Consider the following 113,597-nt stretch of genomic DNA (forward strand, 5'->3'; position numbering starts at 1 on the left):
GCGGCCAGGAAGAGGACGTCGTCCACGATCGCCGCGGCGACGAGCGCCCAGAACGACCAGAGCCCGTAGCGCCGCCAGGCCGCGTACGTCAGAGGCACGAGGAGCACGACCATGATGTAGACGGCGAGGAACCAGGTGGGGATCAGCGCCATTTGCGACAGGCCGCCCACGAGCCCGGCGTCGACGCCCCCCAGTCCCATGCCGGCGCCGAGCAGCACCCACACGGCGAGCAGCGCCAGGACCGGACCCAGGAGGCGGCGGAGCCGAGCCTCCAGCCATTCCGCGTAACTCTTCCCCTTGTCGCTGGCCGACCGCCACGACACGCCGTTCGAGTAGCCGCCGACGAGGAAGAAGATCGGCATCACCTGGAAGACCCACGTGAGCCACCGCGTCCACGGCTGGTACTCGAGCGCGTTCGAGAGCGTGATTTCCCCGCCGCCCGTGTACGGCGCCGCCTGTATCCAGTGCCCGAGCACCACCGCGCCGATCGAGAGGGCACGGAGGAAGTCCACGTACCGGTTGCGAGACTCCGGCGTCTGCGCGGCCACCCCCGCCGCCCGAGACCAGAGGCCGTTCACCCGTCAGCCTCCGCGGCGCGGCCGCCGCGAGGGCTCACGGCAGGCCCAGCGCGACGTATTCGGCCGGATGGTCGCTGCCCCCGACCGCGACGACGATGTACTGCTTCCCCTCGTGCAGGTACGTCATCGGTCCGCCCGTCGTCCCCGACGGGAGTTCCGTCTCCCACACCACGTCGCCCGTCGCCTTGTCGTAGGCCCGGAACGTCGTCCCCCAGTGCGTGTTCGGTGTCCCGATCACGGCATCGCTCCCCTCGCCGATGAAGAGCAGCGACCCCGTCACGAGCGGCGCCGGCCGGTTCGCGTTCCCGAGCGGGGGAAGGTCCAGGTCCTCGAGGAGCGGATGGTCGTTGGGACCGTCGCCGTTCGCCGCCATCCAAAGGTGTTCGCCCCGGTTCATGTCGATCGCCGTGATCCGCCCCCACGGCGGTTTCACGATCGGGAGGCCCTCGATCTCGGCCCGCGGCCACCCTCCCTGCGTGCCGTACTCCATCTCGTCCGGTTCGGAGATCTCCGACAGGCTCCACACATTCGGGAGCGTGTGCGACACCGCGTAGTAGACACCCGTTTCCGGGTCGAAGGCGCCGGTGTTCCAGTTACCCGCCCCCCACGCGCCGGGGATGACATAGGTCCCGATCTTCCCTTCCACCGTCCCGTCCTGGTTCGGCGGCGTGAACAGCGGACCCATAATGAGCGAGTCGGCAAGCGCCAGCACCCGCTCGCGGATCTCCGGCGTGAAGTCGATCAGGTCTTCGGGCGTCACCCCCTGGCGGTCGAAGGCGGGCGGCCGGCTCGGAATCGGCTGCGTCGGCGAGGTCGCCTCGCCCGGCACCGTCGACTGCGGCACCTCCACCTCCTCGATCGGCCACACCGGCTCCCCGGTCCGGCGGTCGAAGGCGTACAGGAACGCCGTCTTGCTCGCCTGCATCACCGCGTCGATCGGGCGTCCGTCGACGTGGATCCGGCCCAGCACGGGCGGACCCACGGTGTCGTACTCCCAGATGTCGTGGTGCACCATCTGGAAGTGCCACACCCGCTCGCCCGTCGCCGCGTCGAGCGCCACGAGGCTGTTCGAGAACAGGTTGTCGCCGGGCCGGTGCCCCCCGTAGTAGGCGGAGGTCGGCGCCGAGAGCGGCACGTAGACGTAGCCGAGTTCGTCGTCCGCGCTCAGGCAGCACCACGAGCCCAGGTCGCCGGATTCCGCGAGCGACCCGTCGCCCCAGGTATCCGCCCCGAACTCCCCTTCCTCCGGAATCACGTGGAACGTCCACCGGAGACGGCCCGTGCGGGCGTCGAAGCCGCGTATGTCCTCCCGGACGCTCCCCCGCCACTCCGTCCCCCCATCTCCCGCCCCGTCCACCGTCCCCGCCAGGACGATGACGTCGCCGACCACGATGGGCCCCGAACTCCAGCCGTACCGTCCGCCGGCGGGAAGCTGCAGATCCACCCGTCCCCCGTCTCCGAAGGACGTGATGGGCTCTCCGGTTTGAGCATCGAGCGCGTACATGGAGGGGCCCCGCACCGAGATGATCCGTCCGGTGGATTCACTGTTTCCGCCATCGCCACCGGTGTCACCGCTCCCGCCGGCCGCGCCGGAGCCCCGCCAGTAGGCCACGCCGCGGAAGCTCCGCCCCGTCGCGTCTTCCGACTCCGGCCGCTGGATCCAGCGCGTCTCCCCCGTCCCGGGATCGAAGGCTTCCACGAGGCCGACGCCATTGGGCGCGTAGAGCGTCCCCTCGATGAGGACGGGCGTCCCACGCAGGTAGCTGTTGACGTTCAGGTCCGGGAACTCGTCTGTCAGCGCCGCATCGACGGCCGGCCGCCGCCACAGGACCTGCACCGCCGCCACATGCTCGCGATCGATCTGCGTGAGGGGGGAATACCGGTTGAAGGAGTTCTGTCCCCCGTAGTACGTCCACTCATCGCTAGGGGGCGGCAGCCGGTCGGCTCCACCGTCCGCGCACGCCGTGCTCACGAGCGCCGTGGCCAACCCCACGAACGCCAACGACCGGAAGGCGACGTTCCTCACATGAAGCGCGCTTGCCGGGTCGTCTGGCCATCGCCGTGCGTTCATGGACTCCTCCGTATTCCGCGCGCCCCGATCCCCGGCCCTCACTCGCTCCTGTGCGTACGTGTCCCTTCAAGATTGTTCTGGAACTCGCCCAGCGGGAGGGGTCGCGTGAGCAGATGAGGTCGGACCGGATGAGGGAGATCAGCTATTCCAGGGCACGCCGTAACCTCGCGGCGCTGATGGATGAGGTCGTCGACGATTGTGAGCCGATTCTGATACGTCGGCGCGGCAAGGAACCGGTCGCCCTGGTCGCGGCCGACGAACTCACGTCGTGGATGGAGACCGCCTACGTGCTCCGCTCACCCGCCAACGCGCGGCACCTCCACGAGTCCATCGCCTCCGTTGAACGTGGTGAGGGTGAACTCATCGACGTCGATGAACTCGCCAAGCGGCTCGGCCTGGAGTGATGGCCGGCTGAACGACGTTCCCGCGGCAACGCTCACACTCGTGAAAAAAGGAGAGTTTGCGACCGGTCAGGGCTTACCGTCGCGAGATGCGGTATCGGTAGAGGTCGGGTGTCCCGAACTCGCCTTCGCGAACACCCCACACGTATTTCCTGCCGACGTAGCGTAAGCTCAAGTCTTCCGGCGCACCCACGTGGGCCAGTTCCTGCGTCATTGGATCAAAGACGCGCCATCTCATTCCATCAGCGTCCTGCTGCGCGACCCACGTCGTTCCGTCGGCAGCCATCAGCACCCCTCCGCCCAACCAGTTGCGGGCGTCGGATCTGACGCCTGGAAGGTACTCGGGCGTATACAAGGCGTCCGCAATCGTTCTTCTCACGGACTCAATCTCCCCTGGCCCTGGCGGCGAATCCTTCGCTCACTCCATCAAGAAACGACTTGATTTCGCTCTTCTGCAGGTCGGCCGCGACGAACTCAACCGATCTGGCACCCCTTGTCCTGCCATCCGTATCGAGCCACTGGAGCACGTAGCGCCCTGCCCTACGCTCCGTCCCACGACCCCTGACGACGACGAACCCATCCCCGTTCGGTGAGAACGCCAACAGGTCAATCGTTGACCACGGTTGCGGGGTCGCGGCGACGATCCCGCCGGGTAGCTCGAATTGGAGCCACAGGGTTGAGGCATCCAGTGCGACAACGTCGACGACCCCGCCGGTCTCCGCCAAGAGCAGCGCGAGCTCTCGCTCGAACCGCCCCTCGGGTTCCGCTTCGGCCACTTGGGTGCTCCCCGCGGATTCCAGCAACAGGAACCGTCCACCAACCAGGAGCGCGATCGGCATCATCCCCAGACCCCGCGCCGATGAGGCGTCGGGGACGCGCCTTGCACCGACGATACGCCCTGCCAGGTCGAAGTAGTGTGCGAGCCGCTGTGCGCCGTCTATCGCCCAGAGGGTGTCGTTCTGGATGCCGATCGATGGTGTTATCCGGAATTCGCCGGGCCCGTCACCCTCCCGGCCGACTGTTCCTCTGTAGTCTCCATCTGGTCCCAAGAGGTGGACTGCCACGTCGCCTGTCCCCGTAACGAACGCGGATCGGTCCGGTCCGATGGCCACCGAGAGGATCCTGCCGAACGGCAACGAGTCCGATCCCGACAATCGCATCTCATCGACCAGACTCCAGGACTCAACCTGCCCGTTCAGTGCCTTGGCTGACACGCCCCACATCAGACTCAGGAAGCTGCCCAGGACCCCAAGGCGAGTCCATCGTCCCCTCCGAAACGTCGACCGAGTCACGGCCTCACCCTCCTGCGCATCGGGTATCATGCCATCGGATGTCCGTGGCGTTCCGCTGCCGTCTCGGGTTGCCTACGGCTCGTGCGGGCATCGTGGCGACAAGCGCTACGATGCAACGGCTACCGCTATCAACTAAGTATATAGTAGGGCACCCGACCGCGCGAACCCTGAGCAGAATCGACCATGAAGACGAGTCCCGCCCCCCCCGCGAAGAAGTCATCCCCGGGAAGGATCTTGTGTCTGAGTGGAAGCTGTTCCCCGCAGGGAAGCGGCCAGCAGGAGGGCCAACGTGGCAGCGACTCTCAATGTCGGCGTCGGCCGCTCCCTTTCACGCACCCGGGGGCCTGCGGTTCAGAGCTTCCCGCATTGGTCCAGCAAGCGCTCGGCGTCGGAGATCGCTTCACGGGCTGGCGCTATATCTTCATGCTCCCCAACCCTCGCGGCCTTCACCTGGATCACGTCGTCCACGCCGTCGTCCACCGTACCTGCGCTGATGTAGTTCACGACGAGCACATCTGTGAACAGACGACCCGTCGGGAAGGCTTCGCGCGTACGCATGCGCTCCGCTCTCACAAAGCCGAGTGAACGATCGCCGGCGGTGATCATGTATCCGAGACGCTGCACCGTCGTGCGCACGCAGTCGAGCCCACCGGCTTGCACACTTGCCGGACGTGTCATGATCAATGGTTGTGCCGCACAGGCCAACGTTGCCGTCACGGCCATTAACAGCGCTGCAAGGCGTCTCATCCATGCCCTCCCGAAGTCACGAGCCCGGTTTTCTCCGGAGCCGGAGGCCTTCCCGTCATCCCGATGACGTGAGAGCGTCCGGCTAGGTCACATCCCTGGGAGATACCCGAGAGCGGCCGCCGGACCTGAGACGGTCGGTCGGCGTTACGGGACCAGCGGCTGGAGACGCCCGAATTCGTACTCTGCGGGCGGCTCGGCGCCGAGGAGGTGGCGGACGAAGTAGTCCCAGCGGCGGCGCATCATGTAGGGCTCGTTGCCGAAGCCGTGGCCGCGGTTCGGGAAGAGCAGCAGGTCGAAGTCCTTGTTCGCGGCGATGAGGGCGTCCACGACGAGCATCGTGTTCGAGTGCGGGACGTTCGTGTCCATCGTACCGTGCGCAATGAGGAGCTTGCCCTTGAGGTTCTCGGCCACGAGCTGGTTCGCCTGGTTGTCGTAGTTCGTGGCGCCGTCGGCGTACGTCTCGAGCAGCCCCTGGTACTTCTCTCCCCAGTCGTCCTCGTAGTTGCGGTTGTCGTGGTTCCCCGCCTGGGAGACGGCGACCTTGTAGAAGTCGGGGTAGCGCAGGATCCCGGAGGTGGAGGCGAAGCCGCCGCCGGAATGGCCGTAGATCCCGACCCGGCCGATGTCGATCCAGGGGTGGCGCTCGGCGAGTTGACGGATGCCGGCGATCTGATCCGGGAGCCCGTTGTCGCCCATGTTCCCGTAGTAGGCGTCCTGGAACGTCTTCGAGCGCCTCGGTGTGCCCATCGCGTCGAGTTCGATGACCACGAACCCGAGTTCGGCCAGCGACTGCAGATCTCGGTGCGCGGCGCGGAAGCTCCGGCTTCCCACGCTCCCGCTCTGCGGCCCCGGATACAGGTAGTTGATCACGGGATACTGCGCGGCCTGGTCGAAGTTCGAGGGACGGAACATCAATCCGTACAGATCGGTTTCGCCGTCGCGGGCCTTCACCGTGAAGGGGGTGGGCGGCCGCCAGCCGGTCCGCTCGAGGCGTGAGATGTCTGCCCGTTGGACGGTCTGGAGAAGCTCGCCGTCCATGTCCCGGACGACCGTCACGGGCGGGCTCGTGGGCGTCGAGTACTGGTCGACGAACGTCTCCCCGTCGGGCGCCAGCCACGCCACGTGGTTCGCGCTGTCCGGCGTGAGCAGCGCGGCGTCGCCTCCCTCCAGCCGGGCGCGGTAGACATACGCGAAGTACGGATCGCCCGGCTCACGCCCGTTCCCGATGAAGAGGATGTCCCCCGCATCCTCGTCGACGCGGAGGACGCGTTCCACATTCCAGGCGCCCGACGTCACCTGCCGCTTCAGTTCCCCGGTGTTCGCGTCGTAGAGATAGAGGTGCCCCCAGTCGTCGCGCTGCGAGTACCAGAGGATCTCGTCGGAAGCGGAGAGGTAGCGCCAGTTTGCGTGCGACTCGAAGAACGTCTCCACGACCTCCTCGAACAGGTCGCGCACCTCGCCCGTGGCCGCGTCGGCGATGCGAACCAGGGCCCGCTTGTGGTCGCGTGAACTCGAGACGAAGACGAGACGCGAACCGTCGGCGCTCCACTCCACGTCGGAGAAGCTCCCGCGGCACGCCACGTGGTCGCACACCGTGGAGCGGTGCTGGTCGGGGGGCATGTCGAGGCGGACGAGGCGACTCCCCTCCGGGGCCTCCGTGTCGATCACCACGCGGTGGATCCGGAAGATGACCGAGTCCTCCGGGAGCGGGTAGCGCCATGCCTCGAGTTCGGGGTGCCCGACCTCCGTCGTGACCATGTACATCATCCCCACCCCGCGCCCGTCGTGCTGGAAGGTGGCGATGCGGCGCGAGTCCGGAGACCACTTGAGCACGGGACGGTCGCTCTTCACCCACCCCGCGTTGTTCGTCGCGTAGCCGAAGTCCTCGACCCCGTCCTCGGTGAGCTGCGTCGTCTCCCCGGTCGTCAGGTCGCGGAGCCACAGGTTGTGGTCGCGGATGAAGGCCGCCTTCGTCCCATCGGGCGACACGATGTCGAAGCGGCCGGCCGGCCTGGCCTCGGGCGACGGGACCGCCTCGCAGCGGTCGGGGTCGAGCCCACAGGCGTAGGTCTCTCCTTCGACCTCGACCTCGAAGCGGACCGACCCGGCCTCCAGGGCGAGATCTCCGAACGGGAGCGCGAAGGCGGTGTACTCCGCGCCGCTCGCCGCGGTGAGAACGGCGGCCATGCGCGCGTGGTCGAAGGCGCGCTCCCGCGTCCCCGCGGCCGGATCGACAATGACGTACTCGTTGCCACCCTCGAACCGGTTCCGATACCAGAACCGTCCGTTGTCCAGCCACACGGGGAGGACGGAAGCCCCGAGCACGAGCGGGTTCGTGTGGTTCCCGAGCCGCCCTTCCGCCCGCTCGTAGTCCGCCTCCGTCAGCGCGGCGGGCGCGTCCTGACCAGCCGCTGGCGATCCGCGAACAGAGAGCGCCGCCCCCAAGCCGCATACCACCACGGCGAGGCGATGGAACGCGAGACGTGTGGCTGCGGACGCGCAACGTGCATTCGGGACGAGAGCCATGGCGATCGACCTTCTTCCGATTGATACCTGGATGAACCGGACCGCCAAGATGCTTGTTGTCGCAGGGCCCGGCCACGGTCGTTCGCGGGCGGTGGCAACCGCCTGCTTGTGGACACCACAGGATGAGGATTATGGTATGTATGACACTAGATACCACATACGACAGAATCACCATTTCAGGAATCGTGCCATGGCCATACCGGATCACGCAGCGGGCAACATGGTCGAATGCGAGCGGGTGGCGATCGACGCCGCGGGGCGGCTGGTCGTGCCCGGTAGATTCCGGAAGGCTCTGGGAATCCAGGGGCCACAGCACCTGGTCATTGGACTTGAGGGCGATACGCTTCGGCTGAGCACGACGGACGGTGTGATTCGCCGCTACCAGGAGCTGGCCCGACGGCGGAAGCGGACCCCCGGCAGTGTCGTGGATGCGTTTATTGCGGAGCGGCGTCGAGAGGCTGCCGAGGAGTGATGCCGGCATCGGTGTTGCTGGATGCGTCGGCGCTCCTGGCCCTCGTTTTCGAGGAGGACGGGGCTCCGCAGGTTCGGGAAAACGTGCGTCGGGGCGCGGCGATCTCGGCCGTGAACGCCGCCGAGGTGGCTGCGCGTCTCGGCGGTGAAGGTTGGACGCCCGATGAAGTTGAGGGGTTCTTCGCTGAATCGAACATCGATGTGTTACCCTTCGATTCCTCGGCCGCACTTCTGAGCGGATCATATCGCCGGTTGACCCGGCACATCGGCCTGAGCCTGGGCGACAGAGCGTGCCTGGCCACCGCCCGGCAACTCGGCCTCACAACGCTCACCGCCGACAGGGTGTGGACCGAGTTGGAGCTGGACGGCGTCGACATCGTCTGCATCCGCTGACCGCCGAAGTCTCCTGCCGCAGTCCCGTTCAACCGCGATCCGAGGCAGGCTTATCCGGGGATTTCCTACCTGTCGGTTTCGACGAGTTCGTAGAGGGCCACGGCGGGGACGCCGAACGCGTCGCGTTGCCGGACGAGCACCCAGTCCCGGCCGGCGTCGAGCAGGACAAAGCCGCCGGGCATCGTGAGGCGCCGCAGCCACACGCCGTCCCGGTCCAGGAGGTGCAGTTTCTCGCCGGGCGCCCGCCAGCGGTACGTCCTGATCCATATGCCCCCGTCCGGCAGGGCGAGGAGGGATTCGTAGGCGGGGAAGCGCTCGGGTAGGTACGCCCGCCTCTCCGGCCAGACCTCGCGCTCGAAGCGGCGGCGGCCCTCCCTGTCGGAATACCGGTCCAGACCCGAGAGGTAGTCCCGGTACCTGTCGACCTGCTGGTCGGTGACGGCGAGGTCCGGGCCGAGCCAGCGAGCGGTGCGGGTGACCCGGCCTGTCCAGTCCAGATGCTGCAGTTCGTAGTCGTCGGATGTACCGAACCATACGCCCGTGTCCACGGCTGCCAAGACCATGCTTCGTCCCCAGTAGCTCGGCATGACGCTGCCGCGGGAAATGCGGGTCCGCTCTGCGCCCGGAATCCCGGACTGCAGGACGGTCACGCTGTCGGTCACGGCAACCCTCAGAGACACGCGCCAGCGCCACTGCTCGCCCACGGTCCGCTCCAAGACGCTTCGCCGATCCTCCGGCCACGGCGTGAAGACGAGGCGACCATCGGTTGAGCAGGCGGGTTCCCCGTACGGATTCACGCCGATGGAGTTGAGCGTGCGCGTGTCGACGACGTTGCCGTCGAGATCCAGTTGGGTGATGCGGTCCTGGACCCAGTCGAAGACGGTGACCGCCGCACCGGGGCAATTCCGCAGGAGGCGCAGGCCCCGGTATTCTCCGGGCCCGTCCCCTTCCCTCCCGTTCGTCCACAGGTGTCGTCCGTTCGCGTCGTATCGGCGCACGTTGTCGCTCTGCTCGTCCACGACGACGAAGCTGCCGTCGTCCAGACGAATGGCGCCCGTCACGTCGCCGAAGATGTACTCGAGCGGACCATCGAGCGCGCCGATGCGGACCAGCGGCTTCTCGGCCAGCGTCAGATCGGGGTCGCGCGCTTCGGCGCTCTCTACGACATCCTGCGCCCCAATGGACGCGGCCGCGAAAGCTGCGAGAGTGAGCGTCGAGATCATCGGCCGTGGATCACCGCAGTCGCCGCAGTCAAGACGAAGCCGGCGCGTCGGCCGTAGTGCGCAGGGCGTCGACGCGGCGGGCGACGCCTTCTTCGTAGCCGGATTCCTCGAAGCCTTCGCGCTTGAACTGGATGAACCCCGCTTGATCCAGGTAGAACGTCGTCGGATAGCCGAGGATCTCGTAGTCGAGGGCGAGCCCCTGCTCGTCGAACAGGACGGGGAACGTGAAGCCGCCCTCCTCGATCTGCCGCGCGACCTCTTCGCGGGGAGATCCGGCCGTGGCGACGGTGAGGAACACGACATCCTCGTCGTCTTCATACGTTTTCAGGAGTTCGACGAAATGTGGGAACTCCAGGAGGCACGGACCGCACCAGGTCGCCCAGAACTTGAGCACGACGATCTTCCCCTCGAGGTCGCTCAGCCGCCACTCGATTCCGGTCTGGTCCGTGAGCACGAACGCCGGGGCCTCGCGCTCGAGTCGATCGCCCAGTTCGCGCCGCTCCATCTCCTCCTCGACGACGGGGCGCCGTACGGCGAGCCGCTCCTCGACGGTTTCGGGAGACAGATCAGCGGCTGCGGCGGCTTCTTCCGCGAGGGGCTCAAACCGGGAACCGCCGAAGGCGATCGCCTCCACGAAGGCGTCGAGCGCTTCCACCGGCCGGTCCGTGCGGAGGAGATGACGCCCGTACTCCCCAAGCGTGGTCTCACGTCTGGACTCGGTCGCCACCTGCTCGAACAGTTCGCCCGCCGCTTCGATCTCGCCGAGTTGCGTGAGGGCGCGGGCCTGGAGGATGCGGGCCCTGTCGATCAGGATCTGCCGCGACCGCTCGCGCTCGTCGCCGCGGACGCCGGGGTACAGGTATCCCGGGCTGTGTGCGCGCAAGTCTCCCTCGATCGCGGTCGCCGCATCGAGCACGGCCCGCGGCTCGATCCCGAAGTAGAGCAGGCCGCGGAGTGCGGAAAACACACCCTCACGCCAGCGGACCACGGCCATCGAGGCATCGAGCAGCTGCTCGGCCGCCTCCGGGTCGAGCGGCGCATGCGGTGGTTCTGCCGCGACGGTCGCCGCCCCCCACACCGTCCTGCTGCTCGGCGCATCACCGGCGATTGAAGCGAGCACACGCTGCGTCACAACCGTGTGGTGCCGGTCTACCCACGCGCCGCGGCGCCCGAGATCCCGTGACTTCAACCCCTCGGCGGCGAGGCGCCCCATGTCGACCGTACTGTCCGCATGGCCGAGCCGGGCCATATTGAAGTCCACGGTCAGATCCCAGTACCGCAGGTCATCCGCCAACACACCCCGGTCGGGCGCCGCCTCGAGTCGTTCCAGCCAGCGGTCCGCGTCGCCTTCCCGCCGGAGGATCCCGAAGTCGTCGTATCCCGCCGCGAGCCGGTACAGGACCGGGGCCGCAACGTCCGCATCGTCTTCGGCCCGGGCCGCGATCGCGTCGAGCGCCCCCGCGATGGAATCCCTCACGACCTGTGCCCGTTCGCCCTCCTCCCTATCGGCGAGCGCGGCACGGAGCGCATCGGCGGCGTGGAGCAGGATCTGGTCATCCGGCCGCAGCGCCCGTACCTTGGCGAGGATCGCGCCGTACGCGTCGAGCTGTCCGAGGTCCTCCGCCGCGTCCTGTGCTTCGCTGTAGATGACGGGCCGGGCCGGCGCGTGGCGGAGTGCCTCCGGGAGGACCTGGAGGATTCTTTCTCCGTACCTCCGGTCGGTCTCGAAGATGCCGGCCCAGCGAAGATCGTGGATGTAGCCTTCCCAGGCAGCGGAATCGCCGGGTTCCAGTTCGAGCACGCGCCGCCAGGCCCGCACGGCGGCCGCATGCAGGCTGAAATAGCTGGCGAGCGTGGCGTACTGCCGGTGCGCCTCGGCGTCGTCGGGCGATGCGGCGCGCGCCGAGTCGTAGCGGGCCATGGCGCGCTCGAACTCGACGGCTTCCGCATCGGCGGCCGCGTCGGCCATCAGTTCGGCGTGCGAGCGGGCGTCGCCACAACCCGCGAGGACCGATAGACACACCCCCGTGAGGATCAGATGCCGCCTCATGGAATTCGCGCCTGTGGACGTCGAGTTGCCAGACGCGAGCGATGCCGGGATGAATCGCACGAACCGGTGATCACGTCTGGTCAATTCTAGGTGTCACGATCAGGATGAGCACGGGTTCCCCCGCGGAGCGGCGAGCCGATCCCAACACCACTCTCTGACCATCGCGGATCGTGACCGATGCTTCGAGCAGGGGCCCCGACAGATCCATCAGGACGCCCCCCCACTCACGCCCCTCATACCTCCGGGAGCCGGAGGTCCCCTCGGTGAGGGTCACCTTGGCACGTACGTGCCTCTCGTACCGGCGTGTGGTAACCTCGGCGTGGATCGTCAGGGGTGTCTCCGAATCATCAGCGAAGACTCTCTGGGACCCGGTGCCGCCAAAGGCGACGTTCGAGGTCCGGGCCAGGCCGACATTCAGCATCGAGGTCGACAGGAGCCGGTATCCCTCGAAGTTGAACAGCTTCCTGAGTTCGCTCACGACGTCGCTGATCTCGGGGTCGTCATCGGTGAAGCCGTCCGCCTCGACCAGGTGAAAGAAGAGCTGCACGTTCCGGACGGGCTCCACGGGCTCCTCCGACTCCTGCGCGCTTACGACGCCCGGAAGCGTGCCGAGGGCCAGCGCCAGGATCAAAGCGCATCGGATACTCCTTCTCGCATTCTCGATCATCAGTCACTCTCCTCCGGGCTGAGCAGCCATACGACGGCGATGTCGGGATCATTCGTGGGGAAGACCACGAACGGCCTGTCGGCCTCCACATCCATTTCGCTCACCATGCTGCGTGGAGGGGACGCAGGGGGGGGGCCGACTTCTTCGATAGCTCCGTTGGGCAACAGGATCAGGGCCGCCATGACGGCGGCCGCCGCGAGCGGGCCCACGGTCCACCGGCGCCACACGAGTCGCCGCTGCACGGGCGTGGCATGCTCGGGGGCTATGGCAGGCAGGCCTTCGCTGAGCTGGTTTGCCAGCGCCGACAGGACGGCGTGCATGTTCCGTGCGTCCCGTGCGATGCGCTCGGCGTCTCGTTCAGCCATCGGTCCCCCTGGTGTCCGTCTCCGTGGGTCGCGCCAACATCTTTTTCCGCATCCTGCGCCGCGCGCGAAGCAGGTGTACGCGCAGCGTGTTCGGGTTCATCCCCAGCAGCCTCGCCGCTTCCGCGGGTCTCAGTCCCTGCAGATCCACCAGATCGAAGACCTCCCGCTGCCTCATGGACAGTCCGCCCAGCAGCGACCGAATCAATCGCATGGTTCTCTTCATCTCGATGTCATCGAGCGGATCCTCCAGTAGCGGCGCCTGGACCTCCGCCATCCACTCCGCCCTCTCGGCCAACCGCCGGTCCCGCCGCTTGCTTCGCCGGAGGTCCAGGCTGGCGTTCCGAGTAATCCGGTAGACCCAGCTCGTCACCCTGGCGCGACCATCGAAGCTCCCGATCGATCTCAGCGTCTTCATCAGGACGAGCTGCGCGATGTCCTCCGCATCATCCGGATCGCCGGTCATGACCAGGGCCCACCGGCACACGAGGGGACGGAGAGCACCCACCAGCCTATCGAGCGCCCCTCGCTCTCCCTTCCCGGCCTTTTCGGCCAACTCCAGGATCTCTCGGTCGGAGAGCATGGGGCGCTCGGTCCCTTTTCTTCTCGTGTGGTTTCGAGAGGTGAAACGCCGGCAGAGGGAGGAGCGTTTACCCGGCGTGCCGTCGCAAGAGCTGTTCCTCGCCCGCCGAGGGGTGGCGTGGCGCGCTGAGCCCGTCTAACGCCGTTCGGGCGGCGGCTCGGGGAGACCGCGGCTGAAGAGGACCTCGAGGTTCGGCGGCAGAGGCAGTGCGCCGGGTTCGCCCGCGGCGGCGGCCAGCGCGGAGGCCCGGTCCAGCAGGATGGCCCGCACGCGGCCGCTGGCGGGATCGCGCAGGATCGCGGAGGGGCGATCCGTCGTTCGGTCGAGGGCCGCCGATCCCGTCGGACCCGTGAGTTCGATTGCGTCGAGGAGGCCGGCCCATTCGGGACGATAGGGGACGCCGAACACGAAGCCCGCCCGGCCTTCCCGATCCGCCACGGGCGTCATCGCGAAGCTGATCGAGAACAGGATCTCGCCGTTGCCCGTCCGCCCGACGAGCCGACTTGGACCCGCAGAGTCCGGGAGCGCCGGGGGCGCTTCGATGGCGAAGGCGGGGCGCAGATAGGGCGTGCCGTCCACCTCCGTGCCGCCCCACAGGAGGAGCGTGGGCTCCGGCGACGCCGCGCGATCCGCCGCCGCTTCGCTGGCCAGGCGGTAGCGGAGCGCACCCGAAAAATGGTACTCGCTGATCCAGTTCGGATCACAGTAGGACATCAGATCCGACACCGTCGGCGGTATCAGGACCTCCTGGCCGGAACGGGAGTCGAGGCCCCACGCACCGATGGCTCCGCCACGGTGGGGGTAAGCGGGATCCACCGCGGCTCGGACACCGCAGGGGGCATGCCAAAGCCGCATGTTGTGGCCGAGTTCGTGCGCCACCGTTCTCACCACATCCGGTCCGCCTCCGGCGAGTCGGACATAGCTCGTCCGGCCGGGGATCCAGGCCACGCCCCAGGCGCCCGTGGCTTCCCCGGAGAGCACTGCCATCCAATAGCCGGTCCCACCCTCCATGTAACGGACGACACCCACCTCATCGAGGAGACTGTCCGAATCGTTGCTGGTGGTCCACACGGGCCCATGAGCCTGTACGGACAGGTCACCGACCGGCATGAGGTTGTGAAGCTCCCCGAGCAGCTCGTGGCCCTCGGGATCCGCCGCCATCTCCGCGGCGGTCCTCACTGCCGCGGAATCCGGACCGCTCCGCCAGAGGAATGGCACCACGGTCAGATTGAAGGGCGGCATCGCCCGAACCGGCACGGCCCTCCGGCCCGACTCGGGAATCCGAGTCGACACACCAAGACCGGGATCCAGCGTCCCGGCCGGATCGATTTCGACCACCATCTCGAGGCCGGGCCGGATCACCTCGCCCGGAATCCACACGTTGGCGGAACGGTCCAGCGCACGCTCCGCATCGGCGATTCGGGTCGGCATGGGTGTCGACTGTCCCGGGACGTCGACCGTGTAGATCTCACCGCCACCGACGAAGAAGGTCGCCCGGGCCGGAGGGATCGGCTCGCCGGTGCTCTCCTCTGTTGTGACGAAGATGCGCAGGAGCGCCGTCTCGCCGGCAATGAGCGACACAGGGAAGTCCCGCGACTGCACCGCCTGAGTCAGGTACGCCCCGGAACCGGCGTCCGCTACCGACTCGCATGGGGGCAGGCGCACGAGGCCCGACCACTCCGGGTCGACGGCTCCGCCTGCCACGCACAAGCCGGTCCCCCTCCCTTCGAACCGCGACAGCGCCGGGAGTTCCCTGAGACTCGGCGGCAATGGGCCGGTCAGTCCTGCATTGCCCGCCAGATCCAGCCAATCGAGGCGTGTCATCGCGCCGAGTTCGGGAGGCACCGGCCCCTGGAGATGGTTGTGACCAAGCAGCAGTGTCTCCAGACTCCGGAGGTTCCCCAACTCGGCCGGAATCGGACCCGAGAGACTGTTGAGCCTCAGGTTGAGTTCACCATCCATGGGGTAGGCTCCACGCGCGCCGAGCGCGCCAAGTTCGGGGGGGATCGGCCCGGCCAGTTCGTTGCCGTCAAGGGCCAAACCCCGAATGCTCCTGAGGGAGCCAAGCTCGGGGGGGATCTCTCCGGACAGATGGTTGAATCCCAGGTACAGGGTCTCGACGGAGGGCAGGTCCGCGAGCTCCGGCGGTATCTGACCTTCCAGCTCGTTGTTGTCCAGCCATATGACGATCACTTCCGACAGGTTCGCCAACTCCGGCGGGATCGGTCCAGTCAGCCGGTTATTGCTGAGCAGCAGTTCCTCGAGTGTCGACAGGTTCCCCAGTTCGGGGGGGATCGGGCCACTCAGCCGGTTTGAGTCAAGATGCAGGTTCGTCAACGCCGGAAAGGCGCCCAACTCGGGCGGTATCGGACCGGAAAGCTGGTTGTCCCTGAAGTTGAACCACTCGAGCCCCTCAAGCTCGATCAGCGCGGGAGGGATCCCGCCTGTCAGCCAGTTGTGGGGCAGTTCCAGGCTCCGGAGCGCGGCGAACTGACTAAGCTCCGCTGGTATGGGGCCGCGCAGGTTGTTCGACGGGAGACTCAGCCACGCCACATTCCCATCAGCGTCCGTCTCAACGCCGTACCAGTCCCCCAGCGGCGCGTCGCTCAGCCAGTTGTCGCGCCTCTCCCAGCGCTCTCCTTCCGTCGCCTCGTACAACAGGCCGAGAATCTCGCGATCCGTGAGACGCGGACATTGCTCATCCGTTCCCGACCTGACGGGTATCGCCTCCAGCCAGGCTCGGAAGTGTGGTGACGGCGGCACGCAGAGTTCCGTACCCCCGTAGCGAAACTCCTCCAGCGCGAGCGAGGACAGAGCCTGAGGGATCGAGCCCTCCAGGGCATTCCCTCCGAGTCGAAGCACGGTCATTTGCTGCAGCAGTGTGATCACGAGCGGAATGCGTCCCGTCAGCCCATTACGCGACAGATCGAGGCTGCTGACGCGTCCGAGCGAGTCGGCGCCGATGCCGTGCCATTCTTCCAGTGCTTCGTCGCTCTGCCAGCCGGTGGACCGGACCCAGATCGCTCCGTCCATGGCTTCGAACAGGCCCGCGAGGGTGGATCGATCCGCTTCGTTACAGCGGGGCCCCACCGCATCTCTCTGGCGCAGCCACCGCTCGAAGCTCGTCGTCCCCGGAGCACAGAGACCGCCGGCTCCCGCCCATCTGAAGCTGTCAAGGTTCGTGAGATCGACGAATGAGGACGGGATCGCTCCAGTCAACGCGTTCTCGTCCAAGAACAGCCGTTCAAGCATGCGGAGGCCGGAAAGGTCGGCCGGAACCGGGCCACTCAGTTTGTTGCGGAACAGGTTGAGGAAACTCAACTCGGACAGGGCCCCCAACTCCGGCGGGATCGGACCGCTGAGTTGGTTCGACTCGAAGCTTATTCTGCGCAGATTGACGAGCCTGCCCAGCGTCGGCGGGATCGGACCGGTAAGCTCGTTCCATCCGAGATCGAGGTTGCCGAGACGGGCCGCATTCCCGATTTCGGGCGGGAGCGGTCCCGAGATGCCGTTCCGGTAGAGGTTCAACTCTTCCAGGTGTGACAGGTCTCCGACTTCCGTGGGGAGAGTACCGATCAGGTTGTTCTCGGGCAGGTGCAGGCTCGTCACCCTTCCGCCCGCGTCCGTCTTCACGCCATGCCATTGCCCCAGCGGCTCGTCGCTCAGCCAGCCGTCGCGATTCCTCCAGCCGGGACCGCCGGCTGATCGATACAGCGCGTTGAGGGCGGCCCGCTCCGGGTCCGGGTCCGGGACGTTGATCGCAGAGGTCCCGGTGATCGGACCGGACTGGGCGGTGATGGTCGCCATGCCCTCGGCGAGCCCCCGCACCAGCCCACCGTCGTCGACGGTCGCGACTGTGGGGTCGCTCGAACTCCACGCGAAGACCGTGCCCGACACCGGATGGCCGTTTGCGTCCCGCGCCTCCGCCGACAGCCGCGCCGTGTCGCCAATGGCGAGTGTGGCTGCCGATGGCGTGATCCCCACCCAAGCCACGGACGGCCGCACCGACACGCGGGCCGTCCCCGTCACGGATCGGGCCTGCGCCGTGACCTCCGCAGTACCCGCGCCGGTCGCCGTCACGAGGCCAGCCGGGTCCACCGCCACCACCGACGTGTCACCGCTCGACCAGGACACCGCGGCGCCCGTTATCACCTGGCCCGTCTGGTCGCGCACCTCCGCCCCCAATCGCAGGGTGCCTCCCAAGGCGCTCATTTCGGCCGGGGCCGGGGTCACGGTCACCGAGGTCGGTTGCGGCGAGGGGGTCGGCGGCGGCGGAGGAGGGGTCGGCGCCGTCGAAGCGTCTCCGCAGGAGAGGCCGGCAACGAGCCCGAACAACAGGATGGTCCGGTCTCGCCGCCGGATCAGGGCACCGCCACCCTGCGATGTGTCGCCCAATAGTTGTGTCGCCATATATATATGTAAGATATATAAGCAGCTATGGAATCGGGGCAAGCGACGGAGCAGGTGGCAACAGTGGGTGGCGCGCCGTCGGATGGATCGGTGGAGTCGCCGGAGGAGCGAACCAGAGACGTGGAGCTACGGCAGCACTACGTCACCGTCAGTTCGCGACCAGTCCGTAGAGGGCGACGGTCGGAACGCCCAGTTCGTCGCGCTGGCGCAGGAGGACCCAGTCCCGCCCCGCGTCGAGGACGACGCCGCTCGGCAGCGTGAGGCGGCGAAGCCATACGCCGTTCGCGTCCAGAAGATGCAGCTCCTCGCCCGCAGCCAGCCAGGCGTGGGTCTTGACCCAGAAGGCGCCGTCCGGCAGTGGGATAAGAGCCTCGTACGCCGGGAAGCGCTCCGGAAGCTGATCCCGGATGTCGGGCCAGACGTCCCGCTCGAAGTTCCGCCGGGCTTCGTCCTCGTCGTACCGCGCCAGCCACCCTTCCCGATAGCTGTCGACGCGGTCGCCCGTCACCGTGAGGTCGGGACCGCCCCAGCGGGCCACCCGCGTCACCCGACCCGTCCAGTCCAGGTGCTCGAGTTCGTAGTCATCGGCCGTCCCGTACCACACGCCGGTGCCGGCAGGCGCGAACTCCATGTCACGCCCCCACCAGCGCGGACCGCTGGCCCCGGCCTGGATGAAGAACCGTTCGGCGCCCGGGATCCCCGAGCGGAGGGTGACGACGCTATCCCTCTCGAAGGATTCGAGGACCGTTTGCCACCGGTAGAGGTCCCCCTCGGCCAGGTCTTCCTCGTAGCTCGCACCCATGTCGTCGGGCCACGGCGTGTAGACCAGGCGGCCGTCAGGCGCACAGAAGGGGTCGTTGTAAGGGCGGACGCCGGCTGCAAGGAGCGAGCGCGTCGCGAGTACGTTGCCATCGAGATCCAGCTCGGTGATGCGGTCGAGACTCCAGTCGAAGACGGTGAGCGGTGCCCCGGGGCAGTTCCTGAGCAGCCGCAGCCCCTTGTACTCCCCCGGCCCCTCGCCCGATCGCCCGCTGGTCCACAGGTGACGACCGTTCGCGTCGTAACGGCGGAGGTTGCCGCTCTGCTCGTCCGCGACGACGACGCTTCCGTCCTCGAGACGAACCCCACCCGTCACGTTGCCGAAGATGTATTCGAGCGGACCGTCGACGATCCCGATCCGCACCAGCGGCTCGTCGGCCAGCGTCAGGTCGGCGTCACGCGGGGCTGCGCTCTCAACGACCTCCTGGCCGGCGAGCGCCTGCGGCGCCATGAGAATCGAAACGGTGAGCAGTAGTACGGCGCCGCCTGGCAGGCCGAACCTGGGTCGGTGCATTTGCGCCCCGCGGGGGAGGTGTGGACAGGGAACATCGATCTCGGACTGGGGACACAGGTTCGACGCGAGAGAGTTGCGTCGCGTTTACGTCATCTGCCACGAGGCTCGATCCATCGTTCACGCAATACGAAAGTCGTATGATTGGGACAGACTACACGTTACCCATGGTACCGAGGTTCAGATGCGTTCCCTTTCCGTCGCCCTCGTTCTTCCCGCCGCAGTGCTCGCGCTGCCCCCGCAGATGCCGCTCGCCGCGCAGGAGCGGCCATTCACGTTCATGGATGTGCAGGAGATGAAACGCGCCGGCTCATGGACGCCGAGTCCGGACGGCGCGTGGATGCTCTACACCGTGACGACCCCCGACTGGGAGGCGGCCGAGTCCCAGACGGACATCCACCTCGTGTCGCTGAGCGAGGGCGTCCCGTCGGATCGCCGGCTCACCTACACCGAGGACAAGGACGAACGCAGCCCGACCTGGGGTCCGGACGGGTCGTTTTTCCTCTTCGCCTCCAACCGGGATGGGGACGACACCCAGCTCTACATGATGCGCCACGACGGGGGCGAGGCCCGGAAGATCACCGACGCGGAGGAAGGCGTGTCCGGCTTCGCGTTCAGCCCCGACGGGCGCTGGCTCGTGTATCGCTCCGGGGAATCCAACCGGGAGCAACTCTACCGGCTGCCGGCCGACGACCTCGCGGACGCCGAGCCCGAACAGATCACCGACGGCGAGGCGGGCGTGGACCAGTGGGACTTCTCCCCTGACGGAAGCCGCGTCTACTTCGCGCGCCCCGATTCGTTCGACGAGGACGAGGTGAAGCGGCGCGAGGAGGGCTTCACGGTCGACGTCCGGAACGCGGTCACCCCGCTCTCGAGCCTGTGGAGCGTCGAGGTCGAGTCGGCCGCCGAGGAGCGCGAGACCGACGACCCCTCCTACAGCGTGAACAGCTTCACGATCTCCGACGACGGACGCTGGATCGGGATCACGGGCGGCTCGACGAAGCGCTACGAGCGCAACATCACTGCGCAGCGGCTCTATGCGGACCTCCACCTCATGGAAGTGGCGACGGGCGAGATCGAGCGCTTGACCGACAACTACGAGGTCGGCGAGGGCGGACTCAGCTTCTCCCCGGATGGCCGCTGGATCGCTTTCTCCGCGCCGGACGAGATGGAGCGCTACTCGATGACGGAGAACCGCATCTACATCCGCGAGCTCGGGGACCGCGGGGGGGCGTTCCGGAAGCTGGGCGCGGAGTTCGACCAGAGTTCGAGCGTCGGGTTCTGGTCGGAGGATGCGAACACGATCTACTTCAACGCCGGCGTGAAGGTAACGACGCAGTTGCACGCCCTCGACGTGGAGACCGGCGCGGTGCGGCAGCTCACCGACGAGCTCGCGGCGCTCTCGGTGTCCCGGAATGACGACACGGGCACGCTTCTCATCAACTACAGCGACCCGAAGACGCCGCCCACCGTATTCGCCGTCGCGAGCGTGGACGATGTCCCGGACCGCTCGAAGTGGACACAACTCGTCGACGTGAACCCCCAACTGCGCGAGGTGGCGTTCGGCGAGGAGGCGGAGGTCAACTGGCGTTCGTCCGATGGGAAGATGGTCGGAGGCGTTCTCGTCTATCCCGTGGACTACGAGGAGGGGACGCGCTATCCGCTCATCGTCGCGATCCACGGGGGGCCGGCGTCGGCCGACATCCTGCGCTTCAACGGCGGGTACAGCGCGCAGGTGTACGCGGGGGCGGGCTACGCCGTGCTCAAGCCCAACTACCGCGGCTCGCGGAACTACGGGAACGCGCACCGCACGGACATCGTCGGCGACTACTTCACGATGGGCTACGAGGACATCATCACGGGCGTGGACCACCTGATCGCCGAGGGCATCGTGGACGGCGACCGCATGGGCGCGCTCGGCTGGAGTGCGGGCGGCCACTGGTCCAACTGGATCCTCACGCAGACGGACCGCTTCAAGGCGATCAGTTCGGGCGCCGGGACGATGAACTGGATCAGCATGTACGCGCAGAGTGATGTGCAGCGTAACCGGCAGTTCTACGTGGGCGACGGCTTCCTGTACGAGGACTTCGACACGTACTTCGACCAGTCCCCGCTCAAGTACATCGCGAACGCGAAGACGCCGACGATGATCCACGTGGTGGAGGGCGACCCGCGCGTGCCGAGCCCGCAGTCGGTTGAACTCCACATGGCGCTCAAGAAGCTGGGCGTCCCGACGGAACTGTTCATGTATCCCGGCCGGAGCCACGGCATCCCCGACCCGCGCAACCGGCTTGTGAAGGCGGTGAGCGAGATGGCCTGGATGGATTACTACGTGCGCGGCATGGGAGAGAAGTTCCAGTGGCGACAGGTGCTCGAAACGCTTGAGGCCGAGGAGGCCCCGACGGTCGTCTCGGAGCGTTAGCCGGAGCTCCAATGAAGGGGAAACCGCGCCGTTTGGTCTGGCGGGCGGCCCGGACTGCGGCCGCGGTCGCGCTCGTCGTGGTGCCCTTCGGTTACGCGATCACCGAGGTCCACCGCGATGTCTGGATGGGAGCGGGCTGCGGGCTCGCCATCGGCGTGGGCATCGGCCTCCGGGGAGGCCCGCAAGCCGGTTCGTGGATGGGTATCCTCATTGGTTCGATGGTCGGGATCTCCACCGCCTTGATTGCCGGCGCCACGCCCTGGAACAGCGTTAGCCTTCTCGTCGCACCGAACCTGGCACTGGCGGTCGGCATGCATGACGGGCTCCGCGAGACCTCCTTCTCCCGGTATCGGGGCATGAGCCGGGAGACAGTCATCCTGTCTGTCCTCATCGGCTTGGGGCTTTCCCCCGCCTGGGTCGCGTCGGACAGCCTGCGCTTCGTTCTGGTTCCACTCCTCTGCACGCCCTGGATCGCGCTGATGGCGGGGCTCCTCAGCCACCGCCGGGAGGGCTGGCAGGACACCCGTCCTCCCTGGCTCCTCGTCGTGAGTGCGGCACTGTCGTTTGCGCTCTTGCTCTTTCTGATTGTGCAAGGGCAGGCGGTATGGCTCTCGACCCCATGGACGGTTCCGGCTCTGCAATACGCCGGCCTCAGGGCGCTCGTGCTGGTTACGGCTCCCGCCGCCGCGTTCCTGCTGGGGCGCGTCGCCATCACGTGGCTGCAGCCGCGCCTTGGCGTGTACGGCCGGCTTGCCGACTACCTGCGCATCATGTGGGTGCCCATCGGAGGGTTCGCCGTCGGCTACCTGATGATCATCGTGCTGTTCGCGGGGTTCTACGGAATGCTCGAGCGTTTCAGCCCCGGCGCCTTCGCCGACGCCGCCGTCGGCATCAAGGAGTGGCTCTTCTTCGCGTTCTTCACCGGCCTCGCCCAGGATTACGCGACGACGGCCCCGGTCTCTGACGGCGCGCGCTTGCTGGTCGGTACCCACCTGATCCTCTCGGCGGGGTGGGTCGTGGTACTGTTTGCGGCGGTGATGTCATTCGTGGGCCCGAAGCTCAATCGGATCGCCAGACGCCACGCGGAGGAGGAACCATGAGTCGTTTGATCTGGCTGGGGATCCGGATTGCGGCCGCGGTCGCGCTCGTCGTCGCAACCTGTGGGTACGCGATCACCCGGGAACCACACCGACGTTCTGCTGGGGGCGGGGTTTGCGGTTGCCGTCGGTGTCGGCGTCGGCCTCCGGGGGGGATCGGGGCGTCACCCGTGGACCGGCATCCTGATCGGCTCCACGCTCGGCGTCTTCACGACGTTCCTGAGCGCGGCGTGGACCGGCTGGGGCGTCATCCTGGCGCCCCAGCTCGCCCTGGCGGTCGGCTTGATCGATGGGCTCGGCCGGTCGTCGTTCCACAGGTACCGGGATGTGATCCGGGAGACGTTCATCATCGCCGTCCTGCTGAGCCTGGGGCTCATCCCCGCAATGGCAGCGGGGGTAGTGAACGATCTCCTTCTGGGACTATTGCTGGTGCTCATGCCTCTGCTGCTCATGCCTTGGACCGCGCTGCTGCTCGGCCTCCTCAGCCGGCGCCGCGAGAGATGGGACCGACGCCCGCCCCCCCCTGCTGCTGGTCCTCGGTGCGGTTGCGCTGCCCGTCGGCTTCGGCCTCCTGTTCGGGTTCGGGGTGATTAGGGATTTCGAAGCCTTGTCGGGCATCCAGCAGGTTGCGGCAATCGTGATATCCATGACCTCCATTTTGGTGCTGATTCCGGCGGCCGGGTTTCTTCTGGGGCGCGCCGCCGCCGCCTGGCTCCGTCCGCGGCTGGAGGTGTACGGCCAGCTCGCCGCCTACCTGCGGGTCATGTGGGTCCCGATCGGCGGGTTCGCGGCCGGCTATCTGACGATCATCTTTCTCTTCGCGGGATTCTACGGAACGCTGGAGCGTTTCAGCCCGGGCGCGTTCGCCGACCCGGGCACAGGGATTGCGGACTGGGTGTCCTTCTCTTTCTTCACCGCGGTGGCCCAGGACTACGCGGCCATCGTCCCGGTCTCGTCCGGTGCCAGAATGCTGGTCGGCGTGCACCTGATCCTCGCGGTAGGCTGGGCACTGGTGTTGTTCGCGGCGGTGATGACCTCCATCGAGCCGAAGCTCGCCCGGATCGCGCGGCAGCAGGAGGACGAAGACGGCGAATGACCACCGTGAGGCGGAACCCGTGCACCGCTTGATCTGGCTGGCAGTCCGGATTGCGGCCGCGGTCGCCGTCATCGTCGTGCCCTTCGGCTACGCCACGGCGGGGAGCAACGCCGGCGTCGCGGTGGGCGCCGGGTGCGGTCTCGCCATCGGTGCGGCGGTCGGCCTCAGCGGGAACCGGGGGCCGAGGCCGTGGACCGGCATCCTCGTCGGCTCGCTGGTCGGCATCGGCGCCGTGCTTGCCTCCAGGGTGGCCGTCACAAGCGGAGCCATTGCCATGTCGCCGGTGCTCGCCTTCGGCGTCGGCCTGATCCACGGCGAAGACCTGCTGGACGGGGTCGGGGGGACCTCCTTCGCGGGCTATCGGGACGCGTTCAAGGAGACGTTGTTCGTATCCGTCCTCCTCGCGCTTGGGCTCCTGCCCGCCATCTATGCGCTGGCGACACCGTCGCTCTTCGTGGACATCTTTCTGTTCGTGCCTTTCGTGGCGCTTTCGGCCGGCCTGCTCAGCCGCCGCGCCGCCGGATGGCGCGACACCCGCCCTCCCGCGCTGCTGGTGCTCGCCACGGTTCCCACCGTCGGGTATGCGGGTGGCGCGATTGTCCTGGGTTTGATGGAGGACGACCCCCGGTTGGGCATCGGCACCGGCCTGGGGACCGCAGCGGGCTTGCTGCTCCTTGAACTGGCCGTCACGGCGGCTTTCTTCGTATTCGGGCGCGCAGCGATCATCTGGTTCCGCCCGCGGTTTCGAGTGTACAGCGGCCTCTCCGACTACCTGCGCGTCATGTGGATCCCGATCGGCGGGTTCGCCATCGGCTACGTGACGATCATCGTCCTGTTCGCCGGTTTCTACGGCATGTTGGAACACTTCAGCCCGGGGGCGTTCTCCGCCGCCGGCACCGGGATCGTCGACTGGCTGTTCTTTTCGTTCTTCGCTGCCCTCGGCCAGGACTTCGCGACCGTTGCCCCGGTTTCGGTCGGCGCCCGCGCGCTCGTCGGCATCCACCTGATCCTCTCGGCGGGTTGGGTCGTGGTGCTGTTCGCGGCGGTGATGACCTCCATCGGCCCCAAGCTGGAGCGGATCGCGAGACGCCACGCGGAGGACGACGGCGACTGACCCTGACGCCGCGACTGACCCTCAGGCTTTCCTGAAGCGCCAGCCGTACATGACGCGGCCGTAGTAGTTGAACATCTTCCGCGCCCCGGAGTCCTCGAAGGGGTAGTCCGCGCCGATCTGTCTCGCAGCCGCGAGTCCCGTGACGAAAGCCGTTTCCTGGCTGTTGATCAGCGTGTGGGCACCGCAGTGCCAGCTCCCCTTCCTGCCCTGAATGAGGCGGAACAGGGGGACGATCCACGCGACGTGGCGCACGTCGTGCACGATATGCTGGAACCACCAGCGCTTGATGACCTTCCCGTCATCGATCTTGCTGATCGGGTTGTATGTCACCAGGCAGGGCTTGTCCGACCGCTTCGCCCACGGCTGCTGGTTGTGCATGATGTACGTGATCTCGTAGTTGTCCGGCCTGGCGCCGTACTGCTCGATATGGTTGCTCCGCGTCTCCACCGCCTTCACCTCGTCATCCGGCAGGACCGAGGCGTCCGAATGCACGACGGTATGGTTGTGGAGTTCGCTCTCGTAGCGGATCGATGAGAGGATGTAGCGCTCCAGGAACGACGGCTCGTCCAGCATCATCAGCGTCTGGTTCGCGTTGCTAGCGAAAATCACCGCGTCGAACCTTTCCTCTGCGCCGTTCTCGTCCTCGACGACGACATGGGACGGCCGCCGGTACACCTTACGGACGGGCCGGTTGAGATAGATCCTGTCCCGGAAACCCGCCGACAGCTTCTCGTAGATCCGCCTGGTACCCTGGTCCCATGTCTGCATCGTCGTCGCGACTTCGATGTCGAAGAATTCGAGGTACTTGGAGAACAGAGAGGCGGGCATGTCGAAGACGTTGGTCGCCATCAGGAAGTTGACGAACATCGGCTTCAGGATCTTGTACCTGAAGTCCCCGGAGAGGCCGGCCAAATTGAGGACCGTTCCCATGCTGATGTAGTTGAACGGATTGAGGGCGTTCAGGAACTTCGAGCGCGCATTCGTGAGCCGGCCGAAGCGGTGCAGCACCCGCAGGATGCGCTGGAACTTCCGGATCTCGTGCTGCAGTTGTTCTCTGATGTCCGAATCGAAATCGTGAGCGTAGGTCCCCCCGCGATATTTGACGCTGTAGCTGAACCTCGTGTCGATCAGGTCGATGCCGAACTGTTCCAGCAACGCCATGAAGTGCTGATATACGGACGGAATGCAGGCGGTGACGGAGATGTCGAAGGGGATCGAGCCGCCGTCCTCCTGGGGCATGTCGACCGTGACGGCGTTCCCGCCCAACTGCTCGCGGGCCTCGAAGAGCCGGAAGTCGAACCGGTCCGAATCGTGATGCAGCGCCCATGCGGCCCCGAGGCCAGAGACGCCTCCACCGATGATGGCGATCTTCCGCATTCAGCTCCCTTTCCCGGCGGCGGTCCCGGCGTCGCGCCGGCATCCCCGCATTCCGGCTGCAGTCCGTCACGCGCCGCCCACCTTTCGCCCCGCGATCCCGGTTGGCAAGTCGCCCTCGCCGGGGAAACGCTGCTCCGCGCATGGGTGTTCACAGTGCGTGGGCCGGGAGATGCTGCCGACGCTTGCCCACCGCCTGGTCTGGCGAGCCTTGCTGTTCGGGGGCTGCGCGCGACAGTTTTTTCGGGTTGCGGCAACAAATGTGAACGACGTGATTTTCTCCGGGAGTTGAGATGAGCAAGCGCACCCCTCTGGCGATCTTCGCCGCCGGGCTTCTTCTGTCGACCGCGACTCCGGCCCTGGGTCAGGAGGTAATGCAGTCGGCGTACCACGACTACAGGCTCGTCCCGGTTGTGGAGGGACTGGTTCGCCCGTGGTCGATCGCGTTTCTGCCGGATGGCGAGATGCTGGTCACCGAGAAGGCGGGCACGCTTCGCGTCGTGCGCGACGGGCTGCTCCTGCCGGACCCCGTGAAGGGCGTGCCGGAGGTGATCTCGGCCGGGCAGGGCGGACTCCTCGACGTCGTGCCGCACCCGAACTTCGAGGACAACCGCCTCCTCTACCTGAGCTACTCGAAGCCCGACGACACGGAGCGCGGGACGACTGCGGTCATCCGCGGGCGGTACGAGGACGGCGCTCTCACCGGCATCGAGGAGATCTTCCTGGCCGTCTCCGAGGGGCGGGGCCACTACGGATCCCGCCTCGTCTTCGACGGGCAGGGACACATTTTCATCACGGTCGGGGATCGCCAGGCCTCGACGCGCGGCGACCTCTACGCCCATCCCGCGCAGAATCCCTCGAACCATCACGGCACGGTCAGCCGCGTGTACGAGGACGGCGGGATCCCCGAGGACAACCCGTTCGTGGACGACCCGAACATCCGCCCCGAGATCTGGAGCTTCGGCCACCGCAACCAGCAGGGGATGGTCATGAACCCGGAAACGGGCGAACTGTGGGCCACGGAGCACGGCCCGCAGGGCGGTGATGAGCTGAACCTCGTTCAGCCGGGGCTCAACTACGGCTGGCCCGTCGTGGGCTACGGGGTCAACTACGGTTCGGGCACCGCGATCCATGAGGGGACGCACAAGGAGGGGATGGAGCAGCCGGTCCACTTCTGGGTGCCGTCGATCGCGGTCTCCGGCCTCCTCTTCTACACGGGCGACCGCTTCCCGCACTGGAAGGGGAGCCTGTTCGTGGGCGGGATGGCCGGGGAGCAGTTGGCGCGTCTCACACTCGACGGGCAGGAGGTCGTGCGCGAGGAAACGCTCGTGCAGGGGTTCGGGCGCATCCGCGATGTCCGGCAGGGTCCCGACGGGCTGATCTACCTGGCGATCGACGGCCGGCGGGGCGAAGCGACCGCGATCCTGCGCATGGAGCCCGTCGCTACGCGGTAGGTATCACGGACCTCCGGTAGGCTTCCGACAGCGCCCGGGTGATCTCGCCCGGGCGACCGCCCCCCACGGGCCGGCCGTCCAGTTCCACGGTCGGGCGTATCTCCGTCGTCGTGCCCGTGAAGAAGATCTCCTCGGCGCCCCGCAGTTCGTCCACCGTGAAGGCGCGCTCCCGCGCGGGAATCCCCAGTCCGGCACACAACTCGAGCGTGAAGGCGCGGGTGACGCCGTGCAGGATGTGGTTCGTGGCCGGGGCCGTCGTCGCTTCCCCGCCGATGACGGCGAACACGTTGTTGTGCGTCCCCTCCTGCACCATGCCCTCGCGGATGAAGATCGCATCCTCGACCTCCGCCTCCGCCGCGGCCTGCTGCGCGAGGACGTTGGGCAGGAGGCCGGTCGTCTTGATGTCGGCGCGGGCCCAGCGCTGGTCGGGCAGGGTGATGGCGCCGAAGCCGCGCTCCCAGCGTTCGGGCGTCGTGCGCACGAGTGCCTTCGCGAAGGCGTAGACGGTGGGCGGGACCGGCCGCGCCGGGAACGCGTGGGTGCGGGGCGCGGCGCCGCGCGTCACCTGCATGTAGAAGACGGAGAACTCTGCCTCGATGAGGTCGTTGCGCGCCATGAGTTCGTCGCCCACGTCGGCGAGAGGGGCCACGTCGGCCTCGATCCGGAGTGTCCGCAGGCCCCAGGCGAGCCGGGCCAGGTGGCGATCGAGAAGAAAGCAGCGGCCGGCGTACGCCGGGATCGCTTCGTAGACCGCGTCCGCGAACAGGAAGCCCCGGTCGTTCACCGAGACCCGCGCCTCGCCGACGGGGAGATAGTCTCCATTCAGGTAGACGATGATGGTCCGCAGCTCCTTCGCTTTCGGGAATCGCGCGCGGTCCCGCCACACAGCGGGCCGGCCCACTAGATGTCCGCGCGGGACCCGGCGTGCAAGCTCCCCCCTCGATCTGGTTCACGCTCGTGCGCCGCGTTAGCGTTCAGCGTGTGGGTCCCGCTGTGGGCCCGTTTTCTCCTGCTTCCGGAGGACAGATGAAGGTTTCGCGGCGAGTTCTCGGCATCCCGGCCGCTCGGTGGCTCTTCCTGGCGATCATCCTGCCCTCGACGATCCTCGCGGGCGCTACGCGGTTCACCCCCGGGCTGGCGGCGCAGGAAGCGCGCACCCTCTCCTACGGCGAACCGGAGGAGGTCGGCATGTCCCGCGCCGTCCTCGAGGGCGCCCTCGGACTGTACCACGAGGCCGTCGAGCGGGGAGACATCGTGGGCGCCGTTCTGCTCGTCGCCCGCAAGGGGAAGATCGTCCTCCACGAGGCGGTCGGCATGCGCGACAAGGAGCGGGGGCTGCCGATGGAGCGGAATTCGATGTTCCGCATGGCCTCCAATACGAAACCGGTCGTGGCCACTGCGATCGGGCAACTCGTCGAGGAGGGCAAGCTCTCCTACGACGACCTGGTGCGCGAGTACATCCCCGAGTGGGACAACTACCGCGCCGGGTTCATCACGGTCGGGCACCTGCTCTCCCACAGCAGCGGTCTCCGCATCCCCACGCTCTTCCTGCAGCCGCTGGGGGAGAACCCGACCCTGCAGAGCGAGTCGGCCCGCTTCGGTCCGATCGGGGCGGAGGTGACGCCGGGCGAGACGTACTCCTACAACAATCCCGGCTACAACACGCTGGGTGCGCTGGTCGAGATCGCCTCGGGCCAACTGCTGGAGGACCGGCTCATGGAGACGGTCTACGGACCGCTCGGGATGGCGGACAGCTACAACCATCACGCCGCGCACGAGGTCGACGGGAAGGTGGACCGCATGGGCGCGGTCTACTACCAGCGCGGACCCGATGGGGACTGGGCCCCCGGCGGCACTCCGGGAGGGCCGGTGGCCTTTCCGTTCGCGCGGGCTTCGGGCGGTATGATTTCGTCGGCGTGGGACTATGCGGTGTTCTCGCAGATGTTCCTTAACGGCGGCAGCTATGACGGGGCCGAGATCCTGACGCCGGAGACCATCGACGTCATGACCTCGCCGAAGATTCACATCGCCGGAGAGGGTGACGAGGCGAGCTACTACGGCTACGGCTGGCGGATCGCCGACGGGACGTTCGGCCACGGGGGCTCGGACGGTACGAACGCGTGGCTCGACCCCGATCGCGAGATCATCGGTCTCGTGTTCACGCAGACGCCGCGCGGCGACAGCCGCGGGACCCGGCTCGAGCGCTTCCGCGAACTCGTGAACCTGTCGCTCGAGGGTAACTGACGGCGCCTCGGCGCGGCGCATCGCCGACTCAGGCTGATGCGCGGCGGCGGAGCCATTCCACGGTCAGGAGGAGGCCGAGGGCGAAGACGACCAGGAAGGTGGCGACCGCGAGGATCGCGGGGCTGATCTGTTCCCGGATCCCGGCCCACATCTGGCGCGGGATCGTCCTCTGCTCCAGCCCGCCCATGAAGAGGACGACGACGACTTCGTCGAACGACGTGGCGAAGGCGAACAGGGCCCCGGAGATCACGCCGGGGGCGATGAGCGGCAGTTGCACCGTCCGGAAGGTGCGCACGGGACCGGCGCCGAGACTGGCCGCGGCCCGCGTGAGGTTGCGGTCGAAGCCCGCCAGCGTGGCCACGACCGTGATCACGACGAAGGGCATGCCGAGAGTTGCGTGGGCCAGGATGAGTCCGAGGTGCGTCTGGGCCAGACCGACGTTGGTGTAGAAGAAGAACATCCCGGCCGCGGAGATGATCACCGGCGTGACCATGGGCGAGATCAGGAGTCCCGTGATGAAGCGGCGGGCCGGCATGGCGGGGCTCGAGAGCCCGAGCGCCGCCAGCGTGCCCAGAGCCGTCGCGAGCACCGTGGCGGAGACGCCGATCACGAGGCTGTTCACGAGGCTCCGGGTCCAGGCCTCGTTCTCGACGATCTCCCGGTACCAGCGCAGCGACCACGCCTCGGGGTCGAGGCGCAGCATCCCCTCGGTGAAGGTGAAGTAGGGCTCCGCGTTGAAGCTCAGCGGCACGATCACGATGATCGGCGCCACGAGGAAGATGAAGACGAGGACGCAGAAGGCGAGGTAGGCGAAGCGGCCGAGGCGGGCTCCGGTCACGGTTTCTCCGGCCTCCTCAACCCAGGCTCATGCGTTCGACACCCACCAGCCGGTCGTAAAGCAGGTAGAGGACGAGCACGCCCGCGAGGAGGAGCGCGCCGAGCGCGGCCGCCAGCCCCCAGTTGAGCGACGTCTGCATGTGGTAGGCGACCATGTTCGAGATCAGCTGGCCGCTGCTGCCGCCGACGAGCGCGGGAGTGATGTAGTAGCCGATCGCGAGGATGAAGACGAGGAGCGAGCCGGCCCCCACGCCGGGCAGCGTCTGCGGCCAGTACACCCGTCTGAACGCCTGCGCGGGCGTCGCTCCCATGGAGGCCGCGGCCCGCATGTGCAGCGGCGGAATCGAGCGCATGACGGAGTACAGCGGCAGGACCATGAAGGGCAGCAGGACGTGCGTCATGGCCACCAGCGTGCCGGTCATGTTGTAGACCATCGCGAGTCGGCCATCGTCGCCGACGAGCCCGATCGCCACGAGCACGTCGTTGATCACCCCCTGGGTCTGGAGAAGGACGATCCAGGACGTGGTTCGCACCAGGAGCGAGGTCCAGAAGGGGACGAGCACGAGGGCGAGCAGAAGGCCCGCTCGCCGTGGCTTCGCATGGGCGATGAGGTGGGCGATCGGATAGCCGAGGATCAGGCAGAAGACGGTGATCGCCAGACTCACCAGAAGCGTACGCCAGAAGAGCGGCAGGTAGATGCGGCGCTCCTCGGGCTGGCGAGCCACGGAACCGTCCGGCAACCGCTGCATATCGACGGCATTCAGGTAGTGCCGGGCCGTGAAACGCTCGCCCGCCCCGCGGATCGCGTGCCAGGTCGCCGGCTCGACCCAGGCGGAATCGATGCCTGCGAGGGCATCGCGCCACGGCGCCCCCGTCGCATCCTGGAGACCCCGGGCGGTGCGCGTGAACACGCTGCGCAGCCCGCTCTGCAGCCGGTTGACGCGGCCGGCGACCTGCCCCAGCGTCCTCGCCTCCCGCGCCGATCCAAGTTCCCGGGCCGCCGCTTCGTACACCGGCTCGGGAGGCAGCCCTTCCCCGTCCCACTCACGCAGCGCGGTGAGGGTCGCGGGCAGCGCATCCGCCACCACCGGGTCGTGGACGCTCCGCATCAGCATGGTCCCCAGCGGGGCCAGGAAGGTGACGCCGAGAAAGACGAGGAGCGGCAGCACGAGCCCCATCGCCCGCAGGCGTTCGCGAGGAGCCGGACCCATCAGCGCGCCAGCCAGGCGCTGAAGCGCTCGTTCAGCGCGTCCTGGTTGTCCACCCACCAGGCCCAGTCCCTCCGGAGCGCGCGCGCCAGATTGGGGGGATGCGTGGGCAGGTGCGGTCCCATCTCCACGCCCGTCTCGAGATGGGTGGTGATCAGCGGCGCGGCCGAGGCCCGCGAGGGGCCGTACGAGATCCTGCGGCCGAGGGCCGCGAGAGCCTCGGTGGTGCTGGCGAAACTCACGAGGCGCATCGCCTCCTCGAATCTCGGCGTGCCCGCGACGACGGCCAGCTGATTGATGTCCAGGACCTGTCCGTCCCAGACGATCGCGAACGGCTGGTTCTCGAGCATTTGGGCGTTGAAGATGCGGCCGTTGTAGGCCGTGCTCATGACGACCTCGCCGTCCGCGAGCATCTGGGGCGGCTGGGCGCCCGCCTCCCACCACACGACCTGGTCCTTGATCGTGTCGAGCTTGCGAAAGGCCCGATCCAGGCCCTCCGCCGTGTCCAGTAGGGCGTACACGGCCTCCGCCGGAACGCCATCCGCCAGGAGGGCGAATTCGAGATTGACCATGGGGACACGGCGCATCCCGCGGCGCCCGGGGAACTTCTCGAGATCGAAGAAGTCGGCGATCGTCTCCGGTCTGGCGCCGGGGAAACGGCTTGTGTCATACGCGTAGATCGTGGACCAGACGACACCCCCGACCCCGCAGTCGGAGAGGGTCCCGGGCGCAAAATCCTCCGCTGCCGGCGTACCGTCCGTTCCGGCGGGCAGCAACTCCTCATCGATGTACTCCAGCAGCCCCTCGTCGCAGGCGACCGTCACTTCCGAAGCGTTGAGGTCCACGACATCCCAGTAGACGTTGCCCACTTCCACCTGGGCCCGGATCTGGGCCAGACCGCCATTGAAATCCTCGACGGCCACCCGGATCCCCGTGGCGGCGGTGAACGGTTCGTACCACGCCTCCGTGCTCGCTTTCTGATACGAGCCACCGTAGGAGACGGCGGTAATCGATTGCGCGGTCGCGGGGCCGGCGAAACATGCGAGGAGAACGGCCGTGCAGGCGGACGTGCGCGCCACGGCACGCGCGAGCGGGTCAGTTCGCACGGGTCAGCCAAGCGCTGAAGCGCTCGTTCAGCGCATCCTGGTTGTCCACCCAGAATTCCCAGTCGTTCCGCAGGGCGCGCGCGATGTTGTCGGGGCTCGTCGGCATATGGGGCGCCATCTCGACGCCGGTGGCCAGGTGGGTGGTGACGAGCGGTTCTCCCGACCGGCGGGCCGGACCATAGGAAATCCGGCGCGCGATCGCAGCCAGCGATTCTCCGGTCGTGGCGAAGGCCACGAAACGCCGCGCGTCTTCAAGGCGCGGCGTGCCCGCCACGATGCCCAGCTGGCCGTAGTCGAGAACCTGGCCGTCCCACACGATGACGAACGGCTGCTCCTCGAGGACCTGGGCGTTGAAGATGCGGCCGTTGTAGGCCGTGCTCATCACGACCTCGCCGTCCGCCAGCATCTGGGGCGGTTGGGCGCCCGCCTCCCACCAGACGACCTGGTCCTTGATCGTATCGAGCTTGTCGAAGGCGCGGTCGAGCCCCTCCGGCGTGCCGAGCGTGGCGTACACGTCCTCGAGCGGGACCCCGTCCGCGATTAGAGCGAATTCGAGGTTCACCTGCGGCACGCGGCGCATTCCGCGACGGCCCGGGAACTCCTCGAGGTCGAAGAAATCCGCCATCGTAGCGGGTTGCTCGCCCGGGAAGAGGTCGGCGTTGTAGGCATACACCGTGGAGTAGAAGAGCATCCCTGCCCCGCACTCACCGTGCATCTCCGGGTAGAAGTCCTCACGGGCAAGCGTCCCGTCGAGGGCCGGTGGCAGCATGTCGATGTCGATCCGCTCCAGTAGACCCTCGTCGCAGCCGCGCATCGCGTCGGCCATCTCGAGGTCCACGACATCCCAATACACGGCGCCGACATCGACCTGCGCCCGTACCTGGGCCAGCCCGCCGTTGTAATCCTCCATGTCGACGCGGATCCCCGTCTCCTCCATGAACGGGATCTGAACCGCCCCGCGATACGCGCGGCCGTAGGATCCTCCCCACGACACGGCCGTGATCGACGGTCCTTCGGGAGCCTGGGGTCCGCAGGCCTGGATGAACGCGGGAACGGCAGCCCCGACGACGAGGACCAGGGCGCGCGTACAGTGGATCGGACGCCTCTTCTTCACGTGTCTTCCCCTTCCCCCTCGAAGTCCAGCGCGCGGCAGTCGTTGACAGTCCAGCCGATTCGAACGGCGTCGCCCACCATCATGGCGCCGTGGCCGACGATGTTGGGGATCTTCGCGACGACGTCGCGACGACCGCACGCGGCGAGACGGACGCGCAGGTGGTCGCCGAGAAAGGTCATGTCCTCGACCGTGGCATCGACCACGTTGTGGTAGAGTCCCTCACGGGGTGCGATCGCGATGCGCTCCGGGCGGATCGAGAGCGTGACGTGGTCACCGGGCTCGCACGGGGCGATGCGGAAGGCCCGGATGCGCTCGCTTCCGACCTCCACTTCGCACAGGTCGTCCTCCAGGCGAGCCACCCGGCCGTGGAGTCGGTTGTTTTCGCCGATGAAGCGGGCGACGAAAGCGCGCTCGGGCTCTTCGTAAAGGCCCTCCGGACCGGCGATCTGCTCGATACGGCCCGCGTTCAGGACGGCGATCCGGTCGGACATCACCATCGCCTCCTGCTGGTCGTGGGTCACGTACACGACGGTCACCCCCAGCCGCTGGTGGATGGAGCGGATCTCGTATTGCATCTCCTCACGGAGGCTGCGGTCGAGCGCGCCGAGCGGTTCGTCCATCAGCACGAGATCGGGTTCGAACACGAGGGCCCGGGCGATGGCCACGCGCTGCTGCTGGCCGCCGGAGAGCTGCCCGGGCCGCCGATCCTCAAGCCCGCTCAGGCGGACGAGATCCAAGGCACGAGTGACGCGCTCACGGCGCTGGTCCTCGGCGATGCCGCGTACTTCCAGCGGGAAGGCGAGGTTCGCGCCCACGGTCATGTGCGGAAAGAGCGCATAGTTCTGGAACACCATCCCGATCCCCCGCTTCCGGGCCGGGAGGTCCTGGACGGAGCGACCGGCGATGCGGATCGCGCCGGACGTCGCCGTCTGGAAGCCCGCCAGCATCATCAGGATCGTAGTCTTCCCCGAACCCGACGGACCGAGCAGGGTCACGAACTCGCCCTTGCCGATGCCGAGGTTCAGATCGTCCACGACGAGCGTGCGGCCGTCGTAACTCTTGCTCACGCCCTCGAACTCCACGTGCATGGCGTGACTGTCGCTCTCCGCGCCGTTGGAACCCGCGATCATCTGGCGATTTCGTCTCGTTTTCCGGAATATGGGATGGTGCTGCACCCCGGTTCGGGGTGGACCAACTTGAAGCCGCCGACATCAATCCGCGAGGGCGCGCGGCCGTGGTGAGCAGAGGAGGAAAGATGAAGATCAGGAATCGGACGGCGGGACGGGTCACGTGGGCGGCCTGCCTGCTCGTCCCCGTCGCGGCGTTGGCGCTGGCGGTCGGAGGAGAACCGACCGAGAAGATGGACTCGGCCTCCGCCGCGCAGGCCTTCGTCTCCCTGCTCGACGAGGCGGGACGGGGGAAGGCGCTCTTCTCTCTCGAGGACGAGGAGCGCTTCAACTGGCACTTTGTCCCGAGGTCGCGGAACGGACTGCCGCTAGCCGACATGACGACCGAGCAGCGAGGCGCCGCGCACGATCTCCTTCAGGCCGCAATGAGCAGCCAGGGCTTTCTGAAGGCGAGCGCGATCATCGAACTGGAGCGAATCCTCGGACTCCTCGAGGGGCGGCCCGAGCGCCGCGACCCCGAGAACTACTACGTCGCAATCTTCGGCGATCCGTCGGCGGAGGGTCCGTGGGCATGGCGGTTCGAAGGGCACCACCTCTCCCTCAACTTCTCGTCGCCTTCGGGCTTGCTCACGGTGACGGGGCCCGCGTTCATGGGCGCGAATCCGGCGCGCGTGCCATCGGGTCCGAAGGCCGGCTGGCGGCCACTGGGGCGGGAGGAAGACCTCGCCCGCGCGCTGATGCGGAGCTTCACGCCCGACCAGCGGGAGCGTGCGACCATCGCGGCCGAGGCGCCCAGCGACATCCTCACCGGCAACGACCGCGAGGCGCGGCTCGACGCGTTCGAGGGCCTCCCTGCCGACGCCATGACCGCCGAGCAGCGCGCGATCCTGTTCGAGATCGTGCACGAATACGTGGGGAACACGACGACGGACTTCGACTGGATGGTGCGGGTCGAGAACGAGATTCCGGCGAGCGACATCCACTTCGCCTGGGCGGGGTCGCTGGAACCCGGCGAGGGACACTACTACCGCGTCCACGCCCCCGTCTTCCTGATCGAGTACGACAACACACAGAACGACGCCAACCACGTCCACTCGGTGTGGCGAGACCTGGAGAACGACTTCGGGGGCGACGCGCTCGCGCGCCACTACGAGGAGTCCGACCACCACTAGCTAGCGGGCCGCGGCGGAGACCTCCTCCGCGGCTACGCCGGGTTCAGCCCTAGCGGCCGATGATGCTCAGGAAGCGGGGGTCGTCGCGTATGCTCTCGAAGTCGTCATCGTTCGGGAGCGTGCGCCGGCGTCCGGGATTCAGCTCGACCGCCCTCTCCAGAGCGTCGAAAGCGAGGTCCTCGCGGCCGGCTTCGACGAGGATCGCGGCCATCGACACCCACACGTTGTCGTTCTCGGGTGACAAGGCGGAGGCTCGCCGCGCAATCCCCGCGGCCCCGCGCAGGTCGCCGTCCCGCCGCAGCCGGGCGGCTTCGCGCAGCATCTGGCCCGAGCGGTACATGTTGAGGACGCGGCGCAGTTCGGCGAGCGGTTCGTCGTGGTCGTCCACGCGGATGTCGACGACGCGATCGCTGTAGCCGCCGTTGACCCGCGGCGCCACGACCAGGATGGCGCCGGACTGCATCCCGCGCGCGTCGCCGCCGGCCGCCTGGGCAGCGTCGAGCGCGTCCATGAGCCGCTCCGCCAGCGGGCCGGTGGACGATTCGAACGAGGCCGCCATCGCGTCGACGACTTCGGGCCCGGTGAGGATGTTCCCCTGCGCGCAGTAGTCCACGCCACACTTGTGACCCTTCCAGTCGCTCGCGCCGGTGCCGGTCCAGGCCGCAGTCCGTCCCTGCTGGTCGAGGATCGAAACCTGGCGGCGATCCCGGCCCTCGTCGCTCCCCACCATCATCTCGAGCGCTTCCTCGGGTGAGTAGCCGGCCTGGAGGAGTTGGATGCCGATCGCCCCGTACATGGGGTTCGCGGCGGCCTGGTGCGCGATGATCACGAGTCCGCCCTTCGCGTGCATGGCGCGATTCCCTGCCCCGAACGCCTTCGACTGCACGCCCATCCCCAGTTCGCCGGTCGCGGGATCGCGCCCGATGATCGAGAAGGTCCCCAGGTAGTTCGGGTCGAGGAGGTTCTCGCTGTTCCCGGTGGCCGGAACCATGCGCGGCTCGGGGACCGCCTCGGCCGAAGCCCAGGCGCCGCCCAGCGCCCGATGGACCGCCAGCCTCGCCAGGGCCAGATCCCGCGTCGCACCCGCCAGCGCCGCCTCCACGTTCAGGAGCGTGCGCAGCGCGTCGAGGTAGTCGGTGTAACCCACGACCCCCGACTCGTATCGCTGCGACTGCAGGTCCCTGGTAGCCCGCGCTTCCTCGCGCTGGGAGGCGAGGAAGGCGTGCCGCCGGGTCTCGTTCTCCAAGCCGGCGAGCGCCGTTTCCACTTCGTTCACCGCCGTGACCACCGCCCGCCCGTATGTCGCCGCGGCCTCACCAAAGCGGCCTTCGGCAAGCGCGAGATTGTTCCGGAGCCGGCCGCCCTGGAAGATGGGCGCAATCAAGTTCGTGATCAGATTCGTGAACCACTGTTGCGCGTTGAAGAGTTCGCCGGCGTCGGCGCTGGCCAGCCCGATGGAACCGGACAGCGAGAGCGACGGAAGCAATTGGGCGCGGCGTGCGCCGATACTGTAGCGCGCCGCATCGAGGCGCTGCCCGGCAGCCCTCACGTCGGGCCGCTGGAAGAGGAGATCCGCCGGAACCCCGGCGGGGACGGGATCCGCCGCGAGCTCCGGCGTGAGAGCTTCGGGCAGGAGCGCCTCCACATCCTCCCGATAGCCGCCCATCAGAACGGCCAGTCGAGCTTCGGCGTTCGTGAGCTGCGTCTCAAGTTGTGGCAGCCCCGCCTGCGTGTTCCTGAGGTCCTGGCGAACCAGGGACAGCGTCCAGGAGTCGATGAGGCCCCGGTCGTAGCGCGTCGAAGCCAGCGACTCGCGTTCGAGCAGCACGTCCACCGTCTCGGTCGCCAACTCGGTCTGCCGCCGCAGGCTGACGATGTCGAAATACGTGGTGATGGTCTCGGCCAGGATGCCGATGCGCGCCGCATGGAAATCCGACTCCGAGGCCAGGTATTCCGAGCCCGCGGCCCGGGCGTCGTTGCGGGCGCGTCCCCAGAAATCCAGCTCGTAGGCGAAATCCGCGCTGACCGAATACGTCGTCAGCTCGATTCTCTCGGGAAGCGCGAAACCCGCGATCGTATCTCCCGGACTGCCCAGCCCGAGGGCCTGGATCTGGGCGCCGATGCCGGCGTCCGTCGGCGTGTCGATGTCGTTGACGGCGGCGCTCGCCCCCACGCTGGGGAAGAGGTCGGCCCGCGCCATGCGCGCCCTGGCGCGAGCCTGTTGAACGCGCGCGACGCCGGCGGCAAGGTCGAAATTGGAGGCGAGCACGGAATCGACGACGGTGTTGAGTACCGGGTCCCGGAACGTCGTCCACCACTCCAGCGGCTCGTACGTCCCCGGCTGCAGCCTGGCCGAGAAATCGTCCGGCATCTCCGCCACCGGCTCCGGAAGGGACGGCCCCGGAGCCAGGGAACAGGCGGAGAGCAGCAAGAGCGGGGCGGCCCGCCCCAGTCTCGCCAGTCTCGCCAGTCTCGCCAGTCTCGCCACAAGCGGTACTCCCCTGCGCGTCACCGCGTGCTCAGGGCGCGAGACTGAAGCCGAACACGAGGTGCGCGCGCTCCTGGTCGGGATTCAGGATGTAGGCGACGCTCACCGGCACAGCGAAGGTCTCCGTGATCGCGAGGTCCTTGCTCGCCGTGATGCCCACGTTGACGAGAGCAGCCTCCTCGGTGCCGTAGAAGTCGCTCTCGCCGCCCACGAACCCCATGTGCAGCCCGACACCCACTCCCGAGACCTCGAAGGGCACGCCCACCTCCGCGTACAGCACGCTGCTCTCGGTGAGCAGGCCGCCGAAAAGGGAGATCGGAAAAGTCTCCGGACCCGTGAAGCCGAGCGACATCTCCACCGTGTGCGCCTCGCCGTCCCCGAATCCGGCGTCGGCGTCGGGCGAGGGGAAGTAGTAGTCGGTGATGCCGACCGCGACGGAGAGGCCGGATGAGGCCGTCACCGTGTAGGTCGCCCAGAGATCGTTCTCGTTCGCGGAGGCGCCCGACGCGGAGATGGAATACGAACCCCATGCGCCGAACTCGAGCCCTCCCGCCGCGAAGGTGAGCGCCGGTTGCACCGCCATGGATTCCCCGAAGTCGACGCCGCGCCAGACGTAGCGGCTGACGACGTCGGCCCCGATGGAGGCGGACTGGCCCCACACGGGGGCGGCGAAGACGAAGAGGGCCGCGACGGCGAGGCCAGGGCCCCGGAACCGATTCGAATCAGTGCGGATTACGGACACGATTCTTCTCCTCTCTCGATGGTGACCCGGGTACGGAGCATGGACTCCGCCGAACCCCGGAAGACGCCGCGCGTGGGCGGAACGTCGGCATAATCGCGGCCCACCGCGACCCTTATGTGACGCACGTCACACTGTGTGTCGTTGGTCGGATCGAAGCCGATCCACCCCACCCCGGGGAGCCAGCTCTCGACCCACGCGTGGCTTTCGCCGGTCGTAACGTCACCTTCGCGCTCAAGATCGGGACCAAGGTAGCCGGATACGTAACGGGTCGGGATCCCCCAGCCCCGGAGGATCGAAGCCATCACGTGGGCGTAGTCCTGGCACACACCCTCCCGGCTTTCAAGGATGCGCTCGATCGGCGAATCGACGGCGGTCGTACCTGGAATATAGTCAAACAGCTCGTGCAGCCGACTCCGCAGGGCAACGGCGGTCGCAAGCGGATCGTCCCCGCGCTCGAGACCGCAGCTACTGATGAAGTCGGCGAGGACCGGCGAAGCACGGACGAAACGGCTCGGCTGCAGCATGAGGCCGAGGTCGGGAGTGCCCGCCTCGTCGCCGAGCCGGGCCCAGCCATCTTTTCCGACCTCGATGGGCGACTCCGGTATCGGCCCCACCTCGACGGTCGAACGCCCGACAATCGAGAGGCGGCGATGTGTCCCGGGCCGATCGAAGAAGTGCCCGCGGTTGTGGAAGGGTCCCTCGAACTCGAACACGGCCCCGGACGGATCAGTCTCGATCTCGAACCCGCGCACGACCTGAGTGCGGTCCTGCGCCGGGTGCAGAAAGAGCGTCATCACGGACGCCTGAACCGGCGCACTGTACACGAACTCGATCGCGTGCTCGATCGTGTAGCGCGCGATCATGCCGGGAGCCCCACGGCCACCGGGTAATCGACGTACCTGGCCTGGACAAGGTCGTGCAGGGCCCGGCTGTCGCGTGTCAGAGAGTCGAAGACCTCCCCGGGCGCAACAGGGGACGCGGCGTCGGCTTCGCCCATTTCGAGTTCGATGGTCGCCGCCATGCGAAGCACCATGCGATGGGGCGGCGCGAGCGGAGGGCGTCCGCCCGCGGGATCGATCCCCCCCAGCACGGACTCGATGCGATCGGTCGCGTAGCGCAGGGAACGGGCGACCTCCGGGTTTCGTATCAGAAAGCCGAGCACGGGGCCACGGTGCAGCGTGAGCGACCGGTCCCGGCGGTAGGGTTCGAAAGCACCGCACACGCGCAGGAGATCGGCCCAGGAGAGGACGAGGCCATCGCCCTCCGGCCGGGCGATCCGGTCCCACACATCGAGCAGTACGATCTGCTGCTGCAGACGCTCGACGTACCGGCCCAGTTCAAGGAAGCGCCACGCATCGTCCCGCGCCATGTTGGCGTCCACGACGCCCGCCAGCAGACGGAGGCGGTCGATGGCCTGGCTCACGAGAGCCACCGGTCCCTCACCCCACACGTCGGCGAACTCCGTCTCCTGAAGCCAGAGGTATCCCTGGTTCAGGCACACCCACACGCGCAGGGGCAGCCGGGGACGGATCTCCCTCGCGTTCTCCCTCGCCATCCCCCAGCACGAGATCATCGACGCCGGATTCGTCGTGTCCTCGACGAGACCGCCCGTCAACGTGTAGGCATCCGCGATGAGGAAAGCTTCGGCCTCGTCCACATCGGCCGGCGCCTCGGGCGGGGACTGGCTCAGCGCCCGGTACACGACGTGCCATCCGAGGGCGATTTCGTCGGCGTCCGTATCCACGAGCCGTGCCAACTGATACTCGAGCAGGCGGGCCGTGTTCTCGGTCCGCTCCGCGTAGCGGCCCAGCCAGTAGAAGTTCGCCGCCATCCGGGCTAGCATCGTCCGTCGCCTCTCTCCCGGCCGCTACTCACGCAGGATCCAGAGGTCCTTGCAGCCTCCGCCCTGGCTGGAGTTCACGACCAGGCTCCCCTTGCGCAGCGCAACGCGGCAAAGCCCCCCGGGCACGACGTGCTGCCTGTCTTTCCCCTGGAGCACGAAGGGACGCAGGTCCACATGGCGGGGCTCGAGGCGTCCGTCCACGAAGCAGCCCGCTCGGGAAAGGGGCAGCGCCGGCTGCGAGATATAGTTCGCCGGGTCATTCCGCAGGTGTTCCCCGAACTCCTTTCGTTCGGCCTTCGTCGCGTGCGGACCCACGAGCATCCCGTAACCGCCCGACCCGCCGACCTCCTTTACGACGAGACTCTCGAGGTTGTCCAGCGTGTAGGAGAGACCGTCCGGCTCCCGGCAGAGGTGCGTCTCCACGTTGGCCAGAATCGGGTCTTCGTCCAGGAAATAACGGATGATGCGCGGGACGTACGCGTACAGCCCCTTGTCGTCGGCCACGCCCGTGCCCGGCGCGTTGGCGAGCACCAGGTTGCCGGCGCGGTAGGCGTGGAAGAGGCCGGCGGCCCCGAGCACGGAGTCTTCCCGGAAGGCGACCGGGTCCAGAAAATCGTCGTCGATCCGCCGGTAGAGGACGTCGATCCGCCGCAGACCCGCGGCCGTGCGCGCGTACAGCGTCGCGTCGTGTACGATGAGATCCCGTCCCTCGACCAGGTCGATCCCCATCTCCCCGGCGAGAAACGCGTGCTCATAGTAGGCGGAGTTGTACCGGCCAGGGGTCAGCACCGCCATGCGGGGCGTGTCCGCCCTCGTCGCGAGCGACGCCAGCGTCGAGTAGAGGCGCTCCGGGTAGTCCGCCACTTCTCGGACGCCGTATGCCCGGTACAGGTAGGGGAAGGCCCACTTCATCGCCGTGCGGCAGGCAAGCATGTAGGAAACGCCCGACGGCACGCGGAGATTGTCCTCCAGTACCGCGAACGTATCGCCCGCGCGCACGATGTCCGTCCCGCACACGGCTACGTAGACATCGTGCGGCACCTTCATCCCCTGCATCTCGAGACGGTACTGGGGGCAGCCGAGCACGAGGTCGACGGGGACGACGCCATCCCGTAGCGACTTCCCGTCGTGGTAGACGTCGTGCAGGAAGAGGTTGAGGGCGGTGAGACGCTGCTTCAGCCCGCGCTCGATGTGATCCCACTCCTCGGCGGTAATGAGGCGCGGCACGCAGTCGATGGGGATGATCTGCTCGGAGACGTCTTCGACGCCGAGCACCGTGAACGTGATCCCCTCATGGACGAACCGGCGGTACACGCCGTCCTGGAGTCGCTCCAGATCCTCGGGGGGGATTTGGGAGATGGCGGCCGCGAGGCGGCGCGCCCGCGCCCGGGGCGTACCGTCCTCGTGAAACAACTCATCGTGAAACGTCGAATCCAGCTCGTAGTGGCGGAAAGGCCCGGACCCCGCCGAGATGGCGGGGTCCGGGTCGGCATAGCCGTGATCGACAAACTTCACCGTCGACATTGAACGGTACTCGTCGAGGGACGCTCAGTCCGCGTCGCGGAAGTCGTTGTCGTCGTCCGGATCCACCATGAGGACGAATTCGGGATAGGCATCGAGCCCGAGTTCCGCCGCATCCTGGCCGATGCTCTCGACGCTTCGCGACACGCGTACACCCATCGCCCTGTCCAGTACCATCCAGAGGATCCATGAAGTGGAAAAGGCGAATGCGCCGACGGCCGCGACGCCGGCCAGCTGCACCCAGAAATCGCCGCCGGCCGCGATGCAGGTGGCCAGAGTGCCCCACACTCCGGCGAAGAGGTGCGCCGGCACCGCGCCGACCACGTCGTCGATCCGCCTGACCTCCAGCACCTTCAGTCCGATCATGCACAGGAAGGAGCCGACGGCGCCGATCAGGATCGCCCACAGCGAGTTCGTGATGTTCGGTCCCGCCGTGATTGCCACCATGCCGGAGATTGCCCCGTTGAGCGTGGCGAAGAGGTCGACCCGGCCGAGCAAAGGCCTGGAGAGGCAGAGCGCCGTGATAACACCGGCCGCGGCAGCGAGGTTCGTGTTCACGAGGATGTTGCTCATCGCAACCGCGTTGGCGACGCCCGAGAGGGCGAGTTCGGAGCCGCCGTTGAAGCCGAACCATCCCATCCAGAGGATGAACACGCCCAGCGTGACGGCGGGGATGTTCGACGGAGGGGTCAGCTTGACGGAGCCATCCCTTTTGAACTTGCCCCAGCGCGGACCCACGACGAGCGCGCCGGCGAGCGCGGCCCAGCCGCCTGTCGAGTGCACGATCGTCGAGCCGGCGAAGTCCGTGAAGCCCAGCTGGGCGAGCCAGCCGCCGCCCCACGTCCACGCGCCGACGATGGGGTAGATGATCGCAGTGAGCCCGGCGACGAAGACGAAGAAGGTCCACAGCTTGACGCGCTCGGCCAGCGCCCCGGAAACGATCGAGGCGGTCGTGGCGACGAAGACCATCTGGAAGAACCAGTCGGACATGACGGCGTAGCCGTTCTCCGTCACGGCGGCGGCTGCCCCTTCGTTCCCGCCGAGGAGGGCCACTTCGTCGGCCGACGGACCGTAGAGGAAGCCGATCCTCCCGATCAGATCGCCGACATCCACGTACATGAGATTGTAGCCGATGACGTAGTAGGTGAGGCCGGCGATCGCGTAGAGTCCGATGTTCTTCATGCAGATCATCGAAGCGCTCTTCGACCGCACCGAACCGGCCTCGAGCATCGTGAACCCGGCACACATCCACATCACCAGCACGCCCCAGACGAGGAACGAGTACGTGTTGAGGACGAAGCCGAGATCTCCAATGCCGTCCTGCGCGGCAAGCGCCGCTGGTGCGAGTAGGAGACTCGCGCCGGAAAGCAGCGCGATGGAGGCGAGATTCCTTCCCGCCGTTAACCGGCGGAACCAGCGTATTCGATGGGTGCTCACAGCGGCTCCTTCCTCAACAGGTTTCCAGCCCGATCGTGGCCTTCCGCGACCCCCGGCTTAGGTTGCGTCCCTACTCCGCATCGCGCAATGGGCCCGGTGGCCAGTAGCCGAACGGCCGGAGCCGATTATCTTCGGGTGTGACCGGACTGCACCGGAATCTTCGACGAGAGGGCAGATCACTATGTGGAAACGCTCCAGCGGAGTAGCCGCCGGACTCGGGCTGGGACTTACGCTGTTCGCGGTTCACCCCCTCCTTGCGCAGGAAATCCGGGCGCGTGGCGGCTCCACCGTCACCGTCGGCGCCAGGGTTCAGGCTCAGTACGAGGCCTCGAGCGTCGACGAGACGCCTTCCTCCTTCTTCGTCCGCCGCGCATGGGTGACGATCGACGGGCAGCTGAACGATCTCGTCGGAGCCCGGGCCCAGTTCAACATCGACGGAGCATCGGTGCTGGAGGCGTACCTTGAATTCACACCCAGCGAGGCGCTCGAGGTCCAGCTGGGGCAGTTCAAGAAGGGGATGTCGTATTTCTGGCTCGTGCCGAACTCCTGGCTCCCGATCATCGAACGGGACGCCAGGGTCACAGGCGTGGATCACTGCCCCGGCGTCGGCAGCGTATGCACGTTCGGCCGTCTCACGGGCGCGCTGGGCCTGGACAACTACGAGCCGGGCATCCTCGCGCAGGGGCGCGTGAGCGAGCGCTTCGGCTACCGCTTCACGCTCACCAACGGGGAGGGGATCGGGAACAAGGACGTGAACACCGGAAAGTCGGCCTCGGGCCAGCTCTCGCTCTTCCCGACGGGAGGCGACACGCGGGTGTCGGCCTATTTCGCCCTGGACGAGACGCTCGACAGCCAGGGGGAGACGATGGGTGTTCCGGCGGTCGGAGCGGAAGTCGAACTCGGCACATGGCTGGGCGGCCCCCACCTCATCGCCAACGTCCTCCAGGGTCGTAACTGGAAGCTGAACGATGACGCGAAGTTCTCCGCTTTCCAGATGATGGCCTTCTGGTATCTGCCGATGGCACCCGAGTCCCGGATCGCCGGGATCGAACCCATGCTTCGGGTGAGCTGGGTCGATTCGGGCGCGGAGGATCCGGAGAAGGTGACGGGGACGGTGATCACGCCCGGCGTGATGTTCTACTTCGTGGGCCGGAACGGAATCTCCACCAACGTGGACTTCTACAGCTCAGGAGGCCGGTCGGACTTCTCCTGGAAGGTCCAGGCGTTCGCTTTCTTCTGATCGGGTCCGGACGGGCCGCGAAGCCGCCGGCGATGGCGCGGGGGGACGGCCAAGAGTAAGGGCCAAGGCGGCGCGGGGGCCGCACCGGCGATTCGGTACGGCCCCCTCATGTCCTGCCGGTCTTTCCTACTTGAAGCTCGCCTGAGCCTCGTCGACCGTGTCGAAGACCTTGGTCAGCCGGACGAACCCGCTGACTTCCAGCACCTCGAGGATGTTCTCCGGTACCTGGCAGAGGGCGAGTCCCCCGCCGGCCTGGTTGGTCTTCCGGATGGCGATCAGCAGCGCCCGGAGCCCGGCACTGCTGATGTAGCGCAGGCTCCCGCAGTCCAGAACCAGATTGGTCGCTCCCCCATCGATGATGCCGGAGAGCTCACCGTCGAAGTCCTTGGCGTTGCTGGAGTCTACGCGGCCGCTGACCACCCCCACGGCGGTGTCTCCGGAATAGCTGGTCTCAATGTTCATTCTGGCGGTTCCTCGCTTCCGGCAGCCCCCAGCGGCTGCGTCAGGGTCAAGCAGTTGAATCCATCGACCCGCTCGTACGCAAGCGTGTCAATAAAAGACTTCGTAAGGTGGATGCCAAGACCTCCAATGGGACGATCCTCCGCCGCGAGAGTCAAATCCGGCTCCGCAGCGTCCTCCAGCGGGTTGAAGGGTTGGCCGTTGTCTCGAATCGTAAGCTCAATCTCGGCTTCCTCGAGACGAATGTCCACCGTGATGACCGGATCCTCCGTCACTCCTTCGAAACCATACGAGATGATGTTCGCCAGCAACTCGTCCAACGAGAGCTGGAAGCGGAAGATGACATCCTGCGAGAGCGCGTTCTCGACGCAGAAGCGCTCGACCGCGTCCACCACGCGACGTGGTTCGCTCGGATCCGGCTTAACGGCAATCCGCACTCCCGTTCCGCTCCTGTTGGCTGACGGCCCCCGTTTTCGCGGGCGCCCTGGCTGCCGAAGCTACCCGTGCTCCCATAGCCTGAGATATTGCGCGCCCGGTGCCCGTTTGCGGAGATTCCCGCACCGTGGCCCCGGGACCGCCCCCAGTGAATCGACAGGGACGATGACGATTGGAGCCGGTTCCAGACAAGTGCAGGAGTTCATGACTCACGGTTCACCTCAGCCGAGGCCTTGATGCCGAAGATCCTTGTAGTAGACGACGAGCCCGATCTGGAGTTGCTGCTCCGGCAGAAATTCCGGCGCCGGGTCCGCGCGGGCGAACTCACGCTGGTCTTCGCCCAAAACGGGGTCGAAGCTCTTCAGAAACTTGACGAACATGAGGATGTGGACCTCGTCCTCTCCGACATCAACATGCCGGAGATGGACGGGCTGACGCTCCTCGGGCAGTTGAGCGAACTCGAACGGGACCTGCGCGCGGTGATGGTCACGGCCTACGGGGACATGAAGAACATCCGCACCGCCATGAACCGCGGCGCGTTCGACTTCGTCACCAAGCCGATCGATTTCACCGACCTGGACACCACGATCCAGAAGACGCTCGAACACCTGGAGGTGATGCGGGCGGCGCTTCGCGATCGGGATGCACTGGTCGCGTTACGTCAGGAACTCGGGGTGGCGGCGCGGATGCAGGAGTCGATCCTGCCCACGAACTTTCCCGAGGACCCCCGTTACGACCTTCACGCATGGATGACGCCGGCCCGCGAGGTGGGAGGAGACTTCTACGACTTTTTCCGCCTCGAAGAGGGCCAGATGGCGATTGTGATGGCCGATGTCTCGGGAAAGGGCGTGCCGGCCGCTTTCTTCATGATGGTGAGCCGTACGCTGCTGAAGGGGACGGCGATCGGCGAGACGGACCCCTCGCTGTGCCTGAAGGAGGTGAACCAACTCCTCATCAACGAGAACGAAGAGTCGATGTTCGTGACTCTGTTCTACACCAAGTTCAATCCCGAGAACGGTCACGCCACGTTCGCGAACGCCGGGCACAACCTCCCGTTCCTCATCAAGGCGTCGGGCGAGGTCGAGCCGATCGTCTCCGAGCCGGGTCTCGTCCTCGGGATCATGTCGGGATTCGAGTTTCCGAAAGGGTCCGTCACCCTCGAGCCGGGCGACGCGATCTTCTTCTACACGGATGGCGTGACGGAAGCCATGGATGAAGACGGCGTCGAACTCGGAGAGGCCGAGTTGGCCGAGGTTCTGCGGCAATGCGCCGGCCATACCGCGGAGGATATCAACGTCCACGTGATACGGGCGGTACAGGAGCACGCCGGGGAAGCGCCCCAATCGGATGACATCACCTGCCTGACACTGCGGTACCTGGGGGCGCCTGACTGATGCGCCGCTGGCTGTTCCTGCTCGCAGCCGCCCTGGCGGCCGGCACGCTGCCCGGCCCTTCCGCCTCCGCCCAGCAGGGTGGATCCGCGACCGAGGGCGTGTACGCCGACTCCATCGTCTTCGGCCAGTCCGCCGCGCTGGACGGCCCCGCCGGCGAACTGGGCCGCAACATGAACCTCGGCATCCGTGCAGCCTTCGAGGAGGCCAATCGCGAGGGAGGGGTCCACGGACGCCTGCTCCGGCTTCGGGCGCGCGACGACGGCTACGAACCCGAGCAGGCGGCCGTCAACACGCGCGAACTCATTGCGCTGGGCGTGTTCGGCCTCATCGGCGCGGTCGGAACCCCTACATCGAACGCCGCCGAGCCCGTCGCGAGGGAATTCGCCGTACCCTATATCGGGGCCTTCACCGGGGCCGGACTTCTGAGACAGCCGGACCAGCGCCATGTCGTCAACCTCCGCGCGTCATACGATCAGGAGACCAAGGAGATGGTGGACCGGCTCGTCGAGGATCTCGGATTCCGCCGGATCGCCGTCTTCTACCAGAACGACAGCTACGGCCAGGCCGGCCTGAACGGGGTTCGCCGCGCAATGGACAGCCGGCGCATGGAGCTCGTCAGCGAGGCCGCGTACATGCGGAACACGCTGGCCGTGAAGCAAGGCCTCCTCGATATCCGGGAGGGTAATCCGCAGGCCGTGATCATTATCGGGGCCTACGCCCCGGTAGCCCACTTCATCAGGTGGGCGCGGAAGATCGGCCTCGACGCGGTGTTCGTGAACATCTCGTTCGTGGGGAGCAGCGCGCTCCTCGACGATCTTGGTCGCGCGGGAGACGGCGTGGTGGTGACTCAGGTCGTGCCCTTCCCCGGAGATACGAACATCCCGGCCGTGGCTCGCTACCAGGCGGCCCTGCGCGAAGTCGACGGGAGGGCGACCCCCGGATTCGTATCTCTGGAGGGCTACCTGGCGGGACGGCTCGTCGTGGAGGCGCTGCGGGCCGGGGACGCCGCCACACCTCCGACCCGGGCGTCCTTTCTCCGCACGCTAAACGATTCGGGACCCATCGACCTCGGCGGCTTTGTGGTGGAATACGCCGAAGAGGACAATCAGGGCTCGGATCTCGTCTTCCTCACGGTGATTCGAGGAGGACGCTTCGTCCCGGTGACGCGCCTCTCCGGATGAACGACGAGGGCCGACCGGTGAACGACGAGGAACACCCGCTGGAGGGCGGAGTCAAGTCCGCCAACGGGGAAGCCGAACCCGCGGAGGACGAGGGCAAGCCGGCGAAGACGGTCAACGAGCGCATCCACACGGCATTCGAGTGGGTACTGGTCCGAATCCCCGGCCGATTCGGCGACTGGGCCCGGGAGGCGTCCGGAGGTCGCTTCGGGATCGGCAGCCAGGTCGTCGTCGGGCTGGGGGGCAGCGTCAGCCTCACGATCGGGGCCTTCCTGCTCGTGAGCCTCCTGATGAGCGTGGTCCAGCGGGGACAGAGCGAAGTAACGGAGGAGCAGATCCCGGCCCTCGTCGCCGCCTACCAGCTCTACAAGCACAGCGAGACGCTCGCGAGTGCGCTGCCCGAGCTCCTCGCCGCGGCCGACCCCGAAGAGCTGGCGGACGTGCAGTCCCGCGTCCTGCGCGGCGATGACAGCCTCCAAGTATGGATCGAGCAGGTCGAGGAAGGGTCCGACGCGGCCGTCGAGACGCTGGCACAGGACCTACAGGCAAGCCTCGGCGAGATCTACGAGTCGGTCGACAACCGCATGACCTACCAGGAGCAGCTCCGCACGATGCAGGATGAGGTACTGACGGCCGATCTGCGCCTCCAGGCCCGGCTCGAGGAGGAGATCGATGACCAGTACTTCTTCATCCAGACGGGGCTGCGCGAACTCGACGACGTGCCGGCCCCGCTGGCGCGGCGCACGACGCTCGGCGAATTCGGCCATCACTCCGGGCTTCTGAGCTTCAGGGCCTCCCAGGGTCAGGCCACGAGTCTGATTCAGCAGGCCTTCACGGAGACGGACAGCGAGCAGCTACTAGCCGACCGGGAACGGTTCGAGACGGCCCTGAGCGATACACGCGACGCTCTGGGCGAGATCCGCCCTCCGATGCGGGACACGCTTGCGCTCCAGGTCGATGTTCTGGAGGACATCTACGGCGGCGCCACGGGGATCTTCGCGACGCGGCGGCGTGAACTCGAAGAGGTGGGCCGAGCCGACAGCCTGGTGGTGCGCAATCGGGCGACGACGGCCGCACTCGTGTCGGGCGTCGGGGGGCTCGTGGATCGCGTGCAGGTGGCCGCCCGCGACGCCGCGAATCGATCCAGCTTGCTCGTCACGCTCGGCTTCTGGTTCCTCCTCGCCGTGACGCTGTTCATGGTCGGTTCGGCGAACCTCGCCTGGAAGCACTTCGGCCGCCCGGTGATCGTCAGGCTGCACCGGCTGTTCGAGACCACCCGGCGCATGTCCGAGGGCGACCTCGAGGCGAAGGTGGAGGTCGAGGGCAACGACGAAGTCACCGACATGGCGCACGCGCTGGAGGTTTTTCGGAAGCACGCCCTCGAAGTGCAGAGGCTGAACCTGGTCGAGAAGCTCGCTCAGGAGGTCCAGGCCAAGAACGACGCGCTCGAAGAGACGCTCGACGACCTCCAGCGCACGCAGCAGCAGGTCATCACCCAGGAGAAGCTGGCCTCGCTCGGCGCTCTCACGGCGGGGGTAGCCCATGAGATCCGCAATCCCCTCAACTTCGTGAACAACTTCGCCGCCCTGTCCAGGGAACTGATCGAAGAGTTGAAGGAGGAGTTGAAGGGGGTGGCGGAGGGGAGCGCCGAGATGGACCGCGAGTTCATCGAGGAAGTGCTCGACGATCTCGACATGAACGTGACCAAGGTCCGGGAACACGGCGGCCGCGCCGACCGGATCGTGGAGGGGATGCTCGCGCATTCGCGGGAGGATGCCGGCGACGCGGAGACCATCGACGTCAACCAGCTCGTCGACGAGTACGCGAAACTCGCCTACCACGGCCTGCGCGGTAACGACGCCTCCTTCAACGTGACGCTGGACCGGGACTTCGACGACGAAGCCGGCGAGGTCACCGGCATCGCGCGCGACCTGAGCCGGGTCTTCCTGAACGTCGTGACGAACGCCTGTCACGCGACGGCTGCCCGCAGGGAGGAGGAAGGCGCCGACTATTCGCCCACCGTCGCGCTCAGGACGAGGGGCTTCGAGGACCACGTTATCGTGTCGGTTAGAGACAACGGCACGGGGATCCCCGACTCGATCGTCAAGAAGATCTTCGAACCGTTCTTCACGACCAAGTCCGGCACCCAGGGGACCGGGCTCGGGCTCTCGATCTCGCGTGATATAGTGGTCGGCCACGGGGGCGATCTCGAAGTGGAGACGGAACCCGGGGAATTCACCGAATTCAGGATCAAGTTGATGCGGCAGAGCAACATTTCCGCGGTGACCGCGGCCGTCACCTGACGGTCCGGCCGCATCCATCATGGAGAGACGATGAACAAGAAGACGAGCACGAAACGGAGTTTCCTCGGGGCCCTGATGGCCACCGCCGTCCTCTTCCTCGGCGCCGGGGGACTGCGCGCGCAGGATGGGCGCCCGGAGACGACCCCGCGCGGAGACGACGAGGGCGACGGCCCCTACGACCGCCTGATCCTCCGCGGCGTCACGATCATCGACGGGACGGGCGCGCCGCCGCAGGGCCCGGTCGACATCGTCATCGAGGGCGACCGCATCGCCTCCGTCAGTACCGTCGGTTACCCGGGACTCGACATCAACGAGGACCGCCGTCCGGACCTCGAGATCGAGGACAACCCGGATGCGAGCGTGCACGAGATCGACCTCTCGGGGCACTACCTCATGCCCGGCTTCGTCGACATGCACGCGCACACCGGCGGCTTCCCGAAGGCGCCGCAGCCGGAGTACGTGTACAAGCTCTGGATGGGACACGGGATCACGACCTCCCGCGGCGTTGGACACGGGCCGATGATGTGGGCGCTGGGGGAGAAGGCGAAGGCCGCCCGCCACGAGATCGTCGCCCCGCGCATGTACACCTACGTGCGGCCAGGCGAGGCTTGGGACCAGGGGTCCGTGGATTCGCCGGAGAAGGCGCGGGAGTGGGTGCGCTGGGCCGCGGCGCAGGAGGTCGAGGGGCAGAAGATCGACGGCCTCAAGCTGGGTTCCTACGACCCGCCGATCATGGAAGCGCTTATCGACGAGGCGCACCAGCACGGGCTCGGCACCGTGGCCCACCTCGGCCAGATGGGCGTGGGGCGGATGACCGCGCTCGACGCGGCCGAGATCGGGCTCGACATGATGACGCACTACTACGGCCTGTTCGAGTCGATGCTGTCCGACTACAGCGTCCAGGACTGGCCGCTCGACTACAACTACCAGAATGAGCAGCACCGCTTCGGCAACGTGGCCCGGCTCTGGGATCAGGTCGATGGGCCGGGCTCCGATAGCTGGAATGCGCTCCAGGAGCGCTTCCTCGAACTCGGGTTCGGGATCGATCCGACCATGACGATCTACGAGGCGAGCCGGGACGTGATGGCGGCGCGCAACGCGGACTGGCACGAGGAGTACACGCTGCCCAGCCAGTGGGACTTCTACCAGCCCAGCCGGGCCGCGCACGGTTCGTACTGGTTCTACTGGGGGACGGAGGACGAGGTCGCGTGGCGGAACTTCTACAAGGTGTGGATGCAGTTCCTCAACGAGTACAAGAACCGTGGCGGCCGGGTCACGACGGGTTCGGACTCGGGCTTCATCTACAAGCTGTACGGCTTCGACTACATCCGGGAGTTCGAGCTGCTGCGCGAGGCCGGGTTCCACCCGGTGGAGGTGATCCGCTCGGCCACCCTGCACGGTGCTCAGGAGCTGAACGATCCCAAGGGACTCCAGCCCGATTTCGGAATGATCCGGGCGGGGCTCAAGGCCGATTTCGTCGTCGTCGAGGAAAACCCGCTTCAGAACCTGAAGGTCCTGTACGGAACCGGCGCGGTGAAGCTCAATGACGAGACCGGCGAGACCGAGCGCGTCGGCGGCATCAAGTACACGATCAAGGACGGCATCGTCTACGACGCGAAGCAGTTGCTGGCCGATGTGCGCGAGATGGTGCGGGCGGCGAAGGCCGAACTCGCGACGCAGGACGAGAATTAGCGTGAAGTTCGTGCGCGGGACCGGACTCCTGCTCCTCGCGCTTGTTGCGTGCCGCGGCGACGCGGGCGAGGGGGAGGTGCGGACGGTTCAGCCCGGCGCCCCCGGCGAGGCCACGCGCGTCCTGACCGTGGAGGAAGCGGCATCCCTCGATCACGTCACGCATACGCCGGCGGACGTCCGCTTCATGCAGGGGATGATCCCGCATCACGCCCAGGCGCTGGAGATGGCTGCGCTCATTCCGGAGCGGACGGATCACGAGGGCCTGCGGCTCCTCGGACTGCGGATCGAGATCTCCCAGCGAGACGAGATCGCATGGATGACGCGCTGGCTCGAGCGGCGGGACGAGACGGCTCCGATGGTGGGGGCCGGACATGCGCACGGACTCGGCGACGGCGAACTCATGCCGGGGATGCTGTCGCACGAGGAGATGGCCGCGCTCGCCGCGGCTCGGGGTTCCGAGTTCGACCGGCTCTTCCTCGAGGGGATGATCAAGCATCACGAGGGCGCCCTGATGATGGTGGCCGAGTTGTTCGGGAGTCCGGGCGGAGGTCAGGAGACCGAGATTTTTCGGTTCGCGGCGGATGTGGACGCGGACCAGGACATGGAGATCCTGCGCATGCAGGATTTGTTGAACAGGATTCCATGACCACTCATTGGCGTTTCACGGGAGGTAGAAAGATGTCACGCAGAGAGATCTTGACGGTGCCCGGGCGGATCGGCCTGGCGGCGCTGCTGCCGGGCATGGCGTTCGCCTGGCTGGCGAGCGCGGAGGCCCTCGCGGCGCAGGACCCGCCGCCCCCGCCGCCGGAGGCGGTCTGGGAATGGGATCCCGACGATCCGCGCATCGGGCTCGCGCCGGGCCTCCACGATGCCGGCATGGCGATCGGCAACCTCGAGCGGCTGATCAGCCTCCCGAAACCCGATCCGTTCCTCACCGATGAGGCCGGTGGACGCGGCCCGACGAACTCGGACCTCGCCTTCCAGGACAACTTCGTCTTCCAGGGCAGCTACTGGGGCTTCCAGGTTTTCGACGCCTCGGACCCCGCGCAGCCCGAACTCGTCGTCGCGGTCGTGTGCCCCGGCGGGCAGGGCGACGTGAGCGTGCATGAGAACCTTCTTTTCATGTCGGTTCAGCAGACGTCGGCCCGCCTCGATTGCGGCACGGAAGGAGTGCAGGACAGCGTCAGTACCGTGCGCCTGCAGGGGATCCGAATCTTCGACATCTCCGACATCGGGAATCCGCGCCAGGTGAAGACGGTCCAGACGTGCCGCGGCTCCCACACGCACACGCTCGTCACCGATCCAGGCGACGACTCCCGCGTCTACATCTACGTCTCGGGCACGGGACGCGTGCGGTCGGGGAGCGAGCTCGAGGGCTGCTCCGGCCTGCCGGTCGAGGAGGACGAGAACACGGCGCTGTTCCGGATCGAGATCATCGAGGTACCGGTGGACGCGCCGGAGAACGCGGAAGTCGTCAACATGCCGCGCATCTTCGCGGATCCCGAAACAGGGGAGATCGCGGGCCTGTGGGCGGGAGGCGACCACGGCGAAGGCTCGCAGGCGTCTCGCCGCACGAACCAGTGCCACGACATCACGGTGCGCTCCGATCTGGGACTCGCCGCCGGAGCCTGCTCGGGGAACGGCATCCTGCTGGACATCTCCGACCCCGCGAATCCGGTCCGCATCGACCAGGTCGTCGATCCGAACTTCGCCTACTGGCATTCGGCGACGTTCAACAACGACGGCACCGCGATCGTCTTCACGGACGAGTGGGGCGGCGGCGGCGCGCCCCGGTGCCGCGGCTCCGATCCGGAGACGTGGGGCGCCAACGCGATCTTCACGATCCGCGACCGGAAGATGGAGCTGGCGGGCTACTACAAGCTGCCCGTGCCGCAGACCGAGCAGGAGAACTGCGTCGCGCACAACGGCTCCATGATCCCGGTGCCCGGCCGCGACATCATGGTCCAGGGCTGGTATCAGGGCGGCCTCTCGATCTTCGACTTCACCGACCCGGAGAATCCGTTCGAGATCGCCTACTTCGACCGTGGCCCCCTCGACGCCGTGGAGATGCTGAGCGGCGGATACTGGTCGGCGTACTGGCACAACGGCGCGATCTACGGCGCGGAAATCGCGCGTGGCGTGGACGTGTTTCAGCTCGCGGCCAGCGAGCACCTGTCCCAGCCGGAGATCGACGCGGCGATGTCGGTGATGGTCGGCGACTCCAACGTCCAGAACCAGGAGCGGTTCGATTGGCCCGCCAGCTTCGCAGTCGCGCGTTCCTATCTGGTCCAGATGCAGCGCAGCAGCGGCATCAACACCGAGCGGGGAGAGCGCGTGGCATCGCTGCTCGAAATGGCCGAGGGCCAGTCCGGTGCCGAGCGAAGCGCCACGCTCGATGAACTGAACGCGGTTGCCGCCGAACTCGACGAGGACGCGCGACGCGCCGCCAATGCGGCGGCACCCGGAGATGCCCGACGCCTGGCGCTGCTCGCCGACGCCATCCGCGACCTGACGGCCTCGCTGCGCTGAACCGCGCCGTCCGCGGCAAGCTCCGGGGGTCGCGCGTGGCCCCCGGAGCGAGGCTCACGGAACCCCGAGCGCGCGAAACCGTATGACGGCTTGACCACATCGAGTTGGAACCTCGCCCCGTGAAGTGAGCCCCGTGACGAACCTCGACACTCTGACGGATCCCACCCCCGCCGCCGAGCTGAAGCGGGGCATCGTTCCCGGAGGCACCTTCCTCGCCGATTTCCTCTACCCCGAGCCGGCCGAGCGCCGGGTCGGGGCGATGATCGGCTGGTGGGAGAAGCGCCGACTCCCCTACAACCTCATCGTCGGCGCCACCGGACTCGTGACGATGACGTTTGGCGTGGCGCTCACGGCGGTGGTCGCGACGCTTCAGCCGGTTGACATGGTCCGCATGGCGATCTGGTGGGCCGTGTGGGCGAACGTGTGCTATACGCTGGGTCCGGTGACCGAGATCGCCCTCCAGAAACTGTTCGGCGGACGGCTCCTTCCCGCCGGCCCCCTCCTCTTCCGGGCGGGCGTGACCGTCGCCGTCGGCGTCACGCTGCTGCCGATCATCCCCATCACGATCGGGTTCATCCTGAACTTCCTCGGGCTGGTCTGACGACCGCTTCGGCTGCGAACGGCGCCACGCCGGCGCCGGCGGCCCACGACCTCGACCCAAACCCGAGAAGAGCCAGGGATGAAGCACGACACCACGGCGGATCGCCTGAGGCCAGAATCCCGGCAGGGAATCGTCTAACTACTTACAGGGCTGCACGATCTGCGTGTCCTGCCGTGCTACTGGATCTTACTGGACCGAGCCGCGACAGCGGGAGAACCGTACTTGATTGGCGGGAAACCAAGCGGCTGATTTGGTCGCCGTCGGAGGTCGGCGGCGTACTCATTCAAGCCCTTGCGGTACGCATCTACCTTCGACTTCTGGTATGCAACGCATCATCCAGCCGCGAAGGAACGCTGGGCTTATCCTCGGGAACTCACGCCTCCCAAAGGCAGGCCGACAGGCGCGCCGGCGCTCATGGCGACGGCACCAGCGCATGTCTCACGGCGTTGGGATCGTGCTTGATGATGCGCAGAAGCGCCGCTGCCGGGCCGCTGACGCGTCGCCGCCCTTGCTCCCACTTCCGGTAGCCGGAGAGGCTCATTCCCATCAGGGCCGCCATTTGAGTCTGAGTCAGCCTCGCTTCCATACGGACCTCGCGGGGGGAGACCGGGGCGTGAACGACGGCGGGACCCGCGCCCTTGGCATGGTCCAAGGCTTCGTTCAAGGACTGGATCAGGTCTTCTCCGAACGTGCTCATGTGCTTTTGCTTTCCTTGAAGCTTGTTGGCTTGTGGTGAAGCTTGTTGGCTTGTGGTGCACCGTGAGGCTTTCGGCAATCCGTTCAGGTGCTCATTTGCTCTGCTTTCCTTGACGCTTGATGGCGGCTACGAGGGCGGCCACCGCTCGCCGCTCGCCGCGGTTCAGGTCGGTCTTACCGGACTTGGAGTAGGCGAGAAGCGCGTAGATCGGCACTCCCTCGCCTCCGAAGAAATAGATCACGCGGACACCACCCCGCTTACCGCGCCCGGAGGCTCCGAATCGCATTTTTCGGACCCCGCCCGTGCCGGGAATCTCGTCGCCCGTCAATGGATGCTCGGCCATGTAGTCGATCAGTTCACGTCTCTCGTCGTCGTCGAACAGCTTGTCGGCCTGACGGGAGAAGGTCGGTGTTTCGGCAACGGTGTACATGTGAACATGGTAACCCAATGGGGCACTTACGGCAATCCCGGAGGCCTTGTCCCCCCTCTCGCTGACAAGAACCGAATCGATCAGCGTGCGGATATCGCCCGCGTTTCGCAGAATCTTCGAGGTTCAGTTGGGGAGCCTCAAGAGCTCCGCCTGAAGCCCCAACCGCATCGTCATCGCCCCTCCCGTTGAGCCTCGTCACCTCCGGCCGGGTGTCACATTTTCACCCGCCATATGTGCCACTATTTCGCCCGCCGTTGATAAGCCGTCGGACTTGACCCCAACATGACGAGCCCCTCTTGTTCGCTCGATGGCATCGACCCTGTGTCGTTCCGCAAGCGACCAGCCGATCAGATTCCTTCCTCGGGGGTAACGTTGGCGTCAACGGGTCACCGCAGGACACGGACAAGGCTCTCGCGGATCCGTCTCGTACCCCTCGTCGTAACCTGAGGGAGGACCGAGCCTACGGTTAGCGTCGCAAACAGCCCGGAACTCCCAAAGCCGGTCAAACTGCTCCTGCTGACTCAATAACCATCGAGCCTCCCCGCTCTCGTACGCCCTCGCCACAATACAAGCCGGTGGGTCCCACGCGGAGGATCGCCGGATTCGCAACGTGTCGGAGCCACCGCCGCCGGATGCCCTTCCACCGGCGTAGGCCGCTATTGCAACGGCCAACAGAAACCCTAGCGACTTGAGTTGTCGCCTCCACACGCCAGCTCGAGTCCAGACCATCATTCACGCTCCCTACTTCAGAGTGAATCGGGAAGGGGGGCTCCCCAGGGCTCGCCCTCGAACCGGCTGCTGAGGGCTTCCTCCAGCGCCGACTGGACGGCAACCAGCGATGGCGCCTCCCCCGCTGGCTCGAATCCGGGCCAGTCCGCTGCGCGCCGATACCGCGGGTGAAGATGCCGGAGCTTCTCCAGCGTGCGCCAGAAGTCGTCCGCATCCTCAGCCGGCCGGTAGCGCGAGTCTGGCCGGGTTCTTCGTCCCGTTGCCACTCACAGCGTTGTCGCATCTCCCCCCGTGCCTTCGAGGAGCGCCAGCGCATGGCACGCTTCCAAGGCGTCGGAGATGACGCCCAGCACGACATGCTTGTATTCGCCGACGTTCATGAGACCGCAAAGCGCGTCGGTCATTGGAGTTGCCCCGCTTTCACGGACGGTTGATTTCTGTGGTTGATCACCTCCGGTTCTGCTCCCTTCGGTCTTTCTCAGACGCGGGAGAGAGGCTCCGGGTGCGCGCCCGCGGTGCGCCTCAGGCCGCATGGTTCCTCTCGTAGTCGGCCGGCGACTCGTAGCCGAGGGCCGAGTGAAGCCGACGGGTATTGTAGAAGCCCTCGATGAAGCCGAACACCTCTCGCCGGGCCTCCGACGCCGTGCGGAGCGAGCGCCGCCAGATCAGCTCGCACTCCAGCGTCGCGAAGAAGCTCTCGCACATGGCGTTGTCGTAGGCGTCGCCCACCGAGCCCATGGACCGCGCGATGCCCGATTCGCGGCAGCGCTCCCCGAAGGCGAGCGAGGTGTACTGCGAGCCCTGATCCGAATGATGCACGACCCGACCCTCGGGACGGCGGCGCGCGAGCGCCATCGCCAGGGCGGCCTCGACGAGTTCGGCCCGCATGTGCGTCGCCATGGCCCAGCCGACGACGCGGCGGCTCCAGACGTCGAGTACGATGGCCAGATACAGCCATCCCGCCCACGTGGGGACGTACGTGATGTCGGCCACACGGACTGCCAGAGGTCTGAATCCCGACAGGAAATCGTCTAACTACTTACAGGACTGCACGATCTGCGTTTCCTGTCGTTGCACCGGACCCTGCTGGACCGTGCCGTGAGAGCGGGAAAAACGAGTTGAATGGCGGGACTCCCTCACCCGCGCTGCGTCTGCGCCGAAGATCCCGAAAGCCCACACATCGTCCATGTCCCGGCACCGGGCCACGACTGCGTCAGCAATCGGGGCTGGCTCCGGGCACAAATCGACGATGCGGACGGTGCTCGGGCCATCCCGCTAGGGCAGGCCTCTCTAGGACGAGGTCGGTAGATCGGCGACTTGGGACGCCAGCTCACCTTCGTAAACGTAGTCAGACCCGATGACGAGATACTTGGTCCACAGCCGCCACACCGCCTTCCATCTGTCGCTCTTCGGGTCAGCTTCCTCGACGGGCAGCCCATAGCGCTTTGCATCGGACGCTGAGACGATGGCCCCATGGTCCTTCGGTTCGCCGATCAGATGTTGCCGCAGGTTCTTGGCCAAGGCCTCCACTTGATCACTGGATCGAGAGCGAACGGACGCCAGAGCCTCTTGGATCAGGTCACCCGTTCTGTCCATCGCGTCGCGGGCCTGCTGTACCATAAGGGCTGTGATGTCGGAGAGTAGCGCGGCATGGAATGCGTACGTCGTCGGATGTTGCTGAATCCGTCGTTCCGCCTCTTCCACGGCCGCGATGATTGCCCTTGCTGCGGCGAGCGACCCGTTCGGCAAGAGGAACTGAGGGTCAACCGGCCCGAGGTCGCTGGTCGGCCCCATGTATACTCGGTGAGCCCCAAGGACGAACATCGTACCGGCGCTCTTGGCCTGATTCGGTACGATCACTGTGAGTTCACGGCAGCGGGACTGTGCTTGGCGAACGAGGCGCAGAGCAGTCTCTCCGTCGCCCCCCGGCGTATCAAGCATGACGTGGAGATCCTGCTCCGGATCCGCATCGAAGACCGTCTCCTCGAAGAACGGTACGCACCGGCCGAAGATCGCGTCTCGCATGACGACCAGACGGCAGGCATAGGCTTCTTGGTACTCCCGGATTAGTTGCTGGCGCTCATACCGGGCAGTGTTGGCAGCTTCGTAGAGGGGCGTGCGGGCCGTCACCGTCGGAACTGCGTGGGCGGCCCGTGCATGTCGAACGTGGAGGACTTGTTGCCGCGTGCCTTCCTGGTCTCTTCACGACAGCGCTTGGGGGACTGTCAGATTTTCTGTGTAAATGGCCCTCGCACTCATACGGGCACTCGGCCCTCGAACACGATCGACAGGTGGTTCAGGGCGCCGGTCCAGTCCTGAACGGGCCGGGTCCAGCGCTGTGACGCCCTTTCGATCGCGAGGTACAGCACTTTCCTGACCGCCTCCGGGGTTGGGAACGCGCCGCGCTTCCTCGTCACCTTCGTGAGCTGCGCGTTCAGGGCCTCGATCGCGTTCGTCGTGTACATGACCTTGCGGATCTCGGGCGGATAATCGAAGAACGGGGTCAGGTTCGCCCAGTTCGCCCGCCACTTCCGGCTGATCATGGGGAAGCGCTCGTCCCAGCGCTGAAAAAAGGCCTCCAGCGCCGTCTCGGCCGCCTCCAGGCTCGGAGCCCTGTAGATGGCCCGCAAGTCCCTGGCGACCGCCTTGCGCTCCTTCCAGGCGACGAACCGGAGCGAGCCGCGCACCAGATGCACGATGCAGAGCTGGACCTGCGTCTTCGGGAACACCGACTCGATCGCCTCGGGAAAGCCCTTGAGTCCGTCGATCGCTGCGATCAGGATGTCCTCGACCCCCCGGTTCTTGAGTTCGGTTAGGACCGAGAGCCAGAACTTCGCCCCCTCCGCCTCGCCCACCCACAGCCCCAACAGCTCCTTGTTGCCCTCGAGCGTCAGGGCCAAGGCAAGGTAGACCGCGTGCGTCCGGACGTGGCCCCGGGAACGCACCTTCACGTGGATCGCGTCCAGATACACGATCGGGTACACCGTATCCAACGGCCGGCCCTGCCACGCCTTCACGTCCTCCAGGACCGCGTCGGTCACGGACGAGATCAGCGACGGTGAGACCTCGACCTTGTACAGCTCCTTCAGGTGACCCTGGATCTCCCGCGTCGTCATGCCCCGCGCGTACAGCGCGATCACCTTCTCGTCGAACCCGCCCAGCCGACGCTGGCCCTTCCTGACGAACTGCGGGTCGAACGTCGAATCACGGTCCCGAGGCACCTTGATCTCGAGCTCGGACGTGTCCGTCTTCACTCGCTTCCGCGTACGGCCGTTGCGCGAGTTGCCCTTGTTGTGGCCCTCCCTCGCGTGCTTCTCGTAGCCCAGGTGGTCGGTGAGCTCGCCCTCCAGCGCCCGCTCCACCACCCGCTTCGTCAGCGCCTCCAGAAGACCGCCTCCGCCCATGATCTCTTCCGGGCTGCGGCCCTCCAGCAGGCTGTCGAGAAGCTCGTTCACCTCCCGCTCCGTCGCATCCTTCTTCCTCGCCATGGTCTCCTCCCGCTTCCGGAGTCTACTCCATGGCCATTTACACAGAAATCAGCACACTCCCGCGCTTGGCGATCTCGATCCGTTCCCGCCAATCGGGATCGATGCCTGACGGTGGGGGAATCAGCGCCGGGGAGGAACGAGCCGGGGCTCGCTGTCTACTCGTAGGACCGGCTTGTGGCTCAGACACTCTGCTCATCCGCCTGAAGGAGTCGTGGCCGTGCAGGCTCTCAGGCCGCAACCGGGGGCTCGGGGGGCGCCATCGCGCCAGCGCACCCGCCGCACGTCCGGAGGGGCGGCCACGGGGTAGAGCCTCGACAGGCCGCGAACGTCCAGAGTCCGGGCCGGATTCAGGGGGACGCCTCGCCCGTCCCGTCGCACTCGTTCACACGAAGATACTCGTCGATGAATTCGTCCATATGCCTGCCCACCGCTGCAAGGATGTAGCTCGCATCGCCGTAGCCGACTTCGCTGCTTCGCCACGTCCCGGCGAAGCCCATGCCGCCGCCGTCCCCCGCGCTTGGATCGCGAAGGTCGTATAGCCATTTCTTGAGTTCGATCCTGAAGCTGTAGGGGGCAGCGGTCCCCCCTAATACGTTCAGGTTGACGTAGAGATGGTCGGCGGAATCCGGGTCGTAGATGCGTGCGGCGCGCAACCGACTCCGAACAGCCGTAGTGATTTGCGATTCGGTAAGACCGATCTCCCCACCATCAAAACCTTCGACCGCGAGACCCACCGCACAGCCGGTATCCAGCTCGAAGCGGTCCCGCTGGCTAAGCTCGGCAGTTTGGGCAGCGAGAGGGGCCGGGAGAATCGTTGCCGCGAGCGCCACGCCAACGCCGATCACGGCCCGGGGGTCACTTTGCCGCCCTTCCGCTCGCGAGCCGCGAGCCCTTCCAAGCGGCCCGCCGATCCGAGGTTTGCCGTTTCGCGCCATCGCTTTCGCGCCTCCGCCGTTCGCAGTTTTCTTCGAAATATCGGGGACGGGACGACGATGTCGGGACGGGCGTGCGGATGATGGGGCCGCAGCCTCTGCGGGGCCCGGCCCGTTCCCTTCATCCCTGAAAGGGGTTTCATTTCCCATGCTCGTCAACCCGCAGATCCCACGATCCACCCGCTCTTCTCGGTCCACCGCCCCGGCGTCGAATGCGATCCCGAGGCTGTCAGCCCATTTGCGCGATGGTCCGTCTCCGCCCTCGGGGCTGCTCGCCCGGACTCCAGCAAGAGTTCGTAGCCGTGATCGATTTCCACCTTCCCATATCCCCCCGCTGGCCTACCCGCCGAGTACCGCCGCGAGGCCCGCTATGCCTCTGGTCCATAGACATGGTTCAGCGTGTCGGCCGGTCCGTCGAACCAGCGTTCGATCCGTGGCGATTCTGGAGCCCGGTACCTTTCCCGAGATCGCTTCTGATCGGCTGCTCCAGACGATCCCCTTGCGGTGACGGTGTCAAGGGTCATCGCTCGAACCCTCCGCCGTCACGCTCGGGGCCTCGGGGCCGGGGCAGCCGTGGGGGAACGCGGGTTATGCTGGGGCCGCGCTCCTTCATCTCCCGCGCCGCCCGGCGGACGAGGTCCTGGACAGTGATCCGTGCGTGCTGTTCCGCGTCTTGCAGCCCCTTTCGGTACACCTCGCGCACCTTCAGCTCGATCTGCCGGGCGCTGTCGGCGTGTGCCTTGCCCAGCGCGGCCCGCTCGCCCCTGTTGTACCGGTCGAGATCCTCGCGCCAGCCCTCGACAAGGTCCTGCCGGCCCCAGACCGCCCCGGCCAGCTCCCGCAACGAGGGCTCGATCCGCCAGATCCGGAGCCGCCCGATCAGGGTGCGGCTCTCCCGGTCGAACCTCTGGCGCATGACCTCCTGCCGCTTGAGCAGCTCGGCCCATTCCTCCCGCGCCCCGCTCTCCAGCCGCGAGAACTCCAGCATGCGCCGATCCTCGACCTTCTCCCAAGCCTGCGCCTCGGCACGCCGCCAGGCCTCCATGTCGACCCACCCTTCGTCGACCGGCCCCCTCGCCCGCCGCGCCCGCCCGGGCACCATCCTCTCGCGGCGGACGCGCGCCCAGTGGCGCGGCCGCTCCCACGGGGTTCGAACCACCTCCTGGCCCGCGTGCCGCCGCTCGTTGTTCCTGACCCGCTCCTCGCACCGGATCCATCCCTGCGCCCGCTCGTAGCCCTCGGCCCAGCGCGACAGCCGGAGCTTGCTGTTGCCCAGCTTCGCCGCCTTCCCGGTCTCTGGATCGACCCGGTTGGCGACCACATGGACATGGGGATGCCGGGTGTCGTCGTGCGCGACGACCAGCGCCTCGTGGCCCTCCAGCCCCAGCGCCTCCAGACTCCCGTCCACGGCGCGGCTCATCTCCCTCCGGTCCGGCGTCTCGTCCTGCGCCCAACTGAGCGAGTAGTGCAGCACCGGCTTCGCAAGCTTGCGCCCCCCTCGCGCCGCCCCAGCCAGCCGCTTGAGGTCGGGGGCCGCCTTCGCGGTCGCGGCCATCAGCCGGGCGGCCCGCTCCGCCCGGATCGTCGCAAGGTTCCGGGTGTCGGTCCAAGCGACCCGCTCCGAAGTCTCCGGACTCCGGTCGTCCGGCGTCGGGGCGTCGTGCAGGCAGTACGCCGCGACCCCGGCGAACGAGCGCCCCAGACTGTTGATCTTCGGGATCATCGGTCCAGCACCTCGCCGCTCAGGAGATCGGCCGCAAGCTCGCCCACCCGCTCGACCGCCTCCAGCGTCCCGTCCGGCGCCGAGGCCCCGGAGTTTAGGGCCCGGGCGATCTGGTTCAGGTTCACGCCGAGCCGGTGGAGTTCGACCCGCTCACGGGCGCCGAGCCGGTGAACGGCCGCCTCGCGGACCGGCTGCCCCAGCGCCCTGCGGCGCATGTAGCCGCCCCTCGTCATGCGGGCCGCCGCGGCCCGCTCGGCGATCGCCGCGGCTTCCGCGGTCGTGACGCGCACGCCGATCGTGCGGGTCCTGCGCTCGGCGTCGGGCTTCCGGGGACGGGCCATGTCGGGCGGCCTCCTTCGGTGGCGCGCGGAATGTCGTTCGGGGGACCGGGGGCACTCCCCCGGCCAGAGGTTTTCGTGAAGCGAAAACACATCTGGCTCCACGGTAACCCGCAGAAACCAACGCCCCCGTGGCGCGCCCGCGCGAAAGCGCACCGGGCCGCCAACTCTGGACGACGCGCCCGCCCGGCGCGAGGTTTCAAACAGTGCAGATCGTGCAGTCCATCGAATCGGAGGTATCGAACGATGGCACGCACGAAACGAAGCCGCCGGAGCTACGGCGCCGGCGAGTGGGGCCGGAACCGGGTCAGGGTCTTCCCGGACCCGAAGACCGGCCTGCTCCAGATAGAGTGGCGCGAGAACGGTCGAAGGCTCACCCGATCGCTCGGGCACCGGGACTGGACCCGGGCGAAGAAGCAGGCGGATGAGTTCGCCGCCGGGTTCGCAAGCTTGGACCTGAACGGCAAGGCGGAAGCCGAGCCTGAGCCGCTCACGCTGGGCAAGCTCTTTGACATCTACGGAGAGGAGGTCACCCCGACCAAGGGGCAGCGGACCCGCGAGCGCGACAGGGTCGCGATCGCGATGTTCCTCCGCTTCTTCGGACGGGACCGCGATCCCGCCACCTTCTCCCAGCGCGATTGGGACCGTTTCATCCGGGAGCGCCGGGCGGGCAGGATCGGACCGAGCGGGAAGCCTGTGGGCAACCGGACCATCGAGTTGGACCTGCGGTTCCTTATCGCGGTCCTCAACTGGGCGACGAAGTCCAGAGACGAGGAGGGGAGACTCCTTCTCGACTCGAATCCGCTGAGGGGCCTGAGGACACCCAAGGAGAAGAACCCCTCCCGGGTCGTCCTCTCCGAAGAGGAGTACCAGGCGATGCTCGGAGTGTCCCGGCAGGTCGACTGGCGGTTCCACGTCGCGTTCGTGCTAGCCCACGAGACCGGACACCGAATCGGGGCCATTCGCAACCTTCGCTGGGGTGACATCGATCTCGAGGGCCGCGAGGTGCGGTGGCGCGCCGAGCACGAGAAGACCGGTTACGAGCACGTCACGCCGATGACGGAAGAGGCGGTCGCGACCTTGGAAGAGGCGCGCGGGAGCGGTGCCGGGACCGATAATGCCCCGGTGCTGCCCTCGTCGAGGGACGCCACGCGGGGCGTGCAGCGCGCTTCCGTCTTTCAGTGGTGGAGGAAGGCCGAGACACTAGCAGGACTGGAGCCGAAGCCGCGGCGGGGCTGGCACTCGCTGAGGCGGAAGTTCGCCAGCGACCTGATGGACCTTCCGCTCAAGGTGCTCTGCGAGCTTGGCGGGTGGAAGGATGCACAAACGGTGCTCAGGTGCTATCAGAGGCCGGACGCTGGACAACTCAGGACGGCACTGGAAGGTCGCCGGAGGGTCCGCGGCTGAAACCCCGACCAGCGGGAATCATTCGACGGGAATCCGACTCGCGAAACTCCTAAGTTCATCGGGTGCAAACAGTTGTAAACCTTATGCACCTTGTCACCACGACTGATTCGACCGTTCCCCTCGACGGACTCACGCAGAGCATCGTCCCCGGAGGCAGCTTCCTCGCGGACTTCCTTTACCCGGCTCCGGCGGAGCGTCGGATCGGGGCGATCATCGGCTGGTGGGAGAAGCGCCGTCTTCCGTACAACCTGATCATCGGCGGAACCGGCCTCGTCACGATGACCGTCGGCTCGCTGATCATGGCCCTGAACGGGGAATTCACCCCGGTCGCATGGCTCCGGGGCAGCGTATTCTGGCTGATCATGCTCAACGTGTCCTATTCGCTCGGGCCCATCGTTGAAATCGCGCTCCAGAAGTCCTTCCGCGACAAGCTGCTCCCTGCCGGTCCTCTGCTCTTCCGCGCCGGTGTGACCATCGCCGTCGGCGTCACGCTCCTTCCCATCATCGCCATGACGCTGGCGTACATCGCGATGGCTCTCGGGGTCGGCCCCTGACGGCGGGGATCTCCGGTCAGTCGACGCCGATGGAGTGGGGGCCGATGTCGGCGAGTGACGGCGTCCCGACGGCGCCCATCGTGATGCGCAGTTCCTCGATCAGGATTTCCAGCACCCGCTCGACGCCCGCCTGACCGAATGCCCCGAGTCCCCACAGGTAGGGACGCCCGATGGCCACCGCGGTGGCGCCGCGTGCGATGCCCTTGAAGATGTCGGTCCCGCGGCGGAAGCCGCCGTCGACGATGATCGGAACCTCGCCGCCGGCCACCTCCACGATCTCGGGCAGCGCGTCGATCGTCGCCCGCCCGCTCCCCTCCGCTCGACCCCCATGGTTCGAGACCCAGATCCCGTCCACGCCGTGCTCCAGCGCGAGTTCCGCGTCCTCGCGCGTGACGAGGCCCTTCACGACGATCCGCTGGTCCGTGATGTCGCGCAGGCGGTCCACGTAGTCCCACGTCATCGTCGGGCCGCCGCTGTCGGGCGGGCCCTGCGGCAGCCCCTCGTACATCGGCTTCACGGGATCCGCCCATCCGCCGCTCCGGTGACAGGTGTCGCAGTTGCGGTCGTCGATGCGCTCCCAGCGCCGCAGGGTGAGCCGGTTGCTCCCGCCGAGGAGATCGACGGTGAGCACGATCACGGGACAGCCGGCCTCGCGCACCCGTTCGATGAGGGCGACGGTCGCGTTCCAGTGGCGGGGCGCGTAGAGCTGATACCAGACCGGCTCGCCCCGCGCCTCGTTTACCGCCTCGACCCCGGTGGAACTCACCGATGAGAGCGTCTGCAGGTGGTTGCGGGCGGCGGCGGCGCGCGCGGTCGCCAGCTCACCGTCGCGGTGGAAGGCGCCCTGACTCCCCGCCGGCGCGATCATGAGCGGCGTCGGCCATTCCCGCCCGAAGATCGAGACGCGCATGTCGCGGTTCGAGACGTCCACCAGGCGGCGCGCGCGGAGGTAGATCCGCTCCAGCGAGGCACGGTTGTTGGCCTGCGTGCCCTCTCCGTCGACGCCCGTCTTGATGTATCCCCAGTGCGCCGTGGGTACGGTTTGCGCGGCCACTTTCTCGAGGTCGAATACATCGAGGGCCTCCTGCGCCGACGCGACAAGGTCGTCGAGCGACCGTGCTGGCGCCTCCTGCGCGATCGCCCGACCGACCACGCCCAGGTCGCAGCCCGCCATCGCCCCCAGCAGAGGACTCGCGGCAAGCCAGCGCAGGAGGTCACGGCGGTGGACGGTCTTCGATTCCGGCCCGGACTGCGCGGCGTCATACATTCGGCGCTCCTGGTTGGCACTCGGTGGTGGCCAAAGGGTCCGAATTCACGGTGCCCGCCGCGACGGCCCACGTCAACGCGAGAACGCCGGAAAACCATTCGGGCAACGCCAAAATTCGATAAGATGTCTTTCATACGCCGATTCCCATCGGCACCAGACATCTGTGGCCGTTCGAGGCCTTCGACGGAAACCGTTCGAGAGACGATTCGAGAGGAGAGGAACGCACCGAGGTGAGTCACGACATCGAAGCGATTCAGGCAAGGATCCGCGAGGAGAGCGCCTTCGTCGAACGGCTCGTTGACGAGGTGGGGCGCGTCATCGTGGGGCAGCGATATATGGTCGAGCGGCTCCTCATCGGGCTGCTCGCCGACGGTCACGTACTCATGGAAGGGGTGCCGGGGCTGGCGAAGACCCTCACGGTGCGGACGCTCGCGCAGGCGATCGACACCGGCTTCCAGAGGATCCAGTTCACGCCGGACCTCCTCCCCGCCGACCTCATCGGCACGCTGATCTTCGACCCCAAGCGGGGCGAGTTCCAGACCCGGAAGGGTCCAATCTTCTCCAACATCATCCTCGCCGACGAGATCAACCGGTCCCCCGCCAAGGTCCAGTCCGCGCTGCTCGAGGCGATGCAGGAACGGACCGTGACGATCGGGGACGAGACCTTCCCGCTCGACGACCCGTTCCTCGTCCTTGCGACCCAGAACCCGATCGAGCAGGAAGGGACGTACCCGCTCCCCGAGGCGCAGGTGGACCGCTTCATGCTCAAGCTCTCCGTCGGATACCCCGACAAGGACGAGGAGCTGGAGATCATGCGGCGCATGGGCGTCGGGTCCGCGCCCGAGACGCAGACGGTCGTCACGCCGGAAGAGATCCTGCGGGCGCGTGGCGCCGTCGACCTCATCTACATGGACCAGCAGGTCGAGCGGTACATCGTGGAACTGGTCTTCGCTTCGCGCGCGCCGGCCGACCATGGACTCGAAGAGCTCGCCGACCTCATCGCGTACGGCGCGTCGCCGAGAGCCAGCATCTGTCTCGCGCGCACGGCGCGGGCCCATGCGTTCCTGCGGCACCGCGGCTACGTGACGCCCGAGGACGTGCGCTCCATCGCACTCGATGTCCTGCGGCACCGCGTCCTCGTCACCTACGAGGCCGAAGCCGAGGAAGTCACGAGCGAAGACGTGGTGAACCGGATCCTCGACAGCGTCGAGGTCCCGTAGGCCTTCGGGGAATCAGAGGGATCGAGGGATGATACCGCGGGAGATCTTACGGAAGGTCCGTCGCATCGAGATTACGACGCGGGGGCTCGTGGATCAGGTGTTTTCAGGCGAATACCATTCCGTGTTCAAGGGACGCGGGATCAACTTCGCCGAGGTCCGCGAGTACGACTACGGGGATGACATTCGCACGATCGACTGGAACGTCACCGCCCGCACCGGCATGCCCCACGTGAAGATCTTCGAGGAAGAGCGCGAACTCACGGTGATGCTCCTCGTCGACGTGAGCGCGTCCGGCGATTTCGGCACGCGCGAGCGCATGAAGGGAGACCTCGCCGTCGAGGTGTGCTCCCTGCTCGCCTTCAGCGCGATCAAGAACAACGACAAGGTCGGGCTCATCATCTTCAGCGACCGCGTCGAGAAGTTCGTCCCGCCGCGGAAGGGCCGGCGGCACGTCCTGCGCGTGCTGCGGGAGATGCTGTATCACCAGCCCCGAGGCCGGACGACGGATCTGGGCATGGCGCTCGAGTATCTTTCGCGCATCATCCGGCGGCGGGCCGTGGTCTTCATCGTCTCCGATTTCGTCTCGAAGCCCTTCGAGAAGGCGCTCGGGGTCGCGGGCCGGCGGCACGACGTCGTCGCCCTCCGGGTGAGGGACCGCCGGGAGTCGGTACTGCCGCCGATCGGTCTCGTCGAACTCGAGGACGCGGAGACCGGAGAACGGCTCGTCGTCGACACCTCGAACCGGGATTTCCGCGCGGCGTTCGCGAGCCGCGGGGAGGAGGCGCGGGCGGGACAGGACCGGACCTTCCGGCGCAGCAAGGTCGATGTCGTGGATCTGAGTCCGGGGCGCCCCTACCTGCGGCCGCTGATGCGCTTCTTCGAGGAACGGGGACGGCGGGTATGACGCGCGGATCGCTGGCTTCGAGGCACCTGGAGCGACGGACCGGCGCCGTGGGGCTCCTGCTGGCGCTCGGGGCACTGGCCTTGACCCCGCTGGGAGGGGGCGGAGACCTCCGGGGCCAGACACCGCGGGTCACGATCGAGCCCGACACGACGGAGATCCATGTGGGCGATCCGCTCATGCTGCGGCTCTCCCTCGAGCACCCGGCGGACCTCACGGTGCGCTGGCCCGATTCCCTTTCCCTGGATCCCTTCGAGCCGCTGGCGCTCGAAGTGGGCCCCTCCGAGACTTCGGCGGACGCCGCCCGGACCACGGCGGTGCTTCACGTGACCGCCTTCGAACTCGGGGAACTCGAGATCCCATCCTTCAACATCGAACTCACGGACGCCGCGGACGTTACGACCACCGTTTCCACCGACCCGGTGGTGATCGGCGTGACGACCATCGGGCTCGACGAGGGCGGGGACATCCGCGACGTGAAGGGGCCGCGCGAGATCGCGCGCAACTGGCTGCTCCTGTGGCCGTGGCTGCTGCTCGCCGCGGCTCTCGCCGGTTTGGGATACTGGTGGGGGCGCCGGCGGCGCCGCAGCCCGGACCGAGCTGACTCCCGGCCACCCGTCCCGTCCCGGCCACCGCACGAGATCGCGCTCGAGGCACTGGACCGGCTCGGAGCATCCCCCCTCCTGGAGCGCGGCGAGATCAAACCGTACCACATCGAGGTGTCCCGAATCATCCGCACCTACCTCGAGGGACGCTACCGGATCTGGGCGCTGGAGATGATCACGCCCGACGTGATCTCGAGCCTGGGACACGCCGGCGTGGACCCCGGGATTCGAACGGCCTTCGAGCGCTTCCTCGACGCCTGCGACCTCGTGAAGTTCGCGAAGTGGCGGCCCGATGACGCGGCGTGCCGGAGCATCCTCGCCGACGCACGCACGCTGGTAGAGCGGACGAAGTTCGTACCCCCGCCCCCCGCCGCGGAGTCCGAAGAGACCCCAACCGAAGCGACCGCAACCGACGCGAGTGAAACCGACGGGTCCGGCGCGACGGCGGATGACCGGACCGGGGCGGCCGTCCCATGATCCACCGGTTCGCGGATCCCGCGTTTCTCCTCCTCCTGCTTCTCCTCGTCCCGGCACTCGCGTACCGGCACCTGGCGAAGGGAGGACGCAAGGCCGGCGCCCTGCGCTACCCGGATCTGGGGCTCCTCCGCCACGCGGGGGCCGAGCGCACAGGCCGCCTGCGCCATGTGCCGCTGGCGCTGCGGCTTCTCGCCCTGACCGCGCTCATCATCGCCTTCGCCCGTCCCCAGTCCGCCTCGACGAGCGAGGACGTGGCGACCGAGGGCGTCGACATCGTCATGGCCCTCGACATCTCCAGCTCCATGCTCGCACAGGACCTGACGCCCAATCGGCTGGAGGCCGCCAAAGAGGTCGCGGCGGACTTCGTCGAGCGCCGCCGCAACGACCGCATCGGACTCGTCGTGTTCGCCGGACAGGCGTTCACCCAGGCCCCGCTCACGATCGATCACCCCGCCGTCTCCGCGGTCATGGCCGAACTGGAGGTCGGCATGGTCGAGGACGGGACCGCGATCGGACTCGGACTCGCGACCGCGCTCAAGCGACTCGAATCCAGCCAGGCCGAATCGCGGATCATCGTGCTCCTCACCGACGGCCGGAACAACCGCGGCGAGATCGATCCGGCGACCGCCGCCCAAATGGCTCAAGCGCTGGGGGTCAGGGTCTACACGATCGGCGCGGGTTCGCGCGGGACGGCCCCGGTGCCCGTCGATGACCCTGTCTTCGGGCGGCGCCTCGTCTCGATTCCGGTGGACGTCGACGAACCCACCCTCACGGAGGTCGCCGAGGTCACCGGAGGACGGTACTTCCGGGCCACGGACCGCGAGAGTCTCGAGCGTATCTACGAGGAAATCGACGCCCTCGAGACGACCGAGATCGACGTGCAGAGCTTCACGCGATACGGCGAACTCTTCCACTTCCCGCTCGCGGCGGGACTCGGACTGCTGCTGCTCGAGATCGGGCTCGCGCAGACAGTCCTGAGAAGACTGCCCTAGCGCGAGGGAGGCGAGATCGTGTTCCGCTTCGGGTTCGTCACGGCTCTCTTCGGACTGGCGCTCATGCCGTTGGCCGCCGGGCTGATGTGGCGCGGCTCGACTCTGCGGCGCCGGGCGCTGGCCCGCTTCGGCGATCTCGCGCTCGTACGCCAGTTGAGCCGCTCCGTGAACCGGCGGGCCCGCGCCTGGAAGGCCGCAGGGCTCATCGCCGTGCTCGGACTCTCCGTCGTCGCCCTGGCCCGCCCGCAGTTCGGATCGCGGGTGGAGACCGTGCGCCGCGAAGGGATGGACATCGTCGTCGCCCTCGACCTCTCGACGTCGATGCTGGCGGAGGACATCGCCCCCAACCGCCTGCAGCGCTCGAAGCTCGAAATCCAGCGCCTCATCGAACGGCTGGACGGGGACCGCATCGGCCTCATCGCCTTTGCCGGCCAGGCCTTCGTCCAGAGCCCGCTGACCTCGGACTACGGGGCCGCGCGCCTCTTCCTCAACGCGATGGACACGGAACTCGTGCCCGTACAGGGGACGGACCTCGGGGCCGCGCTCGAACTCGCTCTCGATGCCTTCTCCGACGCACCGGTGGAGGAACGCATCATCATCGTCGTCACCGACGGCGAAGACCATGAGGGAGGCATCGAGCCGGCGGTGGATCGCGCGCTCGAGGCCGGGGTTACGATCCACACGGTCGGCGTGGGTTCGACGGACGGCGTTCCGATCCCGGAGTACGACGCGGCGGGTCGGCAGGCCGGGTTCAAGCGCGACGAGGCGGGCGCCGTCGTCACGACCCGGCTCGACGAGACCACGTTGAGACAGATCGCGACGCGAACGGGCGGACAGCTCTACCGCAGCACCCCCGAAGCGAGCGAGTTGACCGCGCTCATTGAGGAGGTGGCAGCGCTCGGCGGACGGGAGATCGACGCCCGCGAGGTCACGCAGTACGAGGAGCAGTTCCAGATATTCCTCGGCGCGGCGATTCTCCTATTGTTCCTGGAGGGTCTGTGGACGGACCGGAAGAAGACCGTGAGAGCCTGGAGAGGGAGGTTCACGTGAGCGGGACGCGCCGAGGCAGCGGGCGGCTCTGGCTGCCCCTGGTCATCGCGGCCCTCGCGGCCGCGACGCCCGCAGAAGTGCGCGCGCAGGCGGGACGCGCGGAAACGCGCGAGGGGAACCGCCTCTATGAGGAGGGACGTTTCGCCGAAGCACATGAGAAATATCTGGAAGCGCTGCTCGAGGCTCCCGACTCCCCCATCATCCGGTTCAACGACGGAAACGCGCTGTACCGGGGCGAGGACTACGAATCCGCGCTGGAGTCGTTCCGCGCCGCGGTGGAGGATGGAGATCCGGAAGTGGCGGCGGACGCCTGGTACAATCTCGGGAACACGCTCTACCGCCAGGGGGCCCTGCCCGAGAGCCTGGAGGCCTTCAAGCAGGCACTGCTGGCGAACCCGACGGACGCTGACGCGAAACACAACCTCGAGCGCGTCCTCGAGCAGATGCAGGAACAGCAGGAACAGGACCAGCAGCAGGGCGACGGCGAGAACGAGGAGAACGAGGAAGAGAGCGAGCAGCAACCGCAGGGCGGCGAACAGAATCAGGACCAGCAGGAAGGCCAGCAGGAAGACCAGCAGGCCGAACAGGACCAGGACCCTCAGAACCAGGATCCCCAGAGCCAGCCAAACCCCGAACAGGACCGGGATGAATCCGAGCCTCCGCCGGAGGCGGGGACCCCTCCGCCCGGTCAGATGACGAGAGAAGAAGCGGAGCGCCTGCTAGATGCAATCCAGGAGGATCAGGACGAGGTGAACCGCCAGCCCCGCACGCCGGCGCGGGGCACGAGGCCGCGCAGGGACTGGTGATGCGACGCCTGCGATGCTCGCCCCGCGGCAGGCGTGTCGCCCCGGCACGGGCCCTCGTCTGGCTCGCGGGCTGCCTCCTCGCTCCCGGCGCGCTTTCGGGTCAGGACGTGACGGCCTCCGCCCACCTCGACCGCGGGGAAGTCGGCGTCGGACAGACCTTCACCCTCAACGTCGTCCTCGAAGGTGTCCAGCGCTTCGACCAGGATCCGGCCCTGCCCGACATGGGCGCCTTCGCCGCCTTCCTGAGCAGCGGGACGCAGACCTCGGTCCAGATCGTGAACGGCCGGACGACGGTCACGCTCACGGTGCAGTACCGCTTTCAGGCAACGGCGGAGGGGACCTTTGAGATCGGGCCGGTGACGGTCGAGGCGGGAGGAGAGACGCTGACGACGGAGTCGCTGAGCCTGCGCGTGTCATCGGCCCCACAGCCGGCTCCGGGAGCGCCGGGGGCACCAGCGGGGCAACCTTCCGATCCCGGGACCATCGGCCCGAACGACCTTTTCGTCGTCGCCGAGCCGAACAAGCGCCGCGTGCGCGAGAACGAGCCCGTCATCGTCGACTACCGGCTCTTCACGCGCGTCAACGTGAGTTCGTACGGCGTCACGCGGCTGCCCGGGACGGCGGGCTTCTGGGTCGAAGAGTTCGAACTCCCGCAGCAGCCGCAGGTGGAGCAGGTCGTGCACGACGGAGTCGCCTATGCGACCGCGGTGATCCGGAAGGTGGCACTCTATCCGACGGGGCCGGGCTCGAAGACGCTCGAGCCGCTCGCGATCGAGGCGCAGGTCCGCGTGCAGAGGCGCTCGCGCGATCCGTTCGACGACGTGTTCGGCGGGTTCTTCAACCGGAGTTCCCTGTTCGGGGACGTCGTGACGGCGGGCGCCGCGTCGCGTCCGGTCGAGATCGAAGTGCTCCCCCTGCCCGCCGAGGGCCGGCCTGCGGACTTCACCGGCCTCGTCGGTGATCTGGCGCTCGAGAGTTCCGTCGACCGCGACAGCCTGGCCGCGAACGAGGCCGTCACGTTGCGCGTGGAGGTGTCGGGCTCCGGCAACCTGAAGGCGTTGGCGCCGCCGGAACTCGAGTTTCCGCCGACCGTGGAAGCCTTTCCGCCCGAGGTGGCGGATCGCCTGCGAACCACGAACGCCGGCGTCTCGGGCACGCGGAGCTGGGAATACGTCCTCATTCCCCGGGCGCCGGGGACGCTGACGATACCGGGCGTCGACATGGGATACTACAACGCGGCGGCGGATCGCTACGAGATCGCTTCGGCGGCGCCGGTCGAGTTGCGGGTCACCGGCCGGGCAGTCGAGGAGGCGCTGCCGGGTGCACGCGCGCGCGGCTCCGTCGAGGCGCTGCGCTCGGACATCCGGTTCATCCGGATCGACACGCCGCGCTTCCGCCGCCGGGGTGAAACGCTGTTCGATCAGGCGTGGTTCTGGATCGTCGCGCTTGCGCCCGTCGGCATGGTCGCGGGCGCGGCCGGGCTGCGGCGGCGTCGCGACCGGCTCGCCGGCGACCGGGCCTACGCCCGTGACCGCCGGGCGGCCCGCGTGGCGAAGAAGCGCCTCGCCCGGGCCGCCGGGCTCGCGGGAGGCGACGATGCGCGGGCCTTCTACGCCGAGACGACCCAGGCGCTGGAGGGGTTCGTGGCCGACAAGCTCGACACCTCCGCCGCCGGCATGATCCGCGACGACCTCCGCGCCGCTCTGCTCCACCGCGGCGCCCGCGAGCCCACCGTCGAGAAGTACTTCGCGGCCCTCGAGGCCTGCGACCGCCGGCGATTCGCCCCGGTCGGCGCCGAGATCGAGGAACGCAAGACCTTCCTGGCCCGCGCCGAGTCCGTGCTGTCCGCGCTCGCCGGAGAACTCCGATGACCGCCCGCCGAGCCCCCGGCCGACCGGGCCGACTCCTCATGGCGACGCTCCCTCTGGCCCTGGCGGCGGGGCTTGGGGCCGGGCTGGGGGCCGGCTTGGCGGCCTTTCAGGACGCCGCGCCCTCGCCGACCCCTGCCGAGCGGTTTCAGGCGGGGAACAGCCTCTACCAGGCCGGAGACTACGAGGGCGCGCTCGACGCGTATCTCCGGCTGTACGAGGAGGGACTCGAAAGCGGTGAACTCCACTACAACATCGGCAACGCCTATTTCAGGCTCGGGGAACTGGGCCGAGCGATCCTCTTCTTCGAGCGCGCCAGGATCACACTGCCCCGGGATGAGAACGTGCGCACCAACCTGGAACTCGCGCGCTCCCTGACCGCCGACCAGATCACGCCGCTTCCCGGATTCTGGGTGCCCCGCGTCGTGAGCTGGGCGGCGCAACTCGTACCGCGCGGATGGCTCATCGCCATCTTGGCACTCGGCTACCTCGGGCTGGCTTCCGTCCTGCTCTACCGGCTTCTCACTATCAGACCGCCGGATTGGACCCGCCACGCCGCCGTGGCGGCCGCCGCGCTCACCTTCGTCGTCGGCACGAACCTCCTCATCCGTGAATTCGATATGGGACGCGCCGAGCGCGGCGTGATCCTGCAGACGGAGGCCACCGTCCAGAGCGCGCCCTCCGACGACCCTTCCCTGCAGTTGTTCACGATTCACGAAGGGGCCGTCGTCCGGATCGACAGGCGATCGAGCGACTGGCTCGAGATCGTGCTGGAAGACGGCAAGGTCGGCTGGTTGCGAGCCGGAGACCTCGAGCCGATCTAGCGTCGCGACACTAGTCCAGCGGGACGGCGTCCTGCCGCCGCATCTCCGTCGCGTAGTACGCCCATAGCAGCCGCGCCGCCACGCTTCGCCAGGGTCGCCAACGGCTGGCGATTTCGCGAAGCGCTTTCTCCCGGGGCCGTGGTTCGAGGCCGAGCGCATGTCCCGCGGCGCGGCGCAGCGCGAGGTCGCCGGCCGGGAAAATGTCGCGATGGCCGGCGCAGAACAGGAGATACACTTCGGCCGTCCAGACGCCGATCCCCTTGAGGGCCGTCATGGCGGCAATGGACTCTTCGGCTGGCATGAGGCACAGCGCCTGCGGGTCGAGACCGCCGCTCATGACCGCCTCGGCCGAGCGCTTGAGCGTCATCTCCTTGGACCGCGACAGCCCGATCCGGCGGCACTGCGCATCGGAGAGCCCGGCGACCCGTCCGGGCGCGCAACCGTCCGCCTCCTCGAGAAGCCGCTCCCAGATCGCCGCGGCGGCCGCTTTCGACACCATCTGAGACACGATGATTTGAGCGAGACCCTCGAATCCCGGATCCCTTCGCCGCAGCGGCACCGGCCCCGCCCTGTCGACCACCTCGTCCAGCCGTCCGTCGATCCGGACCAACGCCTCGATGCCCTCGGCTATATCTCCCGACGTCGCAATCGTTTTTCCCTGCATTCCTTCCCTCCCCAGGCGTTCCCGCGGGAACGCCTCGACGCGCTCTCTGGCCGACACCGGTGGTTGGCATCAGTCTTATTGCGTGAACCGTCGAACCCTGATCAAGACCGTGGGAACCGCGGCGCTGGGCTCTAGCCTCGGCGCGTGCTCCCCCGCATGGCGTCGATACCCGCCGGGCGCCGGCGCCGCTGATCTTCCCCTCGTCAGAGTCTCGCCGGACCGCGTCATCCGAACCACCGTCGGACTCAGACCCTTCCGACCCGCGGGCTTTCGCGTGGCAACGGAGCGGCTCGACGACAAGACCTTAATCCATAACTACGGGCACGGCGGCGCGGGGATCTCCCTCTCGTGGGGGACCGGACTGCTCGCGGCCGAACTGGCCGAAGACCATCCGTCCCGGCAGGCGGCCGTCATCGGGGCTGGCGCCGTCGGGCTCGCCACCGCCCGCCAACTCCAGCGCCGCGGCTTCGAGGTGACGATCCACGCCCGCGCCCTCCCGCCCGACACGACCTCCAACATGGCCTACGCCGGGTTCTCGCCGCTTTCGAATCTCGTGTCGGCGCCGGAACGGACCCCGGCCTTCGACGCCCAGTTCGACCGAGCCGTCCGCGCCTCCTACGAGCAGATGCAGCTGTTCGCCGGGGCGGGGCGCGGCGTGTCGTGGGTGACGACCTACACCTGGCGGAACCGCCTCTCCGGGCCGCGGCAGGAGGACTCCGGGCTCGACGAGACCGAGAGCGGCCTTGACCCGGGGCTCGACGTGGGCGCCACCGTGCTGCAGCCGGGAGAGCATCCCTTTCCCGGCACCTATGCCCTGCGCAGGCCGACCCTCCGCATCGAGCCGTCGATCTATCTGGATCAATTGATGGAGGAGTTCCTCCTCTTCGGCGGACGCGTGCGGATCCGGGACTACGGGACGCCCCGCGACCTCATGTCGCTCGACGAACCCCTCATCGCGAACTGCACCGGTCTCGGCTCCCGCGCGCTGTTCGGGGACGAGACGATGTCGCCGATCAAGGGCCAGCTCACCTTCCTCGCCCCCCAACCAGAGATCGACTACAGCCTCGAGGGGAGCGTGCCGGGCGGGGGACGCATCGGGGTGCTCCCGCGTTCGGACGGGATCGCGCTGGGGCACGTGATGGAGCGGGACGACTGGAGTCTCGAACCGATCGAGGAGGAGATCACGACTCGGCTCGATCGCGCGGGGCGGCTCTTCGCGGCCATGGCGGACCACACGTCAGGATTCAGCCCGGTCGCCGCCGCCCCGTGGTCGCCCGCCATGCGCGACGCGCTCGAGCACGATCCCGTCCCGGCGACCCCGCCCCCGGTCGAGAGCTTCTACGACATCGAGTCCTGAGGTCCTGATGCGGGAGCAGTTGCGAGACGGTGGCTGGTGGGCCGCGGTGGCCGGTGGCGCGATCGCCTTCCCCATCGCGGTGTTGCTTCACGAACTCGGGCACTTCGGGGCCAATGTCGCGTTGGGACTCCCCGATCCGGTCCTGCGTTACGCCTCTGCGAGCTGGTCCGGCTCCGGCGAGTTCAGCCGGTTCTGGCGGGCGGGCGACCTCGAAGCGGCGGCGGCGATCGCCGAACCGTGGCAGGTGGCGGTCAGCGCGGCCGCCGGACCGCTCGTCTCGTATGTGATCCTTCTGGCCTGCGTGCTTGCGGTTCGCCGATTCGGCCCCGGCCCTCTGTGTCTGGTCTTCGCAATCGGATTCGTGACCCCGTTCCGGTGGACGTGGCCGTTTCCCGTCCTTTTCCTGGTTCTCCGCGGCACGCGAGTCACATGGGGCCCGGACGAAATCGCCGTGGGGGCGATCACGGGAATCCCCCAGTGGGTCTTCATTCTCCTCGGCCTCGCCTCCTTCGTGCTCGGGTATTTGTTCATCGTGACCGCCATCCCTCGAGGTCGGAGGTTGCGGACCGTCGTCGCCACGCTGGTCGGGGCGATTCTGGGAGGCGTGGTGTGGGTTCCCTGGCTGGGGCCCCTGCTCCTTCCCTGAGTCTTCAGCGACAGCTGCCACCGCCCGTCCAGCAGCGGTCAGTCGTCGAACCCGTCCGATAGCAGGTGGTGAAGCCGGCGCCCGATGGCCTCCAGCAGGGCCGCGTCCTCGTCGGCGACACCGCGAACCGAGAGTGCGACGCCGGGCGATATCTCGATCCGCGACCACGTTTCCACCTCTCCCGGGGCAGCCTCACGACCGCCTACGTCCCGCAGAGCGCCTAACAACTCGGCCAACTCCGAGTCATCGACGTCGCCGCGTGACAGCGGGGGCGCGTGCGTCACGTCCGCCATGTCCGCCCGGGGAGAAGCGGCAGCGGCTTCCCGGAGCCATGGCGTTCCCTCCTCCCGCACCATCAGCCGTTCCCTGAGAGCGGCCCACCGGGCTCGCTGCGCGGCAAAGCCGACGGGTGACTCGCGCTGGCTCGCCACATCCTGCATTCGTGGGGGGGATGCCTGTCCGGCGGATCGCGCGGAGAGGAGGTCGGCAGTCACCGCGATCCGTCTGTCCGCGACGCCCGCGATCAGCTCCGGCGACGACCCCTCGAACACGGCGCCGATCTCGCGGAGTGCGGTCGCGGGCACCCTCCCCGCCACCTCCGCCTCGCGGACCATCCGAATGAAGAGCAGGCGGTCCCGCACGAGCTTCGGATAACGGGTCTTCGGTCCTCGCCGGCCGACGCGCGGAAGCAGTCCGACCTGCACGTAGTAGGCGATCGTGCGTCGCCTGAAACCCGTCTCCTCTTCCAACTCCCGGGCCGTGTAACTGCGCATGCCGTTTTCCGCCGTCCGAGATGTGTACTGACGTATACTGTCGTTTACAGATAACAACCGTTGACTTATCCGGGACTCCGTGGTACTGTCAACAGCGTATCAACACTGACAATATCAAGGAGTGGAGAGATGAACCAGATCACGACCACCATCGCCGACCTCGAGATCGGGGAACCGACGTTCTGCGGCGGCCTCACCGTGTTCCCTCTGCTCTCTCGGGAAATCTCGGATCTCGACTACCTGCTTCTGGCACAGGGACTTCGAGACAACCTGGTCACCGTGCGCGAAGTCTCCGCCGGGGGCAGCGTCCCCGACCTCGCGGTGGAGAACCGCGCCGACCGCCCCGTCCTCATCGTCGACGGCGAGGAACTCGTCGGCGCCAAGCAGAACCGCGTCGCCAACCTCACGCTGCTGATCCCCGCCGGGAAGACGACGATCATCCCGGTCTCCTGCGTGGAGCAGGGCCGCTGGTCCTACGACAGCCCGGATTTCCAGGTGACGGACCGGATGCACTTCGCGCGAGGGCGGGCGGAGATGAACGCGAGCGTGCAGGCGTCGATGCGGACCACTGGGACGCGCCGCTCCGATCAGGGCCAAGTGTGGAGTGCGATCGACGACAAGGCCGTGGCGCTGGACGCCCCCTCCGCGACCGGCGCGATGAGCGAGATCTTCGAGCGCCACGCGGAGGCGCTGGATGACTATGTGCGGGAAGTGGAGGCCGCGCCGAATCAGTTGGGCGCCATCTTCGCGGTGACGGGCGGGCACTACGGGCTGGATCTGTTCGACCGGCGGGACACCCTCGCCGCGTTCCTCCCCAAGCTGGTTCGCAGCTACGGTGTCGATGCGCTCGAACGGCGCACGGAGGGGGACAAGGCGGCACCGGCGTCCGCGGCGCAGGACTTCCTCGACCGCCTGGGAGCGGGAGCTTTCGACGACCACCCCGCCATCGGCCTGGGGCGGGATGTGGGGATCGTGGCCGAGCGCGCGATCGGAGGCGCTCTCGTCGTGGACGAAGCCACCGTGCATCTGACGGGGTTTTCGGATCCGCGGGCCGGACGCGGCGATCGGAACGTGAGCCGGTGTACGCGAACTACCAGCAGAGGCGCGACTCCCTCCGCCGGAGGCACACGAGCTAGCGCGGGAGCCGAAGTCGCTTCAGTTGTGACTGGAACTGCCCCGCCCGGGCCGTCACTTTACGCGACCCGCCAGCGCGTTGGCGGCGTTAAGGCTGCAAACGATCGCGTGGAGGGCTGTTGAGAGCACCCGGGCGGGGCCGCGAGGCGGCGATGGTCTTCATTCTCATCACCGTCTTCATCGACGTGCTGGGAATCGGGATCATCGTCCCCATCCTCCCCGAACTGATCAAGGAGTTCACGGGTGGAAGTACCGCGCTCGCGGGGCGCTGGTTCGGGGTCCTCGCCGCGGCCTACGCCGTCATGCAGTTCTTCTTCGCGCCGATCCTGGGGGCGCTATCCGACCGCGTCGGGCGGCGGCCGGTCATCCTGATCGCCCTCTTCGGCCTCGGCGTCGACTACATCATCATGGGGCTGGCGCCGTCCATCGGATGGCTCTTCGCGGGCCGGCTCATCGCCGGCGTGATGGGCGCGAGCATCACCACGGCCAACGCCTACATCGCCGACGTGTCGGAGCCAGAGGTCCGAGCCAGAAACTTCGGCTTCGTCGGCGTGGCCTTCGGCCTCGGATTCATCTTCGGTCCCGCCATCGGTGGACTCCTGGGCGGCATCGACCTGCGGCTTCCCTTCTTCGCGGCGGCGGGACTCGCTCTCGTGAACGCGCTGTACGGCATTTTCGTCCTCCCCGAGTCGCTGCCGCCCGGGAAGCGCGACGCCTTCAGATGGAAGAAGGCCAACCCGGTCGGGAGCCTCGTGGTGCTGCGCTCATACCCGCTGGTGGCCGGCCTCGCCGTGTCGTTCGTGTTCGTGATCCTGGCCCAGCGCGGCCTCGAGACCGTGTGGGTGCTCTACACCGGCCACAAGTTCGGGTGGGACGAACTCGCCAACGGACTGTCGCTGGCGCTTGTGGGACTGATGGCGGTCATCGTCCAGGGGGGACTCGTTCAACCCGTGATCAAGCGCATCGGGGAGCGCCGGGCCGTACTCGGCGGACTCGTGCTGGCCGTGATCACCTACCTCGGCTACGGCCTCGCCACACAGGGGTGGATGCTCATCGCCTTCATCATCTTCGGCTCCATCGGGGGCGTCGCCGGTCCGGCCCTCCAGAGCCTGGTGGCAGGCGCCGTGGAACCCGAGGACCAGGGAAAGGTCCAAGGGGGACTCCAGTCGCTCATGAGCCTGACCAGCATCCTGAGCCCCCTGATCTTCACCGCCGGCCTGTTCAGCTACTTCACGTCACCCGCGGCACCGATGCAACTGCCGGGGGCGCCCTTCCTCCTCGGCGCCGTCATGTACGCGACCGCCTTCCTGGTCGCGGTCCGCCTCTTCCGCCGCATCCCGGCCGCCTAGTTCTCCAGCGGAGGGACGACGCCACCAACCCGCTGACTTTAGGGAGCGTTGACGCGGTACTTCACGATGCGGGGGAGGTCGAAGGCTCCCGGCTCAAGGATCCAGACGTAGCCATCGGTCGGGGACAGGGGCCGCTGGTCACGGGACAGCGTGATCCGGGCCACCGCGCCGGCGCCTTCCTGCGCGATCAGCCAGTTCCGCCCGGAGCCGGAGAATTCACGGCCGATCCACACGCTGCCGCCGGAGCCCTGGATTAGGTCCCTGAGCGGTGGATGGTAGTCGGGAACGTCGATGGCACGCCTCAACTGCCTCGTGATCTCCGCCGTCGGGCGGGCGGCGGAAAGCGCACGGACCATCCGGTCGACAACGTCGTCTACATCCTCCGATGTGATTCGCCGTGGGTCGTATCGGACCACGATCGCCGTGTCGCGCACACCGTCGAAGTGGAAACGCTCGACGACAACCAGTCCGTCGTCTTCCTCCCGGAGAGCACGGGCCGCAAGCGCATAGGGCTCGGTCCCCGCAACCGCGACCAACTCCTGATCGACAAAGGGCTGCGGCAATGGGCGGGCCCCGCCTCCCGTATCGATGTTCATCACGGAATTGCGGATTTCGATCGAGATGAGCGTGTCCGCGACCCCGGCCTCGGATCCCTCGGCGCGGCTCCATACCCACCAGACCGTACGGGGCAGGCTGCTCGATGACCCCGGCCTCATCATCGACAACGGGTTGCCGACCACAGACCCATCGACCGCCAGCGTCAGGAGACTCGGCACGCCGCGCACCGAGGGAGGCGGCGTGATGATCTCCAGCAGCGATCCGTCCGACAAGAACCGGGTGAGGCGCCCGGACATGGCATCCCCCGCCCATAGCGTGTCGCCGTGCATCCCCAGTCCGGTCAGCGACCGAAACTCGCCCGGTCCTTCTCCCCGCCGACCGATCTCCCCCCGATACGTACCGTCCGGCTCGAACACCAGGACTTCGGTAGAGCTGCCGACGAACACGCTCCCGTCAGGTGATTCCACCAGGTTCGGGACCCGCCCGGTGAGCGGGACCTCCGCAAGATCCAGTTCGAGGACTTCCACCAGCGCCGCGACCGGCAGGTCCTCCTCGTACGCGATCTCCCGCCGCTCCTGGCCTCGGACGGACACAGGCAGGAGGATCTGGAGCGCGAAGAGCCCCGTGACGATGGTCACGCGGCGCCAAGTCCGGGCCCGTTCCATACCCACAGTTTTCTTCATGTTGCCCCGCCTACTCCGATCTCTGGTCCCTCGAAGCTTCTTCTTCAGCGTTCGACGCGCGGTTTCACGGGCAGGTTGCCCCGCCACGTCGGTTCTCCCCGAATCGGAGGGAAGCTCAAGGCTTCTCGGTGCCCCCCCCCCCCCCCCGGGACCCACCTTGACGCACTGGAAGTATGGCCATACCATCGGCGTATGGCCACCACCACCATAAAGTCGACCTACTCGCTTGACGTGGAGTCCGTGCGCGCCCTCGAGACCCTCGCGGCGCGGTGGAACGTCTCCAAATCGGAAGTGTTGCGCCGGGCGATCCGTGCCGCCTGGAGAGAGCAGGCGATGTCCGCCGACGGGCCTATGGAGGCGCTCACGCAGCTTCAGAAGGATGTCCAGGCTGCCGGAGTGGATCTCGACCAGTGGGTGAGGGAGGCAAGGGCTGAGCGTCGCGCCTGGACGACCGCGGGAGACGCACCCGACTCACATCACGAATGATCCACCTCGATACCAGTTTCCTGATCCTGGCACTGCGACCTGGATCGGCGGAGGATGGGCGGCTGCGCACATGGAACGCCGCGGGCGAAGACATCGCCGTAAGCGCGGTTGCCTGGGCCGAGTTTCGGTGCGGACCCCTCTCCCCACCGCACCTGGAGGCGGCGGATCGAATCGTCGGCCCGCGGATCGATTTCACGGATGGCGATGCGGCGATGGCCGCACGCCTCTTCAACGCTTCCGGGCGTCGTCGCGGGTCGCTGCCCGACTGCATGATCGCGGCGGTGGCGCTCGGCCGGGGCGCTCGGCTCGCCACCGCCGACCAGCGTGACTTCCACCGCTTCGAGGCCTTGGGTCTCGAACTGGCCTGACCGTGGGAGACGTGTGCGGCCGCGCTCGGCCGAGGACGTCGGCAACGGGCTGACGGACGTCCCGGCCGGCAGCGCCAGGGGCGTCAGGACGCGCCGAGTTGCTGAAGCAGGAAGGCGAGTTCCATCGCGGCGTTGCGCACGTTGCGGCTGAAGGAGCGGCCGCCCGCGTGGCCCGTGCGCGGGTCGTAGTCGAGGATCACCGGCAGTCCCGAACTCGAGGCGGCCTGCAGGCGCGCGGCCATCTTGCGGGCTTGCAGCGGGGGCACGCGGGTGTCGAGATCTCCCTGGGTGAGCATGACGGCCGGGTAGTCGACTCCGTCGCGCACGTTCTGGTAGGGCGAAAAGGTGCGGAGGACCTCGAACTCCTCGGCCACCGCCGCGTTCCCGTACTCCAGGAGCGCCGGCATGTTGTTCGCGTCGGTGAACTGGTAGAAGCGGACCAGGTCGAGGTCGGGGAGCCCGCAGTAGACGGCCCGGAAGAGGTCCGGGCGCTTCGTGAGGGAGGCGGCGACGAGGAGGCCACCGTTGCTCCCGCCCCGGATCGCGAGCTTGTCCGGGTTCGTGTAGCCGTTGTCGACCAGCCACTCGGCCGCCGCGATGAAGTCGGCGAACACGTTCGGCTTGTTCTCGAGCATGCCCGCCCGGTGCCATTCCTCGCCGAACTCCCCGCCGCCCCTCAGCGTCGCCATCGCGTACACGCCGCCCTGCTCCAGCCACGCCGCGGCGCGGGCGTCGAACCGGGGCAGCAGGTTCACGTTGAAACCGCCATACCCGTACAGGAGGGCGGGACTGCCCCCGTCCAGAGTCAGACCCCTGCGGTGCGCGACGTACATCGGGGCCCGCGTCCCGTCCTCAGAGATGTACCAGACCTGCTTCAGTTCGTACTCCGAACCGTCGAAGGGGACGGATGACGGCCGCCATTCCTCCGTTTCCATGGTTTCGAGATCCAGCTTCAGGATGGTGGAGGGGGTGAGGAGCGAGGTCAGCGTCAGGAGCGCCTCGTGCTCGTCATCTCCTTCGCCACCCCCGTGGGAACGCAGCGTCGCCACATGGTGCGCGGGGATCGGGATCTCTCCCTTCTCCTCACCGTCGGGGCCGTAGCGCGCGATCCGGCTGCTCACATCGCGCAGGTAGTCCGCGTACAGGTCGTCGCCGATGAACCGGTAACCGGTGAGGAGATCCTCGCCCTCGGGCAGCATCTCCCGCCACGCGGCCGGGTCCGGCTCGGGGTTCTCGAGGTTCACCGCGAGGATCCGGTTCTTCGGCGCATCCAGGTTCGTGAGCAGGTAGAGTTCGTCCTCGACAAAGCGGGTGCTGAAGCGGGCGGGCGCGCCGACGATGAGCGGCGCAGGGGGCGCCCCGGAGCGCAGGTCGTGCAGGTAGACATCCGTCCGCGCCCAGCCGTGCTGAACGGTGTAGACGAGCCAGCGGCCGTCGCCCCCCTGCGAGAAGCCGACGAACTTCTCGGGCCCGTGTCCCTCCCCGAACAGTTCCTCGTCCTCCTCCGGGTCGGTCCCCAGCCGGTGGTACCGGATCCGCGCCCCCGTCTCCCGCGACCGACGGCTGTAGTAGAAGCCGTCCCCTTCCTCGTCGAAGGAAACGTTGCCGTACAGGTAGGTCGGCAGGCGGTCGGGCAGGTCTTCACCGCTCTCGAGGTCACGGACGCGGTATTCCCGCTCGTCCCGGCCTCCGTCCCGGATGGCGTAGATCATGAGAGCGCCGCCGGGCGAGAAGTCGATGATGCTCACGCTGGTCGTGGCGTCATCGCGGAGATCGAGCGGGTCGATCACGACCTCGAACTCGCCCTCCGGGTCCACCGGGCCCTCCTCGGGCTCGTCCGGCGCCGGTCGGCGGTAGATGGCCCCAACCTCGCGTCCCGGCTTCCGGAGGGAGAAGTACTCGTAGTCCCCCGCCCGGCGCGGGAAGATCGCCCCGGGGGCATCCATCAGTTCGCGGAGGCGCCCCTCCAGCTCCGCCCGCAGAGGCGAGTCTCCGACGATCTGCTCCGCGTAGGCGTTCTGCTCGTCGATCCAGGCCCGGGTCTCGGGACTCTCCTGCTCCTCGAGCCACCGGTAGTCGTCGGTAATGGCGACGCCGTGCAGGGTGTCGACGACGGGAATCCGGGCGGTCTCCGGGGGTCGCGGATACGCGGGCTCGCACGCTGCCAGGCAGACGGCGACCGAGGCCAGAGCGGCCAGCGAGCGCAGCGGGAGCCACGGGACGGGGCGGCCGGCGGGCACGGCGACGGCGCGGGAGCGGGGTGTCGAGGCCGTCATGGTGCCCTCCTGTCCGGCTCTCAAGACGTCAGGGGGTGACGGTCACCCGGACGTAGGCGTTGCTCCAGCAGCACTGGTCTCCGCCGGCGCTGTCGTTCGCGTCCCAGTTGTCGATGCGCGCGCGCAGGATGTACTCGCCCGGCCCGGTGAAGGTCGCCGCCGTCGTCGCCTCGCCGGTTCCGCCCGCGACCGTGATCTGCCACGGCTCGAACTCCACCGGCGCGGCGGGTCCCTGGTGCTTGAACCAGCTCACTTCCACGTCGACGACCTGGTTCACCAGATCCTCGGGGTCGCGCACCGAGACCTCCTCGGTCCACAACTGCAGCGTCAGAGGCTCGCCCACCTTCGCGCTGCGCGGCTCGCCCCACACACCCTGGACGTGCTGGCCCGCCTCCCCCTCAGGGTCGAAGCGGACGAGCGGCGGCACCGACCCCATGGCCCGCGGCCCGTAGTCGAGCTGCAGGGCGGGGGAGAAGACGCGCGCCGGTACCGAGTAGGTCACGCCGTTCGTCGTGATCGTCCACACGATCCGCTGCTCTCCGTCCTCCCAGGTCGCCGGCACCGTGACGGAGAACACGCCCCGGTCCCGGCGCGGCCGCACCGGAAAGTGCGTCGGCTGCATCCCATCGAACTCGTGCGGCTCGATGTGGTTCTCCGCGCCGAGCGGGACATCGAGCACTTCCGCCCGGTTCAGGTTGAAGAAGCCGAACGAGAAGGTGTAGGAGCCGTCGTCGTTCTGGTACCAGCCCTCGAAGAAGGGGGCCACGGGCTCCCCCTTCATCGGGATGGGCGCGAGCGGCAGCCGCTGTACCTGCTGCGCGGCCACCGGAGTGACGTGGGCGGCGAGAAGGAACGCCGCGATATGTCGGATGCGCATGTGCCGGTTCAGTGGTTGTCGTTGCTGTCGTCGTCTTCGTCGGTCGTGAGCTTCGCCTCCCGCTCCTCGACCAGCCGCTGGTAGCCTTCCTCGCTGAGGTGCGTCACGGCGAGCCAGGCGTGCGACATCTCGTCCCCGGTGCGCGCCCCGCGGGCGTACCAGATCTCCGGATCCGGGGTCAGCTCGTTCTCCGCCGTATTGTCGTACCACCCCGTCATGACGAGGACCGTGCCGGGCGGGAGCAGCGGCGCGACATCATCCTCGTAGATGTAGCTGTGATGCCAGCGGGCGTCGAAGTCCGTGACCATGCTGATGAGTTCGAGCCTGCCGTCGGGGTAGAGCGCCTGGATCGACATCGCGTGCAGGTGGACGTGCCCGTGCGGCTGGAAGCTGTCGAGCCTCACCGGGTGGTCCCAGCGGTGGAACCCCTGCGTCATGGCAGTCCCTCCCGGCGCCAGCGCGATGTCCCCTCTGAGAGGATAGAGGCGCAGATCCTGCTGGAACTCCGGCTCGTAGCCTTCCTCGTGGAACCAAATGCCGAGTTCGACCTGATCGCCGGGGACATCATATCCCATGGGATAGTAGTGCGCGTCCCACTCGATCATGTCGTTCGCCTTCAGCATCCGCCCCGCGTCGGTAGGCACGATCTCGCCGATCTTGCCCATCGCGTACTCGGACAGGCTCTGGATGCGCTGGTACTCGCCTTCCTCGTTGAGCCTGAGGAGGCGCGGGATCGCGTGGTGCACGACCTGCCGCCCGGCGGGGAAGGAGGGACGCGTCTCGAACGCCATCACCCAGCGGTCCTCCTCGAGTCCCGTCGGAACCCTCGGCCGCCACCAGGTGTCTCCGCCCTCGGCCTGCACGTCGAAGGGCTTCGACTTGATCACGTGATCGGGCTCGCCGAGGATGTCCTGGAGCTGCCACCGCTGCTCGTTCGGCCACTCGATCGGGGGCGGCAGGTCTGCCGGGTCGCCCTCCGGCGCGCCGGCGTCCACCCACGCCACGATCGTCTCGATGTCCTCCTCAGCCAGCCGCCAGTCATCCTTGATGTCCTGGATGCCGACGCCCGTGTCCAGGTGGTACGGGGGCATGAGCCGCTTGGAGACCAGATCCTTCATGCGCGACGCCCAGCGGCGCGTGTCGCGGTAGGTGAGGAGGGACATCGGCCCCACGGACCCCTCTCGATGACAGTTCTGGCAGTTCGCCTGGAGGATCGGAGCGACGTCCGAGAAGGTGACGTCGGCCTCCGCTCCATCGGTGCCGTTCACCCCGTTCGCCGCCGGTCCCTGTCCCGCGAGATCCCGGAACGTGAAGCCCAGGGCCAAGGGCACGATGAAGACGGCCAGGGCCGCCGAACGCGACCGGGCATGGCTCGGATGACTACGCGATCCACGCATGAGACAACCTCCTCCAGATGAACTGCTCCCCCGCCGCTGCCGGCGATTCCTCTTTAACCCCTGATAGAGTGCGAAGAAACGTCGCCCGCGTGCAAGGAGATGCCCCGCACGCTGTAGCTACTGCGACGTCCCGGGGCTTTCTTTGCCTGTAGAGATGAGCATGAGACAGGTAACGGGTACGGGCGAAGGTGCGAATGTGAGCGTGGCGGGAGGGTTCCACGGAAGAGTCGTTTGGATAATCCGGAATTTCGACGACGACGGATTGGTCAGAAAGTGAGTGCCACTAGGAGATCCGGCGCACGGGCGCTCTCCTGCGGCGGGCTTTGCCTTCTCACGGTGGCGACGTGGGCGTGCGGCGAGGGTGGCACCGGCGACCGGCCCGATGTCGGTTCGAGCAGGAAGGTCGTGGTGAAGGAGCTGGTGCAACAACTGCCGCCCGGCGGCGTCCTTTCGGACGACCTCTTCCTGGAGACGGCTCGAGGGTTCGATCTGTTCGGGGACACGGTCGCGATCGCAGACCGCGTGGCGGGTCGGGTCCAATTGTTTCGCTCCGAGGGGGAGCATATCGCGACCCTGGGCGGGCCCTCGGGACCAGGGGATCCTGACGTTCTACAATCCCCGTGGCGCGTCGAGTTCGCACCGGACGGCGCGCTGTGGGTGGGCGACCCCGGCCGCGGAGCGCTGGTGCGGTTCCCTCCCGCAGATGGCGAGCCGCGGACCGTGCGGCTTCCGGTGATCTCGACCGCGGCCGGATTCGGCGTCGATCATGTCCTCGGTCCGGTCGGACCGAGTGTTGAACCGGGCTTCCTGCTCACGGCGTACGCGGTGGCGGACCGGCCCCTGAACATCCCGAGCGAGGTTCCGCTGCCCTCGGAGCTTGCGTCCGAGGCGTCCTGGATGAACCGGATAGCCCCCATGAATCTGGTGGTGTCGGGCGGGCGGAAGGGCGAGGTCATCCTCCTCGACGGGATGCGGACGATCCTGTGGCGAATCGAGCTGGAGTACGAACCGCCCAGGATCGTCCGCATCTCCCGCATCCCGGTACCTGGCTGGCTGGTCGAGAGCACGCGGGCCGAGATGGAGCGCATCGTCGAGGCTCGCCCTGGCGTCAATGCGCCCGGATTCAAAGACATGCGCGCTGGCGACCGGGGTGTGTGGCTCGTTCCGGCGATTGATCCGGTTGACGGAATATTCCTGCCCTACGAGGAGGATGGCCGGGCAACGGTGCTGTGGCGCGACCCACTGCGCGAGGAGGCCTGGAGCAGCCGTGTCCTGGACGAAGCGGCCTGGCTCATGTACCCGGGAACTCTCATGCGGTTCACGGTCGCGAACGAACGCTGAGCGCAATCGACCGGACGGCTCACCCCACAACCCCGCCGGCCGGTTCCATCCTTCCAACTGTCGAAGCTGCTTCACCCGCAGCGCACCCGCCCCACCGCATACTGACCCGTTGCGCTCCGGGAAACGTCCGGTCACGATGAAGTGTTAATCTGCCGGCCGGATCTCAGTGACCTGCCGGCCGGATCCCGAGTACGGCCGAAGCGAGGACAGCAAGGGCAGACGGATGACGAAAAACGACTGCAGTTCGCGGTCCCGGAGATTCTCTTCTCTTCTTCTCCCCCTTCTCTTCGGAGCCATCGCGGGCGGCCCGCTTGCGGCCCAGCGCCCGGGCCCCGGCGTCGAAGGAGCCGCGTGGACCTACATGGGCGGCGACGCCTGGCACACCCGCTACACGCCGGCGACCCAGATCGACGCCTCGAACTTCGAGAGCCTCGAGGTCGCCTGGCGCTGGGACGCTTCGAGCTTCGGGCCGAGCACGGCGCGGGCCACGCCGTCCTACGTCGACGGGATGATGATCACGGTCACGGGCGAGAACCGTCATGTCATCGCCCTCGACCCCTCCACCGGCAGGCTCCTGTGGAGCTTCGCCGAACCGATGACGTGGCGGCACGAGTACTCCATGCGGAAGGCGTACGGGAAGGGCGTCGCCTACGCCGAGGTCGACGGCCGCCCCGTCGTCTACATCATCAGCCCCGGCTTCTTCCTCTACGCGCTCGACGCAGTGACGGGCCAGCCGCTGGAGAACTGGGGCGAGGCTGTCCCGCTCCCCGGCTTCCCATCCTCGGGGACGGTGGACCTGGTGGCCGACCTCATCGAGGGCTGGGGACCGTGGGAGAACCTGAACCAGGAGTACGACCCGGATCAGGGGATGCCGCTCGAGATCGGCTACATCACCGCCTCCTCACCGCCGATCGTCGTGAACGACGTGGTCGTCGTCGGCAACTCCGCGGAGCAGGGATACAATCAGACCCGGAAGGAGATGGTCCCGGGCGATATCCTGGCCTACGACGCCCGCACGGGGGACTTCAAGTGGAAGTTCCACATCATCCCGCGCCCGGGCGAGTTCGGACACGAGACCTGGGAGAACGACGCGTGGCAGTGGACCGGTGACGTCTCCCCCTGGGCGCCGCTCTCGGCGGACCCGGAACTCGGACTCGTCTACCTCGCCACGAACGGCGCCACCATCGACTACTACGGCGGTTTCCACCCCGGCGACAACCTCTTCGGCACGAGCATCGTCGCGCTCGACGTGGAGACGGGAGAGCGCCGCTGGCATTTCCAGTTCGTGCATCACGACATCTGGAACTACGACACGCCGACCGCCCCGATTCTCATGGACGTGGTCGTGGACGGACGGCCGATCAAGGGCGTCTTCCAGGCGACGAAGCAGTCATGGCTGTACGCGCTCGACCGCGAGACGGGCGAGCCGATCTGGCCCATCGAGGAGCGTCCGGTCCCGGCCTCCAAGGTGCCGGGCGAGCAGCTGTCGCCGACGCAGCCGCACCCGACGTGGCCCCTGCCCTACGACCTGCAGGGCCGCACGGAGCAGGACCTGATCGACTACACGCCGGAGCTGCGCGAGATGGCGCTCGAGTACGCGCGAGAGAACGACCTCTTCGTACCGCTTTTCAACCCGCCCACGCACGTTGGAAACCCCGACGGCGACGGCCCGGCGCTCATCTGCCCCGGCGGGGGCGGCGGGGCCAACATCACGGGCCCGCCCGCGGCCGATCCCGTGGACGGCATCGTCTTCGTCACCTCTACCAGCGGCTGTTCTCCGGTGATGGTGGCGCCGGGTATCGAATCCGAACTCGACGGACCCGATCAGACGGGGGTCACGCACTCCGAGTTCTCCCGCGCGACAGGCGTCGTGACGGAGAACACGGCGGACCAGGCCACAATCGAGGGGCTGCGAATCTGGAAGGGGCCGGTGGGGCGGATCACGGCGATCGACGTGAACACGGGCGAACACCTGTGGATGATCCCGCATGGCGACGCGCCGGAGCGGCAGCAGGCGGTGATCCGCGACCACCCGATGCTGCAGGGCGTGGACGTGAACCCGAACCAGGGCCGGCGCGGCCATTCCGCCATGGTTGCAACTCCGACGCTACTTCTTGCGTCTGGACAGACGAGCGACGGCACGCCGCACCTGTTCGCGATCGACAAGCGGACCGGCGAGCGCGTGGGCCAGGTGGAGCTTCCCGGCAATACGCGCTACGGCATGTCGAGCTGGGTCCACGAGGGCAAGCAGTACGTCATCATCCAGCTGACCGATGGACTCGCGGCACTGACCCTGCCCTGACGGCCACACCGGCCGCGCGGGGCGACCTGAACCCTTCGCAATGAGCGGAAGGAAGAAGAGAGAAAAGAACATGGTTCATAAGATCCTGAATCCCGGACGCGCGGGCGCCTGCGTCGCCGTGGCGTTGTCCATTCTCGTCGCCGGGGCCTGCATCGAGAGCGAAGACACGATGGAGCCCACTCCCGCAAACGAAGCGCCGGTCGCGGTAGGCATCGTACCGCCCGTCACCGTGGCCGCCGGCGACCACGTGATTGTGGACGTGTCGGGCTTCTTCCAGGACCCCGACGGCGACCCGCTCCTGTACGGCGCGGGAAGCTCGAACGCGCTCGTGGCCGGCGTCTCCGTCTCGGGCAGCATGATGACCGTGGTCGGAGTGGGGACCGGCCAGGCGGGCGGGTTCCTCTTCGCCCGCGATCAAGCTGGCGGAGAAGCCCTACAGAACTTCCTCATCACCGTGCCGAACCAGCCGCCGGTCGCCGCACAAGCGCTACCGCCGCTGAGCCTGACGACGGGGCAGGTACACCAGATCGACCTGTCGCAGTACTTCAGCGATCCGGAAGGCGACGACCTGACCTTCAGCGTCACGACCGGGAACACGCTTGTCGCGGTGGGGGCGGTTTCGGGCAACACGCTCACGGTGGTCGGCGTGACGGTGGGGAGCACGACGATCACCGTTACGGCGCAGGATTCGGACGGCGGCGAAGTGCAGCAGGAAACGCCGGTGGTGGTGACCAGCGGGTAGGACGAAGGATTCTGCGAAGACAGGGCCGGGGATTCGGTGGAGCCCGGGGAGCGGTTGCGGGCGGGCGTTTGGTGAAGATGTGACCCGTCCGGGGATTGCTTCGTGTTAGGAGTGGCACACCGAAAACCCGGTTGGCGCGAGCGCAGGTAGATGCGCTCAGGCGTCTTGAAGGAGGCAACGTGACGTACCGACTCAGACAGTCCTCGATCGCGGCCGTGCTCGCCGTGATCGCCGGAGCCTGGGCGGCCGAGGCCGTCGTGGCGCAGGACTTCCTCTTCCAGCGTCCTTCCATCACGCTTGGCGCGCGCATCGGGTATCTGATACCGCGCGCCGACAGTGAGATCTTCGATTTCACGCGTGACGAACTGACGGTCGAGAAAGAGGATTTCAACGCGCTGTCGCTCGCCGCCGACCTCGGCATCCGGCTCACCGACCGCGTCGACCTTTCCCTGGGCCTCGGGTACGCGAACAGCGAGATCAACTCCGAATCCCGAGACTTCATCGGCGATGACGACCTGCCGATCTTCCAGACGACCGATTTCCGACGCGTCCCGTTCACGGTCGGCCTGAAGGCCTACCTCACGGAGCGGGGACGGAGGATCAGCGATCTGGCCTGGATTCCGGGCAAGTTCGCCCCCTTCGTCGGAGGCGGCGCCGGCTTCGTATGGTATGAGTTCGAGCAGGAGGGCGAATTCGTCGACTACGAAACGCTGGACATCTTCTACGACTACTTCACGTCCAGCAGCGGATCTCCGCTCGCCTACGTGACGGCCGGATTCGACTACTCGCTCGGGCTGCGGTGGATTCTGACCGCCGAAGCGCGTTATTCTTGGGCCAGCGCGAATATGGGGGAGAGCTTCGTCGGGTTCGACAAGATCGACCTGAACGGGCTCCGCGCCGCGTTCGGCTTCTCCGTACGGCTGTAAACTTCGAGGTAGGGTCACATGACGAAACAGCGAACTGCTGGAATCGGCTCCGCACTTCTCATTGCGGTCGGCGTGATGCTCGCGGCCGGGCCGCTGTCGACCGTGGCGGCGCAGGAGATGGACGAACGCTGGCTCGCCTGGATGGGGTGCTGGCAGCCTGTCCGCACGTCGACGAGCGCCGACGCACCCGAATCGCTGCTCTGCTTCCAGCCGAGCGCGCAGGAGGACGGCGTCGAGATGATCGCGGTGGAGGACGGCGAGATCACGACCCGGGAGGTCGTGAGGGCGGATGGGCAGCGCCACGAGTCGTCTCTCGAGGGGTGTGACGGGTCCCGGCGCGCGGCGTTCTCGTCGCGGCCGGGCCGGGTCTTCATGGATGTGGACCAGCTCTGCGAGGGCGGCGTCGATCGCTCATCGAGCGGGATGTTCGCAATGATCTCGTCCCAGGCCTGGATCAATGCGCAGGTCGTCACGGTCGGCGAAGAGAAGCTGACGTGGGTGACGCGATACCGGCTGGCCACGCAGAGCGAGGCCGAGGCCGTCGGCCTGGGTGACATCGCGGCCGACCTGAGCTTGGCCGTGCGCTCGATGCGGCTCGCGGCGTCCGGGCGCTACTCGGTCGAGGACATCATCGAGGCGCAGGCTCACGTGGATCCGGAGGCGGTGGAGGCCTGGATCGTCGAACACGAGACCCCTCTCGCGATCGACGCCGGCCGGCTTGTACAGCTCGCAGATGCCGGCGTGTCCGAAGGGGTCATCGACATGATGATCGCGCGGAGCTATCCGGAGCGCTTCGCGGTGTCAACGGGCGGCGGCGGCGGCGGTGACGGGCCCTGGCTCGGCGGTGCCGGTTACTACGACCCGTTCTACGGCTGGGGGTCTCCCTACTACGGCCGCTTCGGCTACCGATACGGTTACGGCTACTCGCCCTTCGGTTTCGGTTACGGCTCCCCCTACGGATATGGATACGGATACGGCATCGGCTATGGCTACGGTCCGTCGATCATCCGCACGGAGTCCAGGAACAACGGCGGTCGCGTGATCAGCGGGCGCGGCTACAGCAGCGGCTCCAGAATCGGGACACGGTCGACCGGATCCTCGCGGGGAACGTCGTCGATCGGCACCTCTTCCTCGGGCTCCGGAGGCCAGTCGACGGGACGGACCGCGCGCCGTCGCGGCGGCGGAGGTCTCTGAGACCCGCTGTCCGACCCCAGCCAACAGCTTTTCGAAAGGGCCCGTTCACGCGGGCCCTTTCGCGTTCCATGTCTCGCGCCCGAAGCTCGGGAAACGCAGATTGGATGCGCCGCCGATTCCGATGCCGGCACCGAGGAGGAACGATGAACGTGGATCACCCCGCCGCGCGCCGCTTCGCCTACGTAGCGACCGGCGTTCTCGTGATTGCCGCTGCGGCCGCGCTGCTCTTCCAACCAGATGCGGCACGGACCCAGACCACGTCGGGCGACTGGGAACCCCCGCTCACCGCCCACGGCCATCCCGACCTGCAGGGGAACTGGACCAACCAGACTCTGACCCCCTTCGAACGTCCCGAGGGCCGGGGACCCGTGCTGAACCCGGAAGAAGTCGCCGCCATCGAGGGTGGACAGGCGCAGACCGTCGCGGAGCGAACGGCCCCCGTCGACACTGACCGGCCGTTGCCGCCGGGAGGCGAGCACCGCGTGTGCATCGATGGGGCGACGACCTGCTACGACGAGTTCTACCGCGAGCCGGGCGAACGCGTTGCGGTCGTACACGGCGAGCCGCGCAGTTCCCTCGTCACCGACCCACCCGACGGTCGGATTCCCGACCTCACGCCGGAGGCCCGACAGCGCCTGGCAGCGGCGGCGGAGTTTCGCAGCGCCTTCGGCCAGTACGACCACCCCGAGCTTCGGCCGCTGGCGGAACGCTGCATCGTTTCGTTCGGATCAAGCGCCGGACCGCCGATGCTCCCCAACTACTGGTACAACAACAGCTACACGATCGCGCAGAACGAGGACTTCGTCGTGATCACGGCCGAGATGGTTCACGACGCGCGGATCATCCCCATCCGGGATCCGCAGGAGCGCCTCGAGAGCCGCCCCGAACCGGACCACGTGACGCCGTGGTTCGGAAACTCGATCGGCTGGTGGGAGGACGGAACGCTTGTCGTCGAGACGACCAATCTCAACCCCGAACACGCCTTCAGAGGGGTTCCGCCTTCGAAGGACCGGAAAGTCACCGAGCGTTTCACGCGCACGGACGAGGCGACGATCCTGTACGAGTTCACGATCGACGACCCCGCGGTGTACACGAGTCCTTGGGGCGGACAGGTCCCGTTCGAGCGCTTCGACCATCTGCTCTACGAGTACGCGTGCCATGAGGGCAACTACGCCATGTTCAACGTGCTGAGCGGCGCGCGCTACCAGGAGCGGATGGGGGGGAATCCGTAGCTCACTCCGCGGGCCGGCTGTGTTCGCTGCTCGCCGCGCTGGCGGTCGCGGGCTGCGCCGCCGATCGTCCGCCGGAGGGCATGGCCGACGCGGAGAGCGCCCCGGGCGTGGACGTCGTCGTCGTCGGAGACGGGCAGGCCGCGGCGGCCGAAGCGCACGACGCCGACGCGGTCCTCGGCGTGCTGAACGCAGACATCCTCGCCGCCGGCGACCAACTCCGCTGGGTACAACTCGCCTCGGCGGGCGTCGAACGCTACCTGGCGATCCCCGGAGTCGCCGATGCCGAGGACCTCGTCATCACGAACGCCCAGCGGATCTTCGCCCCCGGCGGGGCGGAACACGCATTAGGTATGGCGCTCATGCTGGCGCGCCGCTTCCATACGGCGCTCGACCTGCAGCGGGAACGGCGCTGGGACATCCGGCCGCTCACCGGGCCCTCTCCCTATCGCGGCGAGGGAAGCGAACTGCTCGAACTCCGGGGCCGGACGATGCTCGTCATCGGCCTCGGCGGCATCGGGACGGAAACCGCCCGCATCGCGCACGGCATCGGGATGCGCGTCATCGCGACGCGGAACAGCAGCCGCGAGGGACCCGAGTTCGTGGAGCGCGTCGGGCTGGCGTCGGAGCTACTGGATCTCGTGCCCGAGGCCGACGTCATCGTGAACGCGCTGCCACTCACGCCGGAAACGGATGGCCTCATCGACGATGCCTTCTTCCGGCTCACGAAGCCGACCGCCCTCTACATCACGCTGGGGCGCGGCCGCACGACGAATACCGCGGCGCTGGTCGCGGCGCTGCGAGAGGGACGGATCGCGGGCGCCGGCCTCGACGTGGTGGATCCCGAGCCGCTACCGCCGGACCATGTCCTCTGGGCGATCCCGAACGTGCTCATCACGCCGCATCTCGGCGGCGACTCCGACGGACACATGGAGCGGATGTGGATCCTGTTCCGCGAGAACCTGCGGCGCTTCGCGGCCGGCGAGCCGCTCCTGGCCGTCGTCAACCGGGAGCGCGGCTACTAGCCCACCGCGTCCCGCAGCCGATTCCGGTGCGGCGTCGGTCTACCCGCCCTGCACCTGGAACGTGAGCGTGGCCCAGTTCGACTCGTAGTCCACGTCGGGTTCCGACGGCGTCTCCACCATGTGAATCGTCCGGATGTACCACCGCCCGCCGCCTACGAGCGGGATCGTCGCGACGCCATCTTCGTTTGTACGAGCCTCGACCGCCTCCACGTGTCCACCGGCATCGTCGTGCGCATGGGGGTTGAATTCGTAGTTCGCATAAAGAAGCGCGTTCTCGACCGGCTCGCCCGCGCGGAGGAAGCGCACCTGGAGGTCATCGCCGACGGCGAGATCGTACGGGTTCTGTAGCGGGACAATCTCCACCGGATAGCCGAGTTCCGTCGCCCACTCGCCGCTCCGGTCATCACCCACCTGGACGACCGCCTTCACATGCTTGCTGTAGCGCTCGGCCGCATCGTCGTTCGACTTCCCGGCCGCTTCGCGCTGTGCAAGCTCGTCGACGAGACCCTCGTGGACCAGGTACTCGTTGAAGGCCGCTGCTTCGAGCGGGATCACCCGCGCCGCGGTCGATACGCCGATCGCGTAGGTCCCGGCGGAGCCTGTCTCGAATGTCAGCAGCGCGGTGTCGACGCTGTCGGCGTGCCAGTGGAACATCGCCGTGTCACGCCACGCCTCGGTGGGCGGGTGCACCACCCCGTCCGGTCCCACGACGCTGACGTCCAGCATGCGGTCGCGCGTGATGTTGTTTTCGCTGTTGTCGAAGTCTCCGTTGATGAGCGCGACGACGTTCGTCGAGTGCGGCTCCAGGAAGAAGCTCTCGAGCTTCAGGTACATCGTGTGCGCCTGCGCCGTCGCGACGATGGCGACGGTGAGCGCGGCGGTGGTCAGCAGGACGCGGCGTCCGATCTTCATTCTGAACTCTCCCGGCAGTCACATTCTCAAAGTGCTTGCGTGCCCCATACGGGCGCGTCACGGAATGTACGGTGCGGTACGCGCGCGGCCAGACTTCGGCGTTGTCCCCGGAGCCTGAAGTGCCGATCATTGCCCCCGTCCAACGATTGCCGAACACGATGCCACAGGGAAACACCGGAGGGACGGATGACGCTTCGGATCAACGACACGGCGCCGGATTTCACGGCGGATACGACGCAGGGCAGAATCAACTTCCATGACTGGATCGGGGACGGGTGGGTCCTGTTGTTCTCGCATCCGAAGGACTTCACGCCCGTGTGCACGACCGAACTGGGCGCCGTGGCCGCCCTTCAGGAAGCGTTCGCGGCGCGCAACTGCAAGATCATCGGGATCAGCGTCGACGGGGTGAGCGACCACGAGGCATGGTCGAAGGACATCGCGGCCTCGCAGGGGCACGCCGTCGGCTACCCGCTGATCGGCGACCCGAAGCTCGAGATCGTGAAGACGTACGACATGCTGCCGGCGGACGCGGGCGACACATCCGAGGGCCGCACGCCGATGGACAACGCGACGGCACGCTCGGTGTTCGTCATCGGCCCCGACAAGAAGATCAAGGCCACGCTCACGTACCCGATGAGCACCGGACGCAACTTCACCGAGATCCTCCGGCTGCTCGATTCGTGCCAGCTCACGGCCGAGAAGCAACTCGCCACGCCGGCCAACTGGGAGCAGGGCGACGACGTGATCATCGCGCCGGCGGTGTCCGACGACGAAGCGCGGAAGCGGTTCCCCGACGGATGGGAGCAGCCCCTTCCCTACATCCGGATCGTACCGCAGCCGCAAGACGGTTAGGCTTTGTCACACGCGGTAACACAAACCGCCGCGCGGGCCGGCGGGGGGCTCCTCCTCGCCGGCATACTCCTGTCGGCGTGCTCCACCAGTTCCGATGCGGCTGACGCTGCCCCGGAGGACGGCCGGCTCCTGATCGACGGGGGCACGGTCGTCGTCATGGACGATGCGGGCACCGTCCTCGAGGGCGGCGCCGTGCTCGTGGATGGCGGCGCGATTGCCGCGCTCCTGGACGCGGAAGCCGCCCGCCCCGCCGACGTGCCCGTTCTCGACGCAACGGGCCAGCTCGTGATTCCGGGGCTCGTCAACACGCACGGGCACGCGGCGATGTCGCTCCTCCGGGGGCTCGCCGACGACCTGCCGCTGATGACGTGGCTGAACGAGCACATTTTCCCGGCCGAGGCGGAACTCGTCGACCCCGATTTCGTCTACTGGGGCACGCTCCTCTCGTCCATCGAGATGCTGAAGAGCGGGACCACGACGTTCGCGGACATGTACTACTTCCGGGACGAGGCGGCGCGCGCGACGATCGACGCCGGCATCCGCGCCGTCATCGGCCCGCACGTCATCGGCTTCCCCGCCCCCGACTTCGCCTCACCGGCGGAGACGCTGTCCGACGCCGCCGAATTCATGGAGAGGTACCGTGACCATCCCACTCTGATCCCCGGAATGGCCGCCCACTCCCTCTACACGACCCCGCTCGACGATGTCCGCGCTGCGGCGCAGCTGGCTATCGAGTACGACGCGCCGTTTCAGGTCCACACGGCGGAGGACGCGAGTGAGTCCGCGACGGCGACCGAACTCACGGGGATGGGGGTGGTGGAAGCCCTCGCATCCATCGGCGCGCTCCGCCCCGGGACCGTGCTCGCCCACTCCATCTACCTCACCGACGAGGATATCGAGCGCATCGCGGCTGGCGGCGCGGGAGTCTCGCACAACCCGCAGAGCAATCTCAAGCTGGGGATTCCGAGGGCGGCCCCTGTCGTGGAGTTACTCGCCGCGGGGATCGCGGTGGGACTCGGCACCGACGGCGCGGCAAGCAACAACGATCTCGATCTCTTCGACGAGATGGACACTGCTGCCAAGCTCCACAAGTTCACGAATGCCGATCCGACCGCGCTGCCGGCCGAGGCGGTGTTCCGCATGGCCACCATGGGCGGAGCCCGCGTGCTCAACCTCCACGACCGGATCGGCTCGCTCGAGCCGGGAAAACGCGCCGACATCGTACTCCTCGACACGCGCCGCGCCGGGCTCACGCCCCTCTACAACGTCTATTCCCACCTCGTGTACGCAGCCCGGGGGAGCGACGTCTCCACCGCGCTCGTGAACGGACGGATCGTCGTGAGGGACGGCCGGGTGCTCATGGTCGACGAACAGGAGGTCATGGAACGGGCGCATACGTTCCGCGACCGGGTGCGCGAGGTGGTGGCGCGGGTGGCCGCGGAGGCGCGCTAGCCGCTCTCGTCGGCAGTGGCGACTAAGCGCCGCTGGCGTGTCCCGGCTGGGGCGGTGGCGTCCAACCCGTCGCGGCCCGCCGCTCCTGGACGCAGCGCTTGAAGCGGAACGCGTTCTCGGATAGCGCGAAGTCCATCCCGTAGTTGTCCGGACCCACGGCGTCGACCCGGGCCACGATCACGCCGAGGTCGTCCCTCTCCATCGCCTCCACAAACGCTTCTCCAAACGCCATCGTCGAATCGACGGCCACCGCGTGCTCGATCCCGGCCCCGCGCGCGATCGCGGCGAGGTCCGTGACGCCCGACGTGGTGTGCGACTCGAATCCCCCCGTCGAGAGCAGGCTCCCGTTGTCGAAGATGATGTGGAGGAGGTTTCGGGGCCGGTATCGGGCGAGGGTCGTGAACGTGCCGAGGTTCATGAGCGCCGATCCGTCGCCGTCGAGCACGATCACCTTCTCGTGCGGCAGGTGGTTGGCGAGGCCGAGCCCGATCGACGAGGCGAGCCCCATCGCGTGCTGCAGGTAGAAGAAGTTCTCGCGATGGCCGAGGTCGTACAGTTCCTGGGCACAGGCCCCCATGATCGTGACGACCAGCTTGTCCTCGATCTCGGGATAGATCAGTTCCAGGCACTGCGCCCGTTCCATCGGTCTACGTCCCCTCAGGTTTCCATGAGGTCGCGCGTGAGGAGCAGCGCGACAGGCGAGAGCGAACTCTGAGAGAGTGTGTACGCCTCGGCGATCTCCTTCCCGACGAGCGCCGGATCTCTCGCGTGGTGGTAGGGGATGTTGAGCGCCCGAAGCAAACCCTCCGTCACGATCCCGCCACGAGTGTGCCACGGATACGGCTCGCCCCAATGGCCCCGGACCGCGATGAGCATGCAGAGCGGCACGGAATAGAGTTGGGCGAGGGAGATGATCCCGTTCATCGCCGCGAAGAAGCCGTGGTTCTGCATGAGCAGGACGTGCGGTTCGCCGGCAAAATAGGCCCCCGCCGCCACGCCGATGGCCTCTTCCTCCTTGGCGACCTGGATGAGGTCGACCTCGGGATCGTCCTCCGCCCGCTGCAGGAGGAGACCGAGCCAGGTCTCGGGAAGGGCCGAGATACTGCGGATGCCGGCGGCCTTGATCCCGTCGAAGACGGCCTTCGAGTTCTCGTAGGAGACGGTCATGCGCCGAACGGTGCGGGGGCGGCACGGACGGCGCAATCCCGCTCCAGCCGCGGCGTGTCAGGTTGCGCCGGTCCCGATCCTCTCGTCACCATGGACGGAACAGGGGGAGCCCATGGACGAATCAGAAGGGCGACCGGTAGACCGGCGCGGGTTCATCAAGGACGCCGCGGTCGGTGCGGCCGCGTTCGCCGCCCCGGGGAAGCTGATGGCCGACCAGACCGAGTCGCACGACCACGGCCATGATCACGGCCACGACCACGATCATGGCCACGATCACGACCACCAGGACGTGCCGTCGGATATCGCCCTCCGGGTGCGGGCGCTGGAGTCCGTCCTCGTCGAGAAGGGGATGGTGGAGTCGGCGGCGCTGGACGAGATCGTGGACACGTACGAGAACCGGGTCGGGCCGCGGAACGGGGCGGAGGTCGTCGCACGGGCCTGGGTCGACCCCGCGTACCGCGAGCGCCTGCTGACGGATGGGACCGCGGCGATCGGGGAACTCGGCCATCTCGGCGGACAGGGCGAGCACATGAAGGTGGTCGCGAATACGCCGGAGGTGCACAACCTCGTCGTCTGCACGCTCTGTTCCTGCTATCCCTGGCCGACGCTCGGTCTGCCGCCCGTCTGGTACAAATCCTCCGCGTACCGGGCCCGTGCGGTGATCGAACCGCGCGATGTCCTGAGCGACTTCGGTCTCGAGCTCCCCGATGACACCGAGGTCCGCGTGTGGGACAGCACCGCTGAGATCCGCTACCTCGTGCTCCCCGAGCGGCCCGCCGACACCGAGAACATGACCGAGGAAGAACTCGCGGAGATCGTGACCCGGGACTCGATGATCGGCGTGGCCCGGATCGAGACGCCGTCGGGAGGCCCATCGGGAGGCGACCAGTGAACACGATCCACGACATGGGCGGCATGGACGGCTTCGGCCCGATCGAGCCCGAGGCGAACGAGCCCGTCTTCCACCATCGCTGGGAAGGCCGCGTGTACGCGCTCACGAGAGCCGTCGGCCCGTGGGGACGGGGGCGCGAGTGGCCCTCCTTCCGCTACACGCTCGAGAGCATTCCGCCCGTCGAGTACCTCAGCCTGTCGTACTACGAGCGCTGGTTCAGGATGATGACGACGCGGCTGCTCGTGAGCGGCCTCATCTCCGAGACCGAACTGGAGACGGGCTATCCGGACCCGGACGCACCGCAGCCGGAGCTTCTACCGGGATCGAACACGGGTTCGCTTGGGGCCGGGCTCCTCGATATGGATGTGCCCGCCCGCTTCGGGCCGGACGACCCGGTGCGCGCGCGCAACCTCCACCCCCGCGGCCACACCCGGCAGCCGCGCTACGTGCGCGGACGGCGGGGCGCGGTGGTCGAGGACTACGGCGTCTACACGCTGCAGGACACGGACGTGGACGGACAGCGCCCCCTCGACCGCCGCCCACAGCACGTATACTCGGTGCGCTTCGAGGCTCAGGAGCTGTGGGGCGATCGGGGCGGCGCGAGGGACGCGGTATACGTGGACCTGTGGGAAGACTACCTGGAGCCGGCGTGATGTCCGGCGCCGGCAGCACCGCAGGCAGCGGCGCCGAACGCGTCGACGCGGAACGTCTCGCGGCGCTCCCTCCCCTGCCCGCCGACGACGATGGCCCGGTGTTCGAGGCCCCGTGGCAGGCGCAGGCCTTTGCGCTCGCCGTGAAGCTCTCCGAGGAGGGTCACTTCACCTGGAAGGAGTGGGCCGCGACGCTCGCCGATGAACTCGCGGCGGCCGAAGCGCGCGGCGAACCGGACGACGGCACCCGGTACTACCACCACTGGGTCGCCGCGCTCGAACGCCTCGTCGTCGGCCGCCAACTGAGCACGTCCACGGCCCTGGAGGACTGCAAGGAGGCGTGGGCGGACGCCTACCGCCACACCCCTCACGGCCATCCCGTGGAACTCCGCCGCAAAGACTGATACAGACACGCGTTCCCGCGGGAACGTCTTTCTCGAAGCTGGGAGGCGACGATGCGCCATCACGATCCCTCACCGTGGCTCGGGATCCTCCTCTCGATTCTCCTGATTCCCGCATTGGCCTGTGCGGGTCCGGAAGACGCGCCGAACCGGGACGCGCCCGCGGCGATGGCGGGCGGTTCGGTCGACGCGTCGGTGCTCGAGGTGCTGGAGTGGCGGCCGATCGGGCCGTGGCGTGGCGGCAAGTCCATCGCCGGCGCCGGGCATCCGACCGAACCGGGCGTCTTCTACATGGGGAGCACGAACGGGGGCGGCGTGTGGAAGACGGACGACGCCGGGGTGAGCTGGCACAACCTCTCCGACGGCTACTTCGGGACGACAACCGTCTCGTCGCTTGCCATCTCCGAGTCGGATCCCGACATCCTGTACGTCGGTACCGGGGATGTCTCCTTCCGCACGAATATCTCGCGGGGCGATGGGCTCTACCGTTCCGACGACGCCGGACGGACGTGGCGGAACATGGGGCTGGCGGCCACCCGCAACCTGTCCGCCATCGAGGTCCACCCGCGCGACCCGAACCTCGTTTATGCCGCCTCGCACGGACACGGGTTTATCCCCGACCAGAACCGGGGCGTGTACCGCTCGCGTGACGGAGGCGAGACGTGGGAGCGCACCCTCTACATTGACGATGAGACCGGCGTGATCGATCTCGTCATGGACCGGAGCGCGCCCGGCACCCTGTACGCGGCGACCTGGAACGGGCGGAGATTCCCGTGGACGATCAAGGACGCGGGACCCCGGAACGGGATCTGGAAGACGACGGATGGCGGGGACTCCTGGGAGGAGATCACGGCCGCACCCGGACTGCCGGCGGGACTCAAAGGCCGGATTTCGCTGGACATCTCCCGGTCGCGCCCGAACCGGGTGTGGGCGCTGATGACGGCGGAGGGGGACGGCACCGGAGGGCTCTACACAGCCAACGCACCCGGCCAGGCCGACTGGCAGCCGTGTCGCGACTACTACTGCTCGGGCAACGGGCTGTACCGCTCCGAGGACGCGGGCCGAAGCTGGGCGCGGGTCGCCGACAACCCCAACTTCTTCCAGCGTCCGTGGTACTACACGCACGTCGTGGCCGACCCCACGGACCCGGACGTCGTGTACGTGCTCAACACCTCGATCTGGAAGTCGACGGACGGCGGCGAGAGCGTCACCGCCCTCACCACGCTCCCGCACGGCGACCATCACGCGCTGTGGATCGACCCCACCGACTCGCGCCGCATGCTGGGCGGGGGTGACGGCGGCGCCACCGTGACGCTTAACGGCGGCCGCACCTGGTCGTCGGTCGAGAACCAGCCCACGGGACAGATGTACAACGCCTCGGTCGACGACGACTTCCCCTACAACGTGTGCGCCCCGCAGCAGGACAACACGAGCATCTGCGTGCCGAGCCGCTCCGACGAGGGAGCGATCTTCGACTACCAACGCTGGACGACGGCCGCGGCCGAGAACGGCGGGATCGCCGTCCATCCCGACCGGCTCGACGTGAGCTACGGGGGCGACCACCACTGGATCGCGCGCGTGGACCGCTCGACGGGCGAGCGCCGCTGGATCAACGTGTGGGGCGAGAACTACTACGGCACGGGCGAGGACCAGCTCCGCTACCGGCAGGTGTGGGACGTCAAGCTCTTCCTCTCACACCACGACCCGGACGTGATGTACACGGCGACCCAGTACGTGCACCGTTCGACGGACGAGGGCGAGAGCTGGGAGGACATATCCCCGGATCTCACGCGCGCCGACGAATCGAGGTTCGAAACGACGCTCCCCTCTGATCGTGGCGAGTACTGGGGCCTCACGCGCGAGAACGTGGGGATCGAGTGGTACGCCGCGATCGCGAGCATCGCCGAATCGCCCGTGCGGGAAGGGGTCCTGTGGACGGGGTCGAACGACGGCCTCGTCTACGTCTCGACAGACGGCGGCGGCAGCTGGGAGAACGTGACGCCTCCCGATATGGGGGCCGACACGTGGGTGAGCGTGGTCGAGCCCTCGCGCCACGACCCGGCGGCGGCCTACGTCTCCGCCAACCGGCACATGATGGGCGACGATGGCCCAGCATGTGTTATCCCGTGCGGATCTGTTGTAGTCATTGAAGTTGCGGGATTCCGGGGGCGAATTCCTGCTGTTTGATTCCCGCCGACTGGATTTCAGCCCTGTGGCCTGCGGCGGCTCCGGATGGCCTGCCTGAGTTGCGCCTCGTCCGGCTGCTGGTAACAGCGGAGCACGGTCTTGGCCGCCTTCCAGCCTCCGAGTTCGCAGAGCACCTTGAGCGGCAGGTCCATGAGGTCGCTGGCAAACTTCCGCCTCAGTGAGTGCCAGCCCCTGCCGCGCTTGGGCTCAAGCCCGGCGAGCCGCTCCGCCCGCTGCCACCAGAGGCGGGCTTGCGGGAACCTCAGGCATTCCGAGGGATTCTTGGTCGCGGGCAAGACCGGCGCGTCCCCGCTCGCCGGGTTGCGCCTTCGCGCCTCCTCGAAGACTGCGATGGCTTCGGGCGTCAAGGGCGTGCGGTGCTCGTAGCCCGTCTTTTCGTGCTCGGCGCGCCACCGCACCGTTTCGCCCTCAAGGTCGATGTCCGCCCACCTGAGGTTGCGAATCGCGCCGATCCGGTGCCCGGTTTCGTGCGCGAGCACGAGCGCGACGTGAAACCGCCAATCGACCCGCCGCGACACTTGGAGAAGTGCTTGGTATTCCTCCTCCGTGAGAACGACCCGGTTCGGGTTCTTCTCGACGGGCTTCCTGAGGCCCTTGAGCGGGTTCCTGTCGAGAAGCAGGCGGCCCTGCTCGTCCCTCGACCGCGCCGCCCAGTTCAGGACCGCCATGAGGAACGTCAGGTCCCATTCGATCATCCGGTTGCCCACGGGCTTTCCGCTGGGGCCGACCGTGCCCGCCCGGCGCTCCCGGATGAATCGATCCCAGTCTCGCTGGGATAGGGTCTCCGGCCTCCGGTCCCTGCCGAAGAACTTGAGGAACATCGCCATCGCGCCTCTGTCCGACCGCTGGGACGGCGGCCTCTTGGTGGGCGTCACCTCCTCACCGTAGATGTCAAAAAGCCGTTCCAGGGTGAGCGGCTCCGGCTCGGCTTCCGCCTTGCCGTTGGGCGCGTCGATGAATCCGGCGGCGAACTGATCCGCCTGCCTCTTCGCGCGCGCCCAGTCGCGGTGCTTGAGGGACCGGGTGCGCCTGCGCCCGTTCTCTCGCCACTCGATCTGGAAGATGCCGGTCTTCGGGTCGGGAAAGATCCTGACCCGGTTGCGGCCCCATTCTCCGGCACCGTAGGAGCGCCGGCTTCGTTTCGTGCGTGCCATCGTTCGATTCCTCTCTCGATGGACTGCACGATCTGCGTGTTTGAAACCTCGCGCCGGGCGGGCGCGTCGTCCAGAGTTGGCGGCCCGGACGCTTTCGCGTGAGGCGCCACACGGGCCGTTCGTTTCTGCGGGTTACCGTGGAGCCAGATGTGTTTTTGATGTACAAAAACCTCTGGCCGGGGGATGCCCCCGGACCCCCGAACGACATTCCGCGCGCCACACAGGAGGCCGCCCGACATGGCCCGTCCCCGGAAGTCCGAGGCCGAGCGCAGAACCCGCACGATCGGCGTGCGCGTCACGCCCGCGGAGGCTGCGGCCATCGCCGAACGGGCCGCGGCGGCCCGCATGACGCAGGGCGGCTACCTGCGCCGCAGGGCGCTGGGACAGCCGGTCCGCGAGGTGGCCGTTCACCGTCTCGGCGCCCGGGAGCGGGTCGAACTCCACCGGATCGGCGTCAATCTAAATCAGATCGCCCGCGCCCTGAACTCCGGGGCTTCGGCACCCGAGGGGACGCTGGAGGCGGTTGAGCGGGTGGGCGAGCTTGCGGCCGATCTCCTGAGCGGCGAGGCGCTGGACGGATGATCCCGAAGATCAACGGCCTGGGGCGCTCGTTCGCCGGGGTCGCGGCCTACTGCCTGCACGACGCTCCGACGCCGGACGAGCGGAGTCCGGAGACCTCGGAGCGGGTCGCGTGGACCGACACCCGGAACCTTGCGACGATCCGGGCGGAGCGGGCCGCGCGGCTGATGGCCGCGACCGCGAAGGCGGCCCCCGACCTCAAACGGCTGGCTGGCGGGTCGCGAGGAGGGCGGAAGCTGGCGAAGCCGGTGCTGCACTACTCGCTCAGCTGGGCGAGGGACGAGACGCCGGACAGGCGGGAGATGAGCCGTGCGGTGGACGGGAGTCTGGAGGCGCTGGGGCTGGACGGCCACGAGGCGCTGGTCGTCGCGCACGAGGACACCCGGCACCCCCATGTCCACGTGGTCGCCAACCGGGTCGATCCGGAGACCGGGAAGGCGGCGACGCTGGGCAACAGCAAGCTCCGGCTGTCGCGCTGGGCCGAGGGCTACGAGCGGGAACAGGGCCGGATCCGGTGCGAGGAGCGGGTCAAGAACAACGAGCGGCGGCGCGCGGGCCAGGAGTTGGTTCGAACCCCGTGGGAGCGGCCGCGCCACTGGGCGCGCGTCCGCCGCGAGAGGATGGTGCCCGGGCGGGCGCGCCGGGCGAGGGGGCCGCGCGATGAGGAGCGCGTCGACATGGAGGCTTGGCGGCGTGTCGAGGCGGAGGCTTGGGAGACGGTCGCGGACGGGCGCTGGAGAAGCCTCCGGCACCTCGAGACCCGGGCGCGGGAGGAATGGGTCGAGCTGCACAGGCGGCAAGAAGAAATGCGGCAGAGGCTCGACCGGGAGAGCCGCACCGTGCTCGGGCGGCTCCGGATCTGGCGGACCGAGCGCTCGTTGCGGGAGTTGGCCGGGGCGATCCGGGGGCGGCAGGATCTGGTCGAGGGCTGGCGCGAGGACCTCGACGGGTATCATAGGGACGAGCGGGCCGAGTTGGGCAAGGCACACGGCGAGAGAGCCCGGGAGATCGAGCGCGGTTGGCACAAGTTCTATCGAAGTAGGCTGGTGGAAGCGGAGCGGCGCGCATGGGCGGTGCGGGAGACGATGAAGGAGCGCCAAGAGACGAGGGAGCGGGAGCGCGGCCCGAGCATCATCATCCCCATTCCCCGGCCTCGCCAGCCCCGAGGCCCCGAGCGTGGCGGGGGAGGGTTCGAGCGATGAGCCTCGCGAAGTCTGCCGGGCTCTCGCCCGCAAGCCGCCCGCTCCCCGGATGGTGGCGCTGGCCCCATGGCGGGAGAAGCCACTACGAAGGGAGAAAGCACGGGGCTCCGCCGCGTCAGTGCGTGTGGCGCCCCGGCTCAGTGCTAAGCCAGTCGCACCGCTCGTCGGAGACCAAGTACATCAGAATCCGAGTTTGGAGCTGCTCGCCGTCCTCAATGCTCCGGTCCAAAACAAATAGCGTATCGCCACGGAAGGTCTCCATCGGCCGGATCTCGAAGTCGCGCGGCACAGGTGCGTCCACGCACGCTCTCTCTAAGTCCGAAGAGAGGATGCCAACCCAAGTTTTCGCGGTGAGCACTGGCATCGGTTCCATCTTCAAGGCTGTCTGGTCGTGGTGGGTGAACAGGAAACCGCCGCCCGGCCGCGGGAAAAGTTGACGGAGTTGCGAACTCTCCTCCAACTGCTCGCGGAACGGGATGTGCTCAATGTCGATGCGTTCCCGGAGGTCGGCCGGGACACCCTTCCTCCTCGCCACCGGGACGTCCGCCGTGTCCACCACCTCGCCCCGCAGGTTCAAGACGAACATCTCGTCCAGTCCGGACCAGCCCTGCACGAACCGTCCGTCGGCGTAAGCAAGAGAACCGATCCGAAAGAGACTCGCATAGGACCAGTTGTCACTGCTGACCGACGCGACGTATTCCTCGGGGAGTCTGCCCAAGCTCCTGAATTCGTCCGTGGACGATCGCCAACGAGTCACCGATGTTTCGCGCCGGATCTCGAAATCGGTCATCCAAACGTCTTGGCCGATCACCACCGGGGGAGTGATTCCGGCCAGCGCGGGGAAGTTCACGACCCGAATGGTCTCTCCGGTGTTCCGGTCGAAGATGTTCACCCGCCGCGACCTCGTGGTCTGTGCGGCTACGGTCGAATCGTCGAGCACCATCGTAGCTCTGGGCCCGCCGCGAAACTCTCCCGGCCCCTCTCCCGGCCGACCGTACACCAGCATCAGACTGCCGTCTCTACGGAACCTGAGGACCCGAGCCGAAAAGATGTCCGATATGTAGAAGGACCCGTCGAAGGGGTCGACGACCAGAGCGTATGGATTGCCGATGTACAGCGTGTCGCCTTCCGGCAGTAGGATACTGTCGACGGGAGTGAGCGTCGGGCCCGCCGTGTCTGCGGTCACGGGTTCGCCGAACTCGGAGCCGCAGCCCGGGATCAGGAACATCCCGCCCGCGAACAACGCGACGCGGACACGACGGGACCAGCCCCCTACTGCCCCCCTAACCGTCAATCAATGACGACGATGATGGGGGGCGCCACCCAGCAGCAGACGGGCGCGCTGGGCGCGCACTCGCCGGGGCAGTCGAAGTTGTCAAAGCTGAGAAGCCCCTGGGGCTCGTCCTGCGCCGTGGCCCCGAAGGGCGCGACACCCAAAGCAGCCCCCAACAGCGCCGCGATGGTGAGTGAACCGATGATTAGATTGCGTCTCTTCATAGCTACTCCTTGTGTTATGGAGGGTTGTGGCCCTGCTGGCCGTGCTACAGCCGGGGCACTGAAACGTTCGGATGATTGCGCAGAAAGGTCAAGTGCCTGCATCGGACAACACATCCACGGCTTCTCTCAATGATCGTCCATCCTTGAGGGCGTCGAGGAGAGGACTCGAAGGGCCGTAGACCCGCTCGCCGCGAAAGATGACTCCACCGGTGTCCAGCACCAACTCAATCGGCGTGCGTTGCGCTTCGATCCGGACATCGGTGAGGTAGCCGTCCGTCCTCATGCCCGTCGCCCGCAGAATGCGCTCTTCCTCTTCCTCCGGTTTGCGGGCGAGGAGCAACTCCACGCTGATTCCCGACCTCCGCTCCCACTCCAGCCACTCGGCCAACACGGAAGAGCAGCGGAGACACTGGCTTGGATCGACCACCACTGCGACGATGGGATCGGTCCGCGCCAATTCCCCGATGGGCGTGCCGTCGGAGAGCGTCCAATCCATCGCATCGGAGCTATGATCGAGAGCGCAACCGGCCCCCGCGAGCAATGCGGCAAAGAGAGTCGTGGCCGCCACGAGGTGTCTACGTTCGGTAATGCTCTCGATTGGATTGGTCTCCGTCGGTAAGAAGTGTCCGTACACTCAGCTCCAGTGCGGAACGTCGGTCCGAACTACGATCCGGCTTCACGGATCACGGGTCGGCACAGTCACCCCCCAAAATGCGACTCTCGACTGCTATTCGGCAAGGTCGGTTGGGGACCTACTAGCTCCGCCGAGGCTCCAGTCAGACACCTCGGATTCGGGAGCGTACCGCGCCCTTGCCAGAATCGACACTCGGCAAATCGCATAGTCGTTCATTTCATCATTCCTCTTTCTCCCTCTCGGGTGCTTCGTGTTCTAAGAGTTCCCCGTGCCTTGTAGAGGCCCGAGACCCGCCCAGACGCTCCGGGCCATCCGGCTCCGTATTCCAAATATCGTCAATGTCCGCGAGCCCTCCGAGAGGAAAGCCCCGCAAATCGTGAGGGGGAAATCCCTCACGGCACTGCCGGGAAACTCCCCCCAGGGAGAATGTGCGGAGTGCGTGGTTCCGATGCCGTCAGTCCAAGTACTCCTCGAATCTCAGCACCCATAGTGGCTACAGGCGACTTTGCCGCGCATCCGTATAGTCGCGACATCGACGGCTCGTCCATGGGGATCCGTCCCGGAAAGCCAAGGCGTCGGGGCGCAGGAGGGCTCTGACAGAGGACTCGGTCACCAAGATATACCGAGACACCGGAGCCTCAATTCCAAGGTCACTATAGCGTCGGGGATCCGGGTCGACTATATTCCATATTCTGGCCAATATGGCCGCTGATAGATAGTTCCGCTTGGCCGCCCGCCGAATACGCCGGAAAGCCTCCCACGGGTCGGGCATCCATTGGGGACCGCCCCCGAAACCGACGCCTCCGGACCAAGGAGAAAGGACACCATGAAGACGAACGCCACCACAACCGCCGTTGCCGCCTTGCTCGCGCTCGCGCTTGCCGCTTGTGGAGACGCCACCCCGCCCCCGGACATTACCCCGTTCGAGGCTCCGGAAGTCACGTCCGCGCTGGACTGGATCGAGGACTCCGGAACGGAGTTCGGCGCGGCCCCGTTCTCGCCCCCCGGTTGGCCCTACCGGATCGGCTATGAAATGCCGCACGACACCCTCTTCCACCTCTACAAGCGGTTCCCCGGTTTTCACGGCATCAATGCCGTTATGTGGGTGAACGGCTTGGCGTTCGGGGCCGCGTTCAACCTTGATTACCCCGGACCCGGCGCGATCTACGAAGGCCACTTCCCGATGAAGGTTTACCGCGACTGGTACGAGGACAACCGGCGGCACGGGGTCGGCCGACCGCTGCCGCCCGGCGCGAACGTGGAACAAGTGTTGGGCGGCTATATGGAGGCGCACGATAGCAAGACGCCGTGGGACTCGCTGGACGTACTTCGGGCGCGCTGGCATGAGCCGTTGGAGGCCCGGACCTACAAGGACGGCCGACGATGAGGCGGGCGGCGCTGGCCGCGCTGGCCGCCGTGCTGTGGTTCGCGGCCCCGGCTTCGGCCCAAGAGTACGTCGACGACACCCAAGGGGTGTGCTATCCCAACGAGACGGCCAGACAGTGCGCGGATAGGCACTTCACCGATCTCGACCCGCTGTTGGGCGAGGACTTGGATGTCTGGCGGGGGAAGTTCGAGCGGGCGACGTGGACGGCGGGTACGAACTGCGAGAAGGTGAAGACGGCCCTGTTCGAGGCGTTCGACATGACGGAATCGGCGGTGGACGGAGTCAGGGAGTTCATCTATCTCGGGAAGCCCAAGGATTCGGGTCTCGGAGGTGCGCACTATCCCGGGGCGAAAGACAGCACCGAACACATGTTCGTCGTCAACAAGGACCAGACTCCCGAGGCGCAGTGGAGGAGCTTCCTTCACGAAGCGGGCCACCATGGGGGGTTGAGCGGCGCCCACACCGAATCGTTCGACGCCTACGACGCGGAGGAATGCGCGACGGAACCGGAGGAGGACCCGAACGGCGGCGGCGGCGGAACCGAAGATCCGGGCGTTGACGACCCGACCTGCACGACGACGATCGAATGGAAAAAGGCTTATCGCTTCTGCACGTACTGGACCGGCCCTTCGGGGCTGCCGGAT

At 67.4% G+C, this 113,597-nt stretch carries 104 protein-coding genes (2 of these 104 only partly in view); 52 read left to right on the forward strand and 52 right to left on the reverse strand.

The window, feature by feature from the left end:
- Together ACOOGH_RS10695 and ACOOGH_RS10700 are read right to left on the reverse strand one after the other, a co-directional pair.
- Positions 1 to 578 carry the beginning of an acyltransferase family protein gene (locus tag ACOOGH_RS10695; RefSeq protein WP_420448899.1) on the reverse strand. Its footprint begins 739 nt before the window's first position, so the window shows 578 of its 1,317 coding nt (coding positions 1-578); its start codon is at positions 576 to 578; its stop codon lies beyond the left edge, outside the window.
- A gap of 34 nt (positions 579 to 612) precedes the next feature.
- Entirely contained in the window at positions 613 to 2,649 is a 2,037-nt protein-coding gene (locus ACOOGH_RS10700; RefSeq protein WP_420448900.1) for a pyrroloquinoline quinone-dependent dehydrogenase, read from the reverse strand.
- A 128-nt stretch (positions 2,650 to 2,777) separates the two neighbouring features.
- Here ACOOGH_RS10700 and ACOOGH_RS10705 point away from each other — a divergent pair, with 128 nt between their 5' ends.
- Complete coding sequence (locus ACOOGH_RS10705) at positions 2,778 to 3,053, forward strand: type II toxin-antitoxin system Phd/YefM family antitoxin (protein WP_420448901.1); 276 nt, start codon at positions 2,778 to 2,780, stop codon at positions 3,051 to 3,053.
- Positions 3,054 to 3,126: 73 nt separating this feature from the next.
- Here ACOOGH_RS10705 and ACOOGH_RS10710 read toward each other — a convergent pair whose 3' ends face one another.
- The 4 genes from ACOOGH_RS10710 to ACOOGH_RS10725 all read right to left on the reverse strand — a co-directional run bounded on the left by ACOOGH_RS10710 (position 3,127) and on the right by ACOOGH_RS10725 (position 7,615).
- Entirely contained in the window at positions 3,127 to 3,429 is a 303-nt protein-coding gene (locus tag ACOOGH_RS10710) for a hypothetical protein (protein WP_420448902.1), read from the reverse strand.
- Between the two features lie 4 nt (positions 3,430 to 3,433).
- A complete protein-coding gene (locus ACOOGH_RS10715; protein ID WP_420448903.1) occupies positions 3,434 to 4,264 on the reverse strand; it encodes a hypothetical protein in 831 nt (276 codons plus the stop codon).
- 429 nt (positions 4,265 to 4,693) lie between these two features.
- The gene (locus tag ACOOGH_RS10720; RefSeq protein ID WP_420448904.1) at positions 4,694 to 5,089 is read right to left on the reverse strand and encodes a hypothetical protein; all 396 of its coding nucleotides are present in this window, start codon (positions 5,087 to 5,089) and stop codon (positions 4,694 to 4,696) included.
- A 144-nt stretch (positions 5,090 to 5,233) separates the two neighbouring features.
- Complete coding sequence (locus tag ACOOGH_RS10725) at positions 5,234 to 7,615, reverse strand: DPP IV N-terminal domain-containing protein (protein ID WP_420448905.1); 2,382 nt, start codon at positions 7,613 to 7,615, stop codon at positions 5,234 to 5,236.
- A 190-nt stretch (positions 7,616 to 7,805) separates the two neighbouring features.
- On the opposite strand from ACOOGH_RS10725, the gene ACOOGH_RS10730 reads away from it, so the two are divergent.
- Positions 7,806 to 8,087 (forward strand): hypothetical protein, encoded by a 282-nt coding sequence (locus ACOOGH_RS10730; RefSeq protein WP_420448906.1) that lies wholly within the window; start codon positions 7,806 to 7,808, stop codon positions 8,085 to 8,087.
- Entirely contained in the window at positions 8,087 to 8,479 is a 393-nt protein-coding gene (locus ACOOGH_RS10735; protein ID WP_420448907.1) for a type II toxin-antitoxin system VapC family toxin, read from the forward strand. Before ACOOGH_RS10730 ends, ACOOGH_RS10735 begins: the two co-directional genes overlap by 1 nt.
- 65 nt (positions 8,480 to 8,544) lie before the next feature.
- On the opposite strand, the gene ACOOGH_RS10740 is transcribed toward ACOOGH_RS10735, so the two are convergent.
- The 7 genes from ACOOGH_RS10740 to ACOOGH_RS10770 form a co-directional block, all read right to left on the reverse strand.
- Complete coding sequence (locus ACOOGH_RS10740) at positions 8,545 to 9,702, reverse strand: hypothetical protein (RefSeq protein WP_420448908.1); 1,158 nt, start codon at positions 9,700 to 9,702, stop codon at positions 8,545 to 8,547.
- Between the two features lie 28 nt (positions 9,703 to 9,730).
- Positions 9,731 to 11,752: a redoxin domain-containing protein gene (locus ACOOGH_RS10745; RefSeq protein ID WP_420448909.1), complete on the reverse strand. Its 2,022-nt coding sequence runs from the start codon at positions 11,750 to 11,752 to the stop codon at positions 9,731 to 9,733.
- Positions 11,753 to 11,822: 70 nt separating this feature from the next.
- The gene (locus tag ACOOGH_RS10750) at positions 11,823 to 12,419 is read right to left on the reverse strand and encodes a hypothetical protein (protein ID WP_420448910.1); all 597 of its coding nucleotides are present in this window, start codon (positions 12,417 to 12,419) and stop codon (positions 11,823 to 11,825) included.
- Positions 12,419 to 12,784 carry a hypothetical protein gene (locus ACOOGH_RS10755; RefSeq protein ID WP_420448911.1) on the reverse strand — a complete coding sequence of 122 codons (366 nt, stop codon included), beginning with the start codon at positions 12,782 to 12,784 and terminating at the stop codon, positions 12,419 to 12,421. Before ACOOGH_RS10755 ends, ACOOGH_RS10750 begins: the two co-directional genes overlap by 1 nt.
- Positions 12,777 to 13,364, reverse strand: coding sequence for an RNA polymerase sigma factor (locus tag ACOOGH_RS10760; RefSeq protein WP_420448912.1), 588 nt, complete (start codon positions 13,362 to 13,364; stop codon positions 12,777 to 12,779). Before ACOOGH_RS10760 ends, ACOOGH_RS10755 begins: the two co-directional genes overlap by 8 nt.
- Positions 13,365 to 13,499: 135 nt before the next feature.
- Positions 13,500 to 17,597: an Ig-like domain-containing protein gene (locus tag ACOOGH_RS10765; protein WP_420448913.1), complete on the reverse strand. Its 4,098-nt coding sequence runs from the start codon at positions 17,595 to 17,597 to the stop codon at positions 13,500 to 13,502.
- A gap of 325 nt (positions 17,598 to 17,922) precedes the next feature.
- Positions 17,923 to 19,107 carry a hypothetical protein gene (locus tag ACOOGH_RS10770; RefSeq protein WP_420448914.1) on the reverse strand — a complete coding sequence of 395 codons (1,185 nt, stop codon included), beginning with the start codon at positions 19,105 to 19,107 and terminating at the stop codon, positions 17,923 to 17,925.
- 181 nt (positions 19,108 to 19,288) lie between these two features.
- On the opposite strand from ACOOGH_RS10770, the gene ACOOGH_RS10775 reads away from it, so the two are divergent.
- The 5 genes from ACOOGH_RS10775 to ACOOGH_RS10795 are packed head-to-tail and all read left to right on the forward strand — an operon-like array spanning position 19,289 to position 24,833.
- Positions 19,289 to 21,526: a S9 family peptidase gene (locus ACOOGH_RS10775; protein ID WP_420448915.1), complete on the forward strand. Its 2,238-nt coding sequence runs from the start codon at positions 19,289 to 19,291 to the stop codon at positions 21,524 to 21,526.
- 11 nt (positions 21,527 to 21,537) lie between these two features.
- Positions 21,538 to 22,626, forward strand: a complete 1,089-nt coding sequence (locus tag ACOOGH_RS10780; RefSeq protein WP_420448916.1) for a hypothetical protein — start codon at positions 21,538 to 21,540, stop codon at positions 22,624 to 22,626.
- 60 nt (positions 22,627 to 22,686) lie between these two features.
- On the forward strand, positions 22,687 to 23,217 hold the full coding sequence (locus ACOOGH_RS10785) for a hypothetical protein (RefSeq protein WP_420448917.1): 531 nt from the start codon (positions 22,687 to 22,689) through the stop codon (positions 23,215 to 23,217).
- A gap of 13 nt (positions 23,218 to 23,230) precedes the next feature.
- A complete protein-coding gene (locus ACOOGH_RS10790) occupies positions 23,231 to 23,719 on the forward strand; it encodes a hypothetical protein (protein ID WP_420448918.1) in 489 nt (162 codons plus the stop codon).
- 19 nt (positions 23,720 to 23,738) lie between these two features.
- Positions 23,739 to 24,833 carry a hypothetical protein gene (locus ACOOGH_RS10795; protein ID WP_420448919.1) on the forward strand — a complete coding sequence of 365 codons (1,095 nt, stop codon included), beginning with the start codon at positions 23,739 to 23,741 and terminating at the stop codon, positions 24,831 to 24,833.
- 21 nt (positions 24,834 to 24,854) lie between these two features.
- Here the strand turns inward: ACOOGH_RS10795 and ACOOGH_RS10800 are convergent, their stop codons facing one another.
- Positions 24,855 to 26,210, reverse strand: a complete 1,356-nt coding sequence (locus tag ACOOGH_RS10800) for an FAD-dependent oxidoreductase (protein WP_420448920.1) — start codon at positions 26,208 to 26,210, stop codon at positions 24,855 to 24,857.
- 290 nt (positions 26,211 to 26,500) lie between these two features.
- Here ACOOGH_RS10800 and ACOOGH_RS10805 point away from each other — a divergent pair, with 290 nt between their 5' ends.
- Positions 26,501 to 27,661, forward strand: coding sequence for a PQQ-dependent sugar dehydrogenase (locus ACOOGH_RS10805; RefSeq protein WP_420448921.1), 1,161 nt, complete (start codon positions 26,501 to 26,503; stop codon positions 27,659 to 27,661).
- On the opposite strand, the gene ACOOGH_RS10810 is transcribed toward ACOOGH_RS10805, so the two are convergent.
- Complete coding sequence (locus ACOOGH_RS10810; protein WP_420448922.1) at positions 27,651 to 28,562, reverse strand: aminotransferase class IV; 912 nt, start codon at positions 28,560 to 28,562, stop codon at positions 27,651 to 27,653. The genes ACOOGH_RS10805 and ACOOGH_RS10810 overlap by 11 nt on opposite strands.
- Positions 28,563 to 28,687: 125 nt before the next feature.
- On the opposite strand from ACOOGH_RS10810, the gene ACOOGH_RS10815 reads away from it, so the two are divergent.
- Positions 28,688 to 29,905, forward strand: coding sequence for a serine hydrolase domain-containing protein (locus ACOOGH_RS10815; RefSeq protein WP_420448923.1), 1,218 nt, complete (start codon positions 28,688 to 28,690; stop codon positions 29,903 to 29,905).
- Positions 29,906 to 29,933: 28 nt separating this feature from the next.
- Here the strand turns inward: ACOOGH_RS10815 and ACOOGH_RS10820 are convergent, their stop codons facing one another.
- Genes ACOOGH_RS10820 through ACOOGH_RS10840 form a run of 5 tightly spaced genes read right to left on the reverse strand, consistent with a single transcriptional unit; the run spans position 29,934 to position 35,300 of the window.
- Entirely contained in the window at positions 29,934 to 30,743 is an 810-nt protein-coding gene (locus ACOOGH_RS10820) for an ABC transporter permease (protein WP_420448924.1), read from the reverse strand.
- Between the two features lie 16 nt (positions 30,744 to 30,759).
- Positions 30,760 to 31,953, reverse strand: coding sequence for an ABC transporter permease (locus tag ACOOGH_RS10825; RefSeq protein ID WP_420448925.1), 1,194 nt, complete (start codon positions 31,951 to 31,953; stop codon positions 30,760 to 30,762).
- Positions 31,953 to 33,056 carry an ABC transporter substrate-binding protein gene (locus ACOOGH_RS10830; RefSeq protein WP_420448926.1) on the reverse strand — a complete coding sequence of 368 codons (1,104 nt, stop codon included), beginning with the start codon at positions 33,054 to 33,056 and terminating at the stop codon, positions 31,953 to 31,955. The genes ACOOGH_RS10825 and ACOOGH_RS10830 overlap by 1 nt, the downstream gene beginning before the upstream one ends.
- Entirely contained in the window at positions 33,046 to 34,170 is a 1,125-nt protein-coding gene (locus ACOOGH_RS10835; RefSeq protein ID WP_420448927.1) for an ABC transporter substrate-binding protein, read from the reverse strand. The genes ACOOGH_RS10830 and ACOOGH_RS10835 overlap by 11 nt, the downstream gene beginning before the upstream one ends.
- A complete protein-coding gene (locus ACOOGH_RS10840; RefSeq protein WP_420448928.1) occupies positions 34,167 to 35,300 on the reverse strand; it encodes an ABC transporter ATP-binding protein in 1,134 nt (377 codons plus the stop codon). The genes ACOOGH_RS10835 and ACOOGH_RS10840 overlap by 4 nt, the downstream gene beginning before the upstream one ends.
- 125 nt (positions 35,301 to 35,425) lie before the next feature.
- On the opposite strand from ACOOGH_RS10840, the gene ACOOGH_RS10845 reads away from it, so the two are divergent.
- On the forward strand, positions 35,426 to 36,469 hold the full coding sequence (locus ACOOGH_RS10845) for a DUF3500 domain-containing protein (protein ID WP_420448929.1): 1,044 nt from the start codon (positions 35,426 to 35,428) through the stop codon (positions 36,467 to 36,469).
- Positions 36,470 to 36,518: 49 nt separating this feature from the next.
- Here the strand turns inward: ACOOGH_RS10845 and ACOOGH_RS10850 are convergent, their stop codons facing one another.
- From ACOOGH_RS10850 to ACOOGH_RS10875, 6 genes are read right to left on the reverse strand one after another with little or no spacing between them, the layout of a single operon-like run.
- Complete coding sequence (locus tag ACOOGH_RS10850; RefSeq protein WP_420448930.1) at positions 36,519 to 38,981, reverse strand: efflux transporter outer membrane subunit; 2,463 nt, start codon at positions 38,979 to 38,981, stop codon at positions 36,519 to 36,521.
- Between the two features lie 7 nt (positions 38,982 to 38,988).
- Positions 38,989 to 39,699 carry a TorF family putative porin gene (locus tag ACOOGH_RS10855; RefSeq protein WP_420448931.1) on the reverse strand — a complete coding sequence of 237 codons (711 nt, stop codon included), beginning with the start codon at positions 39,697 to 39,699 and terminating at the stop codon, positions 38,989 to 38,991.
- Positions 39,690 to 40,562 (reverse strand): transglutaminase family protein, encoded by an 873-nt coding sequence (locus tag ACOOGH_RS10860; RefSeq protein WP_420448932.1) that lies wholly within the window; start codon positions 40,560 to 40,562, stop codon positions 39,690 to 39,692. Before ACOOGH_RS10860 ends, ACOOGH_RS10855 begins: the two co-directional genes overlap by 10 nt.
- Positions 40,559 to 41,542: an alpha-E domain-containing protein gene (locus ACOOGH_RS10865; protein ID WP_420448933.1), complete on the reverse strand. Its 984-nt coding sequence runs from the start codon at positions 41,540 to 41,542 to the stop codon at positions 40,559 to 40,561. Before ACOOGH_RS10865 ends, ACOOGH_RS10860 begins: the two co-directional genes overlap by 4 nt.
- Positions 41,543 to 41,566: 24 nt before the next feature.
- On the reverse strand, positions 41,567 to 43,066 hold the full coding sequence (locus ACOOGH_RS10870; protein WP_420448934.1) for a circularly permuted type 2 ATP-grasp protein: 1,500 nt from the start codon (positions 43,064 to 43,066) through the stop codon (positions 41,567 to 41,569).
- Positions 43,067 to 43,090: 24 nt separating this feature from the next.
- Positions 43,091 to 44,500: an ammonium transporter gene (locus tag ACOOGH_RS10875; protein ID WP_420448935.1), complete on the reverse strand. Its 1,410-nt coding sequence runs from the start codon at positions 44,498 to 44,500 to the stop codon at positions 43,091 to 43,093.
- A gap of 181 nt (positions 44,501 to 44,681) precedes the next feature.
- Here ACOOGH_RS10875 and ACOOGH_RS10880 point away from each other — a divergent pair, with 181 nt between their 5' ends.
- Positions 44,682 to 45,740: a porin gene (locus tag ACOOGH_RS10880; protein ID WP_420448936.1), complete on the forward strand. Its 1,059-nt coding sequence runs from the start codon at positions 44,682 to 44,684 to the stop codon at positions 45,738 to 45,740.
- A gap of 126 nt (positions 45,741 to 45,866) precedes the next feature.
- Here ACOOGH_RS10880 and ACOOGH_RS10885 read toward each other — a convergent pair whose 3' ends face one another.
- Positions 45,867 to 46,202 (reverse strand): STAS domain-containing protein, encoded by a 336-nt coding sequence (locus ACOOGH_RS10885; protein WP_420448937.1) that lies wholly within the window; start codon positions 46,200 to 46,202, stop codon positions 45,867 to 45,869.
- Positions 46,199 to 46,636, reverse strand: coding sequence for an ATP-binding protein (locus ACOOGH_RS10890; RefSeq protein WP_420448938.1), 438 nt, complete (start codon positions 46,634 to 46,636; stop codon positions 46,199 to 46,201). Before ACOOGH_RS10890 ends, ACOOGH_RS10885 begins: the two co-directional genes overlap by 4 nt.
- 234 nt (positions 46,637 to 46,870) lie before the next feature.
- On the opposite strand from ACOOGH_RS10890, the gene ACOOGH_RS10895 reads away from it, so the two are divergent.
- The 7 genes from ACOOGH_RS10895 (at position 46,871) to ACOOGH_RS10925 (ending at position 56,331) form a co-directional block, all read left to right on the forward strand.
- A complete protein-coding gene (locus tag ACOOGH_RS10895) occupies positions 46,871 to 48,028 on the forward strand; it encodes a PP2C family protein-serine/threonine phosphatase (protein WP_420448939.1) in 1,158 nt (385 codons plus the stop codon).
- Positions 48,028 to 49,209 carry an ABC transporter substrate-binding protein gene (locus ACOOGH_RS10900; RefSeq protein WP_420448940.1) on the forward strand — a complete coding sequence of 394 codons (1,182 nt, stop codon included), beginning with the start codon at positions 48,028 to 48,030 and terminating at the stop codon, positions 49,207 to 49,209. The genes ACOOGH_RS10895 and ACOOGH_RS10900 overlap by 1 nt, the downstream gene beginning before the upstream one ends.
- A 17-nt stretch (positions 49,210 to 49,226) precedes the next feature.
- The gene (locus tag ACOOGH_RS10905) at positions 49,227 to 51,509 is read left to right on the forward strand and encodes an ATP-binding protein (RefSeq protein ID WP_420448941.1); all 2,283 of its coding nucleotides are present in this window, start codon (positions 49,227 to 49,229) and stop codon (positions 51,507 to 51,509) included.
- Between the two features lie 30 nt (positions 51,510 to 51,539).
- Complete coding sequence (locus tag ACOOGH_RS10910) at positions 51,540 to 53,201, forward strand: amidohydrolase family protein (RefSeq protein WP_420448942.1); 1,662 nt, start codon at positions 51,540 to 51,542, stop codon at positions 53,199 to 53,201.
- Position 53,202: 1 nt separating this feature from the next.
- Positions 53,203 to 53,847: a DUF305 domain-containing protein gene (locus ACOOGH_RS10915; protein ID WP_420448943.1), complete on the forward strand. Its 645-nt coding sequence runs from the start codon at positions 53,203 to 53,205 to the stop codon at positions 53,845 to 53,847.
- Positions 53,848 to 53,879: 32 nt separating this feature from the next.
- The gene (locus ACOOGH_RS10920) at positions 53,880 to 55,730 is read left to right on the forward strand and encodes an LVIVD repeat-containing protein (RefSeq protein ID WP_420448944.1); all 1,851 of its coding nucleotides are present in this window, start codon (positions 53,880 to 53,882) and stop codon (positions 55,728 to 55,730) included.
- 133 nt (positions 55,731 to 55,863) lie between these two features.
- Complete coding sequence (locus ACOOGH_RS10925) at positions 55,864 to 56,331, forward strand: hypothetical protein (RefSeq protein ID WP_420448945.1); 468 nt, start codon at positions 55,864 to 55,866, stop codon at positions 56,329 to 56,331.
- A gap of 412 nt (positions 56,332 to 56,743) precedes the next feature.
- Here the strand turns inward: ACOOGH_RS10925 and ACOOGH_RS10930 are convergent, their stop codons facing one another.
- The 10 genes from ACOOGH_RS10930 to ACOOGH_RS10975 all read right to left on the reverse strand — a co-directional run bounded on the left by ACOOGH_RS10930 (position 56,744) and on the right by ACOOGH_RS10975 (position 64,671).
- Positions 56,744 to 57,028: a helix-turn-helix domain-containing protein gene (locus ACOOGH_RS10930; protein ID WP_420448946.1), complete on the reverse strand. Its 285-nt coding sequence runs from the start codon at positions 57,026 to 57,028 to the stop codon at positions 56,744 to 56,746.
- A gap of 91 nt (positions 57,029 to 57,119) precedes the next feature.
- Positions 57,120 to 57,458, reverse strand: a complete 339-nt coding sequence (locus tag ACOOGH_RS10935; protein WP_420448947.1) for an addiction module toxin RelE — start codon at positions 57,456 to 57,458, stop codon at positions 57,120 to 57,122.
- 746 nt (positions 57,459 to 58,204) lie between these two features.
- Positions 58,205 to 58,453, reverse strand: coding sequence for a hypothetical protein (locus tag ACOOGH_RS10940; RefSeq protein ID WP_420448948.1), 249 nt, complete (start codon positions 58,451 to 58,453; stop codon positions 58,205 to 58,207).
- Positions 58,454 to 58,591 carry a hypothetical protein gene (locus ACOOGH_RS10945; protein WP_420448949.1) on the reverse strand — a complete coding sequence of 46 codons (138 nt, stop codon included), beginning with the start codon at positions 58,589 to 58,591 and terminating at the stop codon, positions 58,454 to 58,456. It lies immediately after the preceding gene.
- A gap of 118 nt (positions 58,592 to 58,709) precedes the next feature.
- A complete protein-coding gene (locus tag ACOOGH_RS10950; RefSeq protein WP_420450116.1) occupies positions 58,710 to 59,210 on the reverse strand; it encodes an IS3 family transposase in 501 nt (166 codons plus the stop codon).
- A gap of 267 nt (positions 59,211 to 59,477) precedes the next feature.
- Positions 59,478 to 60,317 carry an SDH family Clp fold serine proteinase gene (locus ACOOGH_RS10955; RefSeq protein ID WP_420448950.1) on the reverse strand — a complete coding sequence of 280 codons (840 nt, stop codon included), beginning with the start codon at positions 60,315 to 60,317 and terminating at the stop codon, positions 59,478 to 59,480.
- Positions 60,318 to 60,442: 125 nt separating this feature from the next.
- Positions 60,443 to 61,675, reverse strand: a complete 1,233-nt coding sequence (locus tag ACOOGH_RS10960; RefSeq protein WP_420448951.1) for an IS256 family transposase — start codon at positions 61,673 to 61,675, stop codon at positions 60,443 to 60,445.
- Between the two features lie 347 nt (positions 61,676 to 62,022).
- A complete protein-coding gene (locus ACOOGH_RS10965) occupies positions 62,023 to 62,328 on the reverse strand; it encodes a hypothetical protein (RefSeq protein WP_420448952.1) in 306 nt (101 codons plus the stop codon).
- Between the two features lie 799 nt (positions 62,329 to 63,127).
- A complete protein-coding gene (locus ACOOGH_RS10970) occupies positions 63,128 to 64,330 on the reverse strand; it encodes a relaxase/mobilization nuclease domain-containing protein (protein WP_420448953.1) in 1,203 nt (400 codons plus the stop codon).
- Positions 64,327 to 64,671 carry a plasmid mobilization protein gene (locus tag ACOOGH_RS10975; protein WP_420448954.1) on the reverse strand — a complete coding sequence of 115 codons (345 nt, stop codon included), beginning with the start codon at positions 64,669 to 64,671 and terminating at the stop codon, positions 64,327 to 64,329. Before ACOOGH_RS10975 ends, ACOOGH_RS10970 begins: the two co-directional genes overlap by 4 nt.
- A 243-nt stretch (positions 64,672 to 64,914) precedes the next feature.
- Between ACOOGH_RS10975 and ACOOGH_RS10980 the strand changes: the two genes are divergently transcribed.
- On the forward strand, positions 64,915 to 66,075 hold the full coding sequence (locus ACOOGH_RS10980) for a tyrosine-type recombinase/integrase (protein WP_420448955.1): 1,161 nt from the start codon (positions 64,915 to 64,917) through the stop codon (positions 66,073 to 66,075).
- A gap of 83 nt (positions 66,076 to 66,158) precedes the next feature.
- Entirely contained in the window at positions 66,159 to 66,629 is a 471-nt protein-coding gene (locus tag ACOOGH_RS10985; protein WP_420448956.1) for a hypothetical protein, read from the forward strand.
- Positions 66,630 to 66,645: 16 nt separating this feature from the next.
- On the opposite strand, the gene ACOOGH_RS10990 is transcribed toward ACOOGH_RS10985, so the two are convergent.
- Entirely contained in the window at positions 66,646 to 67,896 is a 1,251-nt protein-coding gene (locus tag ACOOGH_RS10990; RefSeq protein WP_420448957.1) for an alpha-hydroxy acid oxidase, read from the reverse strand.
- A 230-nt stretch (positions 67,897 to 68,126) separates the two neighbouring features.
- On the opposite strand from ACOOGH_RS10990, the gene ACOOGH_RS10995 reads away from it, so the two are divergent.
- Genes ACOOGH_RS10995 through ACOOGH_RS11030 form a run of 8 tightly spaced genes read left to right on the forward strand, consistent with a single transcriptional unit; the run spans position 68,127 to position 76,639 of the window.
- Positions 68,127 to 69,116, forward strand: coding sequence for an AAA family ATPase (locus ACOOGH_RS10995; protein ID WP_420448958.1), 990 nt, complete (start codon positions 68,127 to 68,129; stop codon positions 69,114 to 69,116).
- Positions 69,117 to 69,144: 28 nt separating this feature from the next.
- A complete protein-coding gene (locus tag ACOOGH_RS11000; RefSeq protein ID WP_420448959.1) occupies positions 69,145 to 70,020 on the forward strand; it encodes a DUF58 domain-containing protein in 876 nt (291 codons plus the stop codon).
- On the forward strand, positions 70,017 to 71,099 hold the full coding sequence (locus tag ACOOGH_RS11005) for a hypothetical protein (protein WP_420448960.1): 1,083 nt from the start codon (positions 70,017 to 70,019) through the stop codon (positions 71,097 to 71,099). The genes ACOOGH_RS11000 and ACOOGH_RS11005 overlap by 4 nt, the downstream gene beginning before the upstream one ends.
- On the forward strand, positions 71,096 to 72,091 hold the full coding sequence (locus tag ACOOGH_RS11010) for a vWA domain-containing protein (protein ID WP_420448961.1): 996 nt from the start codon (positions 71,096 to 71,098) through the stop codon (positions 72,089 to 72,091). Before ACOOGH_RS11005 ends, ACOOGH_RS11010 begins: the two co-directional genes overlap by 4 nt.
- An 18-nt stretch (positions 72,092 to 72,109) precedes the next feature.
- Positions 72,110 to 73,141, forward strand: a complete 1,032-nt coding sequence (locus ACOOGH_RS11015) for a vWA domain-containing protein (RefSeq protein WP_420448962.1) — start codon at positions 72,110 to 72,112, stop codon at positions 73,139 to 73,141.
- On the forward strand, positions 73,138 to 73,947 hold the full coding sequence (locus ACOOGH_RS11020) for a tetratricopeptide repeat protein (RefSeq protein WP_420448963.1): 810 nt from the start codon (positions 73,138 to 73,140) through the stop codon (positions 73,945 to 73,947). The genes ACOOGH_RS11015 and ACOOGH_RS11020 overlap by 4 nt, the downstream gene beginning before the upstream one ends.
- Positions 73,947 to 75,818, forward strand: a complete 1,872-nt coding sequence (locus ACOOGH_RS11025) for a BatD family protein (protein WP_420448964.1) — start codon at positions 73,947 to 73,949, stop codon at positions 75,816 to 75,818. Before ACOOGH_RS11020 ends, ACOOGH_RS11025 begins: the two co-directional genes overlap by 1 nt.
- Positions 75,815 to 76,639, forward strand: a complete 825-nt coding sequence (locus tag ACOOGH_RS11030; RefSeq protein ID WP_420448965.1) for a tetratricopeptide repeat protein — start codon at positions 75,815 to 75,817, stop codon at positions 76,637 to 76,639. The genes ACOOGH_RS11025 and ACOOGH_RS11030 overlap by 4 nt, the downstream gene beginning before the upstream one ends.
- A 10-nt stretch (positions 76,640 to 76,649) precedes the next feature.
- On the opposite strand, the gene ACOOGH_RS11035 is transcribed toward ACOOGH_RS11030, so the two are convergent.
- Complete coding sequence (locus ACOOGH_RS11035) at positions 76,650 to 77,303, reverse strand: DNA-3-methyladenine glycosylase family protein (protein ID WP_420448966.1); 654 nt, start codon at positions 77,301 to 77,303, stop codon at positions 76,650 to 76,652.
- A gap of 274 nt (positions 77,304 to 77,577) precedes the next feature.
- On the opposite strand from ACOOGH_RS11035, the gene ACOOGH_RS11040 reads away from it, so the two are divergent.
- Positions 77,578 to 78,660 (forward strand): FAD-dependent oxidoreductase, encoded by a 1,083-nt coding sequence (locus ACOOGH_RS11040; RefSeq protein WP_420448967.1) that lies wholly within the window; start codon positions 77,578 to 77,580, stop codon positions 78,658 to 78,660.
- A gap of 7 nt (positions 78,661 to 78,667) precedes the next feature.
- Positions 78,668 to 79,306 (forward strand): hypothetical protein, encoded by a 639-nt coding sequence (locus ACOOGH_RS11045; protein ID WP_420448968.1) that lies wholly within the window; start codon positions 78,668 to 78,670, stop codon positions 79,304 to 79,306.
- A 38-nt stretch (positions 79,307 to 79,344) separates the two neighbouring features.
- Here the strand turns inward: ACOOGH_RS11045 and ACOOGH_RS11050 are convergent, their stop codons facing one another.
- Complete coding sequence (locus ACOOGH_RS11050; protein WP_420448969.1) at positions 79,345 to 80,079, reverse strand: hypothetical protein; 735 nt, start codon at positions 80,077 to 80,079, stop codon at positions 79,345 to 79,347.
- Positions 80,080 to 80,208: 129 nt separating this feature from the next.
- On the opposite strand from ACOOGH_RS11050, the gene ACOOGH_RS11055 reads away from it, so the two are divergent.
- Both ACOOGH_RS11055 and ACOOGH_RS11060 read left to right on the forward strand, forming a co-directional pair.
- On the forward strand, positions 80,209 to 81,336 hold the full coding sequence (locus tag ACOOGH_RS11055; RefSeq protein ID WP_420448970.1) for an ARPP-1 family domain-containing protein: 1,128 nt from the start codon (positions 80,209 to 80,211) through the stop codon (positions 81,334 to 81,336).
- Positions 81,330 to 82,562, forward strand: coding sequence for a TCR/Tet family MFS transporter (locus ACOOGH_RS11060; protein WP_420450117.1), 1,233 nt, complete (start codon positions 81,330 to 81,332; stop codon positions 82,560 to 82,562). Before ACOOGH_RS11055 ends, ACOOGH_RS11060 begins: the two co-directional genes overlap by 7 nt.
- Before the next feature lie 38 nt (positions 82,563 to 82,600).
- Here the strand turns inward: ACOOGH_RS11060 and ACOOGH_RS11065 are convergent, their stop codons facing one another.
- Entirely contained in the window at positions 82,601 to 83,803 is a 1,203-nt protein-coding gene (locus tag ACOOGH_RS11065) for a 6-bladed beta-propeller (RefSeq protein ID WP_420448971.1), read from the reverse strand.
- A 192-nt stretch (positions 83,804 to 83,995) separates the two neighbouring features.
- Here ACOOGH_RS11065 and ACOOGH_RS11070 point away from each other — a divergent pair, with 192 nt between their 5' ends.
- Together ACOOGH_RS11070 and ACOOGH_RS11075 are read left to right on the forward strand one after the other, a co-directional pair.
- Entirely contained in the window at positions 83,996 to 84,289 is a 294-nt protein-coding gene (locus ACOOGH_RS11070) for a ribbon-helix-helix protein, CopG family (protein ID WP_420448972.1), read from the forward strand.
- Positions 84,286 to 84,657, forward strand: a complete 372-nt coding sequence (locus ACOOGH_RS11075; RefSeq protein ID WP_420448973.1) for a type II toxin-antitoxin system VapC family toxin — start codon at positions 84,286 to 84,288, stop codon at positions 84,655 to 84,657. Before ACOOGH_RS11070 ends, ACOOGH_RS11075 begins: the two co-directional genes overlap by 4 nt.
- Positions 84,658 to 84,740: 83 nt before the next feature.
- Here ACOOGH_RS11075 and ACOOGH_RS11080 read toward each other — a convergent pair whose 3' ends face one another.
- Genes ACOOGH_RS11080 through ACOOGH_RS11090 form a run of 3 tightly spaced genes read right to left on the reverse strand, consistent with a single transcriptional unit; the run spans position 84,741 to position 89,207 of the window.
- Complete coding sequence (locus ACOOGH_RS11080; RefSeq protein ID WP_420448974.1) at positions 84,741 to 86,933, reverse strand: prolyl oligopeptidase family serine peptidase; 2,193 nt, start codon at positions 86,931 to 86,933, stop codon at positions 84,741 to 84,743.
- A 28-nt stretch (positions 86,934 to 86,961) separates the two neighbouring features.
- Positions 86,962 to 87,810 (reverse strand): hypothetical protein, encoded by an 849-nt coding sequence (locus tag ACOOGH_RS11085; protein WP_420448975.1) that lies wholly within the window; start codon positions 87,808 to 87,810, stop codon positions 86,962 to 86,964.
- An 8-nt stretch (positions 87,811 to 87,818) separates the two neighbouring features.
- Positions 87,819 to 89,207, reverse strand: a complete 1,389-nt coding sequence (locus ACOOGH_RS11090) for a hypothetical protein (RefSeq protein WP_420448976.1) — start codon at positions 89,205 to 89,207, stop codon at positions 87,819 to 87,821.
- 408 nt (positions 89,208 to 89,615) lie between these two features.
- On the opposite strand from ACOOGH_RS11090, the gene ACOOGH_RS11095 reads away from it, so the two are divergent.
- The 7 genes from ACOOGH_RS11095 to ACOOGH_RS11125 all read left to right on the forward strand — a co-directional run bounded on the left by ACOOGH_RS11095 (position 89,616) and on the right by ACOOGH_RS11125 (position 97,966).
- Complete coding sequence (locus tag ACOOGH_RS11095; protein ID WP_420448977.1) at positions 89,616 to 90,548, forward strand: hypothetical protein; 933 nt, start codon at positions 89,616 to 89,618, stop codon at positions 90,546 to 90,548.
- Positions 90,549 to 90,771: 223 nt separating this feature from the next.
- Complete coding sequence (locus ACOOGH_RS11100) at positions 90,772 to 92,850, forward strand: PQQ-binding-like beta-propeller repeat protein (protein ID WP_420448978.1); 2,079 nt, start codon at positions 90,772 to 90,774, stop codon at positions 92,848 to 92,850.
- 70 nt (positions 92,851 to 92,920) lie between these two features.
- Positions 92,921 to 93,592 (forward strand): hypothetical protein, encoded by a 672-nt coding sequence (locus ACOOGH_RS11105; protein WP_420448979.1) that lies wholly within the window; start codon positions 92,921 to 92,923, stop codon positions 93,590 to 93,592.
- A 179-nt stretch (positions 93,593 to 93,771) separates the two neighbouring features.
- Complete coding sequence (locus tag ACOOGH_RS11110; RefSeq protein WP_420448980.1) at positions 93,772 to 94,518, forward strand: hypothetical protein; 747 nt, start codon at positions 93,772 to 93,774, stop codon at positions 94,516 to 94,518.
- An 18-nt stretch (positions 94,519 to 94,536) separates the two neighbouring features.
- Positions 94,537 to 95,712 (forward strand): hypothetical protein, encoded by a 1,176-nt coding sequence (locus tag ACOOGH_RS11115; RefSeq protein WP_420448981.1) that lies wholly within the window; start codon positions 94,537 to 94,539, stop codon positions 95,710 to 95,712.
- A 143-nt stretch (positions 95,713 to 95,855) separates the two neighbouring features.
- Entirely contained in the window at positions 95,856 to 96,944 is a 1,089-nt protein-coding gene (locus ACOOGH_RS11120) for a hypothetical protein (protein ID WP_420448982.1), read from the forward strand.
- Between the two features lie 80 nt (positions 96,945 to 97,024).
- A complete protein-coding gene (locus ACOOGH_RS11125; RefSeq protein ID WP_420448983.1) occupies positions 97,025 to 97,966 on the forward strand; it encodes a D-2-hydroxyacid dehydrogenase in 942 nt (313 codons plus the stop codon).
- A gap of 39 nt (positions 97,967 to 98,005) precedes the next feature.
- On the opposite strand, the gene ACOOGH_RS11130 is transcribed toward ACOOGH_RS11125, so the two are convergent.
- Positions 98,006 to 98,878, reverse strand: a complete 873-nt coding sequence (locus ACOOGH_RS11130; RefSeq protein WP_420448984.1) for a DUF4198 domain-containing protein — start codon at positions 98,876 to 98,878, stop codon at positions 98,006 to 98,008.
- A 186-nt stretch (positions 98,879 to 99,064) separates the two neighbouring features.
- Between ACOOGH_RS11130 and ACOOGH_RS11135 the strand changes: the two genes are divergently transcribed.
- Entirely contained in the window at positions 99,065 to 99,730 is a 666-nt protein-coding gene (locus ACOOGH_RS11135) for a peroxiredoxin (protein ID WP_420448985.1), read from the forward strand.
- Between the two features lie 3 nt (positions 99,731 to 99,733).
- Positions 99,734 to 101,182: an amidohydrolase family protein gene (locus ACOOGH_RS11140; RefSeq protein WP_420448986.1), complete on the forward strand. Its 1,449-nt coding sequence runs from the start codon at positions 99,734 to 99,736 to the stop codon at positions 101,180 to 101,182.
- Positions 101,183 to 101,204: 22 nt separating this feature from the next.
- Here the strand turns inward: ACOOGH_RS11140 and ACOOGH_RS11145 are convergent, their stop codons facing one another.
- Together ACOOGH_RS11145 and ACOOGH_RS11150 are read right to left on the reverse strand one after the other, a co-directional pair.
- Positions 101,205 to 101,825, reverse strand: coding sequence for a thiamine pyrophosphate-dependent enzyme (locus ACOOGH_RS11145; RefSeq protein ID WP_420448987.1), 621 nt, complete (start codon positions 101,823 to 101,825; stop codon positions 101,205 to 101,207).
- Between the two features lie 14 nt (positions 101,826 to 101,839).
- On the reverse strand, positions 101,840 to 102,349 hold the full coding sequence (locus ACOOGH_RS11150) for a thiamine pyrophosphate-binding protein (RefSeq protein ID WP_420448988.1): 510 nt from the start codon (positions 102,347 to 102,349) through the stop codon (positions 101,840 to 101,842).
- A 112-nt stretch (positions 102,350 to 102,461) separates the two neighbouring features.
- Between ACOOGH_RS11150 and nthA the strand changes: the two genes are divergently transcribed.
- The 4 genes from nthA to ACOOGH_RS11170 are packed head-to-tail and all read left to right on the forward strand — an operon-like array spanning position 102,462 to position 106,479.
- Entirely contained in the window at positions 102,462 to 103,241 is a 780-nt protein-coding gene (gene nthA, locus ACOOGH_RS11155) for a nitrile hydratase subunit alpha (RefSeq protein WP_420448989.1), read from the forward strand.
- Positions 103,238 to 103,894, forward strand: a complete 657-nt coding sequence (gene nthB / locus ACOOGH_RS11160; protein WP_420448990.1) for a nitrile hydratase subunit beta — start codon at positions 103,238 to 103,240, stop codon at positions 103,892 to 103,894. Before nthA ends, nthB begins: the two co-directional genes overlap by 4 nt.
- Positions 103,894 to 104,295: a nitrile hydratase accessory protein gene (locus ACOOGH_RS11165; protein WP_420448991.1), complete on the forward strand. Its 402-nt coding sequence runs from the start codon at positions 103,894 to 103,896 to the stop codon at positions 104,293 to 104,295. The genes nthB and ACOOGH_RS11165 overlap by 1 nt, the downstream gene beginning before the upstream one ends.
- Positions 104,296 to 104,346: 51 nt before the next feature.
- Entirely contained in the window at positions 104,347 to 106,479 is a 2,133-nt protein-coding gene (locus ACOOGH_RS11170) for a WD40/YVTN/BNR-like repeat-containing protein (protein WP_420448992.1), read from the forward strand.
- Positions 106,480 to 106,496: 17 nt separating this feature from the next.
- Here ACOOGH_RS11170 and ACOOGH_RS11175 read toward each other — a convergent pair whose 3' ends face one another.
- Positions 106,497 to 107,654 carry a tyrosine-type recombinase/integrase gene (locus ACOOGH_RS11175; protein ID WP_420448993.1) on the reverse strand — a complete coding sequence of 386 codons (1,158 nt, stop codon included), beginning with the start codon at positions 107,652 to 107,654 and terminating at the stop codon, positions 106,497 to 106,499.
- Between the two features lie 237 nt (positions 107,655 to 107,891).
- Here ACOOGH_RS11175 and ACOOGH_RS11180 point away from each other — a divergent pair, with 237 nt between their 5' ends.
- Both ACOOGH_RS11180 and ACOOGH_RS11185 read left to right on the forward strand, forming a co-directional pair.
- Positions 107,892 to 108,236: a plasmid mobilization protein gene (locus tag ACOOGH_RS11180; RefSeq protein ID WP_420448994.1), complete on the forward strand. Its 345-nt coding sequence runs from the start codon at positions 107,892 to 107,894 to the stop codon at positions 108,234 to 108,236.
- Positions 108,233 to 109,435, forward strand: a complete 1,203-nt coding sequence (locus tag ACOOGH_RS11185; protein ID WP_420448995.1) for a relaxase/mobilization nuclease domain-containing protein — start codon at positions 108,233 to 108,235, stop codon at positions 109,433 to 109,435. The genes ACOOGH_RS11180 and ACOOGH_RS11185 overlap by 4 nt, the downstream gene beginning before the upstream one ends.
- Before the next feature lie 115 nt (positions 109,436 to 109,550).
- Here ACOOGH_RS11185 and ACOOGH_RS11190 read toward each other — a convergent pair whose 3' ends face one another.
- From ACOOGH_RS11190 to ACOOGH_RS11200, 3 genes are all read right to left on the reverse strand, one after another.
- Positions 109,551 to 110,663 (reverse strand): hypothetical protein, encoded by a 1,113-nt coding sequence (locus tag ACOOGH_RS11190; protein ID WP_420448996.1) that lies wholly within the window; start codon positions 110,661 to 110,663, stop codon positions 109,551 to 109,553.
- Positions 110,664 to 110,725: 62 nt separating this feature from the next.
- Positions 110,726 to 110,932, reverse strand: coding sequence for a hypothetical protein (locus ACOOGH_RS11195; protein WP_420448997.1), 207 nt, complete (start codon positions 110,930 to 110,932; stop codon positions 110,726 to 110,728).
- Between the two features lie 88 nt (positions 110,933 to 111,020).
- The gene (locus ACOOGH_RS11200) at positions 111,021 to 111,428 is read right to left on the reverse strand and encodes a hypothetical protein (protein WP_420448998.1); all 408 of its coding nucleotides are present in this window, start codon (positions 111,426 to 111,428) and stop codon (positions 111,021 to 111,023) included.
- 964 nt (positions 111,429 to 112,392) lie between these two features.
- Here ACOOGH_RS11200 and ACOOGH_RS11205 point away from each other — a divergent pair.
- Both ACOOGH_RS11205 and ACOOGH_RS11210 read left to right on the forward strand, forming a co-directional pair.
- A complete protein-coding gene (locus tag ACOOGH_RS11205) occupies positions 112,393 to 112,953 on the forward strand; it encodes a hypothetical protein (RefSeq protein WP_420448999.1) in 561 nt (186 codons plus the stop codon).
- Positions 112,950 to 113,597: the 5' portion of a hypothetical protein gene (locus tag ACOOGH_RS11210; RefSeq protein ID WP_420449000.1), read on the forward strand. 60 nt of this gene lie beyond the right edge of the window; only the first 648 of its 708 coding nucleotides appear in the window; its start codon is at positions 112,950 to 112,952; its stop codon lies off the right edge, out of view. Before ACOOGH_RS11205 ends, ACOOGH_RS11210 begins: the two co-directional genes overlap by 4 nt.

It is taken from the genome of Candidatus Palauibacter sp. (assembly GCF_965213655.1).
Classification (GTDB): domain Bacteria; phylum Gemmatimonadota; class Gemmatimonadetes; order Palauibacterales; family Palauibacteraceae; genus Palauibacter.

What these genes read in the sequence shown, in the direction of transcription:
- ACOOGH_RS10700 (WP_420448900.1), bottom strand. Translation starts at nt 2,649, where the DNA reads ATGAACGCACGGCGATGGCCAGACGACCCGGCAAGCGCGCTTCATGTG.
- ACOOGH_RS10705 (WP_420448901.1), top strand. Translation starts at nt 2,778, where the DNA reads ATGAGGGAGATCAGCTATTCCAGGGCACGCCGTAACCTCGCGGCGCTG.
- ACOOGH_RS10720 (WP_420448904.1), bottom strand. Translation starts at nt 5,089, where the DNA reads ATGAGACGCCTTGCAGCGCTGTTAATGGCCGTGACGGCAACGTTGGCC.
- ACOOGH_RS10725 (WP_420448905.1), bottom strand. Translation starts at nt 7,615, where the DNA reads ATGGCTCTCGTCCCGAATGCACGTTGCGCGTCCGCAGCCACACGTCTC.
- ACOOGH_RS10730 (WP_420448906.1), top strand. Translation starts at nt 7,806, where the DNA reads ATGGCCATACCGGATCACGCAGCGGGCAACATGGTCGAATGCGAGCGG.
- ACOOGH_RS10735 (WP_420448907.1), top strand. Translation starts at nt 8,087, where the DNA reads ATGCCGGCATCGGTGTTGCTGGATGCGTCGGCGCTCCTGGCCCTCGTT.
- ACOOGH_RS10740 (WP_420448908.1), bottom strand. Translation starts at nt 9,702, where the DNA reads ATGATCTCGACGCTCACTCTCGCAGCTTTCGCGGCCGCGTCCATTGGG.
- ACOOGH_RS10745 (WP_420448909.1), bottom strand. Translation starts at nt 11,752, where the DNA reads ATGAGGCGGCATCTGATCCTCACGGGGGTGTGTCTATCGGTCCTCGCG.
- ACOOGH_RS10750 (WP_420448910.1), bottom strand. Translation starts at nt 12,419, where the DNA reads ATGATCGAGAATGCGAGAAGGAGTATCCGATGCGCTTTGATCCTGGCG.
- ACOOGH_RS10755 (WP_420448911.1), bottom strand. Translation starts at nt 12,784, where the DNA reads ATGGCTGAACGAGACGCCGAGCGCATCGCACGGGACGCACGGAACATG.
- ACOOGH_RS10760 (WP_420448912.1), bottom strand. Translation starts at nt 13,364, where the DNA reads ATGCTCTCCGACCGAGAGATCCTGGAGTTGGCCGAAAAGGCCGGGAAG.
- ACOOGH_RS10770 (WP_420448914.1), bottom strand. Translation starts at nt 19,107, where the DNA reads ATGCACCGACCCAGGTTCGGCCTGCCAGGCGGCGCCGTACTACTGCTC.
- ACOOGH_RS10775 (WP_420448915.1), top strand. Translation starts at nt 19,289, where the DNA reads ATGCGTTCCCTTTCCGTCGCCCTCGTTCTTCCCGCCGCAGTGCTCGCG.
- ACOOGH_RS10780 (WP_420448916.1), top strand. Translation starts at nt 21,538, where the DNA reads ATGAAGGGGAAACCGCGCCGTTTGGTCTGGCGGGCGGCCCGGACTGCG.
- ACOOGH_RS10800 (WP_420448920.1), bottom strand. Translation starts at nt 26,210, where the DNA reads ATGCGGAAGATCGCCATCATCGGTGGAGGCGTCTCTGGCCTCGGGGCC.
- ACOOGH_RS10805 (WP_420448921.1), top strand. Translation starts at nt 26,501, where the DNA reads ATGAGCAAGCGCACCCCTCTGGCGATCTTCGCCGCCGGGCTTCTTCTG.
- ACOOGH_RS10815 (WP_420448923.1), top strand. Translation starts at nt 28,688, where the DNA reads ATGAAGGTTTCGCGGCGAGTTCTCGGCATCCCGGCCGCTCGGTGGCTC.
- ACOOGH_RS10825 (WP_420448925.1), bottom strand. Translation starts at nt 31,953, where the DNA reads ATGGGTCCGGCTCCTCGCGAACGCCTGCGGGCGATGGGGCTCGTGCTG.
- ACOOGH_RS10840 (WP_420448928.1), bottom strand. Translation starts at nt 35,300, where the DNA reads ATGATCGCGGGTTCCAACGGCGCGGAGAGCGACAGTCACGCCATGCAC.
- ACOOGH_RS10845 (WP_420448929.1), top strand. Translation starts at nt 35,426, where the DNA reads ATGAAGATCAGGAATCGGACGGCGGGACGGGTCACGTGGGCGGCCTGC.
- ACOOGH_RS10860 (WP_420448932.1), bottom strand. Translation starts at nt 40,562, where the DNA reads ATGATCGCGCGCTACACGATCGAGCACGCGATCGAGTTCGTGTACAGT.
- ACOOGH_RS10865 (WP_420448933.1), bottom strand. Translation starts at nt 41,542, where the DNA reads ATGCTAGCCCGGATGGCGGCGAACTTCTACTGGCTGGGCCGCTACGCG.
- ACOOGH_RS10870 (WP_420448934.1), bottom strand. Translation starts at nt 43,066, where the DNA reads ATGTCGACGGTGAAGTTTGTCGATCACGGCTATGCCGACCCGGACCCC.
- ACOOGH_RS10880 (WP_420448936.1), top strand. Translation starts at nt 44,682, where the DNA reads ATGTGGAAACGCTCCAGCGGAGTAGCCGCCGGACTCGGGCTGGGACTT.
- ACOOGH_RS10885 (WP_420448937.1), bottom strand. Translation starts at nt 46,202, where the DNA reads ATGAACATTGAGACCAGCTATTCCGGAGACACCGCCGTGGGGGTGGTC.
- ACOOGH_RS10895 (WP_420448939.1), top strand. Translation starts at nt 46,871, where the DNA reads ATGCCGAAGATCCTTGTAGTAGACGACGAGCCCGATCTGGAGTTGCTG.
- ACOOGH_RS10900 (WP_420448940.1), top strand. Translation starts at nt 48,028, where the DNA reads ATGCGCCGCTGGCTGTTCCTGCTCGCAGCCGCCCTGGCGGCCGGCACG.
- ACOOGH_RS10910 (WP_420448942.1), top strand. Translation starts at nt 51,540, where the DNA reads ATGAACAAGAAGACGAGCACGAAACGGAGTTTCCTCGGGGCCCTGATG.
- ACOOGH_RS10920 (WP_420448944.1), top strand. Translation starts at nt 53,880, where the DNA reads ATGTCACGCAGAGAGATCTTGACGGTGCCCGGGCGGATCGGCCTGGCG.
- ACOOGH_RS10930 (WP_420448946.1), bottom strand. Translation starts at nt 57,028, where the DNA reads ATGAGCACGTTCGGAGAAGACCTGATCCAGTCCTTGAACGAAGCCTTG.
- ACOOGH_RS10935 (WP_420448947.1), bottom strand. Translation starts at nt 57,458, where the DNA reads ATGTACACCGTTGCCGAAACACCGACCTTCTCCCGTCAGGCCGACAAG.
- ACOOGH_RS10945 (WP_420448949.1), bottom strand. Translation starts at nt 58,591, where the DNA reads ATGACCGACGCGCTTTGCGGTCTCATGAACGTCGGCGAATACAAGCAT.
- ACOOGH_RS10960 (WP_420448951.1), bottom strand. Translation starts at nt 61,675, where the DNA reads ATGGCGAGGAAGAAGGATGCGACGGAGCGGGAGGTGAACGAGCTTCTC.
- ACOOGH_RS10970 (WP_420448953.1), bottom strand. Translation starts at nt 64,330, where the DNA reads ATGATCCCGAAGATCAACAGTCTGGGGCGCTCGTTCGCCGGGGTCGCG.
- ACOOGH_RS10975 (WP_420448954.1), bottom strand. Translation starts at nt 64,671, where the DNA reads ATGGCCCGTCCCCGGAAGCCCGACGCCGAGCGCAGGACCCGCACGATC.
- ACOOGH_RS10980 (WP_420448955.1), top strand. Translation starts at nt 64,915, where the DNA reads ATGGCACGCACGAAACGAAGCCGCCGGAGCTACGGCGCCGGCGAGTGG.
- ACOOGH_RS10985 (WP_420448956.1), top strand. Translation starts at nt 66,159, where the DNA reads ATGCACCTTGTCACCACGACTGATTCGACCGTTCCCCTCGACGGACTC.
- ACOOGH_RS10990 (WP_420448957.1), bottom strand. Translation starts at nt 67,896, where the DNA reads ATGTATGACGCCGCGCAGTCCGGGCCGGAATCGAAGACCGTCCACCGC.
- ACOOGH_RS11000 (WP_420448959.1), top strand. Translation starts at nt 69,145, where the DNA reads ATGATACCGCGGGAGATCTTACGGAAGGTCCGTCGCATCGAGATTACG.
- ACOOGH_RS11005 (WP_420448960.1), top strand. Translation starts at nt 70,017, where the DNA reads ATGACGCGCGGATCGCTGGCTTCGAGGCACCTGGAGCGACGGACCGGC.
- ACOOGH_RS11010 (WP_420448961.1), top strand. Translation starts at nt 71,096, where the DNA reads ATGATCCACCGGTTCGCGGATCCCGCGTTTCTCCTCCTCCTGCTTCTC.
- ACOOGH_RS11025 (WP_420448964.1), top strand. Translation starts at nt 73,947, where the DNA reads ATGCGACGCCTGCGATGCTCGCCCCGCGGCAGGCGTGTCGCCCCGGCA.
- ACOOGH_RS11030 (WP_420448965.1), top strand. Translation starts at nt 75,815, where the DNA reads ATGACCGCCCGCCGAGCCCCCGGCCGACCGGGCCGACTCCTCATGGCG.
- ACOOGH_RS11035 (WP_420448966.1), bottom strand. Translation starts at nt 77,303, where the DNA reads ATGCAGGGAAAAACGATTGCGACGTCGGGAGATATAGCCGAGGGCATC.
- ACOOGH_RS11045 (WP_420448968.1), top strand. Translation starts at nt 78,668, where the DNA reads ATGCGGGAGCAGTTGCGAGACGGTGGCTGGTGGGCCGCGGTGGCCGGT.
- ACOOGH_RS11050 (WP_420448969.1), bottom strand. Translation starts at nt 80,079, where the DNA reads ATGCGCAGTTACACGGCCCGGGAGTTGGAAGAGGAGACGGGTTTCAGG.
- ACOOGH_RS11055 (WP_420448970.1), top strand. Translation starts at nt 80,209, where the DNA reads ATGAACCAGATCACGACCACCATCGCCGACCTCGAGATCGGGGAACCG.
- ACOOGH_RS11065 (WP_420448971.1), bottom strand. Translation starts at nt 83,803, where the DNA reads ATGAAGAAAACTGTGGGTATGGAACGGGCCCGGACTTGGCGCCGCGTG.
- ACOOGH_RS11070 (WP_420448972.1), top strand. Translation starts at nt 83,996, where the DNA reads ATGGCCACCACCACCATAAAGTCGACCTACTCGCTTGACGTGGAGTCC.
- ACOOGH_RS11075 (WP_420448973.1), top strand. Translation starts at nt 84,286, where the DNA reads ATGATCCACCTCGATACCAGTTTCCTGATCCTGGCACTGCGACCTGGA.
- ACOOGH_RS11080 (WP_420448974.1), bottom strand. Translation starts at nt 86,933, where the DNA reads ATGACGGCCTCGACACCCCGCTCCCGCGCCGTCGCCGTGCCCGCCGGC.
- ACOOGH_RS11085 (WP_420448975.1), bottom strand. Translation starts at nt 87,810, where the DNA reads ATGCGCATCCGACATATCGCGGCGTTCCTTCTCGCCGCCCACGTCACT.
- ACOOGH_RS11090 (WP_420448976.1), bottom strand. Translation starts at nt 89,207, where the DNA reads ATGCGTGGATCGCGTAGTCATCCGAGCCATGCCCGGTCGCGTTCGGCG.
- ACOOGH_RS11100 (WP_420448978.1), top strand. Translation starts at nt 90,772, where the DNA reads ATGACGAAAAACGACTGCAGTTCGCGGTCCCGGAGATTCTCTTCTCTT.
- ACOOGH_RS11105 (WP_420448979.1), top strand. Translation starts at nt 92,921, where the DNA reads ATGGTTCATAAGATCCTGAATCCCGGACGCGCGGGCGCCTGCGTCGCC.
- ACOOGH_RS11115 (WP_420448981.1), top strand. Translation starts at nt 94,537, where the DNA reads ATGACGAAACAGCGAACTGCTGGAATCGGCTCCGCACTTCTCATTGCG.
- ACOOGH_RS11120 (WP_420448982.1), top strand. Translation starts at nt 95,856, where the DNA reads ATGAACGTGGATCACCCCGCCGCGCGCCGCTTCGCCTACGTAGCGACC.
- ACOOGH_RS11125 (WP_420448983.1), top strand. Translation starts at nt 97,025, where the DNA reads ATGGCCGACGCGGAGAGCGCCCCGGGCGTGGACGTCGTCGTCGTCGGA.
- ACOOGH_RS11130 (WP_420448984.1), bottom strand. Translation starts at nt 98,878, where the DNA reads ATGAAGATCGGACGCCGCGTCCTGCTGACCACCGCCGCGCTCACCGTC.
- ACOOGH_RS11135 (WP_420448985.1), top strand. Translation starts at nt 99,065, where the DNA reads ATGACGCTTCGGATCAACGACACGGCGCCGGATTTCACGGCGGATACG.
- ACOOGH_RS11145 (WP_420448987.1), bottom strand. Translation starts at nt 101,825, where the DNA reads ATGGAACGGGCGCAGTGCCTGGAACTGATCTATCCCGAGATCGAGGAC.
- ACOOGH_RS11150 (WP_420448988.1), bottom strand. Translation starts at nt 102,349, where the DNA reads ATGACCGTCTCCTACGAGAACTCGAAGGCCGTCTTCGACGGGATCAAG.
- nthA (WP_420448989.1), top strand. Translation starts at nt 102,462, where the DNA reads ATGGACGAATCAGAAGGGCGACCGGTAGACCGGCGCGGGTTCATCAAG.
- ACOOGH_RS11165 (WP_420448991.1), top strand. Translation starts at nt 103,894, where the DNA reads ATGTCCGGCGCCGGCAGCACCGCAGGCAGCGGCGCCGAACGCGTCGAC.
- ACOOGH_RS11170 (WP_420448992.1), top strand. Translation starts at nt 104,347, where the DNA reads ATGCGCCATCACGATCCCTCACCGTGGCTCGGGATCCTCCTCTCGATT.
- ACOOGH_RS11175 (WP_420448993.1), bottom strand. Translation starts at nt 107,654, where the DNA reads ATGGCACGCACGAAACGAAGCCGGCGCTCCTACGGTGCCGGAGAATGG.
- ACOOGH_RS11180 (WP_420448994.1), top strand. Translation starts at nt 107,892, where the DNA reads ATGGCCCGTCCCCGGAAGTCCGAGGCCGAGCGCAGAACCCGCACGATC.
- ACOOGH_RS11185 (WP_420448995.1), top strand. Translation starts at nt 108,233, where the DNA reads ATGATCCCGAAGATCAACGGCCTGGGGCGCTCGTTCGCCGGGGTCGCG.
- ACOOGH_RS11190 (WP_420448996.1), bottom strand. Translation starts at nt 110,663, where the DNA reads ATGTTCCTGATCCCGGGCTGCGGCTCCGAGTTCGGCGAACCCGTGACC.
- ACOOGH_RS11195 (WP_420448997.1), bottom strand. Translation starts at nt 110,932, where the DNA reads ATGAAGAGACGCAATCTAATCATCGGTTCACTCACCATCGCGGCGCTG.
- ACOOGH_RS11200 (WP_420448998.1), bottom strand. Translation starts at nt 111,428, where the DNA reads ATGGATTGGACGCTCTCCGACGGCACGCCCATCGGGGAATTGGCGCGG.
- ACOOGH_RS11205 (WP_420448999.1), top strand. Translation starts at nt 112,393, where the DNA reads ATGAAGACGAACGCCACCACAACCGCCGTTGCCGCCTTGCTCGCGCTC.